The sequence below is a fragment of the Amycolatopsis jejuensis genome (genome assembly GCF_000717335.1).
Classification (GTDB): Bacteria; Actinomycetota; Actinomycetes; order Mycobacteriales; family Pseudonocardiaceae; genus Amycolatopsis; species Amycolatopsis jejuensis.
Genome location: NZ_JNYZ01000008.1, coordinates 114,527 through 229,869, shown reverse-complemented (window position 1 = coordinate 229,869; position 115,343 = coordinate 114,527). Strand labels below are relative to the sequence as shown.

Genomic DNA, 115,343 nt, shown 5'->3' with positions numbered 1-115,343 from the left:
AGCGAAGGCAGGTACGTATCGGCGAGGATCGGGGATTGTGCAGCCCTTGCGGTACACGCCGATGTCGGCGATTGCAGCAACGGTGACGCGTTCTTCGTCCAGGCGGACCGGTACCCGGTCGCGGTGCCTTCCGGCACGCATCGGCTCACCGGGGTGGCCGTCCGCGGCCAGTATGCCGAGGGGGCGGAATGGACCGTCCCGGCCGGACTGCGGGTGCTTCCCGCGGAGCAGGGCGCACCGGCGGCCGGGGGAGACCTGCTGCTCACCCCCGGTGCACTGGGCGGGGCCACGCTGCCGCCGTCGAAGGTGGAGTTCTACGTCGGCGGCGCGGGTGGCGCACAGGCGGTGAGCGACCGGGTGGCCAACGCGGTGGGTGCGCTCCAATGGCACGCGGAGATCGGCGAAAGCAACATCTACAACGAGATCTCCGGCCAGGACCAGCACCTGGTGGACACGTTCCGCGGCGTCCTGCTCACCGCGGCGCTGTTCGTGCTCGCGGTGGCGGCGATGAGCCTGCTGATGCTGTCGATCGAGCAGATCAGCGAACGGCGGCGGCCACTCGCGGCGCTGTCCGCGGCCGGGGTGCCGCTCGGGGTGCTGGCGCGGGGATCGTTGTGGCAGACCGCGGTTCCGGTGGTGGTCGGGGTGGTCCTCGCCGTCGCCGCGGGCCTCGGGCTGACCGCGCCGATCCTGCGCCTCGCCAACCTGCCGATGGTGGTGGACGGCGGCGTGCTGGCGGCGCTGGCCGGGGCGGCGGTGGTGGCGGTGCTGCTGGTGACCGCGCTTACCTTGCCGTTGCTGCGGCAGGTGACCAGATTGGACACTCTGCGGTCGGAGTGAGGACGGCGCCGGTCACCACGGGTGACCGGCGCTTTTCCTTGCTGCCGTACGGGTTTCTGTCCGCTCAGAGCGTCCGGCCGAACATGGCGGCCGTCTGCCGGGCGGTGGGGGTGCCGAGGTCCGGGTTCGCGCCCGCGTCCACCAGCAGCCGGACGATCTCGTCCTCGCCCTTGAACAACGCCCCGGCCAGTGGTGCCTGGTCACGGTCGTTGCGCAGGTCCGGGTCGGCGCCGCGGGCCAGCAGCAACGCGACCGTCTCCGTCCGGCCGTGGTACGCGGCGAGCATCAGGAGCGAATTCCCGGCCTCGTCGCGTTCGTCGACGGGAACGCCGTGCTCGAGAAATCCGGTGAGCTCGGCCGTGTTCCCTTCGCGCGCCAGGTCGGCGACTATCGCGCGGAGCTTGCGTTGCTGCTCGTCGTCCACGAGATCATCGTAGGACAAACGGCCGCGGCGAGCCGTCGAGACGGGACGGCGCACCGCGGCGGACCTCAGCCGTGCGCGGCGGCCAGCGCGGGCTGGGCCGGCGGGACCAGCTTCGGGTACTCCTTCTGGAACCGCGCGATCATCGTGGCGGACGGGAGGACCCGGCTCTGGTTCGCGGCCTGCTTCTCACCCCATGCACCGGCAGCTTTGCGCTGGTCAGGGGTGCCGTGACTGTGATGGCAGTCGCCGATGGAGGCGTCGAGGTACGTGACCGCCTGCTGGCTGCGGGCGTCGAAAGACTCGCCCTTCGCGTGTGCGACGAAGTAGCCGCTGTAGGCGTCCGGACCCATCTCGCCGGACTCGTTGCGCGGGAAGTTCTTGTTCGCGAAGTCGACCTGGTGGCCGTACTCGTGGCCGAGGACGGTCTCCACCGAAACCTCGTCGAAACCGAGCTGGTCGACCGTGTCGAGGAGGCCGTCACCGAGCATCACGCGCTTGCCGCCGAGGCTGTCGGCCGTGGCGGCGAAGGCGTTGAGCGTGAGCAGCGGGTTGCGGCCGCCCTGCATGGCCGGGACCTCGTACAGCACCTTGACCGCGAGCGCAGCCGCCTCCTGCGCCCGCTTGGGTGCGAGGCCGAGCTTGAAGGTCTGGACCATCTTGTCCTTGCTGCCGAGGTCGGTACCCTTCCAGGCGACGAACTGGACATTCCAGCTCTCGATGTCCCAGAACCCGCGCAGCTTGGCGACCGTCGAGGCGGCGCGCTGGGTGTACTGGCCGTCGGTGCCGAAGACCTGCGGGACCTTGTCGGTGGAGACCGCTTGGGCATAGAGCTGGCTGAGCCCGGACAGCGCGCCGAGCGCCCGGTTTTCGAGCGGGCTGAGCTGCGCCGCGAGTTTTCCGGCGTAGGTGAGCAGTGCTCCTTCGGTACAGCCCGGGATCGGGCCGTCCGTGGCCCGGGTCTGCCGCCCGACCTGCGGGATCGGCGACCGGAACAGCGGGTCGACGCCCCGTAGCGCGCCGGAGGGCAGGCCGTCGAAGAGGTCGGAGACCGCCTGGTAGAGCTGCGCGACGTCCTGTTCGACAGTCGGCGGCTCGGCCGCGCCGGCGGGCAGCGCGGTGGCCATCACGAGCGCCGCGGCGGTGCCTGCCGCGGCCAGGGTTCTGCCGAGGATTCCGGTGCGTATACGCATGGTGGTACCCCTCATCCGGGTCAAGATCACGAAGTACCGCCACAGTAAGACGATCTTGACCGGCGGCACCGGTCCGAGATCAAGATCCCCGGGATGGCTCACGTCTTTCGGAGGGTTCTCGCCCTGCAGGCCTCGGCCGGAAGGACTAGCGGGCGAGGTCTTGGAGTTCGGCTCGGAGACGCGTTGAATGACAGGTCCAGGGGAGCTGGAGGGTGGCGCGATGAGTGAGCGAGAGGACTTCGTGGCCTGGTTCCGGTCCGGGCTGCGCGAGGCGGAAGTGGCGATACACAACGGAGATTCCGCCCCGCGGCGGGCGATCTGGTCCCGCGGCGAGCCGGTGACCGTGTTCGGGGCGTGGCAGACGGTCGCCGGTCAGGAGGGGATCGACCGGCTGTTCAAGGACCTGGCGGCGCGCTTTTCCGGCTGCGAGTCCTACGAACAGGAGCTCGACGCAGCGGAGGTGAGCGGCGACGTCGCGTACACGGTGAGCTACGAGCACAGCCGGGTGTCGGTGGACGGGCAACTGCGGCAGTACACATTGCGGGTCACCCAGATTTATCGCCTGGAGGACGGTGAGTGGAAGGTCGTCCACCGGCATGGGGACACGTTGGAGACGACCGATTTGTGACGGTATTGCCGACCACGCGCAACCGGGCAGCCCGAGCGCAGGCCGCCACGTCCTCGCGCCGCATCTGAACACCGCGCGGCCGGTTGTTTTGCCGAACGCCGCGACGATCCCGTCCTCCCGTGCCTTCGGGTTTTCCCGACCCCGGCTCCCTGCGGCGCCGCACTTTCCGCCCCATCCGGGAAGGTGCGGGAGGGCGCGGGCTGAGGTACGGTCGGGGGCGGAACCGGTTCAGCCCACGTGCCGTCGTCCGACCCGAGTGCAACCCGCGAATGCAGGTTGCGCGGGCCGGACCGAGCACGTCCGGTCCGGCCTCGCAATCGCGAGGAGAGTGCCACGATGGACGATCTGCTCCCCGGTACCCCGCTGAGAAGAACAATCACCACGACGGGCGACGAAACCGTCGTCGGTGTTTCCCCGGAAATCGATGTGACCAACGCGAACTACCTGCGCGCCACGCTGCGGGACGAACTGGCCCTGCACCCACGCGCCCTGATCGTCGACCTCACAACGGTCACGTTCTGCTCCGCCCGAGGCCTGGGCGTACTCGCGGAAACCGCCCGCACCGCCGAAGAAACGGGCGTTGTGTGCTTCTTCGCCACCCAGCAGCGGGCCCTGCTGCGCCCACTACACCTGCTGGGCCTGGACCGCGTACTGCGAGTAGTGAAAACCGTCCCGGACGCTCTTAACCTGATCGCCGCCGCCCAGGCAACACCCTTTCCACGACAACCCCGCTGACGCCCGCCCCATCCCCTTGGCGCCGCCCGACGTCCGACGTCCGTGAAGGGAACCTTCACGGAATCAGATTCCCTCATGGTTCCCTTCACAGCCCTCCGCATTCCGTGAAGGTTCCCTTCACGGCTTTCCCCAGCACCCCAGCCGCACCCGCGCACCCACCCGAACCCGGCACCCAGACCCGGCCCTGCACCCCGATCCGCAGCCCCCGCACCGTCGTGACACGCGGGCTTCGGGGTGCCCACCGCACGAACCTGTCCACAAAGGACCTCACCGCAACGCTTCGGCCAGCTCCTCCTTGGATATCCGGGACCGCCCCGAATACCCCGTCGTCGAGCCTCGTCGTACAGCTGATCCCGGGTAGACCCACCAGGCCCCGTCCAAGCCGCAATCTCCTTTGCCCGCTTACGAATTCCATGCCTGCGGCATCAATACCACCGCCGACCGGCAATACCCGCCCCGGATTACCGCACCGCCCGCACCGGAAACATTCCCTCGCGGGACGCCTCCCGTCCGGGTAAATTGGCAGGACGACGAGAGGGGAGCCGTGGGAATCGCCCATTCGGTGGTGGTCCGCCTCACCGGTGTACCCGGCGATCCGGTGGCGCTGCAGCACGAAATCGCCCGCCGGCTGGTTCCGGTGCCCGAGGTCGTGGTCTTCGAGCTGACCGGTCTCACCACGTTCACCGTCGAAGCGCTCGACGTGCTCCGTGTGGCCCAGGCCGAGCGCGTCGGATTCGCGTGCCGTCCCGGGGCAGCGGCGCGCAGTGTGCTCGAAGCCGCGGGCATACCGGTCGCGGATTCGGCAGCAGCGGCGTTCGCCGACGGGGACGATCCGCCGCAGGCGTCCGGTACCCGGTTTCGTACGCTCACCGAAATGCTGCTCGCGGCGGAGACTGTCGGTGAGGTGTTGCAGCATGTCGTGGACACCGCGGTGTCGCTGATCCCCTCCGCCGACCTCGTGTCCATCACGCTGCGTGCCCCCGACGGCACCTTCCACACCGCCGCGTACACCGACCCGGCCGCCGCCGAGCTCGACCGGCTGCAGTACGACCTCGGCCAGGGGCCGTGCCACGACGCCGCGGAGCCCGGCCGTCCGGAGTTCATCGAATGCCCCGACCTGAGCGCCGCCACGATCTGGCCCGCGTGGGCGCCGGCCGCCGCCGGGCTGGGCTGGGGCGGCGTGCTGGCCACCGCGCTGGCCGTGGACTCCCCGCCGCGGTTCTCCGGCGCGCTGAACCTGTACTCCCGCAAGGCCGACGGCCTGGCCGAGGCCGATCGCGACCTGGTCCTCCTGCTCGCCAGCCACGCCACGCTCGCGGTCGCGGAGACCGACGCGGCCACCCGGGACGAGGTGCACCAGCAGCAGCTGCGGCGCGCCCTCGACAGCCGCGACGTGATCGGACAGGCCAAAGGCATCATCATGGCGCGCCGCGGCCTCGACGCCGACGAGGCTTTCGAGCTGCTCCGCCGCACGTCGCAGCAGCTGAATGTCAAGCTCGTCCACCTGGCAGGCACGCTCGCCGAGCGGCACGGCGAACTCGACGTCCCGGAGGCACTGGGCGAGGCCGACCCGGTCTGAGCTGGACCCGCCCAGGAGCCAAGACGCCTTCAGCACCGCATTCCACATCGGCGCCCGCCGGTAGCGGATCCGGTCCGGCGTGCCGTGCCGGAACTGGGTGAAGTGCACTCGACCGCTTGGTACAGCCGGACCGGCACGGTGACCAGCGGGTTCCCGGCAGACGGGCGCGGTACACGGTTGGCCGCCGCCGGGAGCGGGTAGTTCTCCGGGAGCGAACGGGAGGCCGGTGATGACCGAAGAGGCGGCTGAGTCCGGTGTCGTGGCCGGAGACGACGGGTCCGAAGGGGCGCGGGCGGCGGTCGAGTGGGCGGCCGCGGAAGCTGCCGCGCGGGACACCTGCCTGGTCGTGGTGCGGACGGTGCCGTTGGCCGTGCCGACCCTGTCCTTCGTGCCCGGCACGATTGCGCCCAGCGCGGCGGAACTCGCCGAGGAACAGTCCTTTGTGGACTATGCCGAGCGGGAACTCGCCACGGTCGCCGCGGCCATCACTCGGAGGCGGCCGGACGTTCCGGTGCGCACTCGCGTCGAGCTCGGCCGGGCGAGTGACGAGCTGGCCCGCGTGGGCGAGCGGGCGGAGCTGATCGTGGTGGGGGCGTCGGGAAAGCGTGCGCTGCCAAGGCTGCTGCTCGGGTCGACGGCGGCGCAGCTCGTGCATTCGAGCACGCGGCCGGTGGTCGTGGTGCGGCCGGTGAAATCGCCGCGCAAGCGCGTGGTGGTGGGCGTGGACGGGTCACCGGCGAGCAGTGCGGCGGTGCGGTTCGCGTACGACTTCGCCGACCGGCACGGTTGCGACCTGCACGCCGTGCACGCGTGGGCCGACCCGATCGGCGACTTCCTCGAACCGGTGAACGCCGGTGACGAGGGCTGGCCGACCGTGCGCGAGGAAGGGGAACGGCTGCTGGCGGAGTCGCTCACCGGGCTGGCCGAGCTGCATCCGGACGTCGTCGTGACGCGCGAAATCGGCCTCGGCCGGGCGGCGCAGGTGCTGCTGGACAACGCCGAAGGCGCGACACTGCTCGTGGTCGGCGGGCACGGCCGCGGTGCGCTGCGCGGGATGTTCCTCGGCTCGGTGAGCCACGCGATGGCGTACCACTCGCCGTGCCCGGTCGCGATCGTGCGCGAGGGGACGGAGGAACATCCCTAATGCTGTCGTCGTAGGGGCAGCAGGGAGAGGACCTCGTCGTCGGTGGTCTGGCGGAAATCCAGGTAGAACTCGCCCACGGCGCGGAACTGCAGTGGCTGCCGGAGACACACCACCTCATCCGCTTCCGCCGCGAGTTTGTCCAGCGCAGAAGGAGCACCGACCGGGGCCGCGAACACCAGCCGGCGCGGGTTCCTCGACCGCAACGACCGGAGCGCGGCCACCGCGGTACCGCCGGTGGCGACACCGTCGTCGATCACCAGTGCGTCGCGGCCGGACACCGGATGCGGGGCGCGATCGCCCAGGTAGCGGCGGACCTGGTCGCGCGCTTCGGCGCGGGCTTGGTCGGCCGCGCCGGTGAGGTCGTGCGGGGTGAGGTCCACGATGGCGAGGCCTTCGCAGTCGTAGTACGGCGGGCCGTCGGGCGTGATTGCGCCCAGTCCCAGCTCCGGTTGTCCCGGGGCGCCGATTTTCCGTGCCACCAGCACTTCCAGCGGCGCGTCGAGCGCCAAGGCGACCGGTGCGGCCACCGGCAGGCCACCGCGGGCGAGGCCGAAGACGACCGGGTCGTGCCAGTCACGGCCGGCCAGTACGGTGGCCAGCCGGGTACCCGCTTCGGTGCGTGCCCGGAACCGCCGCATCGGCTTCCCCTCAGTCCCGGCCCAAGGCGGTCACGCGGGTCGGGCCGGTCACGACGGATGGCACCGGAACCCTTCCCCCGGACCGGCACCCCGGCGCGCAGGCGGGTGCAGCCGGTTCCGGCGCGCGGTGTGGCAGCAGATCGCGACCCCGGCGAGCAGGAACCCGGGCAGCGCGAGAGGCAGCAGGCCCGGCAGCACGATCCCGCACACGACGAGCGCGGCGGCTGCGGCGGTGAGCGTCCAGCACAGCACGACCCACGCGCGCCGCAGCGGCCACGCGACCTGGCCGAACGTCTGCCGCACCCAGAGTGCGTCGGTGGCCAGCAGTCCGCGTTCCATCGACCGCAGAGCCTGCTTGCGCCGCTGCATCACCCGCTCCTTCGCTGCCCCTCGTGGAGGCTACCCGGTGTCGGGACGGTCGAAACCCGGGTGGTTTATTTCGCGCGTGGGCGGGCAAGCCCTGCCTTGACCGCGGTGGGTGAAGGAGGAGGGATCGGTCCCTTGTGGACAGTCAAGGCGAGGTCAGCCTGGAAGAGGAGGTCGCGATGAACGTACCGGTTCGGCTGTCCGGTCCGTGATGGCGTTCCTGCATCCGGCGCTGTTCTATCGGGGCGCCGAGGGTTTCCTCTCCGGCACCGTCCCGTTCGTGCGTGACGGGTTGTCCGTGGGGGAGCCGGTCGCGGTGGCGGTGCCGCGGCACCACCTGCGTCTGCTGCGCGCGGAGCTGGGTACCGACGTGGCCCGCGTGCGGCTCGTGGACATGACCGAGGCCGGGCGCAACCCGGGCCGGATCATCCCGGGCGTGCTGCGGGCGTTCGCCGACGAGCACCCCGGGCGGCACGTACGGATGATCGGCGAACCGCTCTGGGCGGGGCGGTCGTCGGTGGAGTACCCGGCATGTGTCCAGCATGAAGCGCTGATCAACCGCGCATTCGACGGCCGCTGGGCGACCGTCCTCTGCCCGTACGACGCCGAGGCGCTCGGTGCATCGGAACTCGCCGACGCGGCCCGTACGCATCCGTGGCTGATCGACGGTGCCGGGGAGTGGTGCGCGAGCGGCGAGTACGCGCCCGACGACGTCGTGGCCGACTACAACCGGGAGCTTCCGCCGCCACCGGGCGCGCACCGTTACGTCGTGGCCGGTCATGACCTTGGTGGCCTCCGCCGGCTGGCCGCCGCCCTCGCGCGGCAGCACGGCCTGGACGAGGACCGGGCCGAGGACGTGGTGATGACGGTGTCCGAGCTGGCGTCCAACAGTGTCGAGCACGGCGGCGGGGCCGCGGTGATCCTGTTCGGGTTCGCCGACGGACAGCTGATCTGCCAGGTCCGTGACCGCGGCCGGCTCGCCGACCCGATGGCCGGGCGGCTCCCGGCCCCGCTCGGGCAGGAGCGGGGCCGGGGGTTGTTGCTGGTGAACCAGGTCGCGGACCTGGTCCGGGTGCATCGCGGCCCGGCCGGTTCGACGGTGGAGGCGCGGTTCGCGGTCAGCGCAGATCGCGTTTGAGGATTTTGCCGGTCGCGGTCATCGGGAGCTCGTCGCGGAATTCGACCAGCCGCGGGTACTTGTAACCGGCCATGTTTTCCTTGGCCCAGGCGACGAGTTCGGCTTCGGTGAGGGTCGCGCCGGGTTGGCGGATCACGTACGCCTTGACTTCCTCGCCGTGGCTGTCGTGCGGCACGCCGACCACGGCGACCAGGCTCACCGCCGGATGTGTCATGAGCACTTCTTCCAGCTCGCGCGGGTAGACGTTGAAACCGCCGCGGACGATCATGTCCTTGGCGCGGTCCACGATGTCGTAGTACCCGTCCGCGTCCCGGGTGCCGATGTCGCCGGTGCGGAACCAGCCGTCGCGGATGGCGGCGGCGGTCGCCTCGGGGCGGCCGAGGTAGCCCTTCATCACGTTGTGCCCGCGGACGGCGATCTCGCCTGCGTCGCCCTCGGGTACCTCCTCCCAGTCCTTGCCGACGAGCTTGAGGTCGACCCCCCACACCGGCTGGCCGATCGAACCCGGCTTGGGCTCTCGCTCGGGGTGGTTGAAGGTCGCGAGCGGGCTGGTTTCGGAGAGGCCGTACCCCTCGCGGATCCGTACGCCGTAGATCTTGTGTACCTGCTCCAGGATCTCGACCGGCAACGCGGCGCCGCCGGACACCGCCATCCGCAGCGTGCTCGCGATCTCGCCGAGGTCGAACTCGGCCGGGTCGGCACCGGCCAGCCCCCAGTACATCGTCGGGACCCCGGCGAAGAACGTCACGTGCTCGCGCTGCATCAGGTTCAGCGCGGCAGCCGCGTCGAACCGGGGAAGCAGCACCAGGGTCGCCGCCGCGCCGAAACCGGCGTTGAGCTGGACGGTCTGGCCGAACGAATGGAACAGCGGCAGCGTGACCAGGTGGACGTCGTGCTCCCGGGTGCCGAACAGCCGGTGACAGGTCAGCGCGTTCAGCACCATGTTGGAGTGGGTCAGCTCCGCGCCCTTCGGCGTTCCGGTGGTGCCGCTGGTGTACAGGATGACCGCGGTGTCGGACGGGTCGGTGACGGCGGTTTCGAACGTCGTCGGCTGTCCACTGAGGACGTCCGAAAAGGACTCGTCGATCAGGAAGAACTGCTCGCACGACGGCGTTGCGTCGTACCCGGCGCGACCTTCCTCGGCCAGCGGAAGCCCGGGACCTCCGGCAAAGCAGAAGAACGCCTTCGCGCCGGAATCGCTGAGGTGGTAGGCGATTTCCCGGCCCTTGAGCAGGACGTTGAACGGCACCACGGCCGCGCCGGTCTTGAGGATTCCATAGTAGACGATCGGGAACGCCGGAATGTTCACCGAGGCGAGTGCGACCTTGTCCCCGCGGCCGATCCCCTGTGCGGTAAGGAGATTCGCGACCTGGTTGGCGGCGGCGTTGACTTCCGCGTAGGACAGCCGGGTGTCTCCGGCGACGACGGCGTCGCGGTCCGGGCGGGTGATGGCGCTTTCTTCGAGCATCAGGGCGAGATTCAGCATCAGCGTCTCCTCAGGACAGGAACCGGTGGATGAGCGGGACGAGTTCATGGGCGTGGGTCAGCAGGGCGAGATGCCCGCCGCCGGGGACGAGGTGGACGGTGCCGTGGCGTAACAAGCGCGCCATCAGCCGGGCGTTGACGACCGGGATGATCGGGTCGTCGTCCCCGGCCAGCAGCAGGACCCGCTGCCGCAGCAGGGGCAGGTACCAGGCGCTGGTCCAGCCTGCCCCGGCGAGGATCTGCCAGTAATAGCCGAGTGGGTCCGGCGCTCGGGTGGACTCGGCGAAATGGGCGGCGAGTGCGGGGTCGTCGCCGAACCCACCGCCGTAGATCCGCGATCCGGTGCTGCGCATGTGTGCCGGGCCGAAGTACCGCAGCGGGCTCGCGAGGGTGAGCAGTACCGATGGTTTCGCCGGTACCATCACCATGCCCATGCTGGTGGCGCACAAGACTACCCGGCGGCACCGGCGCGGATTCCGGTGCGCGAACTCCTGCGCCAGCGCGCCGCCCCACGAGATGCCGAGGACGTCCACCTCGTCGTAGCCGAGCTCGTGCACCAGGTCGCCGAGCATCCCGGCCAGCGCACCCATCCGCCGCGGCAGCCGCGATGACGGCGACCCACCGGTACCCGGCAGGTCGAACCGGATCACCGGCACGCGCCGCCCCGGCTGGGCCGCGAGGTCGTCGACGAACGGCTCCAGCAGTTCGAGGTTCGCGCCGATTCCGTTGCACAGCAACAACGGGGTACCCTCGCCGGGCCGGTGATCGACGTGCAGGCGGAGCCCGCGCACCCGGACCGTGGTGCTCATGCGCGCACGTAACTGCCGGGTGCCGCCTCGATCGGCGCGTGCCGCGCACTGCCCACAGTGGACGGTGCAGCCACCAGCGCGCCGGACCGTTCCCCCAGCCATTCCATCCAGCGTGGCCACCAGCTTCCGGTCACCGCGGTCGCCCCGTCCTTCCAAACGCGTGCGGACTCCGGACGGGCCGGGTTGGTGAAGTAGCTCGCCTTCTTGCCGCCGGGCGGGTTGAGGATGCTCTGGATGTGCCCGGAGTTGCTGAGGGTGAACTCGACGGACCCGCCGAGCCGCTGCGCCGACCGGTAGCAGGCGTCCCACGGCGTGATGTGGTCGGTGGTCCCGGCCATCACGAACGCGTCCGCGGTGACCTTGCCCAGGTCCAGCGGGGTTCCGTCGACGACCACCGCGCCGGGGTGGGCCAGGGAGTTGTCGCGGTAGATGTCGATCAGCTGGCCGTGGAAGGCGGCGGGCAGCCGGGTCGTGTCGTTGTTCCAGTAGAGGATGTCGAACGCGGGCGGGCGCTTGCCGAGCAGGTAGTTGTTGACCCAGTAGGTCCAGAGGAGATCGTTGGGGCGCAGCAGGGTGAACACGCGTGCCAGCTCACGGCCGTCGAGTACCCCGCGGGCGTGCGAATGGCGTTTCGCCGCGGCCAGGGTCTCCTCGCTGGCGAACACGCCGAGCAACGTCTGGTCGTCGGCCATGTCGAAGACGCTCACGAACAGCGTCAGCGCGTGGATCACCGGCTTGCCACGCCCGGCGAGGAGCGCCGCGAGCGACACCGATGTGATCCCGCCGGAGCACGCGCCGGTCAGGTTGACGTCCGGGCTGCCGGTGATCTCGCAGACGGCGTCGATCGCCTCCTCCAGCGCGCCCAGGTACGTGGAAAGCTCCCAGTGCCGCTGATCGGCGGACGGATTGCGCCAGCTCACCATGAAGACCTGCTGGCCGTGCGCGAGGGCGTACTGCACCAGGCTTTTCTCCGGGGACAGGTCGAAAACGTAGTACTTGTTGATCTGCGGCGGCGCGATCACCAGCGGCCGCTCGCGGACCTCTTCCGTGCGCGGGGTGTACTGGATCAGTTCGAGTACCTCGTTGCGGAACACGACCGACCCCTCGGTGGTCGCGAGGTTCCCGCCGACGGTGAACTTCCCCGCGTCGACCTGGCTGGGGAACCCGCCGTTGTGCCGCACGTCGCCCGCGAACTGCCGGACGCCGTCGACCGCGCTTTCCCCGCCGGTGTCGATGAACCGCTTGACGGCGGCCGGGTTCAGCGGCAGGTTGCTCGGCGACAACGCGTCCAGCGCCAGCGACAGCACGAACCGGGCCCGCTCCCGGTCCACTGTGGACAGATGGGTCCCGCCGAGCCAGGCGTCCAGCTCCGCGTCGGCGGCGAGGTACACGCCGAGCAGGCGGCGGTAGAGGAAGTTCTGCGTCCAGGCGGAATCGCTGAACCGGCGGTCCCGCGGCGCGGGCACCAGCTCGCCGCGACCGCGGGCGGCGGCGACCGCGGTCCGGGCCAGGTGGCGCAGGCTCGCCGTGGTGTGCCGGGGATGCCGGACGGCCTCACCGGCCACCGTGCGCAGCGAATCCAGCAGGTCCTTGCGGCGGAACCCGACGATCGGGTTGGGGCCGCCGATCGCGTCGGCACTCGCTTCCAGTGACATGGTTGTCCTTCCGGGGTCAGACGAACGCGGACCGGCCGGTGATCGCCCGGCCGACGATGAGGGTGTTCATTTCGCGCGTGCCCTCGTAGGAATGGATGGCCTCGGCGTCGGCGACGAACCGGCCGACGTCGTACTCCAGCAGGATTCCGTTGCCGCCCATGAGCTCCCGGGCCATCCCGGCGGTTTCGCGCATCTTCGTGGTGCAGAATGCTTTCGCCAGCGACGCCTGCTCCTCGGACATCCGCCCGGCGTCCTGCAGCCGGGACAGCTGCGCGACCAGGCACAGCGACGCGGTGATGTTGCCGAGCATTTTCACCAGCAGGTCCTGCACAAGCTGGAAACCGCCGATCGGGCGGCCGAACTGGGTGCGCTCCTTGGCGTAGGCGAGGGCACGCTCGTACGCACCGATGGAGCAGCCGACGGCCTGCCACGCCACCGACGTCCGGGTCATCCGCAGTACCGCGGCGGTGTCGGCGAAGGTGTTCGCGTTCTGCAGCCGGCTCGCCTCGGGTACGCGGCAGTTTTCGAGCCGGAGGTGCGCGTTCTGCACGGTGCGGAGCGCGATCTTGCCCTCCATCTTGGTCGCGGTGAACCCGGGCGTGTCCTGCTCCACGAGGAAACCTTTGACCTGGCTGTCCTCGACATCGCGGGCCCAGATCACGACGACGTCGGCGAACGTCGCGTTGCCGATCCACTTCTTCTCGCCGTCGAGCACCCACTCGCCGCCCTCGCGCCGCGCGGTGGTCTTGAGGCCGCGCGAAGCGGCGGACCCGACGTCCGGCTCGGTCAGGCCGAATGCGCCGATCTTCTCGAAGCGGTGCATGGCCGGGAGCCACTTCGCCTGCTGCTCGGCCGAACCGCAGAGGTGGATCGAGCCCATCGCAAGGCCGGCGTGCACGCCGAAGAAGGTGGCGAACGACGGATCGGTACGGGCGAGCTCGAGGGTGACGAACCCGTCGAGGAGGCTGGTGCGGCCGGGCAGCCCGGGGCCGCGGTAGGAGAGGCCGCCGACGCCGAGCATGCCGAGCGGGGCGATCAGGTGGTGCGGGAAGCGTTCGCGGGCCCAGTGCCAGTTCGCCACCGGGGCCACCTCGGCACCGAGGAACTCGCGCAGCCGGGCGAGCAGCGCGCGGTCCTCGTCCGGCAGGTCGCCGGCCAGCGCGTAGAAGTCCGTGGTGTCCATCGGACGAAGGTAGGCAGCCGCGCTGGTCGGCACCCCTGTCCAAGGTTAGGGTTCGGGGTTATGCAGGTGGTGGCGACGAAGCTGCTGGTACCGCCGGGGCGGCCGGGCACGGTCGGCAGGCCGCGGCTGCTGCGCCTGCTCGACACGGTCCCGCACCATCCGGTCACGCTCGTCACCGCGCCCGCCGGATTCGGCAAGACGACGCTGGTCAGCGCGTGGCTGCGGGAGTTCGCGGGCCGGGTCGGGTGGCTCACCCTCGACGAGGACGACGACGTGCCCGGCCGGTTCCTCGACTACCTCGTGTCCGCGCTCGGCACCGGCCGCACGCTGCTGGACTCCGGTACCGCGTCCACGCCCGCGGTGATGGCCGGGCTGGTCAACGAGCTGGTCGGGCAGGACTGCGTGCTCGTGCTCGACGAGGTGCACCTGCTCGCCGAACCGGAGATCCTCGACGCGCTCACGTTCCTGGTCGAGCACTGCCCGCCGGGCCTGCACCTGGTGCTGCTCGGCCGCACCGAGCCGGACCTGCCGCTGGCGCGGTGGCGCGGGCGCGGGCTGCTGGCCGAGATCGGCGCGTCCCAGCTGCGGTTTTCCGCGGACGAGGCGGCCGGGCTGCTCTCCGCGGTCACCGGGCGGACGGTCGACGCGGGCACGGTCGGCGAGCTGAACCGCCGCGCGGAGGGCTGGGCGGCGGCCCTGCAGATGCTCGGCATCGGGCTGCGGGACGGGGCCACGCCGGCGCCGTCGGTGCGGTTGCAGCCGGGCAACCGGTACGTGCTGGACTATCTCGCGCAGGAGGTCGTCGCCCATCAGCCCGCCGGGGTCCGGGAGTTCCTGCTCCGCACGAGCGTGCTCGAAATGCTCACCCCGGCGCTGTGCGACGCGGTCACCGGGAGCACCGGCAGCGAACGGCGGATCCGGGACCTCGAACGCGCCAACCTCTTCCTCACCCCGGTCGACGACGCCGGGGAATGGCATCGCTACCACGGCTTGTTCGCCGATTACCTGCGCGGTGAGCTGGACCCCGAGGTGGCGGTGGAGTGTCACGCGCGGGCGGCGCGGTGGTACTCCGCGCGGGGGAGGCCGGCCGAAACGATCCGGCACGCGGTGCCCGGACGGGAGATCGGGCTCGCCGTCGAGACCGTGCGCGCGGAGGCCGAGGACCAGATCCGCCGCGGGGAGCTCGCGACGTTGCTGTCGTGGCTCAACCGGCTGCCCGAGGACGAGATCCGCGCGCACGCCGACCTCGCGGGTCTCAAGGGCTGGCTGTTCTACCTTGCCGGGCGCGCGGACGACGCTGAGGCGTACGCGGCGATCGCCGACGCCGGGATGGGGCCGGACGCGCCCACGTCCGATCGGGCGATGCTACGGACGTTCCAGGCTTACCTGGCGCTGACGCGTGGTGCCCCTGCCGAAGCCGCCACGCTGGCCACCGCAGCGCTGGACCTGCTCGGCGACAGCACGTCGTTCTTCCGCGCCGCCGCCATGGGCGTGCTGGGCCAGGCGCGGCGGCTCACCGGTGACCGGCGAGGTGCGATCGAGGTGCTGCGCGAGGCGGTGCGGGTCGGCGAACGGAGCGCGAACCCGCTGAGTGCGCTGGAGGCCACCGGGTATCTCGCGCCGCTGCTGTACGTGCAGGGACGGCTGCGTGAGGCGATCCTGCTCTGCCGCGACGCCCTGCGCGGGCACCCTGGCGTCCCGATGAGCGGCCTGGCCGAGGTCCCGCTGGGCACGCTGCTGTACGAACGTGACGAGCTCGCCGAAGCCCGCACCCATCTCGTCGACGGAATCGCCCGATGCGAACAGCTCGGCACGACGTCGTACGCCCTGCTCGGCCTGCGCACCCTCGCGCGGCTGCGGTGCGCGTACGGGCGGATCGACGACGCTTTCGAAACCCTCCTGACCGCGCGCCGCCAGGCCGACGCCGCCGAGGACGACCGCCGCGCCCGGCTCGTCATTGCGACGATCGCCGAGCTGCACTTGCGGTCGGGCAACCCGGCGGCGGCGCAGCAGGCGTTCGACGAGATCACGTGCGACGCGCCGACGTCGGATTACGAACAGCTGACCCGCGCCCGGCTGCTCGTGATGCGCGGCTCGCGGACGGCCGCGCTGGACGTACTGGGCGCGATCGAGGACCGCGCCCGCGCCGAGGGCCGGGACGGCAGCCTGATCGCGATCCTCGTGGCGAGTGCCCTCGCGCGGTCGGATCGGGACCTCCTCGCCGCCGCAGTGGAAGCCGCCGCGCCGGAGGGCTACCGCCGCACTTTTCTCGACGAGGGAGCGGTGCTGGTGCCGATGCTGAAGGATGTCCGCTCGACGGCCCCGGAATTCGTAGCGGACCTGCTGCAGCGGCGAAACCCGGCCGCACCCGCCCGGCGGCCGTCGGAGCTGCGGACCGTCGAGGGGGTCGGCGTGGTCGAAACCCTGACGGAAACCCAGCGGCGGATTCTGGGGCTGATCGCGACGGGAATGTCGAACCAACAGGTGGCGGACAAGCTGTTCATCACGGTCGGGACCACGAAGTGGCATCTGAACCAGATCTTCGGCCGGTTGCAGGCCCGGAACCGCACGGAGGCGGTGGCACGGGCCCGGGAGCTGGATTTGCTTTAGCCGCCAAGGCGTTCCGCGGCGGCCAGCGTGAGGAGACCGGCTTGGGCAAGCCGGGCAGGCAGGCCACCCAGCTCCGGTTGCCGGTCCAGCGCTCGGGCGAAAGCCGCGCGGGCGACGTCCGCCTGGCCTGCCCGGGCGAGGACCACCGTTTGCCACAGCAGAAACTCCGCATTACCCGGCTGCAGCGCGCTGACCTCGGTATCTCCCGCGGCAAGACCCGTCACGACGGACTCGTCGGCACCCGGGCCGAAAACCGCGCCGGGGGTGACGAAGGCGCGTTGGAGGTGTCCCATCGCACCATGCAGGGTCAGCAGGCGGGCGAGGTCGCCGAGGGGGTCGGCGGAGTCGTCGACCCGCAGGTCCACCAGGACCGGCGCACCGACGTCCCCGCTCACCACCAGCAAAGCGGCGGCTTGACGGCCCCGTGCGTCGCCACCGGCGGGGATGCAGTTCTCGCCGGTGTGGACGGCGGAGGTCCCCGCAGCATCGAGCATCGCGACCTGCCGGACGCCCGGCGAAGGGTCGTCGGCGAGCAAGGTGGACAACGCCTCCGCGGCAGAGTGTCCGCGTTCCATTGCAGCGAGACCGGCCGGGCCGTAGCGGACGTCCGGAAACGCTTGCGTGGCAACCACTCCCACGCCGGATCGGGCCCACGGGACCACGCTGCCGACGGCGAAGAACCGCGACTGCACCCCGACCCCGAGCGCTCCGGTGACTGCGTCGCGGAGCAGGACCGAGTACGTCATCGCGCCGCCTCGGCCATCATGGCAGCTCCGCCTTTTCCAGGTGCCCCCGGAGCAGGGCGGCGGTTTCCTCCGGCGCCTCGTACATCGGCAGGTGCCCCACCCCGGGCATCAGCACGAACGGCGCATGCAGCGCCTCCGCCATCGCGCGGCCCTGGTCCGGCGGGCAGGTCCGGTCGAGCTCGCCGGACACGACCAGCGCCGGCGCCCGTACGCGATCGGCTGCGCCGCGGACGTCCGTCTCCAGGGTCGAGCGCCAGATCTCCGTCACCGTCGCGACGTCGTTCGGGTTCGTGATCGCCAGGATCTCGTCGATCACCGCCCGCGGGGTCCCCGGCGCGACGGAGATTTCCGGGATCGTCTCCGCGAACATCCCGCGGACACCTTTCTCCGCAAGGATTTGCACCACCGATTCCGCATCCGCCCCGCCCACCGCGAGGGTGCTGCCGAACCCGGTGAGGGAGACGACCCGCTCGGGGACGCGTTCGGCGATCGCCACCGCCAGTGCGCCGCCGAGCGAGCCGCCCACGAGGTGGCACCGCCGGACCGCGAAGTGGTCGAGCACCGCGAGCAGGTCCTCGACCCAGGCGTCGACGGAGAACGGCCGGTGCGCGGTCGATCCGCCGTGCCCGCGCAGGTCCGGCATCAGGCAGAACCGCTCGTCGCGGAACGCGCTGGCGACCGCTGCCCAGGCCTTGCCCTGCAGGTTGATCGGGTGGATGAACAGGATCGGCGTCCCGGCCGCGCCCGGCGAACCGGCCGTCCAGCCGCGCAGGGTCTGCGCCGGGGTGTCGAACGCGAACACGGCGAGCTCCGCGGAGCGGGTGCCCATCGTGACCTCCCTCGAATTCGGATACCGGATCAGGGCACGAGCTCGCCGCGGCTGCGGGCGGTGTCGCCGAACGCCGGGCGTGGTTCGTCGGCGTCCGGGGCGGGGGAGCAGTGGAAGTGCCACATCCGCCAGGAGGGCTCGCCGGTGCCGTCGTCGCGCAGGTAGCACTCGGTCGAGCGGACGCGGTGCTTGGCCCCGTTCGCGTGGTACCCGGTGCTGCCCGCGCCGAGCCCCTCCTCGCCGATCTCGGCGACGGTGAACAGCACGTCGGCGGCGAGCCACGCGGCGTTGCCCTCCACCACGAGCTGCACGATCCGGGTCACCGGCTCCTCCGGGACGGCCAGCTCGGCGGAGTACTTCGTCCACAGCGCGACCTTCTCGTCGAGGCCGTAGTACGGGTGCCCCTGCAGGTTGAACATCAGGTAGTTGTTCGCGCCGACGGGGAAGTTCGGCGTCATCCGCGGGATGTCGATGCCGTGGTTGGCGCCCCACCATTCGGTGTGCAGGTGCACGATCTCGGCGACGTCGGCGTCCGGGTTCGGGGAGCTGACCTTCGTGCGGAAGGTCGCGGTGGCGGATTCGGTCATCATTTCTCCTCGGGTGGTGCGATGGACAGGGTGCTGGGGCCTCAGCCGAACGCCTTCGCGGCGAGTTCGAGCGCGGTGGCGGCGGTGGTCCGGTCGGCGGGAGATAGCACGACACTCGTCGCGCCGGCTTCGAGCAGGGCGTGAATCCGCTCGGTGACCTGGTCGGGATCACCGGCGACGGCGAGCTCGTCGACCCATTCCCCGGGCAGGTCGCGTTCGATCTGCTCGGCACCGCCGGGCATCAGTTCGGCAAGCGCGTCCTGGTAGCCGTACGGCTTCAGCAGCGGGCAGTGCGGCCCGACCGCGGCGAGGTAGTGCGCGAGCGGCGTCCGCACCGAGGCACGGGCACCGGCGGGAGCGCAGTTGAACAGAGCGAACGTCGGGGTCAGGTGGGTGGACCGGCCGCCTTCCGCCATCCCGGTGCGGATGTGCCCGAGTGCCCATTCCAGGTACTTCGCACCGGACAGCACACTCATCACGGTGCCGTCGGCGACGCGTCCGGACAGCCGCAGCGACTTCGGCCCGAGCACCCCGGTCAGGATCGGGACCTCTTCGCGGGGCGGGTGGGCCAGCGCGATCCCGGCGAAGGTGAACTGGGCGCCGGTCCGGTCGACAGTCGCTCCGGCGAGCAGTTCGCGGACCGCCGTCACGCGTTCCTCCAGCGCGGTGAGCGGCGACTTCGCGGTGAGGCCCATCTGGTCGGTCCAGAACGCCAGTCCGTGGCCGATCCCCGGCACGACGCGGCCGGGGTAGCAGCGGGCGAGGGTGGCGATTTCCATCGCCGTGACCGCCGGATGCCGGGCGACCGCGGCGACGACGCCGATCCCGACTTTCACGTGCCGAGTCGCAGCGAGGGCGACCCCGGCCGCGGTGAGACCGCCGTGAGACCGCCGTGGCAGAAGTAGTCCTCGGCCAGCCACACCTCGGAGTAGCCGAGCTCCTCCGCCCGCCGCGCGAGCCCGGCGATCCGCTCGGGCGGCGTCGCGGTCGGGATGAACACTCCGAGCGGGATCATGGCAGCTCCTGTGCAGACGTCCGGGCGGGGTTGCCACCCACTTTCCGGCGCCCGGCGCACGCGCGGAATGCACAGCGCGGAGAACGCGGTACCGGTGCGCTGTCTGGCGTGCACAAGCGTTGGGCACGGTCCACAAACGCGGTTTCGGCAGGTGTGCGGAACGGTCAATGGACGGGCCGCGCTGCGCGCGCGACGGTGGTCGGGGCGGGGAGATTCCCGGCAGGATCGGAGGCGGTCGTGACAGCCAGCGGCACAGCGGCGGACGTGAAGACCATCGGCTCGCGCATGCGGCGCAAGGAAGATCCCCGCCTGCTGACCGGGCGGGGGCGGTTCCTGGACGACATCGCGGTACCCGGGATGCTGGAGGCCGCCGTGCTGCGCAGCCCGGTCCCGCACGCGCGCATCACGAGAATCGACGCGTCGGCGGCACTCGAACTCCCCGGCGTCTTCGCCGTCATCACCGGCGAAGAGGTACGCGCAGCATGTGCGACGACGCAGCCGGTGATCTGGCGGATGTTCCCCGGCCAGCACATGAGCGAGCACTACGCACTCGCCACGGACAAGGTCCGCTACGTCGGCCAAGCCGTCGCGGCCGTCGCGGCCGTGGACCGGTACATCGCCGAAGATGCGCTCGAGCTGATCGAGGTCGACTACGAGGAATTGCCCGCGGTCAGCACGGTCGACGAACACCGCGGAAGACGTACTGACGACCCGCGAACGAGAGGTGGCAGCCCTACTGGCCGAAGGCCTGTCAAACGGCGAAATAGCCGCAAAACTCTTCGTTCACCACCACCGACTGACCCCCCGCCCGCCGTTCCGTGAAGGGAACCTTCACGGAATCTGATTCCCTCATGGTTCCCTTCACAGCCTTCCCCCGCGACCACCCCCCAACCGCCGCCCGCGCACCCAACGGGAACCGGGCACCCAGACCCGGCCCTGCACCCCGATCCGAAGCCAAAACCGTAGTCACAATCAAGCTTCGGGGTGCCCCACCGCAACATTCCTCACCGCCACAGAAATACCCAGCCAACCCCGGAATATTCCACCAACGTATGCTGTACTGAAAGCACCCACCCGCGGCACCCATTTTCCTCGACTGTGAACAGTGGGATTTTATACCCCATTCCCGCACCCCGGTGGAAAAGCGGCGAAATCGATTACCACTGCGCCGTTCGGCTGAAACCACCCCCTGCCGGTATCACCCCCAAGATCCCCCGCGACCTTTCCCGAGGGTAATTCCGCCGCACCCCGAGGACGAAAGATGACCGATCAAGAACGGCCCCCCTCCGGCCAAGGTCACGCCGAAGGCGCGGAAACCACCCCACCCGAAGACGCCCGAGACACCCCCCAAGACCCCGGATACGAGATCCCGATCGGAATGCCGGTATCCCCGGAAGAAATGGACCGGCTCAAGAAAGCCGCCGAACGGCATCGTGCCCGGGAGGAGGAGACCGAAAACCCGACCCAGAACGGTGACCCGGCCGAGGAGAAAGAAGGAGATGATTCGTGATGCCTGACGTAACAGCACCCGAAAGCGGCGCAGGCGAAACCGGCGGTGGCGCATCGAGAGCGATGGCGGACCTGACGGTCGACGAATTGCTCGCCACCCCGCCATCACCAGTCCGGTCGCCCCTCTTCGCCCAACGTTTCCCCGTCGAAATGGAGGAATACGACAACCTGAAAGCGGGCGCCCGGGAACACAGCCCCGACGCACTGGCCGCCGACGACACCCTCGAAGCACAGACCGACGAGGAGGTACCCGAGCAACAGCCGGAGGAAAACCCGCCGGAGGACGAACTGGCCGGAGGACTTGCCCCGGCCGCCTCGGCAAGCTTCGAAGGCATCTCCCAGACCGCCTTCCGCCCACCGGACTGCACCGTCGCCGTAGGCCCGACCCGAGTGATGGCCGCGGTCAACGTGGACCTCGTCGGCTACGACAAGACCGGCCTGCAGGTCTTCCGCTGGGCCAACTTCACCGCGATGTTCAACCCGGTCCTCCCGGCCGGCGCGCAGCTTTTCGACCCGAAACTGGCGTACGACCACTACAGCGGCCGGTGGATCGTCTGCGTCGCGGCGCGGCGCGCGAACCCGCAGGGCTCCTGGATCATGCTCGGCGTTTCGCAGACCGGCGACCCGGCGGGCGCGTACTGGATCTGGAGCACCGACGCCACGGTGAACGGGTCGACGGCCACGGGCAACTGGTCGGACTACCCGATGCTCGGCTTCGACACCCAGGCGATTTACGTGTCCACCAACCAGTTCGGCTTCGGCGGCGGTTTCGCGCACGCGAAACTGCGCATTTTCAACAAAGCCGAGCTGTACGGCGGCGGGGTGGGCCCGAGCCACAACATCCGGTGGTGGGATTTCTGGGGCCTGAAGAACCCGGACGGCAGTGCCGCGTTCTCCGTGCAGCCGTGCTGCCATTTCCAGGGCCTCGGCGGGAACCCGCGGGCGTACCTGGTGAATTCGCTGTTCCCGTCCGGGTCGAGCCTCACGCTGTGGACGTTGTCGAATTCGCTGGGCCTGTGGTCCGGCAGCGCGCCCACACTGACTTCGACCGCGGTCGCCTGCCGCAGCTACAGCCTGCCGCCCGGCGCCGTGCAGAAGGACGGCGGGACCACGCGGATCGCGACCAACGACACGCGGCTGCTCAACGCGGTCTTCCAGTCGGTGGGCCGGACGCAGCGGGTGTGGACCACGCACACGTCCGGGTACAGCTGGCGTGGCGACACCGAAGCGCGATCGGTGGTGCAGTGGTACGAGATCGACGTGCCGAGCCACGCGATCTCGCAGCAGGGCGCGTTCGGTGCGTCCGGCAGGCACTACTTCTTCCCGGTGATCCAGACCGACATCTCCCGCAACGCGCACGTCGCGTTCGGCCGGTCCGCCGCGGACGAGTACGGCCACTTCCGCCAGACCGGCCGCCTCGCCACCGACGCGCCGGGCACGTTGCAGGGCAGCGCGACGGTGATCGCCGGGCAGAGCGCGTACACCGGCGGCCGGTGGGGTGACTACTTCGGCATCGGCCGCGACCCGTCGGACTCCCGCACCGTGTGGAGCTACGGCGAGTACGCCGGCGCGAGCAACACGTGGCGGACGCGCGTCAACGCGGCGAAGTACTGAGCAGGGAGGTCGTAAGCCATGAACACTGCACGGGCACGCAAGGTCCGCATCGCGATCGAGGCCGTACTCACCACTCTCAGTGCCGTCGCGCTGGTGCTGACCCTGGTGATGCCGGACTGGATCGAACGCCTCACGGGCGAGTCCCCGGACGGCGGCAGCGGGGAAACGGAATGGCTGTTCACCGCGGTCGCCTGCGTGGTGACGCTCCTGTTCGCCGCCTTGACGGCATGGGAATGGCGGCGGTTGCGCGCCGCGGTGTGAGTTTCGCGGGCATCGGGTTTTCCGCCGGTGCCCGCTTCATTCCCCGTAGGTGACCGCGGTTGACCAGGCGGCCGGGGTGCTTCGGCAGGACTGCCCGGTGCACGACGGGTACCTGCTGGTGGGCTGCCTGTCCGCCACGATTCGTACCGGTGGCGACTGGCGCTGACCCTCGACGGCTTGCGGTGACTAGAGCGTCGCGAGGAAATCGTCGAAGGCCTGATCGGCGCGGGCGGCGTCGCCGGTGGCTTCGAGGTCCATGATCAGGCCGCGGATCACCGCCAGCACAAGGGTGCCGAGTTCCGGGCGGCCGATGGTGCGCATGCCCGCCTCCAGGGGGTGCAGCCAGTCGGTGGTGGCCTCGCGGCGGAAGTCCGGCCACAAGTGGCTTTCGGTGTTCTCTCGGAGCCTGCCGAACATGCTCAGGTACGGGCGCCCGGCCGGGCCGGTCATCTCCCGCCAGGCGTGGCGCAGCGTGGTCAGGTACGGCTCATCCGGCCGTGGGGCGACCAGCCCGCCGAAGAACTCGCGCTGCCGTTGCCGTGCGCGGACCAGGGTTTCGCGCAGCAGCGCGTCGCGGGTGCCGAAGTGGTAGATCAGCATCCGCGGCGAGACGGCGGCCGCCGCTGCGAGGGGTTCGAGGCGGCCGGGCAGGCCGTGGGCGAGGGCGTGGTCGACGCAGGCGTCGAGGATCCGGTCCCGGATTTCGGGCTGCTTGTGCCGTCCCATCGGCACACTTTTTCACGTAATAAATGCTACGTCTACCGTCGGAGGCAGGCCACTGACGGAGGGAAACAGATGCGGGTCGTGTTCGTCCACGGAGCGTGCGTGCGGGACGGGGCATGGTGGTGGCACCCCACCGCCGCGGTGTTGCGGGAGCGCGGGATCGACAGCGTCGCGCCGGAGTTGCCAAGCTGCTCACCTGCTGCGGGACCGGACGGGCCAGGGCTGGCCGAGGACGTCGCGGCGGTGCGCGCGGTGCTGTCCTCCGGTGACGAGCCGACGGTCGTGGTCGCGCACAGCTACGGCGGAATCGTTACTGCGGAAGCGGCGGCGGGCATCGAGACGGTGCGGCGCTTGGTGTTCGTGTCGAGCTACCTGCCCGAGCCCGGCGAATCGCTGTCGACGTTCGGCGCCGACACCCCGCCTCCGTTCCTCGATTTCGACCCCGACGGCGGCACTTTCGGCGCGCGGCCGGACCTGTTCGCCGAAACGTTCATGCAGGACTGCCCGCCGGACCTGATATCCGCCGGTGCGGCCCGCCTCGTCCGGCAGACACTCGCGGTGACCGGGCAGCCCGTCCAGGCAGCGGCGTGGCACGACGTACCCACGACTTACCTGCTGTGCGCCGACGACCGCGGTACCCCGGCGGCGGCGCAACGCGCATTCTCCCGCCGGGCGGACCGGGTCGCCGAGGTCGCGGCCGGGCACCATCCGTTCCTGTCACAGCCGCGGATGGTGGCCGACCTCGTCGCGCAGTACTAGCCAGCAGCGAGTTCGTCGAGCGGTACCTCGGGATCGGCCAGCCGGTCCGGGTCGACCGGGCGGCCGGAGCGGATGAGCGCCTTGATCGGGTCGGTGACGTCCCATACGTTGACGTTCATCCCCGCGAGCACGCGGTTTTCCTTGAGCCAGAAGGCAATGAACTCGCGGCCGGGCACATTCCCGCGGAACACCACGCGGTCGTGACCCTCGATGGTGCCGAGGTATTCCATGCCCAGATCGAACTGATCCGTGTAGAAATACGGCAATTCGTCGTACGTTTCGTCCTTGCCGAGCATGCCCGCGGCAGCCACGGCGGGCTGGTTGAGGGCGTTCGCCCAGTGCTCCACGCGCACGTGGCGGCCCAGGAGCGGGTGGTACGCCTTCGCGATGTCGCCGGCGGCGAAGATGTCCGGGTCGCTGGTGCGCAGGCTCGCGTCCACCACCACGCCGTTGTCGACGTCGAGACCGCTTGCCTCGGCGAGCTCGGTGTTCGGCGCCGCGCCGATGCCCGCGAGAACCGCGTCGGCTTCGAGGACGCTGCCGTCGGACAGCCGGATCCGTTTGCCCTGGTCACCGTTGCTGATGTGCTCGACCTGCACCCCGAGGCGCAGGTCGACGCCGTTGGCGCGGTGCAGGTCGGCGAACACGGGCGCGACCTCCTTGCCCAGCGCGGGCAGCAGCGGCAGCTCGAGCGCTTCGATCACGGTGACGGTGAGCCCGGCCTGCCGCGCCGCCGCGGCGGCCTCGAGCCCGATCCAGCCGCCGCCGATCACGGCCAGGCTCTTGGCCTCGGTGAACAGCTGCCGGAGCCGGTCGGAATCCTCGACGCGGCGCAGGTAGTGGACTCCTGCGGCATCGGGGAGGGTGCGCGGGCTGGACCCGGTGGCGAGGAGGAGCTTGTCGTACCCGAGGCTGGTGCCGTCGGAGAGCTCCACGCGGCGCTCGGCCCGCACGATGCCGGTGGCGCGGACGCCTTGCCGCAGGTCGACGCGCTGCCCGGCGTACCAGGCGGCGTCGTGCACGGTGAGGCTGTCGCGCTCGGCGTTGCCCGCGAGGTAGTCCTTGGACAGCGGCGGACGCTCGTAGGGGAGGTGCTCCTCGTCGCCGACGATGGTGATCTGCCCGTCGAACCCCTTGTCGCGCAACGCTTCCGCGGCTTTCGCGCCGGCCAGCCCGGCGCCGATGATCACGAACGTCGACGAGGTCACTGATGAACTCCTTCGGTGCTGGTACAGGAGAAGGCGGCGCCGGGCCCGGTGCACGACCGGTCCGGCTCCCGAAGTTATATCACCAGCAAAGTTTGGTCTTATTGGGCGGCCGGGTCAAGATGCCCTGATCGGAGGTATCCCCTCGGGTACCCGACCCAAGACGGACGGTGATTCCGGATTCAGTACCCGCCACCGCTGTACCCGTCGCTGCTGCTGGGTCCGCCGGTGCTGCTGGGTCCGCTGGGCTTGGCGGCGGTGGTGATCGCCGCCCCGTCCGGGGACACCATCCACCACAACCCGCCGTTGACGTCGAGCCCCTGCCCGTTGGTCTGCCCGGGCGAGCTGTCGCCGACGTAACGATAAAGCGGATGCCCACCGAGGGTGACCTGCTTGCTGCCGTCCGCCCGGGTCACGGTGCCTAGTGCGGCGGTTGACCCCTGAAGCTGCGTACCCGCCGCAACGGGCGGCCAGTAACTGGCGCAACTCCCGTCACAGACGGACTGCCCATCATGATCCGCGGCAAAGACGTACAACGTGTCACCTTTGCCGTCGGTGACGTGCGCCCCCGCGGCGGGGCTCCCCGCCGTACCACCACTACAGGCGGCAGCCAGTGCGCCCGCGGCCACTATGACAACCATCCCGGACCTGACACCCATCACGGCCTCCAACCACGTGTGCGTCCATGGTTGTCACACGGGTGCGCCGCCGATCCGGTTCAGTGGGGGGCTGGTCTCCCCGGGAGCAGCCCGGTGCTCCCGGGGAGACCAGCGGCCTGCGCGGATCCGCGAGACGACCTCGCCGAAGGGTGTCTCGCCAGGCTGGCCGACGGGGATTCGCCGGAGAAGCCTGTCCGCGCGGCCGGGTTCGACCGGAGTCCGATGCTGCCGGCAGCGGAATCACTCCGGTCGGGGGCGGGGGTGTTCGTCAGGTCGTACGCCGGGGCAGGTTCAGTCCTTCCACTACGAAGCGTGGCCTGCGGGACCGCAATGCACGCGAAGGCCACGAAACGGTCACTGTCGCGGTCTCGCCGGGTAACAGCCACAGGTAGTTTTCGCTGCACTGCAACGGAAGGATGCGCTCGTCGGTCCAGGCATCGCGGGCGGACAAGCGGGCTCCGGCGGTGGCGAACCGGCCCGTGTTGCGCATGGTCACCACTGCGGTGTCCCGGTCGCCTTCGCGGCGGACCGGGCCGGGGCGGAGCCAGACGTCGGTGCGGGTTTTGGGTAGTTCGCGGGCGTCGGCGGGCGTGCGGTAGCGCCAGTAGACGTTGCGCGAGAGTTCCCGATCGCCGGTGGTCAGGCGTAGCCGCAGGAGGTGCAGGGCGGGAAGCTGGTCGGTGAAGGGGACCGGAAACGACGCTGTCACGGACGAAGCGGCGACCGACACCGGCGCGGTCACCGGCGGCCCGAGCGGGCGGCCGCGCACGTCGAACAGTTCGGCGTGCACCGTGGCGTCGACCTGCTGGGCGGTCTGGTTCACCGCGTGGACCTGCCAGTCCGACAGCCGCGCCTGCACGTGGACCGGTTCACAACCCTTGCGGGCGCCGTGGAAACTGCCGTTGGTGTCGAGGTCGTAGTCGTAGGTCTGCCACACCGTGCTGTGGTGCGCCGGATGCGACATCCACAGCAGCACGCCCGACGCGTCGTCCCACAATGCCGCATTGTAGGCCTCGAAAATCGCGCGCATGCTTTCGTAGTTGACCAGCTGGGCTTTGGCGCAGAAATCGTCCAGCGAGGTGCCCGCGCCGTACCGGTCTTCGATGGCCGCGCGGTAGGTTTCCGGGTCCTGGCCGCCGCGGGTGCACCAGTCGTGGTGGAACCACGCCGGGCCGATCGGCCACGACGGCTGGTCGCCCGCGAGCCGCCGCATGCTTTCCGCGACCGGGACCGTGGGCAGGCCGATCTCGCTGTGGAAACCGTAACTGCCGATGGAATACGTTTCCCCGTCGAAATACCGTTTCGGGTCGATCCACGAATACGGCCCGTGCCCGGTCGCCACCCCGCCCGCCGAATTGCCCTGGTACCACAGTTCCGGCTGCAGTTCGCCGAGCAGCTTTCGCAGCCCGGCATCCATGTCCGCGGGCGGGTCGCTTTCGTTGGTGGCACACCACACCACGATGGACGGATGATGCCGGTACCGCACCACAGTGTCCGCCGCGATCTCGAGGAACACCTTCGTGTCGGGCGGGAAAAGTGCGTCCCCGGCCCAGAAATCGTTCCACACCAGGATTCCGTTTTCATCGCAGGCGGCGAAGAACTCCTCGCGGTTGCTGGAGCCGACCCAGTTGCGGATCATCGTGAAGTTCATGTCGCGGTGCAGTGCGACGGTGTCATTCATGCGATTCGGCAGTACCCGCCGGAGCAGTTCGTCGAATCCCCAGTTGCCGCCCTTGCAGAAGACGCGGACGCCGTTGACGCTGATTTGCAGAGGTATGCCCGAATTGCTGACGTGCTTCACGTCTGTCCACTTTGCACCGTCGGCGGACACTTGGACGGTGAACGTGAGGGCGTAAGCGGTTTCCCAGGTGAGTACCACGCGGTCGAACGCCACCGGCGCGCCGAGGTCCACCTGAATCCATTGGTTGTCGGTGTAATTCGAGGACCATCGCGTGTTGTCGCGGCCGTCCACGGCGTTTCCGGGTGGGTTGAAGACGAGATCCTGCGACGATGCCGTGGCGGTCTTTCCCTGGGCCAGGTCGGGTCCGTCATTGTCTGCAATGGACAGTGTCCACAGGGAAATTCCGTACCCGGTGGCGCGTTTCCCGCCCTGGATCCGGACGTAGCGCGCGGTCGTCCGGTCGAAGTGGACAGTCTGTGGTGCCGAGTGCGAGGTCTTGGGGTCGACGAGAACCGGCTGGGACGACGCGTAACCGAACTGCCGGAGCCCGGCTCGTACGGTCCGGCGGTCGCTGAGTTGCCCGTCCACGGTGGCTGCCGTGGTCAATGAGTGCAGTTTCGCTTCGCCGTACCCGTTGGGCCACCACAGTTCCGGATTTCGGATCCGCAGCGAGGGGTTCTGGCCGGGGAGGAACGTTACTTCTGCGGCTGCTCCGGCGGCGAGGTCGACGGTACGGCTGACGCGGGCGCCCGCCAGTTCCGCCGACACGGTGACCGTGCGGGCCGCCGAGGAAACGTTTCGCACCGGCACGACCAGTGTCACCTCGGCGACCGACAGGTCGGGCACCTTGGTGTCCACCCGGGGTTCGCCGAGCACAATGTCCCCAGTGGACCGCAGGCGGACGTGGTTCCAGATCCCGGCGCCGCGGTCGCGGACGCCGGGCATCCAGTCCCAGCCGCTGATGGAGATGTACCCGGGGAGGTCTTTCTGCTCGGCATTGGAGTTCAATGTGGACACTCCGTCCGGGCCTTTGTCGCCCGGGTTGCCCGGATGCGGCATCGGATCGATCCGTACCGCTACCGCGTGTTTTTCCTTTTCCTGCACTGCTTCCGTGATGTCGAACGCCGCTCGCGCGACCGGGTGGGTGAGGGTGCCTGCGGATTTTCCGTCGACCCACACTTCGGCGTGGTGATCGATCCCGTCGAATTCCAGCCAGACTCGCCGTCGGGTCTCGAATCCGCGGGGAAAGGTGAATTCCCGGCGATACCACCAGCTGTGCCGCGACAATGCTTCCGGGGCCCGCATATTGCCGAGCCCGACGGTCGGTTCCGGCAGTTTTCCTTCCGCGACGAGTGCCGTGTGGACAGTGCCCGGTACCGTTGCGGGCAGCCAATCGGAGGTGTCCACACCGGACTGTGCGAGGGCACTGCCGTTGTCACCTGGTACCCGGGAATCCATGGTCAGACTCCAGCCCGATTCGAGCGGGACCGTGCCGTCGTCCGCCCTTTCCAGCGGGGGCGGCGGGGAGTAGTGGCGGCCCCAATCGGTCCAGCCGGTGGCCGGCGGACGTGGCCAATCGGCGTGTCCGTATACCTCAAACCCGTTTACTCCCAACGGGTTCGCATTCGCCTGCTGCTTACCGGTGAGCCGCACCCAGCGCGCCTTGACCGGCGGGTCGAGTTTCACCTCGACCCGCCCGCCCGGGCTGTCGCTCGCCTCGTGGACGGTGCGCCAGGTGCGGCCGTCGGCCGAAATGTCGAGGCTGAACGCGACCGCGCAGCTCGACAGGACCTCCCAGCCGGTGGTGTCGAGGAACGGGTTGATCCCCGACGCAGGGGTGAACGGCGGGTCCGCCGCGGTCGCCTCGAACACCAGCACCACGGACGAAATCGTGCACGGTGCCTGCAGATCGACGGCGATCCACTGTGGATCTCCGCCGCCCGCGCGCCAGCCGGAACCACGCACGCCGGTCTCGGCCAGCCCGTCCACGGCGAACCACGCCGGGGTGGGCGCGTACGCCGTGGACGACGCGGTGACCGGGCGGTAGCGGGCGAGATCCGTGGCCTGCGGACGGACAGGGTCCGCGCCGGCCTCGCCCGCCGACGCGGTGGTGATGCCGAGCCCGGCGAGCAGGACGGCGTTGGACTGCAGGAACGTACGACGGGACACGTCGCTCACGGCGGAGGCTCCGATCGGGTCAGCGGGAGAGCTTGAGGTCCACGAAGCGCGGGCGGTTGCGGTCGATGTCGGCGTAGAGGTCGGAAAGCTTCTCCGCATTGGTGTTGTAGGAGATGACGAGCTCACCGGGACGGCTGATCTCCGGGTGCGCGGCGACGTTGTAGGTGAACCGGCCGGGTCCGCCTTCGGGGGCGACGTACACGAATTCGCCGCCGGTGAACGGACCGGCCGGGCTCTTGGCGTGGTAGGCGTGGATGACGCTGCTGAGCCCGGAGTCGAACGTGGTGAGCAGGTACTCGCCGCCGACCGGGGTCACGCCGAACGACGCGCCGACGTTGCCGAGCAGCCGCGCCGAGCCCGCCGGGTCCGAGGTCCATCCGCTGTCGGTGCGGAACTCCCACGGCCCGTCGAGGTGCCCGACCCGAGCGCGGGCGAGGTGCATGTATTTGGTCGGGCCGTTGCCTTCGACGCCGTAGATCCAGATGTACCCGCCGTCGCTCATGAGCTCGGTGCCCCATTGCACGCCGCCCGCGGAAGGCAGGTCGGTGAGCTTCTCGAGGCGGAACGTGTACGGGTTCAGGGTCGCGAGTTTCGTGCCGCTCCAAGCGAAGTTGAACGGCGGCGGGTCGTCCGACGGCTTCTGCTCGAACTCGATGACCTGCAACTTCCCGCGATCGACGATGCCGTCACCGTTCCAGTACCAGTGGTCGTTGGGCACGGTGGGATTGTCCGGCGTCGGCCCGACGAGCGACCGCGGATGCCCGGGCGGCCCGGGGGCGATGGTGGTGATGAGGTGCTTCGCGTCCGGTGTGGACAGTACGGCGGAGTTGTGCGTGAAGGGGGCGGATTGGGGCAGGCTGTCGTCGGCGTTGACGGGGCCGAAGAAGGTGTCGTTGAAGAGCCACGCGACGAGGCCCGAGGGAAGGCGGGTGGAGTAGGTACCGTCGGCAGCAGCCCAACCCCCTCCACGGCGACGGCCGAACTCCTGCCAGCGCTGGGTGAGCGCGGTGTCGGCCACTGCGCTCACGACCCGCAACGGACCGGCGGCGGCGCTTGCGGTGGTATCGGTTGTGCCGCCTGTTGCGGCGAGTGGGCTCGTGATGGCCGGACTGTCGGCGGCGGCTGGACTTGCGATGGCGAGCGAAGCAGTAACGGCGGCGCACAATGCGACAGCGCGGCGGGCGGGGACCATGGCGCTCCTTCGGGGACCAGGGGTGCTCGGAAGCTGCGGATGCTGGTGCTTTTCGTGGTTCTCGTGCTTCTCGTGGGGGTGCTGTCCGCTGTCCCGCGCCGGTTCCCGTCGAAGGTGGTCCGTGGGCCGGGCTGACAACGTTGGCAACGCGGCCCAGTGTGGTTCGGCATTGTCAGCGTTGTCAATGGGCAGAGCTGGACAGAACGACGAAGAAGACCGGTTTCAGGACGCCCGGGCAGGGAACACGGGACTCCCGCGCGACGCGACACCGCCGGTGGATGAGGGGTTGGCGCGGTGGGGCCGATTGGGTGGGGTGGAGGTCGCCTGGGGCAGCGAGGGTGGGGTGGAGGTCGACCTGGGCAGTGAGGGTGGGTGGAAGTCATCTGGGGCGGCGTGGGCGGGGTGGAGGTCGCCTGGGCAGTGAGGGTGGGTGGAGGTCGCCTAGGGCGGCGCGGGCGGGGTGGAAGTCAGCTGGGCGGTGAGCATGGGTGGAGGTCGCTTGGGCAGCGTGGGCGGGGTGGAGGTCGCTTGGGCAGCGTGGGCGGGGTGGAGGTCGACCTGGGCAGTGAGGGTGGGTGGAGGTCGCCTGGGGCGGCGTGGGCGGGGTGGAGGTCAACCTGGGCAGTGAGGGCGGGTGGGAGTCACCTGGGGCAGTGAGGGCGGCCGGATCGGCAATCCTGGTCCCGGCGAAGCTGTGGCCCGTGAGTCCGGTGCCGGTGAATCCGCGGTCAGTGAATCCTGTGTCAGGGGGCCGCGGCCGGTGAGAGCTTTTGCCGGCGAAGCCGGGGTCGCCGAAGCCATTGAAGCCTCAGCCAGTGACGTCCCGCTCGCGCAATGCAGCCCAGGTCAGCGCGGCCCAGGTCAGCGGGGTCGAGGTCGTAACGCCACCCCGAGGCCTTCCCCGGAGCCGCGCGGCAGCAGGGTCGTCGGGAGGATGATCCGGCGAGGGCGGGAGTGGTCGCCGTCGAGGCGGGCGAACAGGAGTTCTGCGGCGCGGCGGCCCAGTTCTCTCGGGTCTTGCGCCACGACTGTCACGCCGAGGACGCGGGCCAGGTCGGAATCGTCGAAGGCGACCAGGGCGGTGTTCGGCGTGGGGGATTCCGCGATTGCCTGTGCGACGCCGCTTACCAGGCGGGGGTTGTCCGTGAACACGGCGGTCGGGGCGGGGTTCAGGGCCAGAAGTTCGGCCGTTGCGGTGAGGGCTGCATCGGCATCGGTGGCGTCGGTGCGGACGCTGTGTGGTTCCAGGCCCGCCGCGGCCAGTGCGGTGCGGAAGCCGCTCAGACGTTGCCGTGCGGTGTGGATTGCGGGGGAGTGCCCGACGTACGCGATCGCCCGATGTCCTTGTCTCAGCAGGTGATCGACGGCTTGTGCGGCGCCGTCCGCGTGTGCGGCCAGTACGCAGTCCACCGGGAGGCGGTTGGGTGGGCGGTCGGCGAAGACCATCCGGGTGCCGACGTCCAGGTCCGGGCGGAGGTGGTCGTGCCTGCGGTCGGCGGACACCACGATCAGCCCGTCCAGCCGGCGTTCGACCAGGGTGGTGAGCAGGGCGCGTTCGCGGTCCGGGTCCTCGTCGGAGCTCGCGACCAGCGTGGTGAACGACCGCGCGGTGCTCACCTGCTCGATCGCGCTCACCATGCCCGAGTAGAACGGGTCGGCCAGATCCGCGACCAGCACGCCGATCCCGCCCGCCGGACGGTCCGTGCGGCGCAGGTTGACGGCGTTTCCGTTGGGCCGGAAACCGAGGCGGCGGATCTCGGCCTGCACGCGGCTGCGGACGTCGTCGCTGATGAACGGGTAGTTGTGCACCACCCGCGACACCGTTTTCACACTGACCGACGCAGCCGTGGCGACGTCGCGCATGGTCGGCCGACCCGTCGGAGCCGGGCCGCGCCGCGGACGAACCGGATCTGCCACAGCCGCGACAGTACCGCAGCGCACGGGTCCGGATCCGCTGCCTGCACCTGCGGGACGGAGGGGGGAGAAAGTCGTTTCAGCTGGGCGGCGAGCGTCAGACCGGCACTTCAGCCCTCGACCACCCAGCCGCCAGCCGGGCCGCCTGTTCGGCCCGCCCCGCGTCGACTCCGGCGCGCGCGACCAGCCGTAGCCGCGAGATTCCGTCCGGCACACTCGGCGGACGGAAACATCCGACGACGATCCCCTCGTCGTACAGCCGCCCCGTCGCCGCAATCGCCTGCTCGGCCGAATCCGCCGGAACCGACTGCACCGCACCGGGTGCGCGGGGCACCCCGGCGGCGTCCGCAATCGCCGCGGCGACCCGGTGCACCTCGGCCACCCGGTCCGGTTCCGCCGCGATGATCCGGCACGCTTCGGCCGCGCTCGCCGCGGCGGCGGGGGCCAGGCCGGTGTCGAAGATGAACGTCCGGGCCGTGTTGACCAGATGTTCGCGCAGCAGCGGCGATCCCAGCACCGCACCGCCTTGCGACCCGAGCGCCTTCGACAGCGTCGCCGTCACCGCGACATGCGGCGCACCTGCCAGGCCCGCCGCGTGCACCGCGCCCCTGCCCTGCCCTGCGACGCCGATTCCGTGCGCCTCGTCCACCACCAGGAATGCGTCATACGAAGCGCACAATGCCGCCGTACGAAGCAGATCCGTCGCATCTCCCAGCACCGAATAAATCGATTCGACCATCACGACAGCGCGCGGCTGCGTACGATCGCGGAGCAGGTTTTCGAGCGCTTCGAGGTCCCGGTGCGGGCAAATCGCGACGGGAGAACGGGAAAGCCGGGCGCCGTCGATGAGTGACGCGTGGATGTGCGCGTCCGACACCAGCAGCGTGTCCGGCGAGCCGAGCGCGGTGATCATCCCGATGTTTGCCGTGTAGCCACTGGAAAACACCAGCGCGGACGGCTGTCCGGTGAGGTCGGTGAGTTCGCGTTCCAGTTCGGTGTGACACGCGGTGGTCCCCGTGACGACGCGCGAAGCGCCCGCCCCGGCACCGTACTCATCGATCGCGCGAGCCGCGGCTGCACGCAGCCGTGGGTCGGCGCTCAGGCCGAGATAGTCGTTGGACGCCAGGTCCAGCAGGCCGTTCCGGGGATGGCGGGCGGCATCGGTGTTCCGTACCAGCCCGATGCGCCGCCGGTCGCGGTCCGCGGACGTGAGCCATTCGTGCATCGACACCGTCATGGCGTTCACGCGTTCGGTGCGGCGGCGGTGCCTGCGCCGCGCTCCCGGATCGAGGGGACCTCTTGCCGGTCCTCGGGCCGGTCCGCGCCGAGGACTTCGAATCCGGCGTCGGCGATCATGCCCAGGTCGGCCTTCGCGGCCTGGCCTTCGCTGGTGAGGTAGTCGCCGAGGAACAGCGAGTTCGCCACGTGCAGCGCGAGCGGCTGCAGCGAGCGCAGGTGCATCTCGCGTCCGCCCGCCATCCGGACTTCCGTTGCCGGGCAAGCAAACCGGGCCAGCGCGAGGATCCGCAGCGCGCGCAACGGGCTCAGCTCCCACGTCCCGGCCAGCGGCGTGCCCTCGAACGGCATCAGGAAGTTGACCGGGATCGAATCGCTGCCGAGGTCGCGCAGGGCGAAGATGGCGTCGATCAGCTCGTCGTCGGACTCGCCCATGCCGACGATCAGGCCGGAACACGCGGAAAGCCCTGCGGTCTTGGCCTTTTCGACGGTCGCGACCCGGTCGTGGTACCCGTGCGTGGTGCAGATTTCCGCGTACCGCGACTCACTCGTGTTGAGATTGTGATTGTACGCATCGACTCCGGCGTCGCGCAGCCGTTCCGCCTGCCCGTCCTTGAGAATCCCGAGGCAGGCACACACTTCGACGTCCGCGTGCGTGGCCTTCACCGCTTCGACCGCCGACGCGACCCGGTCCACGTCCCGGTCGCTTGGCCCGCGCCCGCTCGCGACCAGGCACACCCGCGACGCCCCGCCCGCGACCCCCGCGGTCGCCTGCCGCACGGTCTCCTCGGCGGAAAGCCAGGAGTACTTCAGGATCTGCGCGGACGAGCCGAGCCGCTGCGAGCAGTACCCGCAGTCCTCGGGGCACAGGCCGGACTTGAGGTTGACCAGGTAGTTGACCTTGACCCGGTTGCCGAAGTGCGCGCGCCGCAGCCGTCCGGCCGCCGCGACCAGGCCGAGCACGTCCTCGTCCGGCGTCTCCAGCACGGCGCGCGCGTCGGCGCGGTCGAGCACGCCGCCGGACAGCTGCCGGGAAGCCAGGTCGTCGAAGGTTTTGAACACCTGTCAAATCGTAGGTGGCCGGGACCCCCGAAGCAAGTGGGCCGGGGCACAGTCGCGACAATGGCCCGGTGAAGGTGACGCGGGAGCAGATCGTCGACCGGGCGTACGACCTGCTCCGGGAGAGCGGTCTGGGCGGGTTGTCGATGCGGCGGGTGGCGCTGGACCTTGGCGTACAGCCGGGGGCGCTGTACTACCACGTCGCCAGCAAACAGGAGCTGCTCGCCGTGGTCGCGGCGCGCATTCTCGAGGGGTTGCCCGCCACCGCAGGCGACCCGCGCAGCGCGGCGGGCGACTTCCGGACGGCCCTGCTGCGGGTTCGGGACGGCGCCGAGGTCGTGTCGTTCGTGCAGGCGTACCGGCCGGACCTGCTGGTACCCACTCAGGCCCTCCGCCACCTGTTCACCGGCAGCCTCGACCCGCGGCGCGCGGAATGGGCCGCGCGCACGGTCGTCCACTATGTACTCGGTTTCGTGGCGGAGGAACAAAACCACGCGGAACTGGTCCGCGCCGGGATCGTCGAGGAAGACCCGTCCCGTACGGACGATGCGGACGAGGCCTTCGGGTTCGGCATCGACGCAATCCTCAGTGGACTGCCGAGCTGAGCATTTCTCAAGCACCACCGGGGTTTTCTTCGGGGTGGGCGGTTTCGAGGATGCGGTACGCGGGGTCCCGGAGCACCGGCGGTTCTCCCTCGCTCACCCGGCCGGTCACGCGGAGCAGCTGGCCCGGTTCGAGGTCCGGGTGGGCGTCGCGGAACTCCAGGACCACGGTGGTCGCGTGGCCGCCGAGGCGTGCGGTGAGGACCGGGCCGCGGGTGTCCTCTTCGGACAGAGCGAGCTCCTCCAGCCTGCCGTCGATGCTGACCTCGGTTCCCGGGCGGAGCCGGGGCGCCGGGGCGGGTCCGGGGGAGGTGCCGAGGCGGGTCAGCAGGCGTTCGACGGCCGAGGTCACGCGTTCCTCCGGCAGGTGCGGCATCGCGGTGCGGATCCGGGTCTGCACGTCGTACGGCACGATGGTCGCTGCGGCTTGGGGGATGCGGCTGACCACGCGGGCGATCCGGTCGGCAGTGCGATCGTGCAGGAGGCGGCCGAGCAGCGGCGCGTAACTCCGCCGGGGCAGGAGCACGGTGATCCCGGTGCGTTCGTCCTCGGTGGCGGTCTGCACGAGGGTGTAGGCGGCGCGGACGATGCGCCGGTCGGGCACGTCGATCAGGCGCAGGCCGGTTTTCATCCCGAACTCCTCCCATCGCGCCCGCAGCCGTTCCGCGGCCTGGGCGTCGATCACGAAATGCACCGCGGTGATCTTGTCCGGCCGGAGGCTGCTGCCGTAGCGGAGGGCTTCGAGGACGGCCAGGTCGATCGTGTTGACCAGCACGAACGCCTGATGCCGGGCATACCGGGTGGGGTTGGCACGGGTGATGCGCTCGAGCACGGCGGCCTCGGCGCGGTACTCGCGGTTGAGCCGGATCAGCACGAACACCAGCACTGGGAACACCACGACCACCAGCCACGCGCCCTCGGTGAACTTGGCGATCGCAAAGATCCCCACCACCACGGTGGACAGGACGCCCGCGGCGAGGTTGACGGTGAGCTTGAACCGCCAGCCCCGCTCGCGCAGCCGCAGGTGGTGCTTGGTCATGCCGTAGCCGGCCATGGCGAAACCGGTGAACACGCCGATCGCGTAGAAGGGCACCAGCGCCGTGACGGTCCCGCCGGAGAAGAGCAGCAGCGCGACGGCCAGGACGGTCAGCGCCAGGATGCCGTTGGAGAACACCAGCCGGTGCCCGCGCGTGGTGAGCTGGCGGGGCAGGAAACGGTCGCTGGCAACGAAACTCGCGAGGAACGGGAAGCCGTTGAAGCTGGTGTTGGCGCCGGTGTAGAGGATCAGCGCGGTCGCGGTCTGGATGGCGGCGAACATCGCATGCCCGAACCCGCCGGCGCCGAACACCGCGCGGGCCTCCTGTGACACCACCGACGGATAGCCGCTCGTGTATGGCGTCGCGTGGGTGAAGTACGCGAGCAGCGACACGCCGCCCACGAGGAACCCGAGGATGACCGCCATCGTAAGGAGGACCTTGCGCGCGTTGGGTCCACGAGGGCTGCGGAAGGCCGACACCGTGTTGGAGATTGCCTCCACACCGGTCAGGGATGAGCCGCCGTTGGCGAAGGCGCGCAGCAGGACCAGAACTGTCGCACCCGCGACGAGGCCGTCGCCTTGCCGGACGGGGACTGCGCCGGAAAGGTGGGCCGGATCGTAAGCCGGGAGGCCGGTGGTGATTGCTTTGATCAGCCCGGTGACGATCATCGCGATCATCAGGGCGGAGAAAAGATACGTCGGTATCGCGAAGGGACGGCCGGCTTCCCGCAATCCGCGCAGGTTGGCGTAGCAGAGCAGAATGACTACGCCGATGGTGATTTCGAGACTGTACGGCCCGAGTGCCGGAATCGCGGACACGACGGCGACGGTTCCCGCGGATGTTTGCACGGCGACGGTTACGACGTAGTCGATCAGCAATGCCGCTGCGGCGACCTGCGCGACCCGGGGACCGAAATTCTCCCGCGCTACGACGTACGACCCGCCTGCCCGCGTGTAGGCCGTCACGACCTGCCGGTACGACGCCGCGACCAGCACCAGGATCACGAGGATCACGCCGGTGATCGGCAGGACCAGGCTGAACGCGGCCAGCCCGGCGTAAGGCAGCAACTCGACCAGGATCTGCTCGGTCCCGTACGCGGAGGACGAAATCGCGTCGGGGGACAAAACGCCCAATGCGGTCGTATTCGAAAGCCGCTCGTGGGTCAGTTGTGCGGTGATGAGCGGTTTGCCAAGGAACAGCCTTTTGACCGCATAGCCGAACGCGCCCGGTTCCAGGCGGCGCAAGGGTTTTTCGAATTCCTTCACAGGTTGAGTGTGACAAATGAATGCGCTCTTTACGCGCCGGAGGGGGAATCGGTCCGGTTTCGAAATTCGGCTCGGAACAGTTTTCGGGTCCGGGTCAGGAAAAGATTAAAAGGGCGAGTTTCGGCGTCAAGATTTCGTCAACGGAAGGTCGTTTTCGGGACTTGGTCAGCGCCCGGTGGTGCCGTCGATGAGTTCGCGCAGGATGTCGGCGTGGCCTGCGTGCCGGGCGGTTTCCTCGATCAGGTGGGTGAGGGCCCAGCGCAGACTGGGCTGCCGCCGTCCGGGGAGCGGGGCCGTGAGGTCGGGGCAGGTGTCGAGGAGCTCGTTCGCTTGCTGCACCGTGGTTCGGTACCGGTCGACGACCTGGGCGACGGTGCCGGTCGCCCGGAAGGTTGCGGGCCAGTCGGGGACGGTTTCGCCGAGGAGCAGGGAACGTTCGACGAAGGTCAGGTGGTTGAGCAGTCCGAGCAGGGTTGTCCCGGACGGCACTGCGGAGGTGCGGACCTGCGGCTCCGGCGCTCCGTCGACCTTGGCGGCGATCGAGGTGCGCAGGTAGTCGAGGAATCCGCGGAGGACTTCGGTTTCGCTGCGTCCGGTCCGGGGTGGCGGGGTGTCGCGGCGGGATCGGTTCATAGGCCCCAGCTTCGCCGGGGGCGACCCGGTCTCGCACGGGATCTTGCCGGACCGGCAAGAGCGGCCGGTGCACTGCGGTACCGGGTGGGTTCTGCGACGCAGGCGGTGCCGGGCCGCTGCCGTGGAGTTCTTCCCGGGTGCCCGGTGACCGTGCGGGTGGCTGGCGGCTTCAGGCGTGAACTGCCGCGGGTGCGGGGCTGCTGGGGTGCGGAACCTTCGCCGGTGCGGGACTGCGTGGCCGCTGGTGGTTCGGCGGCCGACCGGGCATCATGACTGTTCCGATCACTGGCCGCCCGTGTATGCGGCGTCATCCGGGAGAGGGCCGTGCGAGGGATGCGAGGGCGGGGTCTGCGGGCGAAACCGGCGGGCCGGGTCAGCCGGCGGCTGGTGCTCGGGGTGGTGCTCGTCGCCGGGGCGGCCGGGTACCTGCTGGCGATCTACTTCGCCCCCGCGCTGCTCGCCGGTCCGCAGCCGAGCGCGGAAGCGCAGATGTCGGCGGACCAGAACGCGCGGGTGACGGTGACCTCGGCCGGGGCGGCGCTCGCGGTCGCAGGTGGGTTGCTCTTCACGGCGTTCAACTACCGGCTCGCCCGCCGCGGGCAGACCGCCGGGCAGGTCGCCACCGCGCTCGGGCAGCTCGGCAGCAGTGAGCTGTACGTGCGGGTCGGTGCGATCCGGGCGCTGGAGGCGCTCGTGCGGGAGTCCCGCGACGATCGGGTCGCCATGCTCGAGGTGCTGGCGTCGTTCGTCCGCCATCGTGCGCCGCGGGCTGCCGGACCGGGCCCCTACCAGCCTGATCTTCCCGACCATCCCGCACCCGACATCCAGGCCGCGCTCACCGTGCTCGGTCACTACGGGGCCGACCACGGCCATCCGCCGGACCTGCGGGACCTGTACCTCGTCAACGCCGACCTCGCCGGTGCCCGGCTGACCGGCGCGGACCTCCGCGGTGCCCGCCTCGAACACGCCGATCTACGCGGGGCGCAGCTCACCGCCGCGGATCTGCGGGACACCGACCTGAACTCGGCCGACCTTTCCGGGGCGAGGCTGGACGGCGCCCAGCTCGACCGATGCAATCTCACGAACGCCGTGTTGCGGAAGGCCGTACTGGACAACGCCCGGTTACCTGCGGCAAACCTGGACGGTGCCGATCTTGAGCACGTACGCGCGCAGGCGGCGAATCTGCAGGCCGCCAGCCTGGTCCGGGCCCGGCTGTGGGCCGCCGCGCTGCCCGGGGTCAACCTGGTGGGCGCCGACCTGACCCGCGCCGACCTGCGGCACGCCGATCTCGAGGGCGCCAACCTCTACCGCGCCGTACTGCCAGAGGCCGACCTGAGCTCGGCGAAGCTGCTGGACACGAACCTGGAATCCGCCGCGGTGTGGCGGGCCACGCTGCCGGACGGGTGCACGCCGGAGTCGGCGCTGCCCGACGAGGCGGCGGCGAAGCGGCCGCGGGTGCCGGTCCGGCGGCCAGGGCACCGGAACCTGGTCATCTGCTGCGACGGTTCGTGGACCGGGCCGGGGCCGACCAGCGTGTCCCGGATCGCCCGTTCGGTCGCCGGGACGGCCGAGGGCGGGGCCGAACAGCTGACGTTCCACCAGCGCTGCCGGACGTCGGTGCGCCGGAACGCGGTGGACCTCGACGTACTCGACACCTATCGGCTCGTCCTGCAGAACTTCGAACCCGGCGACCGGCTGTATCTCTTCGGGTTCAGCCGCGGCGCTTACGTCGCACGCACGGTCGCCGGAATGATCGCGGCGCTCGGAGTCCTGCGCCGGGAGCACGCCGACCGGCTCGCCGAGGCGTACGCGCTCTACCGGGGGCGGTCGCACGCGACCAGCCCGCGTGCCTTCGCCGCGGTCGACTTCCGGCACTCGTATGCGGTCGAGACGAACGTGCGGTTCGTCGGGGTGTGGGAAACCGTCGGCCCGCTGGGCATTCCCTACCCCGGGCTGCGCCTGCGCCGGTTGCTGTTCCACGACACGGTCAAGAGCCGGCTCGTGGAAACCGCGTGCCAGGCACTGGCGATCGACGAGCGGCGAAGCGGCTTCCCGCCTGCTCTGTGGAGCGGCGGCGAGGGGGTCCACCAGCGATGGTTCCCCGGCACGCACAGCGACGTCGGCGGTGGTCATGCGGACGACCGGCTTGCCGGGGTCAGCCTGCAGTGGATGATGACGATGGCCGCCGAGCACGGTCTCGCATTCCGGTCCGAGACGGTCGACGCCGACCCGCTCGCCGCGATGCACGACTCCCGCAGCGGAACCGGCCGCCTGCGCCCGGCGGGGTACCGGCCGATCGGCGTGACGGACCCGGGAAGCGAAGAAGTCTCCGACGCCGCACGGGAACGCCTGCGCGGCACCGGGGACTACCGTCCGGCGAACCTCTTGGCCTACCTCGCTGATCACGATCCCGGGTCGCTGCGCGATATTTCCCCGTCTCAGGGGTGGTCCTCCGGGTGAGCTCGAGCGGGGTGACCGTTCCCCGGAAGCGGTGCTGACCGTGCGCGGGCCCGTCGACCTCGTGACCGCACCGAGGCGGCGCCGGTGCCGGTTCTCGATCTGGCAGTGGTGGATTTCTCGCTTCGGCAGTCTTGACCGCGTTGCGGACCTTCTGCCGCGAACCCCGGCGGCCACTGCGGTCCGTGTGGTCGCGGCCGGGGGTCGACCGCGGACGGCTCAGCGACGCGCTCCCACTGCGGTTGCGGAGTTCGTGGACCCGGGTGGACCCGGTCCGGGAACGCTTCCGGCGACGGGGCCTGACCGGGGTGGTGCGGGCGGGTCCACGGAAACCTGCGCCGCGTCGGTCTGGGCGGAGATCGCGGAAACGCGCACCCGCAGCGGTCTCGACCGGACCCGCCGCCTGTCAGCCCGGGCAGGTCCGCCCGCATCGCCGCGCTCAGCCCGGGATTTCCGAGTGCACCGCCCGTACGCCGTCCGTCCGTGCCGGGCCGGAGGAAACCCGCCCGCTGCGGTGGATCCAGAACGCGACCGCCAGGCCGATCACCGCGTTGGCGATCACGAACCACGCAGGGGCCAGCACGTTCCCGGTCCGCTGGATGAGCCACACGGCGAGGAACGGCGCCGACCCGCCGCCGATCACCACGCCGATGTTCCATCCGGTGGCGACCCCGGTGTACCGCGTGTCCGGCCCGAAGAGCTGCGGCAGCACCGTGTACGCGCCGACCTGCGTGGCGGCCGAGCTCAGCTGGAACACGACGTACGCAATGGCCGCGATACCGAGTCCCTTGCCCATCACCGCGATCGCCGGGTAGGCCAGCACGACGAACCCGGCCGACCCGAGCGCGTACAACCGGACCGGTCCGATGCGGTCGCCGAGCCGTCCGGCGAACGGGATCGTCAGCGTGGTGATGCCGATGGCCGCGGTCGCGAGCCAATACACCGGCGTCGGCGGGTAGTGCAGGCGCTGGATCAGGTGGATGCTCAGGTACGTCAGGCCGACGTAGGCCGTGCCGTTCACGCCGAGGCTCACCAGGCTGGCCTGTACGAGCGGCGCCGGTTTGCGCAGCAGTGCCACCAGCGGTGAGCCGGTGCGACGCGCTGTGGTCCCGTGGGTTTCCGCGACGCGCGTGCGGATCCACAGGCAGAACAGCGTCAACGGCAACGCCAGCAGGAACGGGAGGCGCCAGCCCCACGAGATCATCTGCTCGTGCGTCGTCAGCCCGGAAACCAGGCCGGCGACCGCCGCCGCGAGGGCGAATCCGCCGGTCGCGCCGAACGGCGTGAATGCGCCGTACGTCGCTTTGAGCCGGGCGGGCGTCGATTCGGCGATCACCGTCGCCGACCCGCCGACCTCGCCGCCCGCGGAAAACCCTTGCAGCATCCGGATCACGATCAGCAGCACGGTGGCGGCGAGCCCGGCTTGCGCGTGCGTCGGCAGGATCCCGAGCAGGGTGCTGGACGTGCCCATCGACAGCAGCGTGACTAGCAGCGCCCGGCGGCGGCCGAACCGGTCGCCGAGGTAGCCGAAGAACACGCCGCCGATCGGCCGGATCAGGTACCCGGTGGCGAACACGGCCAGCGACGCCAGCAGCGACACGACCGGGTCCCCGCTCGGGAAGAACAGCGGCGCGATCACGACGGCGAGATAACCGTAAAGGCTGAAATCGTAGTACTCGATCAAGGTGCCGACGCCGCCCGCGAGCGCGGCCCGGCGCATCGTCCGCCGCTTTTCCTCCGTCCATTCCGTCATGGCCGCACCTCCGCCGGAATCGCCTGCGCGAGCGCGAGCACCTCACGGCGGCGTTCGACGCCTTCGGGCCATGCTTTGTCGAAAACGCGGACCAGCCGGTCCATTTCCGGCCCGGAGATTCGGTTCTGCATCGTCTCGACGTCGGCGAACTCGTACATCGCGTGGTGGACTCCCGGCTCGGCGGTACTCCAGAACCGCCGGGCCCGGTCCGCCTGCAATGCCGCCGCGGCGTCGGGAAGGTGATCGGTTTCGTACCAGCGGTCGAACGGCTCGCGCAGGGACGCGACGACCACGGACCGGATGACCAGAATTGCTGTGCTGGACGCCATGGGACCTCATCGGGAGAGCTGGCCGGGACACTCACCCGGCCCTGTGACCCCGAAAGGACAGTGCCGGTAAAGTTGGACATTAGCAGTGTCCGACCGTGGAAGCCAGCCCTCTCCGAAGCGCCCGGAAATCCGGTCCGAAGCTGCCTACCCGCTCATGCCGCCGTCGATGGCGAACGTCGTCGCGGTGACCATCGCTGACGCGTCCGAGGCCAGATACAGTGCTGCCCGGGCGATTTCGCCGGTGGTCGTGTGCCGCCCGAGCGGGATGAGGGCGTCGAACTCCCGCGCGGCGGCGGCCTGGTCCTTGCCCGTCGCGCGGATCTCGATGTCGTCCTGGAACGCGGTCGACGTCGGGCCTGGGTGCAGCGTGTTCACGCGGATCCGGCGGGGCGCGAGCTCCTTCGCCGCCGCCCGCATCAGGCCGACCTGGCCGTGCTTGGCCGCGACGTACGCGGGCAGCCCGGGAAAGCCGATCAGCCCGACGACGCTGGACGTGATGAGCACGCTGCCGCCGTCGCGCATGTGCGGTACGGCATGCTTGAGGACGTGGAATGCGCCCAGCACGTGGATGTTCAGCGTGCGCGCGAAAACTTCCGACGGGTAGTCCGGGATTTCGGCGATTTCCCCGCTGTTTCCGGCATTGCTGAAGACGACGTCGTAATGGCCGTAATGCGGTACTCCGGCGGAAACGGCGGCGGACACTGCGGATTCGTCCGCGACATCGGCGACCGAGGCCAGCGCGTTTTCCGGACCGAGCCGGTCTGCCGCTTCCTTGAGCTTGACCTCGTCGAGCCCCACCAGGTGAACGCGGGCACCCTCGGCAACGAAGAGCGTGGCGGCGGCGAGGCCGATCCCGCTTTCGCCGCCGGTGATCAGCGCGATTTTACCGTCGAGGGTGCTTTCGAGGTCGCGCGGCCCTTGAGCGCCCACGCCGTCACCGCGATCGCCGGGGTGCCGATGGCGGAAACCCAGCTGAACGCCTCGACGGTGTCCCGCGTGCGGTCCGACCACGAACCGATGAACGGCGTCCCCAGCACGACGGCCAGCACCGTACCGGCGGCGAGCACCAGCGCGGCCGCGAGCCATCGCACCGGGTCGTGGCCACCTCTTCCGCCCGACTGGACGGCGCGTCATCGAAGGTGGCCCACCGTAGCGAACCGGATCACGCCCGCGCGAAGTCGGCCACCAGGGTTTCGTACGTGATCTGTCCCGGGGCTGCCGCGCCGGTCTGGGTGGCCACCTTGATCATCAGGTCGATCGCTTCCTTCGTGACCTTCCACTGGGGCTGCAGCTTCGGTACCACGGTGTCGCTGAAGTGCTGGATGTACTGCTTCGAGACGTCCAGGCCGCGGCCGTCGAAGCTGCCCTTGTTCAGCAGTTCCGCGGCCTGGTCCCGGTTGGCGAGGATCCAGTCCTTCGCCTCCCACTGGGCGGCGAGCCACGCTTTGCACGCGTCGGCGTTGGACTTGGCGTACTCCTCGCGCGCGATGAGGACGTCGACCTGCTGTTTGCTCAGCAGGTCGGGCACCCCGGCGGAGGTGAAGTCGATCAGGACCCGGCCGCCGGTCTGGGCGGCCATCAGCCGGGCCGTCGCGTACGTGATGCCGACATACGCGTCGATCTTGCCCGCGTTCATCTGCGCGATCGCCGGTGTCGTCTGGCCGACGGCGAGCGGGGTGACGTCGCTGTCGGTCAGGCCGCCCTGGTGCAGTGCGAGCCGCAGCTGCTTGTCCGCACCGGCGCCGATGGCGGTCACGCCGATGGTCTTTCCCTTGAGCGCGGCCATTTTCTCGGCGAAGCTCGCGGAATCGGCGGGCCAGTTGCCCTTGCCGACGACGATCGAGTACGTCGTCTCCGGGATCCGCATCCCGATGATCACCGGGCGTTCCCCGGGCCGCGAGTTGGCGAAGGTGGTCATCGTGAGGAGGGTGTCCTGCATCTGCCCGTCGATCTGACCGGCGGTCTGCAGCTGCATGCCCTGGACGCCGCTGGACGGGTACAGGAACTTCGGCACCTCGAGGTTGTACTTGCCGTACTGCTTCTGGTCGAGGTTCACCGCGTCGATGAAGTAGTTGTCGCCCGGTGCGGTCGCGACGCGGAACGGCGTCGGGTGCGCCGCGGCGCCCTTGGCGCTGCCGGAGGTCGCCGACGAGGGACCGTCTCCGCACGCGGCGAGCAGTCCGCCCGCTCCGGCCGCGAGCAGGGAGGCCCCGGCCATCCGGAGCACGGTACGGCGGCTGGTGCGGACCTCGGTGATGGTGGGGCGCATGGGCTTTTCCTTTCGTGGCAGCGTAAGCGAGGGTCAGGGGACGGCAGGCACGGCGGCCAGGTCCCGCCGCATGGCGACGTGTTCGCGGGGCATCCCCACGGTGGCGCCGCCGACGAAGCGGTCACCCTGGTAGTGGCGGACGGCGAACGTCCCGGACGGCCCGGTGCTGATCTCGGTACGGTCGTGCGGAGCGCTGGGCATCCCGGCCATCTGCACCTTCACCCCGGCCTGGTCGGTCCAGAACCAGGGGACCGGCCGGTACGCGCCGTCGCCGCCGAGGATCTGCGTCGCGGCGTGCCGGGCCGAGTCCATGGCGTGCTGCACGGAGGTGAGCCGCACGGGAGCGCCGTCGAGCGGGAACCGGATGCCGTCGCCGATGGCGCTGACGTGCGGGTCTTCGGTCCGCAACCGGTCGTCGACCACGATCCCGCCATCGACCGGCAGCCCGGCCTGCGCGGCGAGCGCGGTGGACGGCACCGATCCGATGCCGACGACCACGACGTCCGCCGCGATCTGCGTGCCGTCGTCCGTGGTGACCGAGTCGAGCCGGTCACCACGCACGGCGAAGGCGGACACCGAGCGCTGCAGGTGGAACCGGACACCACGCGCGCGGTGGCGCCGGTACAGGAAATCCGCGACCTGCGGCGGCACCGCGTGCGCCAGGATCGACGGCAGCTGTTCCACCACGGTGACCGCGCAGCCGAGGTCCACCGCAGCCGAGGCGATCTCCAGCCCGACGAACCCTCCACCCACCAGCAGCATCGACCGGGCCTCGCGCAGCTGTGCCCCCAACGCCACCGAGGAATCGCGGTCGTGCAGGTGGAAGACGTTGCGCAGGCACTGCAGGCCGGTGATCCGGCGCGGATGGGCACCGGTGGCCAGCACGAGATGGTCGTACGGCACGACCCGGCCGGACCCCAGCGCGATCTCCCGGGCCGGACGGTCCACAATGGACACCGGATCGCCGAGCACCAGCTCGATACCGAGCGAGGCGTAGTGCGCCGGGTCGTGGAACTCGATGTGCGCCGGGTCCGGGTCGCGGAGGAACGTCTTGGACAGCGGCGGGCGCTGGTAAGGCAGCGACGGTTCGGCGCTGACCAGCGTCAGGTCGCCGTCGTACCCCAGCCGCCGCAGGGACGCGGCCGTGTGCACGCCGCCTTGTCCCGCACCGGCGATCACGACCCGGCGGACCGGAGCCACGGCTGTCACGGCCCGGCGATCTCGATGGCGGCGGTGGGGCAGGAGAACACGGCCTCCTCGACGTCCCCGGCCGCGGCTTCGCCGACCTCCTCGGCCAGCAGGACCACGATGCCGTCGTCGTCCTGGTCGAAGAACTCCGGCGCGGCCAGGACACACTGCCCCGAGCCACAGCATTTGCCCGCGTCCACGGTGAGCTTCATTGCCCGCCCTTTCCTTTCGGTGGTCCGTTTCCTACGGCTCTTCGATGTCGACGAGCGGGTCGCCGGCCTGCACCGCCGATCCCTCGGTGACGTGCACGGCGGTGACCGAACCGGCGTACTCGGCGAGGACGGGGATCTCCATCTTCATCGACTCCAGTACCACGATCGTGGTGTCGGGTTCGACCGGATCGCCCGCGGCCACGAGGACCTTCCAGACGTTCGCGCCCATGTCGGCGTTGATCGTTTCGGCCATCGTGCTACCTCCGTGTCGGCGCCGCGGAGGTGACCGCCGCGACGATGCCCGTGTCGTACCCGCCCGCGGTGAACTCGGGGCGGTCCACCAGCTCGCGCAGGAACGGCAGGTTCGTGCGCAGCGGACCGGCGGTGAAGCCGTCCAGTGCCTCCCGCGCCCGTGCGAGCGCCGCTTCGCGGGTCTCGCCGAACACGCAGATCTTCGCGAGCAGCGAATCGAAATGCGGCGTGATGGCCAGCCCCGCGCGGTACCCGGAGTCGACCCGGATCCCGTCGCCGCTCGGCTCCTCCCACTGCTCGATCGGACCCGGGCTCGGGAAGAAGCGCACCGGATCCTCGGCGCAGAGCCGGAACTCGATCGCGTGCCCGTGCCGCCGCGGCGCGAACCCTGGCGTGACCGACCCGGTAGCGGCAATGCTCAGCTGCTGTTCGACGAGGTCGACGCCGTGGGTCAGCTCGGTCACCGGATGCTCGACCTGGATCCGGGTGTTCATCTCCAGGAACACGAACTCCTGCGTCCGCGCGTCGACGAGGAACTCGACCGTGCCGGCGTTGCGGTAGCCCACCGCGCGGGCCGCGTTCGTGGCTGCTTCGGACAGCCGTTGACGCACCGCGGGAGCGAGGCCGAGCGCGGGTGCCTCCTCGACGAGCTTCTGGTTGCGGCGCTGGACCGAGCAGTCCCGTTCGCCGAGCGCCAGAACGGTGCCGTCGGCCAGGCCGAGGACCTGGACCTCGATGTGCCGCGCCGATTCGACGAACCGTTCGAGGAACACCCGGTCGGACCCGAAGCTGCGGGCCGCGATGGCCTTGGTCCGCTCGAATTCCCGGCGGACCGCGTCCGCGTCGCGGGCAATGGTCATGCCGATGCCGCCCCCGCCCCCGGCCGCCTTCAGCATCACCGGGTACCCGATCTGCCAGGCCTCGCGCACCGCTTCGTCCACATCGGACAACGCGGCGCCGGCGCCCCCGCTGATCGGGACTCCCGCGGCCGCAACGCGATTGCGGGCCTCGACCTTGTCGCCCATCGCGGTGATCGCGTCAGGGGACGGCCCGACCCAGATCAGCCCGGCCGCCTCGACCGCGCGGGCGAATCCGGCGTTCTCGGCGAGGAACCCGTAACCCGGGTGGACTGCGTCGGCACCGGAGTCGCGGGCGACCGCGACGATCTGCTCGATGTCCAGGTAAGCACCCACGGGCTGTTCGCCGGTGATCTCCCGGGCGAAGTCCGCTTCGGCGACGTAGGGGAGTTCTGCGTCGACCTGGTGTTGGATCGCGACGGTCTCGACGTCGAGCCGCCGCGCCGTCCGGATGATCCGGCGGGCGATCTCGCCGCGGTTGGCGACGAGCAGCCGCCGGGGGAAGGGCTGGTTCATCCGCGTCCGCCTAGTAACTCGTGGGCCAGGTGCTGAGGTGGTGCTCGCCGACGCCGCCGGTGCGGGCCAGCGCGTTGTCCTCGAGCGCGCCGAGGATGAACTCCCGGGTCCCCGCGGGGTCGATGACGTCCTGCACGCCGTAGACGCGGGCGACGTCGTACCCGGTCGACTCCTTGGCCATTTCGGCCAGCCGCCGTTCGTAGAGCTCCGGTTCGGTGGCCGGGTCGATCCCGTGCACCACCCCGACGGCCGAGCGCGGGTCCATGAAGCTCACCTCGGCGGTCCACCACGCGGCCATCGCGTCGGTGGTCCAGGCGCCGCCCATGTTCACGTAGCCCTGCCCGTAGTTCTTGCGCAGCATCACCGTCACCTTCGGCACGGTCGCGAGCGACAGGGCGTTCATCCAGTTGATGACCTTGCCGACGATGCCGCTGCGCTCGCCGTCCGGCCCGATCAGGAAGCCGGGCTGGTCGACGAGGAACACGAGCGGGATGTTGTACGAATCGCACAGCACGATGAAGCTCGTCGCCTTGGCGCAGGCGGCCGCGTCGATCGCCCCGCCCTTGAACATCGGGTTGTTCGCGATGATCCCGACGGACTGGCCGCCGATCCGGCACAGCGAGGTCACCAGCGACTTGCCGAAGCGTTCCTTGACCGGGAACACGCTGCCGAGGTCCGCGATCACCTCGATCACCTTGCGCACGTCGTACACCTTCGTGCGTTCCAGCGGGACCAGCGAGTGCAGCTGGTCTCCGCGCCCGGCCGAGCCCGCGGGCACCGGCGCGACCGGCGGCGCTTCACCGTTGTGTGCGGGCAGATAGCTCAGGAACCGCCGCAGGAGGTCGATCGCCTCCTCGTCGGTGTCGGCGACCGCGTCGGCGAACCCGGTGACCTCGGAGTGCAGCTTCCAGCCGCCGAGCTCCTGGCCGTCGACCTGCTGTCCGGTCGCCCGGCTCACGAGCTGCGGGCTGGACACCGCCATCACCGCGCCCTTGCGCAGCACCGCGAAATCGGAGCTCACGGTGTGCCAGGCAGCCGAGCCGAAGGAGTACCCGAAGGCTGCCGAGACCCACGGATTGGTGCGGCGGCGCAGGAACCGCGTGCGGTCGTTGGCGTTCCCGAGCCCGGTGCCGCCCATGACATCGGGCATCCGCACCCCGGTGGACTCGGCGAGGTACACCAGCGGAATGCCGCGGCGCGCGGTGAGATCCTTGAGGTGGCCCATCTTCTTGTTGCTGACCGCGCCCGAGGACGCGCCCTTGACGGTGAAGTCGTATGCGATCACCCCGGCGCGCCTGCCGTCGACGCAACCGGTGCCGGTGACCTTGCCGTCGGCGGGGGTGACGTGCTGGTCGGCGTCGATGTTCGAGGTCGCGAAGAGACCCATCTCGCGGAAGGTGTCCTCGTCGAAGAGCCGGGCGACGCGTTCGCGGGCGTTGAGCTCGCCCCGTTCGGCCCGGGCGGCCAGCTTGCGTTCGCCGCCCATCGCGAGGGCGTGCGCGCGCCGCTCCTTGTGCCGGAGCTCGTGGTCGATGGTCATGGCTGGGTGGCCTTTCCGGTCGAGGCGGTGGTGGCGCGGCGGTGCTGGAAGTCGAGCAGTGCCCTGGCGACCCGGCCGGCTTCGTCGACCGTGCCGAACACCGGCAGGCCGAGCAGCTGCGCCTGGCGGGTGTACCCGGCGATGGCGTCGGCCATGTCCGGACGGCCGTCACCCTTCAGCACGAGGAACTGCTGGGTGCCGTTCGCGGGCGCGCCGGCGATGCTGGCGATGATCGTGCCGGTGACGTCGCCGTACTGCTGCGCGAGATTCCGCTGGATGATGCCGACGTTGAGGTGCGTGATGAGGATCGACGGCGACGCCGATTCCAGCACGAGCGTCAGGACGTCACCGGCGACGGTGCCGCCGCCCACCGCAAGGGTGCCTGCGGGGGTGTCGATCGGGTTGGCGAGCCCGTTGCCCGGCGGGAGACCGAGTGCCTCGATCCGCGCGACGGTCTGGTCCGGCAGCGGTGGAACGGAAAACCCGTGGCGCGCCAAGGCATCTGTGGCCAGTACGCTCGCGCCGCCGCCGTTGCCGAACAGCACCGCGTCGCGGGTTTCCGGCGGGGGTCCGTCGAGCCGGACGGTGTCGAAGGTCAGCAGGACGTCGAGGAATTCCTCGAGCGAGTCGGCGAGCGCGATCCCGGCTTGGCGGCACAACGCGGGCCACAGCCGGTGGTTGCCGGTCAGCGCGCCGGTGTGGCTGGTCGCCGCCCGCGAACCGGCGGCAGTACGGCCTCCGGCGAGCAGGACGACCGGTTTGCCCAGATCCCGCGACAGGTCGAGGACTGCTTTCCCGGCGGCGAGCGACTCCAGGTACAGCCCGATGACGTCGACGTCCGGGTCGCCGAGGAGGTGCCCGACCAGCTCTGCCGCGTCCACATCGGACGAATTGCCGATACTGGTCACGCTGTGGAACGCGAGCCCGCGGGCCTCGCCGAGCCGCAGGATGTCGACGCTCAGCCCGCCGCTCTGCGACACCACCGCGATGCGGCCGGGCTGCAGCGGCGGGTCCGGGATGAAGCTGACGCGCGCGGCGGAGCTGTGCATGCCGAGGCAGTTCGGGCCGAGCACGCGGGTGCCCTGCGCGGCCATCCGGGCCACCAGGTCCCGTTCGAGTTCCACGCCTTCGGGGACCTCGCCGAAACCACTGCTGACCACCTGGGCGAACGCGACCGTGCCCGGGGCCGCGTCGAGCGCGTCGGGGACGACCTTGGCCGGGAGCGCCACGTAGGCGTAGTCGATCGGTCCCGCCTCGCGCAGGGACCGGCAGGCCGGCAGGCCCTCGATCCGGTCGGCGGACGGGTGGACCGGGACCAGCTTGCCGGGGAAACCGGAGGCCTGCAGGTCGGCGAGGTACCGGTTCGCGAGGTTCGTCCCGGTTGCGCTGGCGCCCAGCACCGCGATCGTGCGCGGGCGGAACAGACGGCCGAAGTCGCTGTGCGGCCGGGGTTTCCGGGCGGCCGGTTCCTCTTCGATACTGGACCGGACGAGCCGCGCATCTACTGCGATGGCGTGCTCGGAGGTGACGATGACCGGGTTGAGGTCGACCTCGGTTATCTCCGGTGGGAGAGAAGCGAGCAAGCCGTCGTCGCCGCCGATCCGCAGGACCAGCGACACGAGCGCGTCGAGGTCGGCGGCAGTTCCGCCGCGGGCGCCGCGGAGCAGAGCCGCGCCTTTGAGCTCGGACAGCATGGCCGTGACGTCGGACGCGGTCAGCGGGGCGATGCCGAAGGCGACGTCGGCGAACACCTCGACGAAAACGCCACCGAGGCCGAGCATCACGACCCAGCCGACGCCGGGGGTGCGTACCGCGCCGACGATGACCTCGTGCCCCGGCGCGGCTTTCTCCTCGACGAGGAACCGGTCGATCCGGTGGCCGTGCGTGGCGAGTGCGGCGGTCATCGCGGCGGCTTCGGCGGCCAGGTCGGCGCGGGCGACCCCGACCCGGACCCCGCCGGCGTCGGATTTGTGCACGAGTGTCGGGGACACGGCTTTCAGGACCAGGTCGCCGTGCAGGCCTTGCGCGGCGACGAGCGGGTCGGCGTGCGCCTGGCCCCGCGGCACCGCGATTCCGGCGCTGCGCAAGAGGTCTTTGGCCTCGGGTTCGGGGACGACCCCGGCACCGGGCGCGAGGGCGGCGACCGGTGGCCGTGGGGAGTTCTCGGTCAAGCGGCTTCCCTTCCTCGGGCGGGTGCACGTTCGTGGTCCGGCGAGTGTGGCCGGTCACGGCGGGTCCGGGGAATGCCGCGAACCGTGGACCGGTGATGGCGGATCGCTATCGCACCCGGCGATAGCCGGTCCCGATCGGGGCGCCAGCGCGCCGCGGCTTCCCCGGGGCGGCGGCGCGACGGATGATGACCGCGAGCCGTGCCCCGAAGCAGCGAGGAGATGCCGTGGAAGACCGCACCGCCGAACCCGTGAGCGAGTGCCCGCACCTGCGGGAGCTGTCGCTGGACCCGGCGCCGGAACGGCCGCTGGACGATCCGCCGTACTTCCGCGACCTGCGGGCCGGCTGCCCGGTCAGCGAGGTCGGCCTCGGCGGCGGCAAGACGTCGTGGCTCGCGACGAAGTACGACGACGTCAAGGCGATCCTGTCGGACAACCGGTTCAGCGCCAACCCGCACACGCCCGGCTTCCCGGTGCGCGGGCTGCCGGGCTCGGACCACCCGCTGGTGGCCGACAGCATGATCCGGCAGGACCCGCCGCTGCACACGACGCTGCGCCGGTGCGTGGTCAAGTACTTCACGCCGCGTGCGGTCGAGAACTACCGGCCGCAGGTCGAGGAGATCGTCGACACCCACCTCGACGCACTGGCCGGGGAGACGGGCCCGGTGGACCTGGTTTCGCAGTTCGCGCTCGCCATCCCGACCACGGTCATCACGCGGATGCTGGGCATCCCGATCGAGGACGCCCCGAGGTTCTTCGACCTCACCGAACGGCAGACGACGCTTTCGCTGCCGCAGGAGGAGATGTACCGCACGGTCGAGGAGTTCCGCGCGCTCGGCCTCGAGTACGCGGCACTCAAGGAGGCCGACCCGGCCGACGACCTGCTGAGCCACATGATCTGTGAGCAGTACGAGGCGGGCGGCATCACCCGCGACCAGCTCGCGGCCCTGATCACGATCCTCATCATCGGCGGCCACGACACGACCGCGGGCATGATCGGGCTGTCGATCTTCACCCTGCTGCGCCGCCCGGACCAGCTCGCGTTGCTGCGGTCCGGAGAACGCACCTGGGAGGTCGCGATCGAAGAGCTGCTGCGCGTGCATTCGGTGGCGCGCATGGGCCCGCGCCGAGCCGCGACCGAGGACATCACGATCGGCGAGCACACGTTCCGCAAGGGCGAAGGCGTGGTCGCGTCGATCTGGTCGGCCAACCACGACGAGAGCAAGTACGAACGGACGACATGGGAGGACTTCGAGATCCCGGTCGAGCGTCCGCAGCACCTCGCGTTCAGCTTCGGTCCGCATCAGTGTGTGGGGCAGAACCTCGCCCGGATGGAACTGCGGGTCGCGTTGCCGCGGATCTTCGCGCGGTTCCCGGAGATGAGGCTCGTCGACCCGGAGGTGACTCATTTGGCGTATCGGGATGATCGGGCGTTCTTCAGTTTGAAGGAATTGAACGTCACGCTGTGACCACGCGGGAAAGCCCGCTCCCTCGGATCTGCTTGGGGGAGCGGGCTTTTCTAGTGCTTGTACGCGCCACCGTCGACGACGATTGTCTGCCCCGTCACGAAGGATGCGCCGGGGGACAGCAGGAAGCGCACCGGTTCCACGAAGTCGTCCACTGTGGACGGACGGGAGATCGCCCGCGCGGCAATGGTCGCCGGTTCCGCGGCCAGCAGGTCCGCCGACAACGCCGTCGCGACGAGGCCGGGGGCGATGACGTTCACGGTGATCCCGCGGTCGCCGAGTTCGGCGGCCATCGACCGGGCGAACCCGATCACCCCGGCTTTGGCTGCGACGTACGCCGCGAGCCCGGCCGGGCCCTTGAACGCCGTACCGGAGGAGAAGAGCACGATCCGCCCGCCGTCGGTGATCGAGGGGGCGCAGGCCTGGACCGTTGCGAGCGTGCCGTGCAGGTTGACCTCCAGGATGCGGGTCCAGTCGCGGACCGGCATGTCCAGGAACGGCCCGCTGCGGCAGATTCCGGCGCAGTGCACGAGCCCGGCCAGGGGTCCTGCGGCGGACACCGCTTCAGCCAGCGATTCGTGGTCGGTCACGTCCGCGGCGAGGTACCGCACCCCGGGTACCGGGTCAGCGGGTGCGGCGGGATCCAGCACGACGACCGGCCGGTCGGCGGCGAATGCCGTGACCAGCCGGGCGCCGATCCCCGCGGAACCGCCGGTGACCAGCAGCGGCGCGGTCACCGGGACCGGCTCGCGACCACGTGTTCCAGGCCCTTGATGGTGTAGTCGAGGACCATCGACATGATCCCCATGAAGATCAGCACCGCGAACGACTCGGCGACCTTGAAGTTGCCGGTGAGCACGACCAGCCGCTGCCCGAGGCCGTAATAGGCACCGACCATTTCCGACAAAACCGCGCCCAGCACCGCGTACACCGCACCGAGACGCAGCGCGCCGACGATGCTCGGCAGCGCGGCCGGCAGCTCGATCTTGAGGAACCGCTGCACCGGCGACATCGAGAGCGACCTGGTCAGCTGCAGCACGTCGTGGTCGATCCCGCGCAGCGAGGCCAGCGTGGAGGTGAGCAGGACGAAGTACACGACGCTGCCCGCGACCAGGGCTTTCGGCGCGAAACCGAGGCCGAACCACAGGATGAAGATCGGGGCCAGCGCGGGCCGCGGCAGGCTGTTGGCCAGCGTGAGGAACGGGGTCGCGGCGCGTTCGAGTACCTCGGACCGGGAGAACACGACGCCGGTCACGATCCCGAGCAGCCCGCCCGCGGCGAGCCCGGCGAGCGCGCCGCCGAAGGTCGCGGACACGTCGGTCCAGAACGCGGCGTCGCCGAGCTGGTTCACGAGCCCTTTCGCGACCGCGTCGGGGGACGAGACGAACAACGGGTTGATGAGACCCTGGTGCGACGCGAAGTACCAGCCGCCGACGAGCACGACCGCGACCGCGATCCGGATCGCCCACACCTGCAGCCGTACCCGCGTCCGGCGCTTGCGCCGTTCGGCGAACACGGCGTGTTCCATCGCTGGGAGGTCCACGGCGGCAGTTCCGTCCGCAACGATCGATCGGCTCATTGTTCCTCCCGGGTCCGGGGGTCTACGGGCATCATCACTACTCCGCGAGCGGCGCGCGCACCAGGTCGATGTCGGCCGGGGTCGCGGTGTGCGGGCCGCCGTTCACGACCACCGTCTGCCCGGTCAGGTACGCCGCACCCGCCGAGCACAGGAAAAGGCACACCGGCGCGATGTCCTCGGGGCGGCCGAGCCGGTTCATCGCGACAAACCGGGCAACCCGGGCCTCGACGTCCTCGGCGGCGAACCGCGAAGCGGCGGTGACGACCGCGCCCGGCTCCAGGCAGTTCACGCGGACATTCAGGTCCGACCACTCCCACGCCATCGTGCGCGTGAGCGACGCGAGACCGGCTTTGGCCGCGGCGTAGGCACCTCGCAGCGGATGCGCGTGCCCGGCCGAGGCGGACCCGATGTTCACCACCGCGCCGCCGCCTTGGCGCCGGAACGACGGCAGGCACGCGGTCGCCAGATGGAAGGCGCCGCTGAGGTTCGCCTCGATCATCGCATTCCACGCATTGACCGACAGTTCGTCGAGCCGCGCGCCGAAGTTGCCGCCGGCATTGTTGATCAGGATGTCCACGCGGCCGAAGCGGTTTTCCGCCGCGGCGGCGATGTCGGCCGCGGTCTGCGGGTCCCGGATGTTGCCGGTGACCGCGACCGCGTCGCGACCCTGTTTGCGGATCTCGGTCACGACCTCGGCGAGTGCGTCGGCCCGCCGCCCGTGCACCACGAGGTCGGCGCCCGCGGCGGCGAACCGGCAGGCGACCGCGCCGCCGATCCCGCCGGTCGCACCGGTCACCACGGCCACCCGGCCGCGAAAGTCGAACTGCACGCCGCCGAACGGCGAAACCGCTTGCTGCGCCGGTGTCATCGCTGTCCTCCGAAGGTCCGGTTCCGGACTCAGGCTCGCCACCGGCCGCCGTTCTGGCAACGCTTCGCGGGCTATCGGAGCGATAGCCCGCGCGGGCGCCGGTTCGTATTGACACCTGCGGCCCGGGTCGCGGAGCATCACGGTTCTCTCGACCGACCCAGCGGAGTTGCAATGAGGCAGACCAGCATGGTGTATCCGAGGCCGGAATCCGCATCGCAGCAGGACGGGCAAGCGGCTCCGGCCGGTGCGCCGATCACCTTCCGGCACGTCAGCCACAACTTCATCCACGGCAAGCGCGCGGTGCTCGTCCTGGAGGATTTCGACCTGGACATCGGCGCGTCGGAGTTCGTCAGCATCGTCGGCCCGTCCGGCTGCGGCAAGACCACCGCGCTCGCGATGGCCGGGGGACTGGAACGGCCGCGTGCCGGGAGCGTGCTGCTCGACGGCGAACCGGTCGAGCGCACGTCCGACGACGTCGCCTTCATGTTCGCCCGTGACGCGCTGCTGCCGTGGCGCCGCGTCCGGCGCAATGTCGAACTGGGCCTGGAAGTCCGGCACGTTTCGGCGGCGGAACGGCGGCGGCGCGCCGACGAATGGCTGCGCCGGGTCCGGTTGGAGGAGTTCGCCGATTCGGACGTCCTGCACCTGTCGCAAGGCATGCGGCAGCGCGTCGCGATCGCGCGGACCCTCGTGCAGAGCCCGCGCGTCGTGCTGATGGACGAGCCGTTCGCCGCACTGGACGCGCAGACCCGGGCGAACCAGCAGCAGGAGTTCATCCGGCTGTGGGAGGAGGAACGGCCCACGGTCGTGTTCGTCACGCACGACCTGGAGGAAGCGATCCTGCTCAGCGACCGGGTGGTGCTGATGGCCGCGCGGCCCGGCCGGATCGTCGCGGACCTGCGGATCGACCTGCCGCGCCCGCGCACGCAGGAAATGCGCACGGCGTCGCCGGAGTTCGGCAAGTACCTCGAAACGCTGTCGGGGCGGCTGCGCGAGGAAGTCGCCGCCGCGGAGGAACGGCGCCAAGCCGACCAGGAGGCGTCCTCGTGACCGAATGGATCGACGCGGCGGACGGCACCGGGCTCGCGTACCGGGTCGTCGGCGACGGCCCGCGTCCGCTGATCCTGGTGCACTCGCTCGCGCTCGACGGTTCGTGGTTCGAGCCGCTCGCGGCCGAGCTGGACGGCAGATTCCGTTGCGTACTACCGGATCTACGCGGCCACGGCGAAAGCGAAGGTGACCCGGGTGCGATCTCGCTGGCCGGGGTGGCCGACGACATCGCGCTGCTCGCCCGGACCCTTGGCATGACCAGCGTTGCCGTGGCGGGGATTTCCCTCGGCGGGATGGTCGTACAGGCTTTGGCGCACCGGCACCCCGACCTCGCCGAGGCGGCCGTGCTCATGGCGACCACAGGTTCGTACGACGACAATGCGCGCGCCGGTGCCCGGGCGCGGGCGGAGGCGGCCCGCGCGCCGGGCGGGCTGGCCGCGCTCGCCGACCTGACGATGTCACGCTGGTTCGGCGGCGAGCCGCACCCGCTGCTCGGCCGCGCCCGTGACCAGTTCCTGAGCGGGGACCCCGGAATCCACGCCGCGTACCTCGAAGCCATGACCGCCGTCGGCGAGTTCTCCGTGCCACCGTCGGTGCCCGCTCTCGTGCTCGGCGGTACCGACGACGTCAGCACTCCCCGCGCGGTCCTGGAAAGCCTGCACGCGTCGATCCCGCATGCCGACCTGCGGTTCGCGCCCGGTGGTCACCTCACCGCGTTCACCCATCCCGCGCCCGTGGCAGCGCTGCTGGCGGAGTTCTTCGCCGCCGCTGATACCCCTAAGGATGCCCGCGTTGTCTGATTCCGCCCAGCCGTCCCCGGAGCAGGTACGCGGCCACCTGCAGGCAGCCGAGACCCCCGCGCTGCTGATGCTCGTCGCGCATCTCACCGACGACCCGTCCGTGCTGCGCCCGCAGTGGCGGCCCGATCCGGACCTCCTGCCCGCCACCGGACTGGACGCGGAAACCGACGCGGCGGCACGGGAGTTCTGCTTCGCGGCCCTCGAACCGTTCCTCGCCGACCTGAGCGGCTGGCCCGCCGAACCGTCCGCGACGGTCCTCGAATCCATTGCCGCCTGGGCACTCGACCGGTCCGCAGGCGAGGACGCGGACCTGCTGCGCGTCGCGTTCGTGCCGCCGGGCACCGACCCGCGCGCGCCGAAGTGGACGAAGGACGAACTCGACCCGGCCCGCCCGATGCGGGTGGCGATCGTCGGCGCCGGTCTGTCCGGGCTGATGGCCGGGCTGCGGATGAAACAGGCCGGGGTCGATTTCACCATCCTCGAAAAGAACGACGATGTCGGCGGGACCTGGTACGAGAACAGCTATCCCGACTGCCGGATCGACGTGCACAGCCACATTTACACGTATTCGTTCTTCCCGCACGACTGGCCGTCGTACTTCTGCCGCCAGGACGTCATTTTCCATTATCTGCGGGCGTTCGCGGAGGAAAACGGGCTGCTGGCGCACATCCGCTTCGGCACCGAGGCCACCGCGGCCGCGTGGGACGACGAGCAGCAGCACTGGGCGGTGACCACGAAAGGCCCGGACGGCACCGCGCGGACCGAGGAGTTCTCCGTCCTGGTGTCCGCCGTCGGCCAGCTGAACCGGCCGATGATCCCGCGCATCGACGGCCTCGACACGTTCGACGGCCCGGTGTTCCACACCGCGCAGTGGGACCACGGGGTCGACCTCGCCGGGAAACGGGTCGCGATCATCGGCACCGGCGCGACCGGCGTCCAGGTCGCCCCGGCCATCGCGCGGGCGGCGGAGTCGCTCACGATCTTCCAGCGCAGCGCCCCCTATCTGCAGCCGACCCCGGAGCTGCGCCAGGACGTCCCCGAGGCGGAACGGGCGTTGCTGCGCGAGGTTCCGCTGTACCGGGCGTACTACCGGTTCTCGATCTTCCTGCCCCGCGCGATCGGCAGGCTGGCCGCCGCGACCGTCGATCCGGCGTACCCGCCCACCGAGCACGCGGTGTCCGCGGCCAACGAAAAGCTGCGCGAACTGCTCACCGGGTACCTGCTCGGCCAGATCGAGGACCGCCCCGACCTCGCCGCGAAGATCATCCCCGACTATCCGCCCGGCGCGAAGCGGATCATCCGCGACGACGGGACCTGGGTCGCCACGCTCAAACAGGACCACGTCGAACTCGTCACCAAGCGCATCGCCCGCATCGACGGCAGCGGCATCCACACCGAGGACGGCCACTACGTCCCCGTCGACGTGATCGTCTTCGGCACCGGGTTCAACGCCTCGGACTTCCTGATGCCGATGAAGGTCACCGGCGCGGGCGGGGTGGACCTGCACGAGTCGTGGGGCATCGACGCGTGTGCTTACCTGGGGCTGACCATCCCGGATTTCCCGAACCTGTTCTGCATGTACGGCCCCAATACGAATCTGCTGCTGCACGGCAATCTCGTGCTGTTCATCGAATGCCAGTCGGTGTATTTGCTCAGCGCGGTGGAACAGTTGCTGGCCACCGGGAAATCGTCCCTTTCGCTGCGCCGCGACGTTTTCGAGAAATACCGCGACGAAGTCGGCGAGGCCGGTGCGATGCGGGTGTGGGGCTGGTCCAAGACCCACAGCTGGTACCACAACGCCGAGGGCCGCTCGACGGTCATGTGGCCGCTTTCCGCGCACCGCTACATCAGCAGCACCCAGGCCGTCGATCCCGACCAGTACGAGTTCCGGTGACCGGTCCGTCCTAAGGAGACAGTGCACAGTGATCACCGAACACACGATCGTCGTCAACGATCTCGAAACCCGTTACCTCACCGGGGGAGAAGACCACGAGTCCACTGTGGTCTTCCTCCACGACGGTGCCTGGGGCGCTTCCTCGGACGTCACCTGGGGCTCGGTGCTTCCGCTCGCGGCCCGCACCCACCGGGTGATTGCGCCGGACCTGCTGGGCTTCGGCGGGTCGGCCAAGGCGGTCCGGCTCGACCAGTCGCCGTTCGGCTTCCGGCTGCGGCACGTCTACGCGCTGCTCGACCGGCTCGGGGTCACCGGCCCGATTCACCTGGCCGGCAACTCCTTCGGCGGGTCCATTGCGCTGCGGGCGCTGCTGGATGCCCGGTCGAGTGCGCGGATCGCGTCGGTGACGTCGATCAGCGGCACCGGCGGCCCGTGGCGGAGTGCGGCGAGTGCCGAGCTGGCCGGGTACGACGGGACCCGCGAGGACATGACCCGGCTGGTCCGGCTCCTGTGCGACGACCACCCCGGGATCGAGGACCAGATCGGCGCCCGGATGCGCTGGGCCGCGATGCCCGGGCACTACGCCGGGATGCTCGCCCCGCACGCGTCGCCGCCGGAGCCGCTGCGGATCGCGCGGCCCGCCGATCCGTACCCGGCGCCGTTCGCCGACGTCACGACGCCGGTCCTGCTGTTCGACTGCGCGAGTGACCCGCTGGTCGAACGGGGCTGGGTCAAGCACCTGGCCGATCTCTGCCCGGCCGTCACGGTCGCGCCGGTGCCGTACCGGCATGCCCCGAACATCAGCCACCCCGAGCAGACTTGGCGCATCATCGCCGACTTCGTGAACGGAGCCTGAAACCGTGTTCGACGACCCCCACGACGCTGTCGCCGCCCCGGACGTCCGGCACGACGGGCTGTTCCGCCTCGATGGCAGGCGGTTCGCCGTGCTGGGCGGGGCGGCCGGTATCGGTGAGCACGTGGCCCGCACGCTCGCGTCGCTCGGCGCGCAGCTGCTGCTGGTCGACGTCGACCGGGAAGCTCTCGGAAAACTCGCCGCAGAACTGGGTGCGGACCGGTTCGCCGCCGATGTGTCCACCGAGGACGGTGCCCGCGCGCTCGCGTCGTATGCCGCCAGCGCGCCCCTGCACGGGTACGTGGACGTGATCGGCCAGATGCAGCGGAAACCGTTGCCGGACTTCACTCTCGCCGAATGGGAGAAGGACTTCCGGGTCAACCTGACGCACGCCTTCCTCGCCGCCCAGCACCTGGTCCCGCTGCTGGCCCGCCCGGATTCCGCGGTCGTCTACGTGTCCAGCATCAACGGCACCCGCGCGGGCAGCTACGCCGCGGGGTACGGCCCGGCGAAGGCGGCGCTGGAGAGCTGGGTGCGGCAGCTGGCCGACGAGTACGGGCCGGAGGGCATCCGGGTCAACGCGGTGGCGCCGGGATTGTTCCTGTCGCCGCGGTTCCTCGCCGGGGAGCACGCCCGCGCGATGGTGGAGCAGTTCAGCGGCAAGACGATGCTGCGCCGGCTCGGCCAGCCCTACGAGGTCGCCGCGGCGATCGCATTTCTGCTCACCCCGGCCGCCGGGTACGTCACCGGCGCCACGATCCCGATCGACGGCGGGGCCCGCGCGGTCGACGCGACCGGTCTCGACCTGCTTTCCGGCTGAGCATCCGGGGGCGCTCGACCATACGATGGCCGGGAGGACGGCGGCAGCGGCGCCGCGGTCCCGGCGGGAGTAGGGGTCGAGCGTGAGATTCGAGCAGTTGCGCTACCTCGAGGCGGCGCTGCGCACCGGCTCCTTCCGGCAGGCGGCCCACGAGCTCGGCGTGTCGCAGCCGACCATCACCAACCAGGTGCAGCGGCTCGAGGAGGACCTCGGGGTCGTCCTGGTGATGCGCGGTGCGCACGGGGTCCGGCCGACGGATGCGGCGGAGCGGATCCTGCCGCACGTGAAGGCGGCGATCCGGGCCGAGGACCTGCTCCGGCAGGAGGCCAGCGCGATCGACGGCCTCAAGATCGGCACGGTCAGCATGGGTACCGTCGCGATCGGCAGCATGCGGGTGCTGCCGCACCTCGTCCGCGAAATGCACGAGGGACATCCGAACATCCGCTTCGAGGTCACCGAAGGCGGCACGTACATCGTGCGCGACGGCGTCCTCGACGGCACGTTCGACCTCGGTCTCATCACGCGGGTCCCGCTCCCCGGCGAGCCACCGGACGACGACCGGCTGCACTACGTCGACCTGATGACCGGCCGCCTGGTGCTGTGCGTACCCGACACGCACCCGCTGGCGCGCGCGGAGACGTTCGACATCGACGACCTGTCCGGCGAACCGCTCATCTACTTCCGCGAGGGCAGCATCCTGCGCAAGGCGTTCGAGGAGCTCACGAGCGGTATCGACGCGCGGATTGTGTACACGACTGATGGTGCGGAGACGGCGCAGCGGATGGTGCGGGCGGGGGTGGGGATCGCGATTGCGAACACGTTGGCGCCGTCGACGACGAGTGGTAATGGGGTGACGTTGATTCCGATCAACAAGCCGTGGGCGCAGACGACGTTGTCGGCGATCGTGCGGACGGGGGAGTTGCGGGGGCGGATCGTGGAGACGTTGCTGCGGCAGATCCGGTCGTCGAAGAATCTGGTGTGACGTACGCGGTTCGCTGGCCCGGCGATAGCGTCCCGCTGCTTCCGTTGCGGGGAAAGCGTCCCTAGAGTCCCCGGTATGAAAGCCGTACACATCAAGGATCTCGAGGGCCCGTCGACCGTCTCCGTGGTGGACGCGGCGCCGCCGGTGCGCAAGGACGGCGACGTGCTGATCGACGTGCATGCCGCCGGGGTGTCGTTTCCCGAGGTGCTGCAGTCGCGGGGGCGCTACCAGGTCAAGCCGGACCTGCCGTTCATCCCGGGCGCGGAGGTGGCCGGGGTCGTGGCCGAGGCACCCGCCGATGCCGCCGTGCGGGTGGGCGACCGGGTGGCGGCGCTGCCGTTTCTCGGCGGGTTCGCCGAGCAGGTCGCGTGCTCGGCGGACGCCGTCTTCCCCATCCCGGACAGCCTCGGCTTCGAGCAGGCGGCCGCGATCCCGTTCAACTACCTGACCGCGCATTTCGCGCTGCGGCGGCGGGGACGGCTGGAACCGGGCGAGACGGTGCTGGTGCACGGCGCGGCGGGCGGTGTCGGGACCGCGGTCATCCAGGTGGCGAAGGCGTTCGGGGCCGGAGCGGTGTACGGCGTGGTCTCGACGCCGGAGAAAGGCGAGATGGCGGTCGCGGCCGGGGCGGACGAATACGTGCTGGCCGATGGGTTCAAGGACGCGATCAAGACGGCCACCGGCGGCCGGGGCGTCGACCTGGTGGCGGACGTCGTCGGCGGGGACCGGTTCACGGACTCCCTGCGGTGCCTCGCCGCGGACGGCCGGATGCTCGTGATCGGGTTCACCGCGGGGTCGATCCCGGAGGTCAAGGTGAACCGGCTGCTGCTGAACAACCTCGACGTGGTGGGCGTCGGCTGGGGCGCGTACGCCCTGGGCCGCCCCGGCTACCTGCAGGGCCAGTGGGAGGACTTCCTGCCGAAGCTGTCCGCCGGGGCGATCGTGCCGCCGCTCGGGGGCAGTTACGCGCTCGCGGAGGTCCGGGACGCGCTGGAGGCCATCGACAACCGCAAGGCGATGGGAAAGCTGGTCCTGCGGGTACGGGACTGAGCAGCGGGGACTGAGCAGCGGCGCCCGGGCGGGCGCCGCGCTTTCGCGCGCAGTCCACTGTGGAAGGTGATCGATTCAGCTCGCCCGTGATGTGGGTAACAGTGCGGTATGACCGGTTTTCCCTTGACGTTGAGGACTGATCAGCAGCTAGTCTGCTCCGCTAAGCGAGCGCTTAGTACGGAGGCGGCGAGGCCGCCTGACCAGGAGGTCACCGTGATGATGCGGGACGTGGCGAACGTCACGGAGCAGCCAGGACGCGCCGGTTGGTGCGGCGGAGGCGCGCGGGTGGCCGGGAACACGGGCCGGGTGCCCGCCGGAGCCCCCGCGGCATGGGAAGATCCGGCCCACCTGTACCGGACGCAGGCTCTGCCGCGATGAGCGGGGAAGGAGACAGCATGCTGATCGGGGTCCTCAAGGAAGCCCGGCCGGGCGAGACGCGGGTCGCCGCGACGCCGGAGACCGTGGGCAAGTTGCGCGGGCTGGGCTACGAGGTGGCCGTCGAGCCGGGGGCCGGGCTGGCGTCCGGGTTCTTCGACGAGGCGTACACCGGCGCCGGGGCCACGATCAGCGCCGTCACCGAGGCGGACATCGTCTTCGGGGTCAACGCGCCGTCCGCCGAGCAGCTGACTGCGGTGAAACCGGGGGCAACGGTGGTCAGCCTGCTGTCCCCGGCGCTCGACCCGGAGCTCGTGGAGGATCTGGCGAAGCGGCCGATCACCGCGATGGCGATGGATGCGGTGCCCCGGATCAGCCGGGCACAGTCGCTGGACGTCTTGAGTTCGATGGCGAACATCGCCGGGTACCGCGCGGTCGTGGAGGCCGCGCACGCGTTCGGGCGGTTCTTCACCGGGCAGGTGACCGCGGCCGGCAAGGTCGCTCCGGCGAAGGTGCTGGTCGTCGGTGCGGGCGTCGCCGGGCTGGCGGCGATCGGCGCGGCAGGCAGCCTCGGGGCGATCGTGCGCGCGACCGACCCGCGCCCGGAAGTGGCCGACCAGGTGAGGAGCCTCGGCGGGGAGTATCTGTCCATCGAGGACCCGAACGCGGAGGTTTCCGCCACCGGGTACGCGAAAGAGATGGGCGACGACTACAAGGCACGCGAGGCGGAGCTGTACGCCGCGCAAAGCCAGGACGTCGACATCATCGTGACGACGGCGTTGATTCCGGGCCGTCCGGCGCCGCGGATCATCACCGGCGAGATGGTGGCGTCGATGAAGGCCGGTTCGGTGATCGTGGACATGGCCGCGGCGAACGGCGGCAACGTCGAGGGTTCCGTGGCCGGTGAAAGCATCGTGACGGGCAACGGCGTCACGATCATCGGCTACACGGACCTGGCCGGGCGGCTTCCGGCGCAGGCGTCGCAGCTGTACGGCACCAACCTCGTCAACCTGATGAAGCTGATGACGCCGGAGAAAGACGGCCGGCTGGTCATCGATTTCGACGACGTCGTGATCCGGTCGATGACGGTCGTGAAGGACGGCGAGCTGACCTGGCCGCCGCCTCCGGTGCAGGTCTCTGCCGCCCCGGCAGCGCCCGCGGCGGCACCGGCAGCCAAGGAGAAACCGGAGAAGCAGCCCGTGACGATGGGCCGCCGCCTCGGTGTGGTGCTCGGGATCGCGGCGGTGTTCCTGTTGCTGGCGGCGCTGGCTCCGGCGGCGCTGCTGCCGCATCTGACGGTGTTCGCGCTGGCGATCGTGATCGGGTACTACGTGATCGGGAATGTGCATCATGCGTTGCACACGCCGTTGATGTCGGTGACGAACGCGATCTCCGGGATCATCGTGGTGGGGGCATTGCTGAATCTGGTCAGCGGCAACACGGTCGTGGTGGTGCTTGCCGCGGTGGCGACGCTGCTCGCGACCATCAACATCTTCGGTGGGTTCGCGGTCACGCGCCGGATGCTCGCCATGTTCTCCCGCAGCTGACCCGAGAGGCCCTGACATGACTGTGCACACTGCAAGCCAGGCTGCCTACATCGTGGCCGCGCTGCTGTTCATTCTCGCGCTGGCGGGGTTGTCCCGGCACGAAACCGCGCGGGCGGGGAACTACTTCGGGATCGCGGGCATGATCGTCGCGCTGATCGCGACGATCACCCAGGCCGTCACCGGCGAGATCACCGGCACCTCGATCGCGTTGCTCATCATCGCGATGGTGATCGGGGCGGGGATCGGGCTGCGGCGCGCGGCCGTGGTCGAGATGACCGGGATGCCCGAGCTGATCGCCCTGCTGCACTCGTTCGTCGGTCTCGCCGCCGTGCTGGTGGGCTGGAACGGGTACCTGCAGGTCGAATCCGATCCGGGTGGCGCCGAGGCGCAGCACCTGGGTTTCCTTGGCACACTGGGGATTCACCACGCCGAGGTGTTCATCGGCGTGTTCATCGGAGCGGTGACCTTCACCGGGTCGATCGTGGCCAACCTGAAGCTGTCCGCGCGGATCAAGTCCGCGCCGTTGATGCTGCCCGGCAAGAACTTCCTGAACCTCGGTGCGGTGGTCCTGTTCATCGGGTTCACCGCGTGGTTCGTGGCGAGCCCGGCACTGTGGCTGCTGATCGTGGTCACCGTCCTCGCCCTCGCGCTCGGCTGGCACCTGGTCGCGTCGATCGGCGGCGGGGACATGCCGGTGGTCGTGTCGATGCTGAACAGCTATTCCGGCTGGGCCGCGGCGGCGTCCGGGTTCCTGCTGGAGAACGACCTGCTGATCATCACCGGCGCGCTCGTGGGCTCGTCCGGTGCGTACCTGTCCTACATCATGTGCAAGGCGATGAACCGGTCGTTCATCTCCGTGATCGCGGGCGGGTTCGGGATCGAGGCCGGTCCGTCCGGGGACAAGGACTACGGCGAGCACCGCGAGATCAACGCCGAGGGCGCGGCGGAGCTGCTGGCCAGCGCGTCGCGGGTGATCATCACCCCGGGCTACGGGATGGCGGTCGCGCAGGCGCAGTACGGCGTGGCCGAGCTGACCCGGAAGCTGCGGGACAAGGGCGTCGAGGTCCGGTTCGGCATCCACCCGGTCGCCGGGCGGCTGCCCGGGCACATGAACGTGCTGCTCGCGGAAGCCAAGGTGCCGTACGACATCGTGCTCGAACTGGACGAGATCAACGGCGACTTCGCCGACACCGACGTCGTCCTCGTGATCGGCGCGAACGACACGGTCAACCCGTCCGCGGCCGAGGACCCGGGCAGCCCGATCGCGGGCATGCCGGTGCTGACCGTGTGGGAGGCGGCGAACGTCGTCGTGTTCAAGCGATCGATGGCGTCGGGGTACGCGGGGGTGCAGAACCCGCTGTTCTTCCGCGACAACTCCGCCATGCTCTTCGGCGACGCCAAGGACCGCGTCAGCGACATCCTCGCCGCGCTCTGACCCGCTAGTCCTTTCCGGCAACCCCGGGTCCCGATCGGGACCCGGGGTTTTTGCCGTGCACCCGGGCTGGACACGGGATGCAGGCAGACGTAACCTCCCAACTACGTAGATTTCTTATGAACGCAGGAGGCGGCATGGGACTGCGCACGGTTCGGGCTCGTTGCGGGGTGCTGGCGGCGGCCGCGGCACTGCTCGTCGCGGCGGGATGTGGCACGCCTTCGGCGGGCGGCGGCGGTGACGAGGCGCCGGCCCGCGGCGGCACGCTCGCGGTGGCGGTGTCCGACGTACCGGACAGCTGGAATCCGCAGGAAGCCCAGCTGGTGTCGAGTTACCAGGTGTTCGCGCAGGTGTTCGCCGCGCTGCTGCGGACGAGCCCGGACGGGAAGCAGCTGCTGCCCGGGCTGGCGTCGTCCTACCAGTACGACCCGGCGAAGAAGACGCTCACCTTCACCCTCGACCCGGCGGCGAAGTTCAGCACCGGCGCGCCGGTGACGTCGGCCGACGTCAAATTCTCCTTCGGGCTGTGGCGGGCCGGAGAGCTGTACGGCAGCTATTTCGAGTCGGTGCACGACGTGCTCACCCCGGACCCGCACACCGCGGTGTTCGAGCTTTCCGCGCCGGACAAGGCGTTGATCGGCATTCTGGCCACGTCGAACGCGGCGATCTTCCCGGTGGACTACGGCGGCAAGACCGCGGAGGAGTTCTGGAAGCAGCCGGTCGGCGCGGGCCCGTTCGCGATCGAGTCGCAGGTGCCGAGCCAGTCGATCAACCTGACCCGCAACGAGCATTACTACCGTCCCGGGCTCCCGCGGCTGGACAAGCTGGACTACAAGTTCGTCACCGACTCGAACCAGCAGCTGCTGCAGTTCCAGAGCGGGCAGCTCGACCTGGTCAACAACGTCGAGGCGGAGCTCGCCGGGCAGTACCAGCAAGGGCAGACGCACAGTACGCCGTCCTCGGGCGTGAGCGTGCTCGTCACCCAGGCCTCCGCGGCGCCGCTGGACAATCCGAAGCTGCGCAAGGCACTCACGCTCGCGATCGATCACCGTGCGCTGGTCGAAGGCGGCTACGTCGGGCACGCCCGGCAGGCCACCAGCCTGCTGCCGCAGGTGGTTCCGGGCGTTGCGAGCTGCGCTGGTTGCGATTGGGGTCAGACCGATCTGGCCAAGGCGAAACAGCTCGTGGCCGAGTCCGGGTACACCGGTGCGCCGCTGCACCTGATCGTCTCCAGTGACGCCGGTGGGCCGGAAAAGCTTGCGGCGCAAGCAATCGTGCCGATGGCGAAGGCGGCGGGCATCAACGTGGAGGTCACGCCGGTGCCGAGCAGTACCCTGCTGGACAAGCTCGGCAAGGGCGATTTCCAGCTGGGGATGTTCACCTACAGCGCGCTCGCGCCGAGCCCGCTCGACCCGCTCGGGTACATCGCGTCGAGTGGTTTCCTGTACTCCAAGGCAGATCAGGCGCCGATCGACAAGGTACTCGCCACGGTGCACGCCGCGGCGGACGATCCGGCGGTGACCGACGCGGTGAAGCAGTTCGAGCAGTACGCCTACGACAGCACGGCGGTGATTCCGCTTGCGGTGCCGGACATGACGTACGCGGTGTCGGACAAGGTGCACGGGTTCGTGCCGTCGCCGTACGAGGTCTTCACCGCCGATGAGCTGTGGGTGAACCGGTAAGCATGGTCGATTCGCGCAGAGGCGCCCGCCTCGCCAGGACGCTCGCGGCGAAGTGCGGCCAGCTGGTGGTCGTGGTGCTGGCCGTGACGCTCGTCGTGTTCGTGCTCACCCAGGTCGCGCCGGGCGATGCGGCCCGGTTGCGGCTCGGCCCGCGGGCGTCCGAGGAAGCGGTGCAGGCACTGCGGCACCAGCTGGGGCTGGACCGCAGCCTGCCCGTGCAGTACCTCGACTACCTGGCCCGGATGGTCCGCGGCGACCTCGGGGTGTCGGTGGACGGGCGGCAGGTCACCGCCATCATCGGCCAGCGCATCGCCGACACGGCGTGGCTGATGCTGGGTACCTTGCTGCTGTCGGTGGTCGGCACGCTGCTGCTCGCCTGGGCCACCGCGTGGTTCCGGGACCGGGTGGCCGACCACGTGCTGCGCCTCGCCATGCTGCTGGCGTTGTTCCTGCCGTCGTTCTGGGTCGGCTTCCTGCTGATCCGGCTGCTCGCCATCCAGACGCGCTGGTTCCCGGTCGCCGGGCTCGGCTCGACGCCGGGCGAGCTGGTGCGGTCGCTCGTGCTGCCGTCGGTCACCGGGGCCATCGCGCTGACCCCGGTGCTCGTGCGCAGCCTGCGGTCCAGCCTCATCGAGGTGCTCGACTCGGACTACGTTGCGGTGGCGGTGTCGCTCGGCATCCGCGGCCCGCGGCTCATGCTGCGGCACGTGCTGCGCAATGCGCTGGGTCCGGTGATCACGTTGCTGGCGCTGAACGTCGGGTACCTGTTCTTCGGCGTCGTGGTGCTGGAAGCGACGTTCGGCGTGCCGGGTCTCGGCAGCGCGCTGGTGATGGCGTCGCAGAAGCAGGATGTGTATGTGGTGCAAGGAATCACGCTGCTCTTCGCGGTGGGGGTGGTCGTCGCGAACTTCCTCGGCGAAACTGCGGTGCAGGTGCTCGACCCGAGGACGGTGCGCAGATGACCGCGGCGGTACTGGAAGTGGAGAAACCGGCCCGGACGGTCCGGCGTGGCACCGGCAAGATCGTGTGCGGCGGGGTGATCGTGGCGCTGTTCGTGCTCGCCGCGGTGTTCGCGCCGCTGATCACCACCGGCGACCCGCTGCACCAGGATCTGCTGCACCGGCTCGCGGCGCCGTCGGCGGAGCATCCGCTCGGCACCGACCAGCTGGGCCGCGACGCGTGGACGCGGCTGGTCTACGCGGCGCGGATCGACCTGCGGATCGGCATCCTCGGCACGGTCCTGCCCGCGGTGCTGGGCAGCGTGATCGGGATGATCGCCGGGTTCGGCGGCCGCGCACTCGACGCGGTGATCATGCGGATCTCCGACGTGATCGTGTCGTTCCCGCTGTTCATCTTCTTCCTCGCGCTGGTCGGCCTGGTCGGGGCGGGCAGCGGCTGGTTCTTCCTCGGCCCCGGTGAGGTGCCGATGCTGATCGGGTTCACGGTGATCTCGTGGATCGTGTACGCACGGCTGCTGCGCACCGAGATCCGCCGCGTCCGGTCGCTGGACTACATCCGTGCGGCGACCACCGGCGGCCTGCCGCGTCGCCGGATCGTGCTGTGGCACGTGCTGCCCAACGCGATCGGGCAGACCGTGGTGTACGTGTTCGTGGACATCGGGCTCGCGATCGTGGCCCTGTCCACGCTGTCCTTCCTCGGGGTGGGAATCCCGATCGACACTGCCGAATGGGGTGCCATGATCAGCGCCAGCCGTGGCGTCATCTCGACGAACTGGTGGCTCGTCGCCGCGCCCGGCTTCGCCATCGCCCTGCTCGCCATGGGCCTCGCGCTCGTCGGCGACGGGCTCGACGATCGGTTGAAGGCAGCATGACCGGGCACTGTGTACTGGACCTCGAGGACCTCTCGGTGGGCTGTGGCCGGGCGATGGACCCGGTATTGGTCGAGGGAGTTTCGCTGCGCGTGCATGCGGGCGAATGTCTTGGCCTGGTGGGCGAATCCGGGTCCGGCAAGAGCTTGACGCTGCGGTCGCTGCTCGGCCTGCTCCCCGCGACCTTGCACCAGCGGACCGGGCAGCTGCGGTTCTCCGATGTGGACGGTGCGCTGCACGCGCGCGAACCGCGGACCTTGCGCGGGGACGGCGTGTCGATGGTGTTCCAGGAGCCGATGAGCTCGCTGAACCCGACCATGCGGGTCGGCGACCTCGTCGCGGCTGGAGCCCGGGTCCGCGGCCTGTCGGCGAAGGAAGCCGCGCGGCGAGCGGTGGACCTGCTGGGCGAGGTCGGGGTACCTGAACCGCGGCAACGGATGCGGGCGTGGCCGCACGAGCTGTCCGGAGGCCTGCGGCAGCGGGTGATGATCGCGATGGCCCTGTCGGTGGAACCACGGCTGCTGCTGTGCGACGAACCGACGACGGCGCTCGACGTGACCATCCAGGACCAGATCCTGTCCCTGATCGAACGGTTGCAACGGGATCGCGGGCTGGCGGTGGTGTTCGTGAGCCACAACCTCGCGGTGATCTCGCGCATCGCGGACCGGACTGCGGTGATGTACGCCGGGCGGATCGTGGAACAGGGGCCGACGCAGGAGCTGGTCACCCATCCACGGCATCCGTACACGCGGGCGCTGATCGATTCGATGCCTCGTGCGCATGTCGCGCAGGTCCGCTTGTCGGCGATCCCCGGTTCGCCGCCGACCGCGGGTCAGCTGGCGCCGGGTTGCCGGTTCGCGCCGCGGTGTTCGATGGCTGATGATGCTTGTGCTGCAGTGGATCCGCCGCTGGCTGCGGTTCATGAGGGGCACGACAGCGCGTGTTTGCACCACAGCTTGCTGGTGAAGGGAACTGTCGGATGACTGCGTTGCTGCAACTGCGTGATTTGCGGGTCGAGTTCCCGGTGCGTGACGCTGTCGACGGTGGTTCGGTGCTGCTGCGTGCTGTCGATGGGGTCGACCTGGACATCGGCAAGGCGGACTGCGTCGGGCTGGTCGGGGAGTCCGGGTGCGGGAAGAGCACGCTGGCGAACGTCCTGATGGGGCTCGTGGAGCCGGTGGCCGGGCAGGTGCTCTTCGACGGCGCCGACGTCACGAAGCATCGCGATCCGGGCGAGCGGCGGCGGATCCAGATGGTGTTCCAGGACCCGGCTTCCTCGCTCAACCCGCGCCGGCGCGTACGGTCGGTGCTGGCCGAGCTGATCCAGCACCACGATCTCGTCCCGGCGGCCGGGCTCGAATCGGCGCTGCGCGGGCTCATCGACATGGTCGGGCTGCCGTACCGGGTGCTCGACGCGCGGCCCCGCGAGCTGTCCGGCGGGCAGCGGCAGCGGGTCGCGATCGCCCGTGCGCTCGCCGTGCAGCCCGAGGTGCTGGTGGCCGACGAGGCAGTGTCCGCATTGGACGTTTCGGCGCAGGCGAAGGTGATCAACCTGCTGGCGGACCTGCGCCGCGAACTCGGGCTGACACTCGTGTTCATCTCGCACGACCTCGGCGTGGTGCGGGCGCTGTGCGATCGCGTCGTGGTGATGTATCTCGGCCGGATCGTCGAGGACGCCCCGGCGGAGGAGCTTTTCGAGGCACCGCAGCATCCGTACACGACGGCGTTGCTGAACGCGGTGCCGGACCTGGCGCCGCGCCGCCGGGTCGAAGGTCCGGCGCTGGAAGGAGAACCCGTCAGTGCGTTGTCCCAGATCGGCGGATGCCGGTTCCGCAGCCGCTGCCCCCGGGCCATTGCGGAATGCGCCGAGCAGGACCCGCCCTACGTCGTTTCCGGTCCGCACCGCACCGCCTGCCTCCGGGTGGCGGAGGCAGCGCACCGGTAGGTCAGGCGCGTTCGGCGGGCTCGGTGAAGGCGTCGATCACGCCGAGGAATGCGGTCGCCCGGGCGCTCCAGCCGTTGCTGTCGCTGCGTTCCGGGATGTCCGGGTGGGTCCGGCTGCGCAGCAGGTACCCGACGGCGAGCGCTTCGGTGGCCCACACCAGGTCCTCCATCGTGCGGTCCGGGCGGAGGCGGCGGCCCGCATAGCGCAGCAGCGCGCTGAAGAGGTGGTCGACCGAGGCGACGTACTTCTCGTTCGCCTCGGCCTGCGCCTCGCGGACCATTTCCGGCGAGGCCAAGGCACCCAGGCCGAGCGCGAGGAACAGCTCCGGGGTGGTGCGGGTCGCCTCGAAGTCGGAATCGTTGACCTGGCGGAAGATCTCGGCCGCCGGCACCCCGTCCGCGACGAGCTCGAACGCCAGCTTCTCGACCTCGTTCGCGCCGGGGACGGCGATCTGGTCCATGATGTGCGCGAGCAGCTCGCGCTGGAAAGCCGCCTGGTTGGGCCAGATCTGGTAGAAGGCCCCGGTGGTCATCCGCGCGCCGCGCTCCGAGCCGACGACCGAGCGGTTGACCTCGGCGAGCACGTCGGTGATCCGGATGTCGGCCAGCAGGTTGTGGTCCTCCGCGGTCGCCGGGCTGACCCGGGCGATCGTCACCCGCGCCGCGGCTTCGAGCAGCAGCGCCCGCGTTTCCTCCCGCGGCCGGTTGCGGCGGGGGCGGCCCGCGGTCCTGGTGCCGCGCGATGATCTGGACTCAGCCATGCCCTCAGCGTACCGTATGTGCAAACTTCGTAAAACAATTATGAGCGGAGCGGATGTGACCGAGGAACGGGTAGCGGTGGCCGCGATCGAGGCGATGACCTTGGTGCACGACGCCGACCTGGCCCCGGACGGCGGGGCGGTGGCGTGGTGCGTCTCGGCCGTGGCCGGGGACACCGAGGCGATCGCCTTGCGGTTCGGCAGGGCCGGGGACCAGGAATTCACCCAGGTGCGCGCCGGGGTGCGGAACACCGACCCGGCGTGGTCGCCCGACGGCACCCGGCTCGCGTTCCGGTCCGAGGAGGACGGGGACGAACCGGCCCGGCTGATGGTGCTCGACGTCGCGACCATGGCGCTCACCACGCTGGCGCACGACGTTGCCGGACGTCCGGTGTGGAGCCCGGACGGCCGCCTGCTCGCGTACCAGGCGCCGCCGCCGGACGTGCCGGACCCCGTGCAGCCGTACCGCGTGACGCGTGCGATCGGCTGGCAGGACGGGCTCGGGCTGGTCGATGCGGTGGCGCTGGACCTGCACGTGGTCGACGTCGCCACGGGCGAACACCGTCGCCTGACCGCGGATCAGTGGGTCAACGGCGTGCCGAGCTGGCTGCCCGGGTCGGCGGAGCTGGCGTACCTGGCGACCTGCGGGCCGGACGACTGGGACCCGGTTTGCCGGGTACGCGTGGTTTCGCTCGACGGGACGGTCCGGGACCTCGCCCAGGCGCCGGATTTCTTCGCGGTGGCGGCGCTTCCCGATGGGGTGGCGGTGACGTCGCTGGGCTTCGAGACGGAGGACCTCGGCGAGCTGCTCGTGGTCGGGGCCGAGGTCGAGAACCGTACGGCGGCACTGGAACTGGACGTGAACGGCGACGTGATCGGCGACCTGCCGGTGCCGTTCACCAACCCCGACCCGCGGCTGCTCGTCGCCGGGGAGGACGCGCTGGTGCGGGTCCAGGCAGGCGACCGGCTGGAGATCCACCGGGTCGCGCTCGCCGGGCCACCGCAGTCCACCCCCGTGGTCGCGGGTACGTTCTGCGCGTACCCGCTGGCCTACGCTGCCGGGAAGCTCTTGTACGCCAAGGGAACCGTCAACGCGGCGCCGGACCTGTGGCTGCGCGACCTGGACACCGGCGCGGACACCCGGGTCACCGACACCGCGGCGGAGAACGCCGGGCTGCGCGGCGAGCCGGAGCTGATCGACTTCTGGGTGTCGGCGCCGGACGGGCCCAAGGTGCAGGCGAAGTTCCTGCGCCCGCACGGGAAAACCGGCCCGGTGCCGACCGTTCTGCTGATCCACGGCGGCCCGAAGTCGGCCTTCGGGCACGTGTTCTTCGGTGACGCACAGCTGCTGTGTCACGCCGGATTCGGCGTGCTGATGGTGAATCCGCGGGGTTCGCGTGGCTACGGCGCCGATTTCGCCGACGCCATCACCGGCGACTGGGGCGTGGACGATTATGCGGACCTGATGGCCGCGGTCGATGCCGCGGTGGAGCAGGGCTACGCCGATCCGGAGCGGCTTGGCGTCGGTGGCCTGTCCTACGGCGGGTACATGACGTCGTGGATCGTGTCGCATACGAACCGCTTCCGCGCGGCTGTGGTGGAGAACCCGGTCACGAACTTCTGGAGCATGTACGGCACGAGCGACATCGGGCTGACTTTCGTGCCCAAGATTCTCGGCGGGACCCCGGAAACGGCGTTCGAGACGTATGTCCGGTGTTCGCCGATCACCACGGCGCACACCTGCCGGACTCCGACACTGATCATGCAAGGCGAACAGGACCATCGCTGTCCGCCGGAGCAGAGCAAGCAGTTCTACGCCGCCCTTCGGCGCGCGGGGTGTGTCGCGGAAATGTTGTTGTTCCCCGGCGCATCGCACGAAGGGGCGATCAACGGGCCGGTGCCCGTGCGGCGGGCGCAGAACGAGGCGCTGCTCGAGTGGATGGTGCGCTATGTCTGAGCGGCTGGTGCTGGCCGGTGGGTCGGTGTTCGACGGCGTTACGCCGGAACGGGCGGACGTGCTCGTGGTGGACGGCCGGATCGAAGCGATCGGTTCCGGCATCGACGGGGACGTGGTGCTCGACGTGACCGGGCAGACCGTGCTGCCCGGGTTCATCGACTGCCACGTGCACGTGATGTTCAGCGAGATCGACAGCTGGCGGATCTTGCAGACGCCGTTCTCGCTGCTGTTCTTCCAGGCCGCGCGCAACCTGCGGGTGACCCTGGAATCCGGCATCACCACGGTGCGGGACGCGGCGGGGGCCGACTACGGGATCCGCCGCGCGGTCGAGACCGGGCTGATTCCCGGGCCGCGGATGCGGAACGCCATCACGATGCTCAGCCAGACCGGCGGCCACGGCGACGACCACCTGCCGTCCGGCTGCGACGCTCCGCTGCTGCCGGTGCATCCCGGGGCACCAGGGGCGCTGGTGGACGGCGTTGCCGAGGCGCGGGTGAAGGTCCGCGAGCTGGTGCGGGCACGGGCCGACTGGATCAAGGTCGCGACGACCGGGGGCGTGTTGTCCGCCGACGAACTGGGCAACCGCCAGTTCCGCGACGACGAACTCGCCGAGATCACCGCCGAAGCAGCCATGGCCGGTCTCGACGTGATGGCGCACGCGCACGCTGCCGAAGGGATCAAAGCCGCGGTGCGGCACGGGGTCCGGTCGATCGAGCATGGCGTGTACCTCGACGACGAAGCCATCGAGCTGATGCTCCGGCACGGCACCTGGCTGGTACCGACGTTGTCCGCTCCGCTCGCCGTGGTGGAACGCGCCGCGGCCGGTGCGTCGGCGCTGCCGCGCGGAGCGGTGGAGAAAGCCAAGGCAGTACTGGAAACGCACACGGAATCGTTCCGCCGGGCGGTGGACGCCGGAGTGCGGATCGCGATGGGGACGGACTCCGGCGTCGGCGTGCACGGGACGAATCTGGCCGAGCTTGAGTTGATGGCGAAGGCCGGGATGGCGCCGTTCGACGTGCTTCGCGCTTCGACGCGCGGGGGTGCGGAACTGCTGCGTCTCGATGAGGAGATCGGCCGCGTGCAGCCGGGTTTTGCCGCGGATCTCGTGGTACTGGATGGCGATCCGGCCGATTTGAGTGCGGTGGCAAGCCGGGTGACGACGGTGGTGCAGGCCGGTCGGGTCGTGCGCTCGGGTGAGGAGGGGAAATGACGGAGTTCGGCAATGTCATCGACGGCGTGCTTTGCGGTTCTTCGGGGGACGGCAGTGACCTCGTCGAGCCCCGGACCGGGACGGCGTACGGTCGCGCGCCGCTGTCGCGGGCACCCGAGGTCGACGCGGCTTTTGCAGCAGCGACAAGGGCTTTCGAGACCTGGCGCCGCACGACTCCCGGGGAGCGGCAGGCGGCTCTGCTGGCTGTCGCCGCCGAGATCGAGCAGCGGCGGGACGAGTTCGTGGCCGCGGAATGCCGGGACACCGGGAAGTTCCCCGGTCTGTTCGAGACGGAGGAGCTGCTGCCCGTCACCGACCAGATCCGGTTCTTCGCCGGGGCCGCGCGGCTGCTGGAGGGGCGGGCCGCGGGGGAGTACGTCGGCGCGCACACGTCGATGGTGCGGCGGGAACCGCTCGGCGTGATCGCGCAGATCGCGCCGTGGAACTACCCGTTCATGACCGCGGTGTGGAAGATCGCCCCGGCCGTGGCAGCGGGGAACACGGTGGTGTTCAAACCGGACGAGGCGACTCCGGCGTCGGCCATTCTGCTGGCCGAGGTGTGCGCGAAGCATCTGCCGCCGGGGGTGGTGAACGTCGTCTGCGGGGACCGGGAGACCGGGAGCCTGCTGTCGAGCCATCGTGACGCGGCGATGGTCGCCCTGACCGGTTCGGTCCGCGCGGGCAGCGCGGTGGCGCGGGCGGCCGACCTCCGCCCGGTCCATCTGGAACTCGGGGGCAATGCGCCGGTTCTGGTGTTCGCGGATGCCGACGTCGCCCGGTGTGCGGAGCTCGTCGCGGATGCCGCGTTCTACAACGCCGGGCAGGACTGCACCGCGCCCGCCCGGGTGCTGGTGCACGAGGACGTCCACGACGAACTGGTGGCCGCGCTCGCGGCGGAAGCGGCCCACCGGATCGCGGCGGGGCCGGGCCGGGAGGGCGGGTACGCTCCGTTGATCAGCCAGGTCCAGCTGGACCGGGTCGCCGGGCTGGTGGAGCGGCGCGGCAGTGCCGAAGTCGTCGCGGGTGGTCAGGTGGAGGAGGGTCCGGGGTTCTACTACCAGCCGACCGTCGTGCGCGGTGCCGGGCAGAAAGACGAGCTGGTCCAAGAGGAAACCTTCGGCCCGGTCCTCACCGTGCAGCCGTTCGCGACGGAGCGGGAAGCCGTCGCACTGGCCAACGACGTGCGGCACGGCCTCGCCGCCAGCGTGTGGACCCGCGAGGCGGGCCGGGCGATGCGCGTCGTCGCGGACCTGGATTTCGGGATCACGTGGGTCAACACGCACGTGACGACCGCGGCCGAAATGCCGCACGGCGGGTTCAAGGAAACCGGCGGCGGCAAGGATCTTTCGCTCTACGGCCTGGAGGCGTACACGCGGATCAAGCACGTCATGGTGGCGTGGGCATGATCGTCGTCGCAGGCGGCGGTACCGCGGGATGCGTGGTGGCCGCGCGGCTCGCGGAAGCCGGGCGGGACGTACTCCTGATCGAAGCCGGACCGGACTACGGCCCGATGGCGAAGTGGCCCGCGGACCTCCTCGACGCGACCAGCCTGCCCACCAGCCATGACTGGGGCTACTTCGGCCACGGCGCGGCAGGTCAGCCGCTCGGGTACGACCGCGCCCGGGTCCTCGGCGGCTGCTCGGCACACAACGGCTGTACCCAGACCGTCGGCTGGGCCGGAGACTATGACGCGTGGGACAGCCCAGGTTGGGACAGCGCGTCGTTACGCCCGCTTTTCGCCGCAGCTGCCCAGCAGATGGGCTTGCGCTCGTGGAAACCCGAGGAGATCCAGCCGTTCCAGCAAGCATTCCTGGACGGGTGCGCAGCGACCGGCGTCCCCGTGAGAAACGACCTGGACGACCTCGACGGGGCGGTCGGCGCAGGGTGCGCCCCGGTGAACATCCACGACGGGGTACGGGCGAACACCGCCTTCCGTTACCTGGAACCGGTCCGGGCGAAACTGCAGATCCTCCCGGACGCCGTGGTCGACCGGGTGGTGATCGACCACGGCCGTGCCCGGGCAGTCGAAGTCATCACCGCCGGTGGTCGCGTCACCGTGGCCGCGGACGAAATCGTCCTGTGCGCGGGCGCGTACGGCTCGCCGGAAATCCTGCTGCGGTCGGGGATCGGCCCCGCGGACCACCTGCGGTCGATCGGCGTCCCGGCGGCCGCCGATCTCCCCGGCGTGGGGGAGAATCTGCACGACCATCCCGCCGCCCAGCTGGAATTCGCCGCGACCGCCGACCTCGCCCACGACCTCGCGGAGTTCGCCCGCCACCGCGCGCTGCCCGAGGAACAAGCGCTGGCCAAACTCCGGTCGCCACACTGCACCGGACCGTACGACCTCCATGTCTACCCGTGGATCGAACCGGACCCGACCCTCGATACCGGCTGGCGCTGCGTGCTCCCGGTGAGCCAGCTACGCCCGGTGTCGCGCGGCCGGGTCCGCCTGCGCTCGGCCGACCCGGCCGTCCGCGCGGAGGTGGATCCGGGTTTCTTCAGCGATCCCGACGGCGCCGACCTGAGCAGCGTCGCGTACGGCGTGACGTGGGTTCTCGAAGAACTCCTCCCGTCGGGTTTCGGCAAACTGCTGGGCCGCGAACTCACCGATGCCGCCAGCAGTCACGACCTGCCGGATTGGATCCGCCGCACCCACCGGCATTACTGGCATCCCGCGGGTTCGTGCCGCATGGGTCCGGCCGACGACGGTGCGGTGGTGGACCACGAGGCCCGGGTCCACGGGGTCGCCGGGGTGCGGGTCGCGGATGCTTCGGTGTTCCCGACGATCCCGCGGGCCACTCCGGCCCTCCCGACGGTGGTGGTCGGGGAGCGGGTCGCGCAGCTGATGCTCAGATGACCTGCCGTTCCCCGGCGAACGCCCGGTTTCCGGAGAACCGGTGCGGGGAAAGGGTTTCCGGAACCGGTCCGGCCTCCCCGAGAAGCTCCTCGGCCACCATCCGCCCCACGCTCGGCGCGAGCATCAAGCCCCGGCCGTTCATGCCGCAGGCGACCGAGAGCCCGGGCAGCCCGTCCACCGCGCCGACGATCAGCTGGGCATCCGGTGTCACGTCGTAGTACCCGGCGACCATGACCGGATACCGCACGTACTCCAGCGACGGCACCAGCTGCCGGGCTTTCCAGGTGACCAGGTCGCGCCAGCCGTTCTCGTCGAGCGTTCCGTCGAGGCCGAGCCGCAGGTCCGCCGCCAGCACGCTACCGTCCGCGAGATGTTTCACCGCGAAGTGCTCGTCCTGGAAGACACACAGCGGCCGGACCAGCCAGGGGGCGATCCGGTTGCTGTAGAAGAGGTACCGCGGTTCGGGCCGGACCGGGAGCACGAGGCCGAGCGGTGCCGCGAGCGGGGCGGAATCGGCACCGGCCGCGAGAACGACGTGATCGGCCTGTAGCTCACTGCCGTCGCCGGTGCGGACTGTCCATTGTGCTCGGTCGCGCCGGATGGCGGTGACTTCCTGGACGAGTACCGTGGTACCCAGCCGCCGCGCCGCCTGTTCGACCGCGGTGACCACGGCGGCCGGACGGCCGAAGTACCCGTCGCGCGCGTTGTAGGCGCCGCCGCAGACCGTGTCCGGATCGAGGCCGGGCACGAGTTCGGCCAGCTCGGCCGGGCTGACCATCGCCGAGGGGACGCCGAGTGCCCGTTGCCGGTCGACCGACTCCTGCAAAGCGGCCAGCGTCTCGGGCTTCGACGCGATGAACGCGTAGCCGCATTCGTCGAATTCCAGGCTGCGTGGCGGTTGCAGAACCGATTCGGCCTCGTCGTAGAAAGCCCGTGACTCCAAGGCCATCCGGCAGGTTTCCGGTGCGGTCCATTGGGTCCGGACACCGCCGGGCTGCACCGACGTGGCCCCCGAACCGACGCCGACACGGTCGAGCACGGTCACCGCCGCACCTCGTTTCGCGAGGTGCCACGCGACGAACATCCCCACGATGCCGCCACCGATCACGATGGCATCAGCCGATCGCGTCATTCCGCTCCTCTCCCATCCGCGTCGAGTTCGACCTCGACGAGAGCGCCGTCGGGAATCAGCCGTCCGACGTAGTAGGTGGTGTTGGCCGGGCGCGCGTGTGTGAACAACAGCGAGTGCGCCCGGCTCGCTTCCTGCCAGGATGCCGCCGGGGCAAGGAGAATCCGGGTCCGCAGTACGTCGTCGCGGGTACCGCCGAGGGTTGCCGCGGCTTCGAGGGCGGCTTCGAAGGCGCGGGTCGTCTGCGTGAAAGTGTCCGATTCGGACAGTGAAGAGTCCGGGGAGATCGTGCCGCTGACCAGGATCAGCGAGCCCGCCCGGACGGCCCGGCAGTAGCCCGCGATGTCCTCGAACGCCCCGCCACCGGCGAGCCGTCGGACGCCCCGGCTCACGGCCGCCGTCCGGAGGGGTTGACCGGAAGTTCAGTATGGCTAATCATAGTACGTCGAGAGTAAACGTTCTGGCCGCGGCAGGTCAATCACCGCCCGCCGGGCTCCCCGGATCCGGAAGCGCGCCCGTACCGCGACCCGTCCGCCTGCGACTGGAGGAGAACTGTGCCGCCCTTGACGAGGACCCCCGTCACGATCCGGGACCTGAGTGCATTCGCCGACCTGGCGAACGTGCAGCTGTCCCACGACGGGCAGTTCGCCGCCGTGACCCGCTCGGTGCCGTGCACCGAGGCGAACCGCTACCGCGTCACGGTGGCGATCGGCGGTGTCGGGGACCCGTTGGCCGAGCTGGCCTCGGCCGCCGACGAGACACTGCCGCGCTGGTCCCCGGTCGACGATCGGCTGGCCACGGTCGCTGCCGGACGGTCGATCGTCGTGCGGACCCTGGCCGGGCCCGAGCCGGTGCCGCTCGTGCGCGACTGGCCGGACCGCATCGAGGAGCTGGCCTGGTCCCCGGACGGCGCGTGGCTGCTCTACGTGGCCCGCGAACCGGTGGATCGCACGTGGTGGGAAACGAGCGAGGACCGCCGTCCGCCGCTGCGGATCACGCGGCTGCGAGCCCGTGCCGACGACGTCGGCTGGACCTTCAACCGGCCCCGGCAGGCCTACCTCGTCTCGGCCCGGACCGGCGCGGTCACGAAGCTCAGCGCCGGCGGCCACGACGATGCGGAGTTCGGCTGGTACCCGGACTCCCGGGCGGTGGTGTTCGTGTCGGCACGGGAACCGGCGGGCGAGGGCAGCCCGGCCAACGAGGTCTATCGGCAGGGCATCGCCGCGGGCTCGGCCGCGGAAGCCCTGACCGGCCCCGGGTACTGCTACGGGCAGCCCCGCGTTTCCCCGGACGGCTCCCGGGTCGCCTTCACGCGGATGGACGTCGCGAACTTCCCTTCGGTGACCGCGTTGTGTGTGGCGGAATTCGGCGACTGGCGCGAACGCGACCTGTCCGCGTCCCTCGACCGGGACGTCAACCCCGACTGGCGGGCCACCGACGGGCCGGTCTGGCTGGACGACACGACAGTGCTGGCACTGGTCGAGGACGCCGGACGCACCGAGGCGTACCGGTTCGACACCGCAGGGGCTGTTCCCGTGCTGGAGCGAGGCCCGCGTTCGGTCACGTCGCTGGCCGCCAAAGCGGGCACACTCGCGTACGTCACCTGCGCCCCCGCGCAGCCGCCGCAGCTCGTCGCGCGAGTGGCGGCCGGGCCGGAAACCGTGCTCTGGCAACCGAATTCGACCGTCGATCGCGAGCTGCGCGAGCCGGTACCCCGATCGGTTCCGCTGGCCGCGGGACACCAGGTCGACTCGTGGCTGACGCTGCCGGACGCGGATCGATGGCAGGCGCCGTATCCGCTCGTCGTGTGCATGCAGGGCGGCGGCACGCAACACGGCTACCAGTGGTCGCACGAATTCCAGACGCTCGCCGCCGCCGGATTCGCCACGCTCACCCTGAATCCACGCGGCTGCGCCGGATACGGCACCGCCTGGATGCACGCGGTGTCCGGGCCGGAGGCGAGGCAGCCCGGAACCGGCTGGGGCGTCGACGACATCAACGACATCGCCGAGGTCGTGCGGCACACGCTCGGTTCGCACGACGACCTCGACCCGGCGCGGGTCGGCGTGATGGGCGGATCGTACGGCGGCCTGGTCGTCACCTGGCTGCTCGCGCGGTCCGGCCTGTTCCGCGCGGGCTGGGCCGAACGCGGGCCGTACAACCTGGTCAGCCTCGCCGGGACGAACGACGAGTCGCCGTGGTTCTTCGAGACCTACCTCGGCCGCGCGGTGACCGAGGATCCGGCCGCGTACTGGGCTTCGTCCGCGCTGCGCGTGGCCGCGGACATCGACGCGCCGCTCATGATCGTGCACTCCGAAGAGGACCGCCGGTGCCCGATCCAGCAGGCCGAAGAGCTGTACCTGACGCTGAAAGTGCTCGGCAAACCCGTCGAGTTCGCGCGTTTTCCCGGCGAGAGCCACGAACTCACCCGCTCGGGCAGTCCCGTGCACCGGGTCCAGCGGCTGGAGCTGCTGCACGAATGGTTTTCCACCCACCTCGGGCCGCGTGCCCGCACCGAGACAGGAGTCCGCTGACGTGCGACGTACCCTGGCAATTCCCGCGACCGGAAAGGTCCTGCTCGAAAACTGCACGGTCATCGACTGCACGGAGCCGGACCGGCAGCTGCCCGGCGCGGCGATCCTGCTGTCCGGCCCGGTGATCGAACGGGTCGGGCCGTGGTCCGAGGTGCTCGCCGGCTTCGACCTGCGCGGCGTCGAGCGGCGCGATCTGTCCGGCATGTTCGTGATTCCCGGGCTCTGGGACAGCCACATCCACCTCGGCGCGGTCGTGGTGCCGTACGAGGACGAGTACGCCCACGAAACGCCGGCACACCACATGATCCGGTGTATTCGCAAGGCGCAGGACAACCTCCGCTGCGGCATCACGACCCTGCGGTCGCTGGGGGAGGAGTTCGACGCGGACCTCGTGCTGCGCGACGCCATCGCGGCCGGGGAGATCGAGGGCCCGCGGATCTACGCGGCGGCCGACGTGATGTGGAGCCAGCGGGCGACCGGGCCGGACGAGTTCCGCCGGGCCGTGCGAGGCGCCGTCCGCAGCGGGGTCGACACGGTCAAACTGCTGTCGTCGGGCGGGATTCCGTGGCGTTCGGACAGCATCGGGCGCGGGCTGCATTCGTTCGAGGAGATCTCGGCCGCGGTCGGGGAGGCACACGGCTGGGGCAAACCGGTGGCGGTGCACGCGATGGGGGACGAAACCGTGGTCGCGGCGGCGAAAGCGGGCGCGGACACCATCGAACACGGCTTCGTGGTGACCGAGGAAGGCATTTCCGCCATGGCGGAAGCGGGGACGATCTTCTGCCCGAACCTCGCCGTGACCGACGCCTGGGAACCGGAACAGCTTGCCGCACAAGGCTATCCCGGCTGGTTCTGCCGCAATGCCGAGGAAGCCAGGGAGCGGCACCACGCGATGTTCCGCGAGGCGGTCCGCCAAGGGGTCCCGATCGTCGCCGGGGTCGACGACCTCCCCGAAGGGCCCGCGCCGGTCGGGATCGAGATGCACCACGGCACGCTCGGCCTGGTCGAGGAACTGCGGCTGATGAGCGTCCACGGCCTCGGCAACGGCGGTGCATTGCTGGCGGCGACCAAGAACGCGGCCGCGACCGTGCGTGCGTCGACCCGGCTGGGCACGCTGGAAGCGGGCAAGGTCGCCGACCTCGTGGTGCTCGGCGCCGATCCGCTCGCCGACCTGACCGCGCTGACCACCGTGCGCGAGGTCTGGAAGGAAGGCAAGCCGATCCGGCTCACCCCGTCGCTCGAACCGGGCTGGCAGGGTGGCGGAATCCGCTGATTTTCTTTGCCTGCCCGGCAATCCGGCCTTGACGGCGGGTTCCGGGCAGGCTAGCGTCACTCGCCAGCGTGAACACTCACACTGAACTCTCATCACTGTAACTGAACCATCCGCCGGTCTCCGGACCGGCGGGACGGACTGCATTTCGCCGAGCCGAGGGAGCCGTTGGTGAAACTGTGGGCGACCCTGCGCTTCGCCGGGAAACGGCTGGCCGCGTTGCTGGTGCTGCTGCTGGTCGTGTCGTTCCTGGTGTTCGCGCTGCTGTACCTCGCGCCGGGCGGCCCGCTCGCGGCGATGATCGGCGACCGGCAGCTGTCGCCGGACTCGATTGCCGAGCTGACCCGCAAGTACGGCCTCGACCAGCCGTTCCTGGTGCAGTACGCGGAATGGCTCGGACACGCCGTCCGGTTCGACTTCGGCGATTCGATCACCACCGGGACCCCGGTGCGGTCGGTCATCCTGGAGCACGCCGGCAGCACGATCTTCCTCAGCTTCTATGCGCTTTTCCTCGCACTGGTATTCGGTTTGCCCGCCGGGGTGCTCGCCGCGCTCAAGAAGAACGGGCTCGACCGGGGAGTCGTTGCGGTGTCGGTGTTCGGGATCAGTGCCCCGGCTTTCTTCACCGGCGTGGTTTTCCTGTACGTCTTCGCGGTGCGGCTGAAATGGTTTCCGAGCTACGGCGAGGGGGAAGGGTTCGCCGGTGCGGTCTGGCATCTCACGCTGCCCGCGATCACCCTCGCGATCAGCGTCACGGCGTTGATCGTCAAGTTCACCCGGACGGCGATGAGCCAAGCGCTGGAACAGGATTACGTCGCTTTCGCCCGTGCGCGCGGGGTTCCGGCGTGGCGGGTGATCGGGGTCCACGCGTTCCGCAATGCGCTGGTTCCGGTGATCACCGCGGCCGGGCTGGTGCTCACCGCGACGCTGGGCGGGGTGGTCCTGGTGGAGGTCACGTTCAACGTCGGCGGTCTCGGCGCGCTGCTCGTCCGGTCGGTGACCCAGCGCGACATGCCGCTGCTGGAAGGGCTGACGCTGGTCGCGGCCACGCTGGTGATCGTCGCGAACCTGGCGGCCGACCTGCTGTATTCACTGGTGGATCCCCGGATCCGGTTCGATCGGATGTCCTCGTGAGCACTGCTGCCCTCCCCGGAACCCGGATCCGCACCCGGCCCCCGGTCGTCGTCGCGGTCGCGTTCGCCGTGGTCCTGCTCGCCGTCCTGGCGGCGTTGTCCGGTACCTGGTTCGCGCCGCACGACCCGTACGCCCAGTCGTTGCAGGACAGCCTGCAGGGTCCGAGCGGAGCGCACTGGCTGGGTACCGACCAATCCGGGCGGGACACTTTTTCCCGGATTCTCGCGGGCGCGCGGACGGCCTTGCTCGGGCCTGCCGCCATTACCCTCGGCGCGCTGATTCTCGGTGGCGCATTCGGTTTGCTGGCCGGTTATCGCGGCGGTTTCGTCGATTCGGTGACCATGCGGGTCGTCGACCTGATGTACGCCTTTCCGGGGCTGCTGATCGCCATTATCGTCGTCGGCGTTTTCGGCGGCGGATACGGTGCGGCAGTGGGGGTGCTGGTGGTTTTGGGGGCACCGGTCAACGCCCGGCTGGTCCGGAGTGCGGCGCTGGAGCAACGGGGTCTGCCCTATGTCGAGGCGGCGCGAAGCCTCGGGGTGAGTCACGGGAAAATCATGCTTCGGCACATCTGGCCGAACATTCTGCCGCTTGTCGTCGCCAATTCTTTCCTGTCCTTCGCGCACAGCTTGGTGGCGCTGGCGGGATTGTCGTTCCTCGGGCTCGGCGTCCCCGCCGGTGCTCCCGACTGGGGCCTGATGCTGTCGGACGCCCTGCCGTCCTTCGCGCAGAACCCGCTCGCCGCCTTCGCGCCCGGAGTGGCCTTGGTGGCGCTCGCCGTGTCGATGAACCTGCTCGGCGACTGGCTCTACGAACGTTCGACCGGGAAAGGACGCGCGCGATGACCGGACGGCTGCTCGACGTCGAGGGCCTGCGGGTGACGGGCCGGATGTCCGGGCGGAGCACGACGATCGTCGACGACGTTTCGCTGGCCCTGCACCGCGGGGAAACGCTGGGCATCGTCGGCGAGTCCGGCAGCGGCAAGTCGATGACCGCACGGGCGATCATGGGCCTGCTGCCGGACGGGGTGCGGGCCGAGGGCCGCATCCGCTACCGCGGCGAGGACCTCGCGGCCATGCCGCGCCGTCAGGTGCAGGCCCTGCGCGGCCGGTTCGTCACGATGATCTTCCAGGACCCGTTCACGATGCTGAACCCGCTGGTGAAATGCGGGTCGCAGATCGTCGAGCGGATCCGCGACGACCGCGGCAGGCGGCTTTCCCGTGCGGCGCGCCGGGCCGAGGCGCGGCGGCGGCTCGCCGAGGTCGGGATCACCGATCCGGCGGTCGCGGACGCTTACCCGTTCGAGCTGTCCGGCGGGATGCGCCAGCGCGCCGGGATCGCCGCCGCGCTCGCGCTCGATCCGGAGGTGATCATCGCGGACGAGCCGACGACCGCCCTCGACGTCACGACTCAGCGCGACCTTCTCGCGAAACTCAAGGCACTGCAGGAATCCCGGGGTATGGGGATGATCCTGATCACCCACGACCTGCGCGTGGCGTTCTCGGTGTGCGACCGGGTTTCGATCTGCTACGCCGGGCGGATCCTCGAATCCGGCCCGGCGTCCACTGTGGACTCGGCGCCGCGGCACCCGTACTCGCTGGGCCTGCTGACCTCGGAACCCCCGGCGGACCGGCGGGTCACCCGGCTCGTGTCGATCCGCGGTTCGGTGCCGCGGCCGGACGAGGTGGCCGGGCAGTGCTCGTTCGCGCCGCGCTGCGAGTGGGTGACGGAGCCGTGCGTGACACAGCGTCCGCAGCTTTCGCCGTCCGGCGACGGGCATCTCACGGCTTGCCTGCGGCACGACGGAATCGCGGCCGAAATGCACGAAGCCCGAAGCCGGGCGTGGACCACGGCACCGCCGGGAGAACCGGCGGCCGGGGGCGAGGTGGTCCGCGTCGAAGCGGTGACGAAGGAGTTCGCCGGTCGTTCGCTGCGCGCCCTCGACGAGGTTTCCCTGCACGTCTCCGCGGGCGAATGCGTCGGGCTGGTCGGCGAGTCCGGGTCCGGGAAGACCACGCTCGGCCGGATCATCGTCGGCCTCGATCGGCCGACGTCCGGGCAGGTACTCGTCGACGGGGAACCGCCCGGCCGGGCGGCACGGCGTTCGGTGCAGATGGTGTTCCAGGACCCGTATTCCACGCTCAACCCGCGCCGTACGATCGGGGCGACGCTGGCCGAGGCGCTCGCCGTGCGCGGAGCCGGTCGGAGTGAGGTCAGCCGGCTGCTCGCTGCGGTCGGGTTGCCGGTGGAGTACCGGAACCGGAAGCCGGTCGCGCTGTCCGGCGGGGAGCGGCAGCGGGTCGCGCTGGCCCGGGCACTGGCGGCGGATCCGCGCATCATCGTGTGCGACGAAGTCTCGTCGGCGCTGGACGTTTCGGTGCAGGCACAGATCATCAACCTCATCCGGTCGCTGCATCGGGAAACCGGCAAGGGGATCGTGTTCATCACGCACGATCTCGCGGTGGTCCGGCAGGTCGCCGCCCGGGTGTACGTGCTGTGGAAAGGGCGGATCGTGGAGGAGGGCCCGGTCGGCGACGTACTCGACCGGCCGCGGCATCCGTACACGCAGCAGCTGGTGAGCTCGGCTCCCGGCGCCTCGCTCGCCGCGGAGTGACCTTGCAATTCGATGGTTTCGAAGGAGCAACCATGGAAAAATCCGTCTCCCGCCGGTCTTTGCTGAAGACGTTCGGCGCGGGAGCCGCGGTGTTGTCGCTGTCCGGGCTGCTGGAGGCCTGCGGCGCGGCTTCGGGCGGGAAGGCAGCGGTGGACCAGGTCAGCTGGGCGCTCACCGGGTCGGCCCCGCAGGCGCTCGACGTCGCGGTGTCGTACACGCTCAGCTGCCTGGAAGTGCTTGCGCTGTGCCAGGAAACCCTGGTTACGGTGGACAGCGAGACGAAGCTGCAGCCGCAGCTCGCGGCGTCCTGGGAACAGCCGGACGACCACCATTTCGTCTATCATCTGCGCACCGACGTGAAATTCGCCGACGGATCCCCGATGACGGCCGACGACGTGGTGTTTTCCCTGCAACGGCACCGGGATCCGAAGGTGGCGTCGCAGATCGCGACGTTCTTCGAGAACGTGGCGAAGATCGAGGCCACCGGCGCGGACCAGGTCACGGTGACGCTCTCGCAGCCGGACGAGCTGTTCCGATACGTGCCGACGTTCGTCTTCATCATGCCGCGGAAGTACGCGGAGCAGCTCGGCGCGAAGTACGGCGCTCCCGGCAACTCGGTTTCCGTGCTGGGAACGGGCCCCTATCGGGTGACGAAGTTCGTCGGGAACAGCGCTACGGTGGAGGTGAACGACCATTATTGGAAGAAAAGCGCTGCGCCCACGGTGAAGCGGGCGAAATTCGATTGGATCACCAACCCGCAGACCATTTATCTGGCCATGCAGGCCGGGTCCATCGACGGGGTGTTCAATTTCCGCCCGGGGCAGTACCGGGCGTTCGACACCCTGCCCACGGCGGCCACCACCTACGGTCCGGCGGTCACCACGTTCTACTGGTGCTTCAACGTCGAGGCTCCGCCGTGGAACGACGTGCACGTGCGCCGGGCGATCGCGCACGCCACCGACCGGGCGGGGTACGTCAAGGCCTACCTGGCCGGGCACGGCGAGGCGGCGCGGGCGATCCCCACCCCGGCGTCGTGGTCGAGCATCGCCTCGCCGGACGAGGTGCAGCGGATCTACGCGGGGTTGCGGGACTACCCGTACGACCTGGCGAAGGCGAAGGCCGAGCTCGCACAGTCGGCGCACCCGCAGGGGTTCACCGCGGACATCAGTTTCCCCGATATCGCACCGGATCTGGGGCAGTCGCTGGTGAGCCTGGCGAGCGCACTGAAGACGATCGGGATCGAGCTGCGGGTACGGGAGCAGGACACCACGGCGTGGGCTGCGGCGCAGCTGGCGCACAAGGATCTCGGGATGAACGTGAAGGGCCCGAACCCGAGTTTCATGGACCCGTCCGACGTGATCACGCAGATCCTCGCGAGCGGCAATGCGGTCAAGAACGGCCTGAACCTGGCGAACTACCGGAACCCGGAGGTCGACGACCTGCTGCGCAGGCAGAATTCCACCGCGGACAATGCCGGGCGGCGGGAAATGCTGGCGAGAATCCTGTCGATCGTCGCCGAGGACGTGCCGTATTTCCCGGTGTATTCGCTCGGTACGCCGATGGCGTTGAGCAAGAAATTGGCGTACGCGGGATTCAACCCGCTTTTCAACCTGCAGAACTGGCTGGGCTCGATGACCGCGGCCTGACGGCTTGCGGACACTTTTCTCGAAGGAGATCGAATGGCAGTGCGTCTCACCGTTCTGGGCACCTCCGTGCCGCTGCGCAGCCTCGACGCCGGGCGGGCGGGCAGTGGCACCCTGGTGTCGTCGCCGTCGGCGAACCTGCTGGTCGACTGCGGGCCGGGCGTGGCGAAACGGTTCCACGAATCGGGAAACCTGCTGAGCGCGCTCGATGCGGTGCTGCTGACCCACCACCATTGGGACCATGTCAGTGATCTGTGGACCCTGGTGATGGGCCGGTGGGAGGAAAGCCTGTACCGCGCCGGGGAGGGGATTCCGCTGCCCGCGCCACTGACGATTTTCGGCCCGTCCGGCACCGAGGAGCTGCTGGACCGCCTCTTCGGCCCGGACGGCCTGGCCCGCCACGACATCGAGTCGCGCCTGGAATTCGGGTACCGCAGCATCCTGCCGGACGGCCCGGGCCCGTTCCCGCGGCCGATCACCCGCGACCTGGCCCCCGGCGAGACCGTGGAGATCGCCGACTGCCACCTCACGGTGGCGGGTGCCCACCACTGCGAGCCGATCCTGGGATCTTTGTCGTACCGAATCGAGTCGGACGGCCGAAGCGTCGCCTTCTCCGGCGACACCGCCCCGTCGGACGAGGTGGCTTCGGTAGCCACGGGGGTGGACGCACTGATCCACGAGGGCGCCGTGATCGCCGACCCGTCCCGCCCGGCAACGCACGTCCACTCGGACGCACTGACCGTAGGCCGCACCGCCGCCGCCGCGGGTGCCCACCGGCTGATCCTGAACCACCACCTGCTGGACGACGGCGACGAACCCACGAGGGCCCGGATCGCGGTCCAGGTAAAGGAAAACTTCGGGGGAGAGCTGGTGTTCGCGGAGGATTTGATGGTGCTCGAGGTGTAGCGGGGGCTTTGCCGGGCTGCGGCGCTTCCGGCCGCGCTCGGTCCGGCGGGATGCGCCGGTTCGGTTTCCTGGGACCGGAGACGGTCCCGCCCTTGCCGATGCCGGACGTCTCGCCGTGCCCGATCCGATCCGAGCCGACTTGTGCCGCGCCGACCCGAGCCTGCCCCACCGTGCGGAATCTGCCCGGGTAACGCCGTGCGAACGCCACTTACGAACGGTCCGAGCCCGGAGCAGCGCAGCTTTGCGCCGAGCGGGATCCGGCGATGAACGGCATTCCCGCCCGGGCCGACCCTCCTGCCCGGGCCCCCGGCCGTCCCGGGCGTTCCCAGTCCTGGTTGGCGGCGCCGGTCGCACCCCGGCCCCGGTCCGCCCCGAAGCGCAGTACCTCCCAACCTCCTAACCACCCGACTTCCAACCTCCGTTCTCCCGTCTTCCCGTCTTCCCGTCTTCCCGTCTTCCCGTCTTCCCGACTTCCCGACTTCCCAACCGTCCAACCGCCCCCCGGCCGCTCCTCGACCTCTCGACCTCCCCCCGGCCGCTCCTCGACCTCCCAACCTCGCGCCCCCCGGACCTCCCCGACCCCCCGGCCGCTCCCCGACGTTCCGACAGCAGGCCACTCCAACCCCCTCTCCAAGATTCCGGGCCACTCCCAAACCCCCTCTGACCTCCCCATCCCCGCCCGTCACCGCCTCCCCTTCCACCCCCGGCGGAACCTGCCACCCATCCCGAACTGGTTCGTCACGAACATGTTCGTTATGCTGACCCCATAAGTGCCACCCGGCAGCAAGGCGGACAGGGGAGTGGGTGATCGGCATGTCGGCTGTGTCCGGATCGGCCAGCGAATCAGCCAGCGGATCGGCAGGCGACGCGGGAGCGCCCGAAGAAACCGGCCCGGGACAACCCGTCCCCCGCAACGTCCGCTGGGTTCTCTTCGGCGTCCTGCTCGCTCTCCTGCTCGCCCTGCTCGACGCGCTCATCGTCGGTACCGCCATGCCCTCCGTAGTGCGTGAGCTCGGTGGTCTCGACTCCATGTCCTGGGTCGTCACCGGGTACACGCTCGCCACCGCCTGCTCCACTCCGCTCTGGGGCAAGCTCGGCGATCTCTTCGACCGCAAGCGCGTTTTCCTTCTCTCGATCGTCCTGTTCCTGATCGCGTCCGTGGCGTGCGGGATGGCGACGTCGATGGGGGCGCTCATCGCGTTCCGGGTCGTTCAGGGGCTCGGCGCGGGCGGGCTCGGGGCCGGGGCCTTCGCGCTCATCGGGGTGCTCGTCCCGCCGCGGGAACGGGGGCGTTACCAGGGCATGGTCGCCGCGGTGACGGCGGCCGGGCAGCTCGGCGGGCCGCTCGTCGGCGGGCTGGTCACCGGTCATCTCGGGTGGCGGTGGGCGTTCTACCTCAACGTGCCGGTCGGGCTCGTCTGCATCGCGTGGTGTGCGGTGCTGCTGAAGATCCCGCCGGTGAAGCGCGCCGGCCGGGCCTCGATCGACTGGACCGGCATCGTCCTGCTCACCGGCGCCATCTCGGCTTTCGTGATGGCCGCGACCTGGGCGGGCAGCACCTACGCGTGGGGCTCGTGGCAGATCGTCGGGCTCGGAGTGCTCGCGGTCGCGCTCCTCGCCGGGTTCATCGTGGTCCAGCGCCGTGCCGCCGAACCTCTCATGCCACTGCGGATCTACACCGGCCACCGCAACTTCCCGCTGTCCGCGGTACTCCTCGTCGTGGCCGGGGTCGCGAGTTTCGGCGCCACCCTGTACCTGCCGCTGTACCAGCAGGTGGTGCAGGGCGCGTCGGCGGTCAACTCGGGGTTGCTGCTGCTCCCGATGCTCGTCGCGTCGCTGGTCACCTCGAATATCGCGGGCAAGGTCATGTCCGCGACCGGCCGTTACAAGGTGTTCCCCGTCGTCGGCGCCGCCTGTCTCGCCGGTGGGATGCTCCTGCTGTCCACAATGGACACGACGACCTCGCGCCCGGTCACCGCGATCTGGATGGCCGTGGTCGGCGCCGGGACCGGATTCTGCCTGCAGATGGCGAACACGATCGCCCAGAACGCCGTGCAGCTGCGTGACATCGGGGCGGCCTCGGCCGCCACGAACCTCTTCCGCAACCTCGGCGGGTCGCTCGGGATCGCGATTTTCGCGTCCCTGTTCACCGCCAGCGTGTCCGGCGGCGAGGACGTGCCCTCGGTGGCCCACGCGACCCACCTGATCTTCCTCACCGGCGGCTGTCTGGCGCTCGCCGCGCTGCTTGCCGCCATTTTCGTGGAGGAAGTCCCGTTGCGCGGGGCCACCCCCGCCGAAACCCCTGTGGAGAAATGATGAAAAGGCACATCGTCAACGCCCGTGTCTTCGACGGCGAGAAGTTCCTCGACGCCCGCACGGTCACCCTCGAACATCAGCGCATCGCCGCCGTGGGCGAAACCCCGGCGGCCGGCGAGGAGGTCTTCGACGCGAACGGCGCGACCCTCGTGCCCGGCCTGATCGACGCGCACGTGCACACCTCGATCGACGGCCTGCGCGACGCGCTCAAGTTCGGCGTCACCACCGAACTGGAAATGCAGGGCTACTGGACCAGGCAGCAGCGCAAGGAAATCGACGATGACGATTCGCTCGCCGACGTCCGATCCTCGCTGCTGGCCCTGATGTCCGACGGCGGCCACCCGAGCGAGCTCATGCACGACCTCGGCGAGCACGGCCCCGGCGAGGGCGGCTGGACGATGCCGCACGTGACCACCCCGGACGACGCCGTCGCGCACGTCAACACCTTCGTCGAGCAGGGCGCCGACTACCTCAAGGTGATGATCGAAGAAGGCACTGTCATGGGGCACCCCGGCCTCCCGCTGATCGACCCCGCCGCGGTGAAAGCCGGCGTCGACGAAGCCCACCGGCTCGGCAAGAAGGTCATCGCCCACGCGATCACCCTCGAAGCGACGCGGCAGGCCATCGATGCCGGAGTCGACGGCCTCGCGCACCTTTTCGTGGACCAGCGTGCGGACGAGCGGATCGTGTCGGCGCTGGTCGAGGCCGGCGTGTTCGTCGCGCCGTGCCTGGTGGTCAGCGCCTCGCTGATGGGGTACCACGCTGCCGCGCTGGCCGACGATCCGCGCGTCGCGAGCAGGCTCTCGGAGCCGTGGCTCGACACCCTCCGCGGGTCGTTCAACGCCTACCCGCAGGGCGTTTTCCAGCACGTCCTCGACAGCGTGGCCGCGCTGCACGCCGCCGGGGTCGACCTGCTGGCGGGTACCGACGCGTCGATTCCGGTGCCGTCCCACGGCGGGGTTGCGCACGGGGCGAGCGTGCACCACGAACTCGCGTTGCTCACGGAAGCCGGGCTGAGCCCGTCGGCCGCTTTCACCGCCGCGACCGCCACGCCCGCGCGGTGTTTCGGCCTCACCGACCGCGGGCGCATCGCCCCCGGCCTGCGCGCTGACCTCCTGCTCATGGACGGCGACCCCTTCACGACGATTTCCGACAGCCTTTCGGTCACGGCGATCTGGCGGCGCGGAACTCGTCATGCCGCCTGATTTTCCTACTACAGAACGGTTTTCGCCGAGATGGCCACTTTCACCCCACACCCCGAGCTCAGCGTTCAGCTGACCGACACCGGAACCGGCCCGCCGCTGCTCGTCCTGCACGGGATGGCCGGTCCGGCCAGCGTCGCGCCGGTGGCCGAGCATTACGCCGCGCGGTACCGCGTCGTGATCCCGGTCCACCCCGGCTGGGAGGGCACCGCCCGGCCCGAGTGGTTCACCGGCGTGAACGCGCTGGCCGACCTGTACCGAGACCTCCTCGACGACCTCGACCTGGCCGGCGTCACCGTCGTGGGCGCCTCGTTCGGCGGCTGGGTCGCGGCCGAGCTGGCAGTCCGCGACCGGGGACAGCGGATTTCCCGGCTGGTGCTGGCCGACGCGGTCGGGCCACGGATTCCCGGCCACCGCTTGCGGCCTCCGGCCGGGCCGCCCGGTGGCGGGCCGCCCGGTGGCGGTCCGCCGCCCGCATCGGCCGCCGCACTCCGCGCCTACACCGGCGGGGAAATGTCCGACCCACTGCTCCTGCGCAGCCTCGGCCGGGTGCGGATTCCGGTCCATTTCCTCTGGGGCGAGCACGATTCCGTGGTCACCCCGGAGTTCGGCCGCGCTTACGCGGCCGCGATCCCGGACGCCTCGTTCCACCTCATCCCCGGCGGCGGCCACCTGCCGCTGCGCGACCACCCCGCCGAGTCCTTCGCCATCCTCGACCGGCTGCTCGCCGGCAACTCCCCGGAGACCCCGTGAATCCCCGCATCGCCCTCGTGATCGGCACTACCCGCACCGGCCGCAAAGGCGCGGACATCGCCGCCTGGGCCCACCGGATCGCGAATTCCCGCGACGACGCCGAATTCACCGTCGTCGACCTCGCCGAATACGACCTTCCGCTTTACGACGACCCGATGCCGCCGATGCGCCGTGCCGTAATGCCGCCCGCGGTACAACGCTGGGCCGACGCAATTTCCCCGCACGACGGCTACCTCTTCGTCACCGCGGAATACAACCACGGCATCCCGGCCGCGCTGAAGAACGGGATCGACCAGCTTTTCGACGAATGGTCCGGAAAGGCCGCGGGTTTCGTGAGCTACGGCGTCGACGGCGGTATCCGCGCGGTCGAACAGCTCCGTCAAGTGCTGGCTGCGCTGCGCGTCGCGACGGTGTCGGCCACAACGCCGATCCGGCTGTTCACCGATCTCGACGAGCACGGGAAACCGGGTGCGCAGCAGGAAGCGCAATTACAGGAAACCCTGGCTCAGCTCGTGTCCTGGAGCCGCGCGCTGGCAGACGGAAAATAGCAAAGGTGGTAGAAAATGAATGACTTCCGGATCAGTGAAAAGATCGTTCTCGGCTCGGTGGAAATGACCGTCGGCGACCTCGTTCGAAGTGAGGAATACTACACCGGATCCCTCGGTTTCGACCTGATCGGCCGGGACGGGAACCAAGCGAGGTTCGGCATTTCCGGCCGGACGCTCGTCGTGCTGCACGAGGTACCCGGGGCGCGGCCGGCGCCCGAGTCGAGCGCCGGGTTGAGCCATGTGGCGCCGCAGGTGCCGGAGCGGTCGGATCTGGCGCGGTTCGTCCGGCATTACCTCGGGCTGCCCGGTGAGGGCAAGCTGATCGACCACGAGGTGTCGGAATCCTGCTATGTCGTGGATCCGGACGGGCACACGGTCGAGATCACCGCGCCGCGGCCGCGTGCGGAGTGGCCGTGGGCGGACGGGCTGCCCGCGCTCATTGCCGACCCGCTGGAACTGGCCGATCTCACCGACAGCCCCGAGGCAGGGCAGCCGTTCGACGGGCTCGCGGCGGGCACCGAGCTCGGGCACGTCCAGCTCAAGGTGACCGACGCGGAGCTGGCGGAAACCGAACCGTTCTACTGCGAACTGCTCGGCTTCGAGGTCGGCGCGCGGATGGGCAGGACGTTCCTCGGCGTCGGCCCGGGTGATTTCCGCAGCATGATCGTGCTCACCAACCGGTTCGCGACCGAGGACAGCGCACCCGCGCCGGACGACAGCGCGCGCCTGCTCGGCGTCAACCTCGTGCTGCCCTCGGCGGAGGACGTCGAGGCACTCGCCCAGCGCCTGCAGGTTGCCGACTGGCCGTCCGAGCCGGCGGGGGACGTGCTGACCGTCCACGACCCGTCCGGCAACGCGCTGCGGTTCACGGCTTCGCACTGATCGGGTCCGCTGAGGTAACTTGCAGCGGAGGCACCTGGGCACGGTGCCGGAGACGAGCCGACGGAGTGAGGTCATGAGCCCCAGGAAAGCCCCGGTCAGCCGGCGGGAACGACCGGCGAAACCGGCGCTGTCGCGCGAGGGGATCGTGACCGCGGCGGTCGGGATCACCCGGACCGCGGGCCTGGACAAGCTCACCATGCGCCGCCTGGCGCAGGAACTCGACACCGGCGCGGCGTCGTTGTACGTCTACGTCAGCGACATCGAAGAACTCCACGCCGCAGTCCTGGACGATTTCCTCGGCGAGGTCGACCTCGCCGCCGCCGAAGGCCCCGCCGACTGGCGCGAACGGCTCCGCGCGCTGATGGACTCGTACCGCGCCGTGCTGTTCGAGCAACCGAGCCTGGCGCGGGTCGCCCTGGTCACGCGACTGAGCGGGCCGCATTACCTGCGCGTCGTCGACGCCGCCCTCGGCCTCCTGGTCGAGGGCGGCCTGTCGGACTACGGCGCCGCGCTGGCGATGGACCAGCTGTTCCTGATGGCCACCGCGTCGGCTGTGGAAAACGGCACCCGCGCGACAATGCCGAACGCCCACCGCCAGCACGAAACCCTGATCGAGGAAATCGACGCCATCTCCGCGGGGGAGTACCCGACGATCGCGCGCCTGGGCCGCACATTGGTGGCGGGTTCCGCGGCGGGGCGTGCGCAGTGGGCTTTTGACGCGTTGCTGAATGGCGCGTTGGCTACGCGGGATCCCGAGGACCTCTGAGGCCTGGGGCGCGGTTGTTCCGATTCCGGTTCCGATCCGGTTCCGGGCGGGGGCGTGGGGCTGCTTTGGATCTGCCGCCGGAGTCGTTGCCGGGGGCTGGGACCGGGGCCGGTGAGTTGCTGAACCGCCGCGGAACGCGGAGCTGTTGCGGACTGCGGAACTGCCGCTGGAAGCGAGGCTGTCGCCGAGAGCGGCGCGGAAAGCAGCCCGAGGTTCTGTATCCGTCGCAGAGCCGTTGCGGGAAGGTGGATGGAGCAGCGGTCGCGCGCGGAACCGCTGCGGAAAGCCGAGCTGCCACCGAACATTCCGCAGCCGGGCAAACCTTGCCGAATATTCCGTAGCCGAGTAGTGCGCGGTCGACTATTCCACCGCTGGGTGTTCTTCGCCGGGCATTCCGTAACCGAGTAGTCCACAGTTGAGTATTTCGGTGCTGGGTGTTCTTTGGTGGGTGTTCTGTAACTGAGTGGTCTGTGGTTGAGTATTCCACCGCTGGGTGTTCCTCGCCGGGCATTCCGTAACTGAGTGGTCCACAGTTGAGTATTTCGGTGCTGGGTGTTCTTTGGTGGGTGTTCCGTGACCGAGTAGTCCGTGGTCGACTATTCCACCGCTGGGCGTTCTTCGCCGGGCATCCCGTAACCGAGTAGTCCACAGTTGAGCATTCCGCCGCTGAGCAATCCTCGGCGGGCGTTCCGTGGCTGAGCAAACCCCGTCGAATATTCCGCAGCCGAACAAGCCCGCAGCTGAGCATTCCAGACCAAGCATGCCACACCAAAGCATTCCACGCCCGAATAGCCCACACCCGAATAGCCCACACAAGACCCAAACGCCAACTCACCGGCGCCCATGCAGTTCCCGGATTCGTTTTGTGATCAACTCCACCGCCAGCTTGCTCCCCGGGGACAACCGTGCCCCCTTCCAATGCACCACTGCCACCGTCTCGAAGAAGCGCGGCTTCAGCGCCACCGACCCGAGGTCCGGTGCCAGATGCGGGAGCAGCACCGCGGGTACCACCGAATCCGCATAGCCGCGCCGGACCAGGGCCACTGCGGTCTCGATGTCCTCCACCTCCACCCGGATGTCCAGGGCCGCGCCGAGGCGTTGGACGCGTTCGGCCAGTCGCAGGCGGTAGCCGTCTTCTGCGCGCCAGTGGGTGAGTGGCAGTACCAACCGGGCAGCGGCCAGCCGCCGGGCTGTGATTGGTGTGGTCAGGCGGGCGGGGTCGCTGCTGATGTACACGTGCTCGATGCGCGCGATCGGGTTCACGGTGAACTCGTCGTCCTCGGCTACCGGCAGGGTCACCAGTGCGGCCTCCAGCTGCCCGTGCCGGACGGCGTCCAGTACCTCCACCGAGCTGCGCCCGACGAGTTCCACGCGCAGCCCTGGGTGCTGGTCGAGGATTTCCGCGATCACGTCGGCGTCGATGATCGACGGCGCGAGCATCCCGAATCGCACGGTGCCCGCCTCCAGTGACGTGACCGTGCCGACCGCGCGCGTGGCTTCCGCCGCCGCGGCGAGGGTGCGTTCCGCGTGCGGGCGGAGCACTTCCGCCGCCGGGGTGGGCACGACTCCCCGGCCGCGGCGCTCGAACAGCGGGGTGTGCAGGGACCGTTCGAGTACGTGGATGTGCTCGGCCAGCGTGGGCGGCGCGTAGCCGAGTTTTGCCGCCGCAGCGGTGAAAGACCCGCATTCGAAGGCGGCGAGGAAGCAGCGGAACTGATGAAGTGACACCACGGGATTTCCTGGGGATCTGTGAGGAAAGAGAGCCTAGCTCGTTTGCTCGGCTCCCGGCAACCTTCGGGATACCCGCCGAGGTGCGGGCCGACAAGGAGGACGGCATGGCGACTCGGATCGGGGTTGACGTCGGGGGCACGTTCACCGACCTCGTCTTCTACGACGACGAAACCGGCACGACCCACGTCGCGAAAGGGCCCAGCGACCCGGCCCGGCCCGACGCCGGTGTGCTCGCGGTGGTCAGTGAGGCAGTGGCGCCGGAGACGCTCGGCCGGGCGGAGTATTTTCTGCACGGCACCACGGTCGGGCTCAACTCGCTGCTCGAACGCACCGGCGCGCGCGTCGGCCTGCTGGCGACCGCCGGGTTCCGCGACGTCCTCGAACTGCGCCGCAGCACCCGTGACGAGCCCTACGACATCTTCTACCAGCCCCAGCCGGTGCTCGTCCCGCGGCGGTTGCGCGCCGAGGTCGCCGGCCGGATCGGCGCGGACGGCGCGGAGCTGGCACCGCTTGCCGCCGCCGACGTCCGGGCCGCGCTGAAGGAATTCCAATCCGAGGGCGTCGAGTCCATCGCGGTGTGTTTCCTCCACGCGCACGTTGAACCACGGCACGAGCTCGAAGCCGAGCGGATCCTCCGCGAAGCGGGTTTCGCGGGCGCAATCACGTTGTCGCACCGGGTTTCGCGCGAGATGAACGAGTTCGAGCGGACGTCCACCAGCGTCGTCGACGCCTACGTCCGGCCCGCCGTGTCGACCTATCTCCACCGCCTCGACGAGGGCCTGCGCGCGGCCGGGTTCGCCGGGCAGAGCCTGATCACCCGGTCCGGTGGCGGGTCGCTGCCGTTCGCCGAGGCGCAGGAGCGGCCGTTCGAGACGGTGATGTCGGGGCCGGTCGCGGGCGCGGTCGGCGCCGGGAAACTGGCCCGTGCGCTGGGCCTGGACCGGGCAATCACCGCGGACGTCGGGGGTACCAGCTTCGACACCGCCCTGCTGCAGGACGGCCGTCCGCTCGTCGCGTACCAGGGCGTCGTCGGGGACCTGCCGTTGCAGACCCCGTGGGTCGACGTGCGGTCGATCGGCTCCGGCGGCGGTTCGCTCGCGGTCGCCGAAGGCGACCGGCTGCGGGTCGGGCCGGAGAGCGCGGGCGCGGTCCCCGGGCCGGTCTGCTACGGACGCGGCGGCGATCGCCCGACGACCACCGACGCGGCTGCGGTCCTCGGGATGCTCGCCTTCGGCGAACTGGCCGGTGGGCTGCAGCTCGACCTCCCCGCCGCGGAACGGGCGCTCGACCGGCTCGCCGGGGAACTCGGCACCACCAACCGCGACGACGTCGCCGCCGGCATCATCCGCATTGCCGCCGCGGCGATGGCTGGCGCCGTCCGCACGGTGACGATCGAACAGGGCGAGGACCCGCGTGACGCGGCGCTGATCGCGTACGGCGGGGCGGGTCCGATGCTGGCGTCGGTGATCGCCGGGGAACTCGACATCGCGACCATCGTGGTTCCCGAGCACGCCGGGAACTTCTCCGCCTTTGGCCTGCTGAGCCAGGAGGTCACCCGGTCCCGGTCGGCGACCTTGGTCCGGCCTGCCGACGCCGCCGGGATCGCCGCCGCGCACGCGCTGGCAGTCGACCTGATCGGGGAAATCGAGGCACCGGCACCAGCAGCCACGACATCCGAGTTCATCCTCGAAATGCGGTACTCGGGCCAGTTCCACAGCCTGGCCGTCCCCTGGGACGACGACGCCGTGGTGAAGGTTTTCGAGAAGCACTACGAGAAAGCCTTCGGCCACACCTTCGACGGGCCGGTGGAAATCGTCGCGGTACGGGCCACCGTCCGGGAGGGTTTGCCCGCACTGGGAACCGCCGCGCGGAGAAACGACCCGGCCGCAAAGCTGCGCCACTGCGAGGCGTATTCGTTCGCGCTCGGGCACCGCACGGAGTTCGCCGTCCGGGACCGCGCGACGCTCACCGCGGAACCCGTCCCCGGCCCCGTGATCGTCCTCGAACCGACCACCACGACGTACGTCGACGCCGGACGGCACGTCCGGATCGGCCCGCACGCGGCCATGCTGATCACCACGGAAGGGGGCACCCGATGAGCGCCGCCGACCCGGTCACCACCGAGATCATCCACTACGGCCTGGAAGCGGCCGCCGACCAGATGCGCCAGACCCTGGTCCGCACCGCTTTCTCGGCCGCGATCTACGACGTGCTCGACTTCGGCGCGGCCCTCTACGACCGCGACATCCGCTTGCTGGCACAGGCCAAGTCCATGCCCGGTTTCCTCGGCACCCTGGGTTTCGCGGCCGCCGCGATGGTCGAGCGCGCCGGCGGGGCGGAAACCCTTCGCGAGGGCGACGTCCTCTTCTCCACCTACGGCTACGACATCGGCTCGCACGCACCCGATGCGGTCGTGCTGGTGCCGGGATTCTTCGAGGGTGAGCTCATCGGGTACGCGGTGATCAAGGCGCACCAGGCCGACATCGGCGCCAAAGAGCCGTACTGCACCGATTCCACCGACATCTTCCAGGAAGGCGTGATCTTCCCCGGCGTCCGGCTGTACTCGGCGGGCGAGCGCAACGAGGACATCTACCGCACCGTCCTGGCCAATTCACGCCTGCCGCAGGCGTTCGCGGGTGACCTGGCCGCGCAGATCGGCAGCGCGAACGTCGGGCTGCGCGAGGTCGGGAGGCTGCTGCGCCGGTACGGCCGGGACCGGTTCACCGCAGCGGTGGACAGCCTCTTCGGCCGCGGGGAACAGCAGGTCCGCGACTTCCTCGCCACGATTCCGGACGGGACCTACCGGGCGAGCGGCGCGATGGACGACAACGGCGTCGAAACGGATCCGGTGCCGATCTCGGTGACCGTGGAAGTGCGCGGCAGCGACATCTGCATCGACCTCACCGACTGCGCCGACCAGCAACGCGGCCCGGTGAACTCGCCGCGGGCCTCGACCGAAGGCGGGATGCGGCTCGCCGTGCTCACCCTCGCCGGGGTGCGCGGCGCGGTGAACGACGGCTGTTTCCGCCCCATCACGGTACGGACGCGGCCAGGTTCGGTCCTCGACCCGCTGCCGCCCGCGCCGATTTTCCTTTACCACTGGTCGTGGCCGGTCGCGATGGACCTGGTCCACCGCGCACTGGCCGACGCCGTGCCGGACGCGGTACCCGCTGCCAGCGGCGGCGACATGTGCGGCGTCTCCATGTGGGGGTTCGACGCGCGGGGTGCACTGTGGACGAACGCCGCGCCGCACGGTATCGGCATGGGCGCGAGCGCGCGCGGGGACATGACGACCCCGTTGATCTTCATGCCCAGCTCGGGTTTCCGGCCGCCGTCGGTGGAGAGCCAGGAACTCGGCGGCCACCTGCTGGTGGAGCGGCTGGGCCTCGCGCCGGACTCGGGCGGCGCGGGCCGGTATCGCGGCGGCCTCGGCGTCGACGGCGTCTACCGGACGAAGGACCCGCAGTTCCTCGTGATCATGGCCGAGCGCACCAGAACCCGGCCCTGGGGCCTGCACGGCGGGGCCCCGGCACGGGCGAATTCGGTACGGCTGCGACTGCCCGACGGAACCGAGCAGAGCGTCGGGAAGGCCAGCGGCCTGCCGGTGCCGCCGGGAACGGTGATCGAGGCCGCAAGCGGGGGCGGCGGCGGGTTCGGGCCTGCCGCCGAACGTGATCGGGCCGCGGTCCACCGGGATCTGCGCGAGGGGTACGTGACGCCCGAGGCGGCGCGCCGCGATTACCCGCAGGTGTTCGACGAGCGAGAGGAGCGCTGACCATGTGGCTGGTGAACGCCACGGTCCTGGACGGTACGGGCCATGACCCGGCCGGGACCGCGATCCGGATCGAGGACGGGGTGATCACGGGTCTCGGGGGCAGTCCGCCGTCGGGTGCGGAGGTGCTGGATTGCGCTGGCCTGACGATCACCCCCGGCCTGATCGACGCGCACGCGCATGTCACCGCGGCGACGGACTACAGCACGTACCTCAGCGGTGGCCAGTCGATCGCCGAGGCGGCGGCGGACATTTTCGCTGTCTGCGGCCGGGCTGTCGACGCCGGGTTCACCACCGTGCGCGACACCGGCGGGGCGGATGCCGGGCTCACCCGCGCGGTCGCGTCCGGGAAGGTCCGCGGCCCGCGGATCCTGCCGAGCGGTCCGGCGATCTGCCAGACCGGCGGCCACGGGCATTTCGGCTCGGCCTGGGTACCCGCGGAGGACTACGCGTCGACCGAAGTGCCGGGGCTGCGGTCGGGATCGCTGCTGTCCGACGGCCCGGATGCGGTGCGGCGCAACGTCCGCGAGGCGTTCCGGCGCGGTGCGACGCAGATCAAGCTGTGCGTCGGCGGCGGGGTGATCTCCGAGCACGACCAGATCAGCGACACCCAGCTCACCGTCGAGGAGATCGCGGTGGCGGTGCAGGAGGCAGCGGCGCGCGGCACGTACGTCACGGTGCACGCGCACAACACCGCGGGCATCCGCAACGCCGTCGCGGCCGGGGTCCGCTGCGTCGAGCACGGGTCGCTGCTCGACGAGGAGACTGCGGCGCTGATGGCGGAACGCGACGTCGCACTCGTACCCACCTTGACGATCCTGCACCTGCTCGCCGCCAGCAGTCTCGCGGAGGCCGGATTGCCCGCAGCGACGGTGGAACGGGCGCAGACCGTCGTGGACGGCGCGAAGGAAGCCGTGCGGATCGCGCGGGCGGCGGGGGTCCGCGTCGGGTCGGGTTCGGACATCGTCGGGGCCGCGCAGGATCGGCGCGGCCTGGAGCTCGTCCTGCGGTCCGCAGTGGAGGATCCGATGACCGCGCTGGTATCGGCGACCCGTGACAATGCCGGAATCCTCGGCATCGCCGGGGAAACCGGCACGATCGAACCGGGAAAGCACGCAGACCTCACCGCGTTCGCCGGAAATCCGCTGGACGACCCGGAGCTGTTCAACCGCCCGGACGACGTCGTACTGGTGCTGCAACGGGGTACCGTCGCGAAGGATGTGCGCCGATGACGCTACGGCTGACCTGGCTCGGGGTGGCGAACTGGCTCTTCGAAGCCGGGGACACGCAGATCCTGTACAACGCCTACTTCTCCCGGATCCCGCAGGAGGAGTTCTACGGCGGCCCGATCGAGTTCGACCACGCTCGGGCGCCGCGCGTGCCGGACAAGGAAACCGTCGCCGACGTCGTCGCGGCCGTATCCGGCGAGCGCGGGATCGGCTACGTGTTCACCGGGCACAGCCATTTCGACCACACTTTCGACGTCGCCGCCGTGGCGGAGCTGACCGGCGCGCGGGTGGTCGGGTCGCGGTCGACGAAGTACCAGGCACTGGCACAGGGCATCCCGGCCGGGCAGTGCACCGAGGTCTCCGGTGGCGAACACCTCGTGCTGGCCGACGGTCTCGAGGTGTGGGTCGTGCGGTGGGATCACGGGCTGGCGGACGTCGCCCCGGAGATCAGCGAACCGCGGGAGCTCGCCGCGGTACCGGTGCCGGACCCGGAAACCGGCGGCCTGTACGCCGGTGCCCTCGACGCTTTCCCCAACGGCGGCGGGTCCCGTGGCTACCTGTTTTCCTGGCACACCGGCGAAACGCGGCTCACCTGGTTCGTCATCGACGCGAGCGCGGTCGGCGATCCGCAGCGGCCGGTCGTCGTCGACGGGGTCGATCACGGCCGTCCGTTCGACAACCTGCGGGACGCGATGGCCGACGCCGGGATCGAGCGTGTCGACCTGTGGATCGGGCCGGGGATGGGCTTGCCGGACGCCGAGGAGTCGGTGGCCGGGGCGATGCCGTTGCTGCGGCCGCGGGTCTTCATTCCGCACCACTTCGACTCGATTTTCGCACCGTTCCACGACGGAATCGGCCCGGACAGCGAGTTCTCCAGCCCGGCGATCGAGGACACCGCGGCGCGCGCGGGCGCGAGCCTGCACGTACCGCAGCGGTACCTGGACGGCTGGCAGCTCACCGGCGGGGGGCTGGCCCCCGTCGACACCACCGGGCTGCGCCGCCGGCTGGGCCTGCCCTGACGGTCGGGGAGCACCCCGACGAAGAGAGAGGAACCTGATGAGCGAAGAGTTCGCAGCCATGATGCGGCGGTTCGAGAGCCGGACGATGGATTTGGGCGGCAGCGTCGGCAAGCTGGCCGAGGAATCGGGACTGGCGGACGACTTCACCCTGTTCGGCGGGTTCGGCGGCGCACTGCAGCAGCCATCGGAGATCCACGACCGGGCGGCGCTGGCGCTGGCGCGGTTCAGCGAAGGCACGCTGAGGTACGAGAACCTCAGGTCCGGGCACAGCGGCGACCTCGGCTACGCGGTCGGGGTGGAACACGGACGGGTGACCGGGACGGGCGCGGCCGCGCCGACCGAGTTCCACGTCCGCGTGACCCATCTCTTCCGGCGCACGGACGGGACGTGGAAGATGATCCACCGGCACGCCGACACCAACGCCGAACGCATGCCCGCGGAGCGGATCGCCGAGCTGTTCTCCGGGACCGCGAGCTGACCCCGCCCCTCCTCGTGAGCAGCAGTCCTGCTCACGAGGAGGGCAGCACCTCGCCCGGATACAGCACCCGGCTCAGGATCAGGGCGATCTGCTCCCGGCGCAGTTCCTCGCTCGTGACGACCCCGCGGAGTGCCCAGTTCTTGAACGACGGCAAATGCCCGAGCAGTACGATGTCGAACGACAGCACAGTCGCGTCCACCGAGCGGAAAGTGCCGTCCTTCACGCCCGCCCGGACGAGGTCGGCGAAAACGTCCGCGATGGATTGCTCGCGTTGCATGAAAAAGCGCTGCGCGTCCTCCGGAAGGCGGCGGTATTCGCGATACACCATCGCGACCTGGGACCGTTTCGCTTCGCATTCCCGCAGATAGAAATCAATCGCCGCGGCCAGCCGTTCCTCGACCGGACCGCCGCCCGCGGCGATTTCGCCGAGTTCCTCGCGCACACCGTCGTAGATGTTCTTGCAGACCATCACGAGCAGGTCCGCTTTCGTGGTGATGTAGCGGTAGATCCCGCCCACGCTCAGCCCGGCCGCGCTCGCGATGCTCGACACCGACAGGTTGTCGTAGCCGTGCTCGGTGATCTCGCGGGACGCCGCCTGGACGATCACGTCCAGCCGTTCGACGGACTTCCGCGACCGTCGCCGTGGTTTCGCGCACATGGGGTCTCGCACTCGCTTCGGGATCGGGAAAACGCCGGTGCGGAGCTTAGCACCGGCGCGCTTCCCGGGACGGCAACCCGGCCGGATCAGTACCGGTATCCGGTGGCTTCGGCCAGCTTCGCCAGGTCCTCCTCGTCGTGCCCGCACAGTGCCGCGACGAACGCCAGCTCCATCCGCGTCCCGTTGTCGAGTGCGGATTTGTGCAGCCGCAACGCCTCGATCTTCGACAGCACCCGGAAGTGCTTGCGGACACTTTCCGGAAGGTCGTCGAGACCACGGGAATGGAATTCGCCGATTTTCAGCCGGAGCCAGGGGAGGGACGCTTCGACGCTTTCCGAATCGGCGACCACGTCGACCACCGCGACTTTGCCGGAATCGAGCGCGCGGCGCAGTGCCGGCCGCAGTTCCGCGGCCGTTTCGACGTGTTCGACGTGACAGCCGAACGGCGCGAAAACCTGGTCGTAGCGCAGTCCCGGGGTCATGTCCCACGAGCCGATGTCCGGCTGGAGATCCTCGCGCATCAGCGAGTTCCCGCCCCAGGAACTGTTGTTCAGCACCACGAGCACCGCCGGGACCCGGTACCGGGCGAGCGTTTCGATGTCCATTCCGGCCAGCCCGATGCCGCCGTCGCCGATCAGGCTGATGATCTGCGTTCCGGGACGGGCGATTCCGGCGCCGAAAGCCATGCCGACACCCTGCCCGAGCGCGACCCGCGGACCCGCGTCGAGTACCTGGGCGGGCCGGATCGCCTCGATCGCGTCGGTGAGGTACAGCGAACCCTGGTAGGAGTCGTAGATGATGGTGGCGTCTTCGTCGGCCTCGTCGGCGATCGCCTGGGCGAGTTCGGCGGTGTGGATCGGCGTACGGCCGCTCACCCGGGCGAGCTGGTCGCGCCGCTTCGCGCGGAACCCGGTGCGCGCGGAGTCCAGCCGGGCCAGCCATTCCGGGCGCGCCACGGGTTCGTCGGTGCCGCGCTTGGCCTTGAGGCCGTCCAGGAGCTGGCGGAGCACGAGACCGCTGCTGCCGAGCAGGGTCTCCTCGGCGTCGAGGCCCCACCACAGCTCGTCGGCGCTGTCCTGGACCTGCAGGTAGCGCGTGGTGGCGGGCGAGGGCCAGTCCGGTGCTTCGAACCACGATTCGAGCTCGCCCGCGCGCAGCCCGGCCAGCAGCACGACGTCGGCCTCTCGCAGCAGCGGCCCGCGGTAACCGGACGAGAAGGCGAGCGGGTCCTTCTCGCTGAGGATGCCGCGGGCGGTGCGCCGGGCCCCGGTGGGGGCGGCAAGGTACGCGGAAAGCTCGGCCAGCACGGCGTCGCCGCCGGACCAGTACACGCCGTCACCCGCGATCACCAGCGGCCGCTCGGCCGCCGCCAGTACGTCGACGGCACGGGCGATCCGGGCCGGGTCGGCCTGCGTCCGGGGTACCTCGCGCAGGGTCCCGGTGCCCGGGACGTACTTGCGTTGCACCGCTTCGCCCTGTGCCCACTGGTTGTTCAGCGGGATCTCGAGGACGACCGGGCCCGCCGGGTACGTGGTCGCGTCCACGAGAGCCTTGTGTACCCAGTAGGAGTTGAGCTCCCAGTCGGTGAGCCGGTGGGTCCACTTGGCGACCGTGCGGAACGCCTCGGCGGCATAGCCTTCCTGGAGGATTCCGAGGTGGTCGCCTGCCGTGCCGTGCTGGCCCACGAGCAGCACCATCGGGCTCCGGGTGCCGATCCCCTGCGACAGCGACGAGAGTGCGTTCGCCATCCCCGCGGACGCCGACACGAAGAAGACGCCCGGTTTGCGCGCGATGCGGCCGTACGCCTCGGCGGCGAACCCGGCGGCCTGCTCGTGCCGGAAGTGCCACATCTGTGCGCCGAGGCGGACCGCCTCCTCGATCACCGGGTTGATGTACCCGTGGATGCCGAACAGGTCCGTGACCCCGTTCTCGACGAGCGCCTGCGCCACCTCGCGCGCACCGGTGCGGTGCGGATGCCGGGCGGCGGGCGACGGGGGATGGAGCGTGGTCATGCGGTTCTCCCGAAAGTTTCGCGAACTATTGGTCGCTTTGTGCTGAGCAGCCGCCGCGGATTGTCGGCAGTCTGGCGTGTTCCGACGCTAGCAGGCTTCTCGCCGGTGTGACAGTAGTTGCGACTACTTGTTCGCTTTTAGTCTTGACAAGCTGGCCGCGCGGGTGTGTTCTGAGGTCCGTCGAACACTGTCGGCCCGCGGGAGGTGGCATCGCTGGCTGATTTCACCGCGAAGGTCCCGGTGATCACGAACAAGATGCTGGTGGCCGACCAGCCGGCCGTCGGCGGCCGGAGTCCAGGACCAGCAGCTGGAGCATCTGCTGAAGGTGCGCGCCGACGCGTTGGTGGCGACGCCGTCGTACGCGCTGCATCTCGGCAGGCGGGCCATCGAACTCGGGCTGGGCTTGTCGCGCGCGCCCTGCGGGTGGTGATCGTGGCGGGCGAGCCGGGTGGCAGCGTGGCGTCGGCCCGCGAGACGATCTCGGCAAATCTGGGCGACCTGGCGGTGCTGTCGGAGGACCCATGCCCGTGCGGGCGCACGTTCCCGCGCGGCGCGAACGCCTACCCGGGTGCGGTCGACGCAGTGGTGCAGGGCCACCTGAGCGCGGGCGGATCGTGGTCGAGCGGGCCGGCGATCCGGACGACCTGACGGTGGAGATCGAGACGGCCGCCGACCCGGGAACCGCCGACGCCGCGCGGCCGACCTGGCCGCGGCGCTGAAGGCGAAGCTGATGATCCGGACCGGGTGCGGCTGCTTCCGGAGCGGACGTTCGAACCGCAGGTGTGCAAGGCGCGGCGGACGATCGACCGCCGCTGAAGGGTGGGCGGCGCTGCCGGGTAGGCGGTTCGGCTGGTGCCCGAGCGGCGCTGAATCCTCGAGGCGATGCGGACGCCGGTGAGGTCCGCCGGGCATGCGCCCTGAGCACGTGCCCGGAGGTGCGCGTGATTCCACCCCGGGTCGGGCGGCCGAATCTGCCCCCGGATGTCTCCTCGTCCAAAGCCGACGCCGCCGCTGCCGTGTCGGCGAGAACGAGAAGGTCCGCAACGCGGGCTTGCCTGGCCCGGGTAGCCAGTTTAAGCTGAGCTGAACGTTGTCCACCTACAGTGGACGCACCTTCGGGCTCAGAGAACGGATACCGCGTGGAACCAACACGATTCGGGGGCCTGGGGGCGCGGGGAGGTGCGCGCCGGTGACGGGTTATCTCGTGCGGCGGGTGCTGCAGGCGTTCGTGGTCGTCGTGCTCGTGTCGATGATCGTGTTCGCCCTGCTGCACGTGCTGCCCGGCGGGCCGGCGCGGGCGATGCTCGGGCCGCAGGCCAGCGAGGAGCAGGTCGCGCAGTTCGTGCAGGCCAACGGGTACGACCAGCCGTTGCCCGTGCAGTACGGGAAATGGCTCGGCCAGCTCCTGCACGGCGATCTCGGATATTCGTACAAGCTCAACCAGTCCGTCACGTCGCTGCTCGCCGACCGGTTGCCGAAAACCGTGCTGCTCACCGGGGTCGCCACCCTGCTCGCGGTGCTCATCGCGGTGCCGCTCGGCGTTTTCCAGGCGGTGCGGCGGAACCGGTTCGCGGACTACCTCCTCACCGGCCTTGCCTTCATCTTCTATTCCACCCCGGCCTTTTTCCTCGGCCTGGTCCTCATTCTCGGCTTCGCGGTGGAACTGCACTGGTTCCCCGCGCAAGCTCCGCAGGCGAGTTCGCTGCTCGGCGTTCTCAGCCAGCCGATCGGATTGTTCCTGCCGATCGCGACGCTCACCCTCGTGTCCGTCGCGCATTACAGCCGCTATGCCCGTTCGGCGATCATGGACAATCTGGTCGAGGACTACGTCCGCACGGCGCGGGCGAAAGGCGCGGGCGAAGGCCGGATCCTCTTCCGGCACGTGCTGCACAACGCATTCGCGCCGATCGTGACCATTCTCGGGCTCAGCCTTCCCGGCATCCTGTCCGGCACGCTCATCACCGAATCCGTCTTCAACTATCCGGGAATGGGCCTGCTTTTCTGGACGTCGGCGCAGATCCAGGACTACCCGGTGCTGCTGGGCTTCAGCCTGATCGTCGGGATCGCCACCGTCACCGGGTCACTGCTGGCGGACCTCGCATACGCACTGCTCGATCCACGCGTGCGGTACACGCGGGCCTGACCGGCGAAGGACGACGACGATGATCAGACGACGCAGTCCCGTACCGTCCACACCGGACGGATCGGCCGAGATGCACACCGCGCAGCCCGGCCTCCTCCGGCGCGGCGGGGAAGTGTTCGCCCAGAACAAACTCGCCCTCACCGGGCTCGTGATCGTGCTGGGCCTGGTGCTGTTCTGCTTCCTCGGCCCGCTCCTGTACTCCACCGACCAGGTGCACACCGACCTGGGGGCGGCCAACCTCGCGCCGGGCGGCGGGCATCCGCTCGGCACCGACCAGGTCGGCTACGACCAGCTCGGCCGCCTCATGCTGGCCGGGCAGACGTCGATCGAGGTCGGGCTCGCGGCGGCCGTGCTGGCCACCATTCTCGGCAGCCTGTGGGGTGCCGTCGCCGGGTATTTCGGCGGGGTCGTCGACGCGGTGATGATGCGCATCGTCGACGGGATGCTCGCCATTCCCGCGTTGTTCCTGCTCCTTTTCCTCGCGTCGGTGTTCCGGCCGGGCAAGGTCGTGCTCATCATCGTGGTCGCGGCGGTTTCGTGGCTCGGCACCGCGCGGCTGGTACGCGGCGAAACCCTTTCGCTGCGGGTCCGCGAATACGTGCAGGCCGTCCGCGTGATGGGCGGCACCGGTACGCGTTCGGTGCTCCGGCACATTCTGCCGAACGCGATGGGCACCATCGTGGTGAGCGCGACTTTCCAGGTGGCCGACGCCATTCTGACCATTGCCTCGCTCGCGTATCTCGGCTTGTCCATTCCGCCGCCGGCCACCGACTGGGGCGGAATGCTCTCGCACGGAATCGAATACACCGCGGTCGGTTACTGGTGGCTGATCTTCCCGCCGGGTATCGCCATCGTACTGACCGTGGTCGCTTTCAACTTCATCGGCGACAGCCTCCGGGACGCCTTCGAAGTCCGTCTTCAGCGCCGATGACGGTGCATCCCGCAAGTGGAGGAAGAACAATGAGAACACAGAAGTTCCGGGTGCTCACCCTCGCCGCGACGGCGTCCCTGGTGCTGGCCGCGTGCAGTGGAAATGCCGGTGCGCCGACGGGTTCCAGCGTGCCGACCGGCGGTACCCCGGCTCCCGGCGGCACGGCGGTGTTCGCGCTGCCCGCGTCGAGCGCGCCGGACTGGATCTGGCCGTTCGCCGACCCGGTCCACTCCAGCAACCTGAACCTGCTGCAGTTCCAGCAGCTCATGTACCGCCCGCTGTACGTGTTCGGCGACGGCCAGTCGCCCGCCGTGAGCGACAAGAAAGGTCTCGCGAACGCGCCGCAGTATGCGCCGGACGGGAAGTCCGTCACGATCACCCTCAAGCCGTACAAATGGTCCGACGGAAGTGCGGTCACCACCACGGACGTGATGTTCTGGCTGAACATGATCAAGGCCAAGAAAGCACAGTGGTCGCAATACTCGCGCGGTTCCCTTCCGGACAATGTCACGTCGGTGAAGGTCGACAGCCCCACCACGATGACGTTGACCCTCGACCACCAGTATTCGCCGGAATGGTTCACCGCCACCCAGCTGACCCTCATCACGCCCATGCCGCGCGCGTGGGACCGCACCGCGAGCGGACCGAGTGACTGTGCCCATGACGTGGCGAAATGCCCGGCGGTGTACGACTATCTCTACGGCCAGGCCAAAGACGTGGACAGCTATGCGAAGAGTCGACTGTGGTCAGTGGTGAACGGACCGTGGAAACTCTCGGAGTTCAACGCCGACGGGCACATCGCCATGGTGCCGAATACGGCGTACTCCGGACCGGACAAGCCCAAACTGGCGAAGCTCCAGTACGCCCCGTTCACCACCGACGGCGCGGAATACAACGTGCTGCGCGCGGGCGGAAATGCCGTGCACGTGGGGTACATTCCGGCGCAGAACATCACATCGCCCACCAAGGATCCGACGGTGGCCGGGCCCAATCCGGTGGCGGCGAACTACTACATGGTCCCGTGGATCCAGTACCGGATCAATTTCTTCGAGTGGAACTTCAACAATCCGGTCGCCGGGCCGATCTTCCGGCAGCTGTATTTCCGCCAGGCCTTCCAGCACTTGGTGAACCAGCAGGCGATCATCGACGGCCCGATGAAGGGGTACGGTTATCCGACCACCGGGCCGGTCCCGGCGCTGCCGAAGAGTGATCTGATGTCGGACAAGGGAAAGCAGAATCCGTACCCGTTCTCCGTCGAAAAGGCCACCGCGCTGCTGGAACAGAACGGCTGGACGGTGAAGACCGACGGGGCGAGCTTCTGCGCACGGCCCGGAACCGGTCCGGGGCAATGCGGTGAAGGTATCCAGGCCGGGCAGAAGCTCGAATTCAACCTGAACTACATCAGCGGCTCCTCAGTGCTTGACCAGGCGATGGCCGCGTTGAAATCGGACGAGTCCAAGGCCGGGATCGTGCTGAACCTGTCCGGTGGCACGCACAGCGCGGTACTCGGCGCGCTGGTTCCGTGCAAACCGGCCGACAGCGCGTGCAGCTGGCAAATGCTGAACTGGGGCTCGGGCTACGGTTTCCTCGGCTATCCCACGGGCGAGCACCTGTTCCTCAGTGGCGCGGGCGGGAACAAGAACGGCTATTCGGACAAGATCACCGACACCAATATCGAAAAGACGATTCGCGAGGGCGGCGTTTCGGTGCTGCACACCTATGCCGACTACGTGGCCGAGCAATTGCCGGTCGTCTGGCAGCCGAACCAGGTGTCGCAGCTGACCGCCGTCGCGAACAATCTGCGCGGGGTGGCTCCGCAGAGTGTCGGCGGCGGGATCTACCCCGAAGACTGGTACTTCGTTTCGTGAACGACATGGAAAAGGAGACATCGATGCCGGAGATCCGGAGTGCGTCCTTGCCGGAGGAATTCAAGCGGGGAATGCACGTCGTCATCACGGGATCCGGTTCGGCGCTGCCGGATCCCGTCCGGGGCGGGGCCAGCCAGGCGGTGATCGTGGACGGCGTGGTGCTGCTCTTCGACTGCGGCCGGATGGTGACGGAGAACCTGCTGAAAGCTGGCGTCAACCCGGCCACCGTGTCCGCCCTGTTCTTCACCCACCACCATTTCGACCACATCGGCAGCTACGGCTATTTCGTGATTTCCAGCTGGATCGCGGGACGGCAGGACGCAATGCAGGTGTACGGCCCGCAGGGAACGGTCGCGATGTCGGACGGCGCCATTCACGGCGCGCACGAATCGGACGTCGGATTCGTGCGGGCGATGACGTCGAAGGTGCTGCCCGACGTGCCGGTGACGGTGCAGGACATCGAGCCCGGAGTGATCTACGAGGACCACGGAATCACCGTGACGTGTGCGGAAACCGAGCACTACTCGGCGGAATCCGGCAAGAAGAGCCTCGCTTACCGGGTCACGTCGAAGTACGGTTCGGTGTACGTCAGCGGCGACTGCACGCCGACGCCGGACCTCATCCCGCTCGCGTCCGGAGTGGACCTGCTCATCCACGAATGCGCCATCCCCGATCCCGGAATGGCCGAAACGGTGTCGCTGGGCCGGGGTAAACGCGGTCATTGCGCGCCGACCACGCTCAGCGAATTCGGCCGCGACGCGGGGGTCAAACGCATTCTCGCCACGCATTTGCCGCCGTTCCGGGCCAATGCGGCGACGGTGGCGGTGTCCGAGCTGTACTACGGCTCGGTTTCGCTGGGCCCGGATGTCGAGGACGCCTTCCGGAAAGCCCTCGCGAGCCGGTTCTCCGGCGAAGTGGGCCTGGCCCACGACGCCCAGGTGATCACCATTGCCGGTTAGCGTTTACCGCAGAACGTCAGGAAGGAGGCAGCCGTGAGCGCACTGCTCGAGGTCACCGGCTTGCGCACGCACATCCGGCACCGGGCCAGGGTGGCGCGTCCGGTCGACTCCGTGTCGTTGTCGGTCGACGAGGAGGAACTCCTCGGCGTGGTCGGCGAATCCGGCTGCGGCAAGACGATGACGGCGTTGTCGCTGATGCGGTTGCTGCCCGAGGGCGGCACCATCGCGGGCGGGCGGATCAGCTTCGCCGGGCGGGACCTGGCCGGTGCGTCCGAGGCCGAGATGCGCCGGGTCCGCGGCAACGAGATCGGCATGGTGTTCCAGGACCCGCTGAACTCGCTGAACCCGACGATGCGGGTCGGCGACCAGATCGCCGAGGCGGTGCTGCTGCACCGGAACGTCACGCGGGCGGCCGCGCGGGCGCGGGCCATCGAGGTGCTGTCGATGGTCGGGATGCCGCGCGCGGCCGAACGCGTGGACGACTACGCCCACCAGCTCTCCGGCGGGATGCGGCAGCGCGTGATGATCGCAATGGCGCTGGCGTGCACGCCGAAACTGCTGATCGCGGACGAGCCGACCACCGCGCTCGACGTCACCGTCCAGAAGCAGATCCTCGACCTCATCGACGACCTGCGGCACGAGCTGCGGATGGCCGTCATCCTGGTCACGCACGACCTCGGGGTGATCGCCGGACGCGCCGACCGCACTGCGGTCATGTACGCCGGGCAGGTAGTGGAGACGGCGGAAACCGAGCAGCTGTTCCGCAGCCCGCGGCACCGGTACACGCAGGCGTTGTTCGCCGCGCTGCCGGAGCATGCGATCGCGACGCGCGCGCGGCTGTCCAGCATCCCGGGCCGCCCGCCCGAGCTGGCCGAGCCGATCGACGGATGCCGGTTCGCGCCACGCTGCCGGTTCGCGACCGACGAGTGCCGAGCGTCGGCGCCGGAACTCACTCCCGACGGACCCGGGCATTCGTACGCCTGTTTCCACCCCGTCACCGAGGAACGCGTCGCGGTCGAACCTTCGGAAACCCGGCGGGCCGAGGCCATGGCGGACGTCGAACCGCTGCTGCGGGTTTCGGGTCTGGTCAAGGATTTCCCGGTCACCGCGGGCGCGATCCTGCGCCGCCGGGTGGGTGCGCTGAGCGCCATTGCCGGGGTGTCGTTCGACGTCCCGGCGGGCCGGACGTTCGGCCTGGTGGGGGAGTCGGGCTGCGGGAAGTCGA

100 protein-coding genes and 2 pseudogenes (2 of these 102 running past the window's edge) are annotated in these 115,343 nt (G+C 69.9%); 58 read left to right on the top strand and 44 right to left on the bottom strand.

What is annotated here, in order from left to right:
- A protein-coding gene (locus OO71_RS12510; protein WP_033289853.1) for an FtsX-like permease family protein crosses the window boundary here: on the top strand, window positions 1-840 show its 3' end. It extends 1,464 nt beyond the left edge of the window; the window shows 840 of its 2,304 coding nt (coding positions 1,465-2,304); its start codon lies off the left edge, out of view; its stop codon occupies window positions 838-840.
- 64 nt (window positions 841-904) lie between these two features.
- Here the strand turns inward: OO71_RS12510 and OO71_RS12505 are convergent, their stop codons facing one another.
- Together OO71_RS12505 and OO71_RS12500 are read right to left on the bottom strand one after the other, a co-directional pair.
- Window positions 905-1,264, bottom strand: coding sequence for an ankyrin repeat domain-containing protein (locus tag OO71_RS12505; protein ID WP_033289852.1), 360 nt, complete (start codon window positions 1,262-1,264; stop codon window positions 905-907).
- A 65-nt stretch (window positions 1,265-1,329) separates the two neighbouring features.
- On the bottom strand, window positions 1,330-2,454 hold the full coding sequence (locus OO71_RS12500; RefSeq protein WP_033289924.1) for a M48 family metalloprotease: 1,125 nt from the start codon (window positions 2,452-2,454) through the stop codon (window positions 1,330-1,332).
- Window positions 2,455-2,674: 220 nt separating this feature from the next.
- On the opposite strand from OO71_RS12500, the gene OO71_RS12495 reads away from it, so the two are divergent.
- The 4 genes from OO71_RS12495 (at window position 2,675) to OO71_RS12480 (ending at window position 6,540) form a co-directional block, all read left to right on the top strand.
- Window positions 2,675-3,082, top strand: a complete 408-nt coding sequence (locus OO71_RS12495) for a nuclear transport factor 2 family protein (protein WP_033289851.1) — start codon at window positions 2,675-2,677, stop codon at window positions 3,080-3,082.
- A 336-nt stretch (window positions 3,083-3,418) separates the two neighbouring features.
- Window positions 3,419-3,817, top strand: coding sequence for an STAS domain-containing protein (locus tag OO71_RS12490; RefSeq protein ID WP_051791490.1), 399 nt, complete (start codon window positions 3,419-3,421; stop codon window positions 3,815-3,817).
- A gap of 544 nt (window positions 3,818-4,361) precedes the next feature.
- A complete protein-coding gene (locus OO71_RS12485; protein ID WP_245633648.1) occupies window positions 4,362-5,396 on the top strand; it encodes a GAF and ANTAR domain-containing protein in 1,035 nt (344 codons plus the stop codon).
- Window positions 5,397-5,625: 229 nt separating this feature from the next.
- Entirely contained in the window at window positions 5,626-6,540 is a 915-nt protein-coding gene (locus OO71_RS12480) for a universal stress protein (protein ID WP_033289850.1), read from the top strand.
- Here OO71_RS12480 and OO71_RS12475 read toward each other — a convergent pair.
- Both OO71_RS12475 and OO71_RS12470 read right to left on the bottom strand, forming a co-directional pair.
- Complete coding sequence (locus OO71_RS12475) at window positions 6,537-7,178, bottom strand: phosphoribosyltransferase (RefSeq protein WP_033289849.1); 642 nt, start codon at window positions 7,176-7,178, stop codon at window positions 6,537-6,539. The genes OO71_RS12480 and OO71_RS12475 overlap by 4 nt on opposite strands.
- Window positions 7,179-7,226: 48 nt before the next feature.
- Complete coding sequence (locus OO71_RS12470) at window positions 7,227-7,547, bottom strand: DUF3040 domain-containing protein (RefSeq protein ID WP_033289848.1); 321 nt, start codon at window positions 7,545-7,547, stop codon at window positions 7,227-7,229.
- A gap of 208 nt (window positions 7,548-7,755) precedes the next feature.
- Here OO71_RS12470 and OO71_RS12465 point away from each other — a divergent pair, with 208 nt between their 5' ends.
- Window positions 7,756-8,682, top strand: coding sequence for an anti-sigma factor RsbA family regulatory protein (locus OO71_RS12465; protein WP_033289847.1), 927 nt, complete (start codon window positions 7,756-7,758; stop codon window positions 8,680-8,682).
- Here the strand turns inward: OO71_RS12465 and OO71_RS12460 are convergent.
- Genes OO71_RS12460 through OO71_RS12445 form a run of 4 tightly spaced genes read right to left on the bottom strand, consistent with a single transcriptional unit; the run spans window position 8,663 to window position 13,814 of the window.
- Window positions 8,663-10,168: a long-chain-fatty-acid--CoA ligase gene (locus tag OO71_RS12460; RefSeq protein ID WP_033289846.1), complete on the bottom strand. Its 1,506-nt coding sequence runs from the start codon at window positions 10,166-10,168 to the stop codon at window positions 8,663-8,665. The two genes, OO71_RS12465 and OO71_RS12460, sit on opposite strands and share 20 nt — an antisense overlap.
- Before the next feature lie 10 nt (window positions 10,169-10,178).
- Window positions 10,179-10,976 carry a poly(3-hydroxyalkanoate) depolymerase gene (gene phaZ, locus OO71_RS12455; protein ID WP_033289845.1) on the bottom strand — a complete coding sequence of 266 codons (798 nt, stop codon included), beginning with the start codon at window positions 10,974-10,976 and terminating at the stop codon, window positions 10,179-10,181.
- Entirely contained in the window at window positions 10,973-12,631 is a 1,659-nt protein-coding gene (locus OO71_RS12450) for an alpha/beta fold hydrolase (protein ID WP_033289844.1), read from the bottom strand. The genes phaZ and OO71_RS12450 overlap by 4 nt, the downstream gene beginning before the upstream one ends.
- Before the next feature lie 16 nt (window positions 12,632-12,647).
- Complete coding sequence (locus tag OO71_RS12445; protein ID WP_033289843.1) at window positions 12,648-13,814, bottom strand: acyl-CoA dehydrogenase family protein; 1,167 nt, start codon at window positions 13,812-13,814, stop codon at window positions 12,648-12,650.
- A gap of 60 nt (window positions 13,815-13,874) precedes the next feature.
- Between OO71_RS12445 and OO71_RS12440 the strand changes: the two genes are divergently transcribed.
- A complete protein-coding gene (locus OO71_RS12440) occupies window positions 13,875-16,424 on the top strand; it encodes a winged helix-turn-helix domain-containing protein (RefSeq protein ID WP_033289842.1) in 2,550 nt (849 codons plus the stop codon).
- On the opposite strand, the gene OO71_RS47320 is transcribed toward OO71_RS12440, so the two are convergent.
- From OO71_RS47320 to OO71_RS50045, 5 genes are read right to left on the bottom strand one after another with little or no spacing between them, the layout of a single operon-like run.
- The gene (locus tag OO71_RS47320; RefSeq protein WP_051791489.1) at window positions 16,421-17,170 is read right to left on the bottom strand and encodes a DUF1028 domain-containing protein; all 750 of its coding nucleotides are present in this window, start codon (window positions 17,168-17,170) and stop codon (window positions 16,421-16,423) included. The two genes, OO71_RS12440 and OO71_RS47320, sit on opposite strands and share 4 nt — an antisense overlap.
- A gap of 16 nt (window positions 17,171-17,186) precedes the next feature.
- Entirely contained in the window at window positions 17,187-17,999 is an 813-nt protein-coding gene (locus tag OO71_RS50905; protein ID WP_033289841.1) for an alpha/beta fold hydrolase, read from the bottom strand.
- Between the two features lie 29 nt (window positions 18,000-18,028).
- On the bottom strand, window positions 18,029-18,586 hold the full coding sequence (locus OO71_RS50900; RefSeq protein ID WP_033289840.1) for a hypothetical protein: 558 nt from the start codon (window positions 18,584-18,586) through the stop codon (window positions 18,029-18,031).
- A 41-nt stretch (window positions 18,587-18,627) separates the two neighbouring features.
- Entirely contained in the window at window positions 18,628-19,422 is a 795-nt protein-coding gene (locus tag OO71_RS46375; RefSeq protein ID WP_051791488.1) for an LLM class flavin-dependent oxidoreductase, read from the bottom strand.
- Window positions 19,419-19,601: an LLM class flavin-dependent oxidoreductase gene (locus tag OO71_RS50045; protein WP_051791487.1), complete on the bottom strand. Its 183-nt coding sequence runs from the start codon at window positions 19,599-19,601 to the stop codon at window positions 19,419-19,421. Before OO71_RS50045 ends, OO71_RS46375 begins: the two co-directional genes overlap by 4 nt.
- A 285-nt stretch (window positions 19,602-19,886) precedes the next feature.
- Here OO71_RS50045 and OO71_RS53325 point away from each other — a divergent pair.
- From OO71_RS53325 to OO71_RS12405, 5 genes and pseudogenes are all read left to right on the top strand, one after another.
- Window positions 19,887-20,255 (top strand): annotated as a pseudogene (locus OO71_RS53325) (xanthine dehydrogenase family protein molybdopterin-binding subunit); the annotation flags it as partial.
- A 70-nt stretch (window positions 20,256-20,325) separates the two neighbouring features.
- Window positions 20,326-20,445 (top strand): hypothetical protein, encoded by a 120-nt coding sequence (locus OO71_RS53320; protein WP_425388668.1) that lies wholly within the window; start codon window positions 20,326-20,328, stop codon window positions 20,443-20,445.
- Between the two features lie 417 nt (window positions 20,446-20,862).
- Entirely contained in the window at window positions 20,863-21,111 is a 249-nt protein-coding gene (locus OO71_RS50040) for a hypothetical protein (RefSeq protein ID WP_156096272.1), read from the top strand.
- Window positions 21,111-22,724 (top strand): hypothetical protein, encoded by a 1,614-nt coding sequence (locus OO71_RS12410; RefSeq protein ID WP_033289838.1) that lies wholly within the window; start codon window positions 21,111-21,113, stop codon window positions 22,722-22,724. The genes OO71_RS50040 and OO71_RS12410 overlap by 1 nt, the downstream gene beginning before the upstream one ends.
- Window positions 22,725-22,742: 18 nt before the next feature.
- Complete coding sequence (locus tag OO71_RS12405) at window positions 22,743-22,985, top strand: hypothetical protein (RefSeq protein WP_033289837.1); 243 nt, start codon at window positions 22,743-22,745, stop codon at window positions 22,983-22,985.
- A gap of 186 nt (window positions 22,986-23,171) precedes the next feature.
- On the opposite strand, the gene OO71_RS12400 is transcribed toward OO71_RS12405, so the two are convergent.
- Entirely contained in the window at window positions 23,172-23,711 is a 540-nt protein-coding gene (locus OO71_RS12400; RefSeq protein WP_033289836.1) for a TetR/AcrR family transcriptional regulator, read from the bottom strand.
- Between the two features lie 69 nt (window positions 23,712-23,780).
- Between OO71_RS12400 and OO71_RS12395 the strand changes: the two genes are divergently transcribed.
- A complete protein-coding gene (locus OO71_RS12395; RefSeq protein WP_033289835.1) occupies window positions 23,781-24,467 on the top strand; it encodes an alpha/beta fold hydrolase in 687 nt (228 codons plus the stop codon).
- Here the strand turns inward: OO71_RS12395 and OO71_RS12390 are convergent.
- The 8 genes and pseudogenes from OO71_RS12390 to bioB form a co-directional block, all read right to left on the bottom strand.
- Window positions 24,464-25,675 carry an NAD(P)/FAD-dependent oxidoreductase gene (locus OO71_RS12390; RefSeq protein WP_033289834.1) on the bottom strand — a complete coding sequence of 404 codons (1,212 nt, stop codon included), beginning with the start codon at window positions 25,673-25,675 and terminating at the stop codon, window positions 24,464-24,466. The genes OO71_RS12395 and OO71_RS12390 overlap by 4 nt on opposite strands.
- 179 nt (window positions 25,676-25,854) lie before the next feature.
- Complete coding sequence (locus OO71_RS52160) at window positions 25,855-26,088, bottom strand: COG4315 family predicted lipoprotein (protein WP_245633650.1); 234 nt, start codon at window positions 26,086-26,088, stop codon at window positions 25,855-25,857.
- Between the two features lie 57 nt (window positions 26,089-26,145).
- Window positions 26,146-26,313: pseudogene (locus OO71_RS52155) on the bottom strand (hypothetical protein); the annotation flags it as partial.
- A 286-nt stretch (window positions 26,314-26,599) separates the two neighbouring features.
- Entirely contained in the window at window positions 26,600-30,190 is a 3,591-nt protein-coding gene (locus OO71_RS12380; RefSeq protein WP_211260504.1) for a discoidin domain-containing protein, read from the bottom strand.
- Window positions 30,191-30,209: 19 nt separating this feature from the next.
- Window positions 30,210-31,382: a glycoside hydrolase family 183 protein gene (locus OO71_RS12375; RefSeq protein WP_051791486.1), complete on the bottom strand. Its 1,173-nt coding sequence runs from the start codon at window positions 31,380-31,382 to the stop codon at window positions 30,210-30,212.
- A gap of 861 nt (window positions 31,383-32,243) precedes the next feature.
- Entirely contained in the window at window positions 32,244-33,245 is a 1,002-nt protein-coding gene (locus tag OO71_RS12370; protein ID WP_051791485.1) for a LacI family DNA-binding transcriptional regulator, read from the bottom strand.
- Between the two features lie 148 nt (window positions 33,246-33,393).
- Window positions 33,394-34,533, bottom strand: coding sequence for an 8-amino-7-oxononanoate synthase (locus OO71_RS12365; protein WP_211260503.1), 1,140 nt, complete (start codon window positions 34,531-34,533; stop codon window positions 33,394-33,396).
- A gap of 5 nt (window positions 34,534-34,538) precedes the next feature.
- A complete protein-coding gene (gene bioB, locus OO71_RS12360; RefSeq protein ID WP_033289830.1) occupies window positions 34,539-35,594 on the bottom strand; it encodes a biotin synthase BioB in 1,056 nt (351 codons plus the stop codon).
- Window positions 35,595-35,662: 68 nt separating this feature from the next.
- Between bioB and OO71_RS12355 the strand changes: the two genes are divergently transcribed.
- A complete protein-coding gene (locus tag OO71_RS12355; protein WP_033289829.1) occupies window positions 35,663-36,196 on the top strand; it encodes a TetR family transcriptional regulator in 534 nt (177 codons plus the stop codon).
- A 7-nt stretch (window positions 36,197-36,203) separates the two neighbouring features.
- Here the strand turns inward: OO71_RS12355 and OO71_RS12350 are convergent, their stop codons facing one another.
- Entirely contained in the window at window positions 36,204-38,495 is a 2,292-nt protein-coding gene (locus OO71_RS12350) for an APC family permease (RefSeq protein ID WP_211260502.1), read from the bottom strand.
- A 165-nt stretch (window positions 38,496-38,660) separates the two neighbouring features.
- Window positions 38,661-39,128, bottom strand: a complete 468-nt coding sequence (locus OO71_RS12345) for a DinB family protein (protein WP_033289828.1) — start codon at window positions 39,126-39,128, stop codon at window positions 38,661-38,663.
- A 333-nt stretch (window positions 39,129-39,461) separates the two neighbouring features.
- Between OO71_RS12345 and OO71_RS48730 the strand changes: the two genes are divergently transcribed.
- Window positions 39,462-41,588, top strand: coding sequence for a phospholipase effector Tle1 domain-containing protein (locus tag OO71_RS48730; RefSeq protein ID WP_051791484.1), 2,127 nt, complete (start codon window positions 39,462-39,464; stop codon window positions 41,586-41,588).
- Window positions 41,589-42,024: 436 nt separating this feature from the next.
- Here OO71_RS48730 and OO71_RS12330 read toward each other — a convergent pair whose 3' ends face one another.
- The 11 genes from OO71_RS12330 to OO71_RS47305 all read right to left on the bottom strand — a co-directional run bounded on the left by OO71_RS12330 (window position 42,025) and on the right by OO71_RS47305 (window position 52,672).
- Window positions 42,025-43,338, bottom strand: a complete 1,314-nt coding sequence (locus tag OO71_RS12330; protein WP_063740052.1) for an MFS transporter — start codon at window positions 43,336-43,338, stop codon at window positions 42,025-42,027.
- A complete protein-coding gene (locus OO71_RS12325; protein WP_033289827.1) occupies window positions 43,335-43,667 on the bottom strand; it encodes a hypothetical protein in 333 nt (110 codons plus the stop codon). The genes OO71_RS12330 and OO71_RS12325 overlap by 4 nt, the downstream gene beginning before the upstream one ends.
- Before the next feature lie 144 nt (window positions 43,668-43,811).
- The gene (locus tag OO71_RS12320; protein ID WP_051791483.1) at window positions 43,812-44,597 is read right to left on the bottom strand and encodes an SDR family NAD(P)-dependent oxidoreductase; all 786 of its coding nucleotides are present in this window, start codon (window positions 44,595-44,597) and stop codon (window positions 43,812-43,814) included.
- Window positions 44,540-44,758: a hypothetical protein gene (locus tag OO71_RS52150; RefSeq protein ID WP_033289826.1), complete on the bottom strand. Its 219-nt coding sequence runs from the start codon at window positions 44,756-44,758 to the stop codon at window positions 44,540-44,542. The genes OO71_RS12320 and OO71_RS52150 overlap by 58 nt, the downstream gene beginning before the upstream one ends.
- 71 nt (window positions 44,759-44,829) lie before the next feature.
- Entirely contained in the window at window positions 44,830-45,936 is a 1,107-nt protein-coding gene (locus OO71_RS12310; protein WP_033289825.1) for an ABC transporter substrate-binding protein, read from the bottom strand.
- Between the two features lie 33 nt (window positions 45,937-45,969).
- Window positions 45,970-47,145, bottom strand: a complete 1,176-nt coding sequence (locus OO71_RS12305) for an NAD(P)/FAD-dependent oxidoreductase (protein ID WP_063740051.1) — start codon at window positions 47,143-47,145, stop codon at window positions 45,970-45,972.
- Window positions 47,142-47,336: a ferredoxin gene (locus OO71_RS50895; RefSeq protein ID WP_033289824.1), complete on the bottom strand. Its 195-nt coding sequence runs from the start codon at window positions 47,334-47,336 to the stop codon at window positions 47,142-47,144. The genes OO71_RS12305 and OO71_RS50895 overlap by 4 nt, the downstream gene beginning before the upstream one ends.
- A gap of 31 nt (window positions 47,337-47,367) precedes the next feature.
- Window positions 47,368-47,589, bottom strand: coding sequence for a biotin/lipoyl-binding carrier protein (locus OO71_RS12295; protein WP_033289823.1), 222 nt, complete (start codon window positions 47,587-47,589; stop codon window positions 47,368-47,370).
- Window positions 47,590-47,593: 4 nt separating this feature from the next.
- Window positions 47,594-48,961 carry an acetyl-CoA carboxylase biotin carboxylase subunit gene (locus OO71_RS12290; protein WP_033289822.1) on the bottom strand — a complete coding sequence of 456 codons (1,368 nt, stop codon included), beginning with the start codon at window positions 48,959-48,961 and terminating at the stop codon, window positions 47,594-47,596.
- A 10-nt stretch (window positions 48,962-48,971) separates the two neighbouring features.
- Window positions 48,972-50,501, bottom strand: coding sequence for an acyl-CoA carboxylase subunit beta (locus OO71_RS12285; protein ID WP_033289821.1), 1,530 nt, complete (start codon window positions 50,499-50,501; stop codon window positions 48,972-48,974).
- Window positions 50,498-52,672 (bottom strand): acetate--CoA ligase family protein, encoded by a 2,175-nt coding sequence (locus OO71_RS47305; protein WP_051791482.1) that lies wholly within the window; start codon window positions 52,670-52,672, stop codon window positions 50,498-50,500. The genes OO71_RS12285 and OO71_RS47305 overlap by 4 nt, the downstream gene beginning before the upstream one ends.
- Before the next feature lie 224 nt (window positions 52,673-52,896).
- Here OO71_RS47305 and OO71_RS12275 point away from each other — a divergent pair, with 224 nt between their 5' ends.
- Window positions 52,897-54,138 (top strand): cytochrome P450, encoded by a 1,242-nt coding sequence (locus OO71_RS12275; RefSeq protein WP_051791481.1) that lies wholly within the window; start codon window positions 52,897-52,899, stop codon window positions 54,136-54,138.
- 50 nt (window positions 54,139-54,188) lie between these two features.
- Here OO71_RS12275 and OO71_RS12270 read toward each other — a convergent pair whose 3' ends face one another.
- The 3 genes from OO71_RS12270 to OO71_RS12260 are packed head-to-tail and all read right to left on the bottom strand — an operon-like array spanning window position 54,189 to window position 56,582.
- Window positions 54,189-54,872 carry an SDR family NAD(P)-dependent oxidoreductase gene (locus OO71_RS12270; protein WP_033289820.1) on the bottom strand — a complete coding sequence of 228 codons (684 nt, stop codon included), beginning with the start codon at window positions 54,870-54,872 and terminating at the stop codon, window positions 54,189-54,191.
- Window positions 54,869-55,714 carry an ABC transporter permease gene (locus OO71_RS12265; protein WP_033289819.1) on the bottom strand — a complete coding sequence of 282 codons (846 nt, stop codon included), beginning with the start codon at window positions 55,712-55,714 and terminating at the stop codon, window positions 54,869-54,871. The genes OO71_RS12270 and OO71_RS12265 overlap by 4 nt, the downstream gene beginning before the upstream one ends.
- A gap of 37 nt (window positions 55,715-55,751) precedes the next feature.
- The gene (locus OO71_RS12260) at window positions 55,752-56,582 is read right to left on the bottom strand and encodes an SDR family NAD(P)-dependent oxidoreductase (protein WP_051791480.1); all 831 of its coding nucleotides are present in this window, start codon (window positions 56,580-56,582) and stop codon (window positions 55,752-55,754) included.
- 171 nt (window positions 56,583-56,753) lie between these two features.
- Between OO71_RS12260 and OO71_RS12255 the strand changes: the two genes are divergently transcribed.
- The 14 genes from OO71_RS12255 to OO71_RS12190 all read left to right on the top strand — a co-directional run bounded on the left by OO71_RS12255 (window position 56,754) and on the right by OO71_RS12190 (window position 72,840).
- The gene (locus OO71_RS12255) at window positions 56,754-57,632 is read left to right on the top strand and encodes an ABC transporter ATP-binding protein (protein ID WP_156096269.1); all 879 of its coding nucleotides are present in this window, start codon (window positions 56,754-56,756) and stop codon (window positions 57,630-57,632) included.
- Window positions 57,629-58,432 carry an alpha/beta fold hydrolase gene (locus tag OO71_RS12250; RefSeq protein ID WP_033289818.1) on the top strand — a complete coding sequence of 268 codons (804 nt, stop codon included), beginning with the start codon at window positions 57,629-57,631 and terminating at the stop codon, window positions 58,430-58,432. The genes OO71_RS12255 and OO71_RS12250 overlap by 4 nt, the downstream gene beginning before the upstream one ends.
- Complete coding sequence (locus tag OO71_RS12245; protein WP_033289908.1) at window positions 58,425-60,326, top strand: flavin-containing monooxygenase; 1,902 nt, start codon at window positions 58,425-58,427, stop codon at window positions 60,324-60,326. The genes OO71_RS12250 and OO71_RS12245 overlap by 8 nt, the downstream gene beginning before the upstream one ends.
- Window positions 60,327-60,354: 28 nt before the next feature.
- The gene (locus tag OO71_RS47300; protein WP_051791478.1) at window positions 60,355-61,182 is read left to right on the top strand and encodes an alpha/beta fold hydrolase; all 828 of its coding nucleotides are present in this window, start codon (window positions 60,355-60,357) and stop codon (window positions 61,180-61,182) included.
- Between the two features lie 4 nt (window positions 61,183-61,186).
- The gene (locus tag OO71_RS12235; protein WP_051791477.1) at window positions 61,187-61,999 is read left to right on the top strand and encodes an SDR family NAD(P)-dependent oxidoreductase; all 813 of its coding nucleotides are present in this window, start codon (window positions 61,187-61,189) and stop codon (window positions 61,997-61,999) included.
- A gap of 82 nt (window positions 62,000-62,081) precedes the next feature.
- Window positions 62,082-62,981, top strand: coding sequence for a LysR family transcriptional regulator (locus OO71_RS12230; protein ID WP_051791476.1), 900 nt, complete (start codon window positions 62,082-62,084; stop codon window positions 62,979-62,981).
- 75 nt (window positions 62,982-63,056) lie between these two features.
- Window positions 63,057-64,031, top strand: coding sequence for an NADPH:quinone oxidoreductase family protein (locus OO71_RS12225; RefSeq protein ID WP_033289817.1), 975 nt, complete (start codon window positions 63,057-63,059; stop codon window positions 64,029-64,031).
- A 395-nt stretch (window positions 64,032-64,426) separates the two neighbouring features.
- Window positions 64,427-65,953: a Re/Si-specific NAD(P)(+) transhydrogenase subunit alpha gene (locus tag OO71_RS12220; protein WP_033289816.1), complete on the top strand. Its 1,527-nt coding sequence runs from the start codon at window positions 64,427-64,429 to the stop codon at window positions 65,951-65,953.
- Between the two features lie 16 nt (window positions 65,954-65,969).
- On the top strand, window positions 65,970-67,388 hold the full coding sequence (pntB, locus tag OO71_RS12215; protein ID WP_033289815.1) for a Re/Si-specific NAD(P)(+) transhydrogenase subunit beta: 1,419 nt from the start codon (window positions 65,970-65,972) through the stop codon (window positions 67,386-67,388).
- A 134-nt stretch (window positions 67,389-67,522) separates the two neighbouring features.
- On the top strand, window positions 67,523-69,067 hold the full coding sequence (locus tag OO71_RS12210) for an ABC transporter substrate-binding protein (protein WP_033289814.1): 1,545 nt from the start codon (window positions 67,523-67,525) through the stop codon (window positions 69,065-69,067).
- A gap of 2 nt (window positions 69,068-69,069) precedes the next feature.
- Complete coding sequence (locus tag OO71_RS12205) at window positions 69,070-70,029, top strand: ABC transporter permease (RefSeq protein WP_033289813.1); 960 nt, start codon at window positions 69,070-69,072, stop codon at window positions 70,027-70,029.
- On the top strand, window positions 70,026-70,898 hold the full coding sequence (locus OO71_RS12200; protein ID WP_051791475.1) for an ABC transporter permease: 873 nt from the start codon (window positions 70,026-70,028) through the stop codon (window positions 70,896-70,898). Before OO71_RS12205 ends, OO71_RS12200 begins: the two co-directional genes overlap by 4 nt.
- Window positions 70,895-71,878, top strand: a complete 984-nt coding sequence (locus tag OO71_RS12195; RefSeq protein WP_033289812.1) for an ABC transporter ATP-binding protein — start codon at window positions 70,895-70,897, stop codon at window positions 71,876-71,878. Before OO71_RS12200 ends, OO71_RS12195 begins: the two co-directional genes overlap by 4 nt.
- Complete coding sequence (locus tag OO71_RS12190; RefSeq protein ID WP_033289811.1) at window positions 71,875-72,840, top strand: oligopeptide/dipeptide ABC transporter ATP-binding protein; 966 nt, start codon at window positions 71,875-71,877, stop codon at window positions 72,838-72,840. The genes OO71_RS12195 and OO71_RS12190 overlap by 4 nt, the downstream gene beginning before the upstream one ends.
- Before the next feature lies 1 nt (window position 72,841).
- Here the strand turns inward: OO71_RS12190 and OO71_RS12185 are convergent, their stop codons facing one another.
- Window positions 72,842-73,600, bottom strand: coding sequence for a hypothetical protein (locus OO71_RS12185; protein WP_033289810.1), 759 nt, complete (start codon window positions 73,598-73,600; stop codon window positions 72,842-72,844).
- Between the two features lie 55 nt (window positions 73,601-73,655).
- On the opposite strand from OO71_RS12185, the gene OO71_RS12180 reads away from it, so the two are divergent.
- From OO71_RS12180 to OO71_RS12165, 4 genes are read left to right on the top strand one after another with little or no spacing between them, the layout of a single operon-like run.
- Window positions 73,656-75,554, top strand: coding sequence for a S9 family peptidase (locus OO71_RS12180; RefSeq protein WP_211260501.1), 1,899 nt, complete (start codon window positions 73,656-73,658; stop codon window positions 75,552-75,554).
- Window positions 75,547-76,764, top strand: coding sequence for a metal-dependent hydrolase family protein (locus tag OO71_RS12175; protein ID WP_033289809.1), 1,218 nt, complete (start codon window positions 75,547-75,549; stop codon window positions 76,762-76,764). Before OO71_RS12180 ends, OO71_RS12175 begins: the two co-directional genes overlap by 8 nt.
- Complete coding sequence (locus OO71_RS12170; protein WP_051791474.1) at window positions 76,761-78,170, top strand: aldehyde dehydrogenase family protein; 1,410 nt, start codon at window positions 76,761-76,763, stop codon at window positions 78,168-78,170. The genes OO71_RS12175 and OO71_RS12170 overlap by 4 nt, the downstream gene beginning before the upstream one ends.
- Window positions 78,167-79,621, top strand: a complete 1,455-nt coding sequence (locus OO71_RS12165) for a GMC family oxidoreductase (protein ID WP_033289901.1) — start codon at window positions 78,167-78,169, stop codon at window positions 79,619-79,621. Before OO71_RS12170 ends, OO71_RS12165 begins: the two co-directional genes overlap by 4 nt.
- Here the strand turns inward: OO71_RS12165 and OO71_RS12160 are convergent.
- Both OO71_RS12160 and OO71_RS12155 read right to left on the bottom strand, forming a co-directional pair.
- Window positions 79,614-80,753, bottom strand: a complete 1,140-nt coding sequence (locus OO71_RS12160) for an NAD(P)/FAD-dependent oxidoreductase (RefSeq protein WP_033289808.1) — start codon at window positions 80,751-80,753, stop codon at window positions 79,614-79,616. The two genes, OO71_RS12165 and OO71_RS12160, sit on opposite strands and share 8 nt — an antisense overlap.
- On the bottom strand, window positions 80,750-81,142 hold the full coding sequence (locus OO71_RS12155; RefSeq protein WP_033289807.1) for a Rid family hydrolase: 393 nt from the start codon (window positions 81,140-81,142) through the stop codon (window positions 80,750-80,752). Before OO71_RS12155 ends, OO71_RS12160 begins: the two co-directional genes overlap by 4 nt.
- 171 nt (window positions 81,143-81,313) lie before the next feature.
- Between OO71_RS12155 and OO71_RS12150 the strand changes: the two genes are divergently transcribed.
- The 13 genes from OO71_RS12150 (at window position 81,314) to OO71_RS12090 (ending at window position 97,318) form a co-directional block, all read left to right on the top strand.
- On the top strand, window positions 81,314-83,284 hold the full coding sequence (locus tag OO71_RS12150) for a S9 family peptidase (protein WP_033289900.1): 1,971 nt from the start codon (window positions 81,314-81,316) through the stop codon (window positions 83,282-83,284).
- A 1-nt stretch (window position 83,285) separates the two neighbouring features.
- Window positions 83,286-84,557, top strand: a complete 1,272-nt coding sequence (locus tag OO71_RS12145; RefSeq protein ID WP_033289806.1) for a metal-dependent hydrolase family protein — start codon at window positions 83,286-83,288, stop codon at window positions 84,555-84,557.
- 168 nt (window positions 84,558-84,725) lie between these two features.
- Window positions 84,726-85,688 carry an ABC transporter permease gene (locus tag OO71_RS12140; RefSeq protein ID WP_211260500.1) on the top strand — a complete coding sequence of 321 codons (963 nt, stop codon included), beginning with the start codon at window positions 84,726-84,728 and terminating at the stop codon, window positions 85,686-85,688.
- Window positions 85,685-86,533, top strand: coding sequence for an ABC transporter permease (locus OO71_RS12135; RefSeq protein ID WP_033289805.1), 849 nt, complete (start codon window positions 85,685-85,687; stop codon window positions 86,531-86,533). Before OO71_RS12140 ends, OO71_RS12135 begins: the two co-directional genes overlap by 4 nt.
- Window positions 86,530-88,302, top strand: coding sequence for a dipeptide ABC transporter ATP-binding protein (locus OO71_RS12130; RefSeq protein ID WP_033289804.1), 1,773 nt, complete (start codon window positions 86,530-86,532; stop codon window positions 88,300-88,302). The genes OO71_RS12135 and OO71_RS12130 overlap by 4 nt, the downstream gene beginning before the upstream one ends.
- Window positions 88,303-88,334: 32 nt before the next feature.
- The gene (locus OO71_RS12125) at window positions 88,335-89,948 is read left to right on the top strand and encodes an ABC transporter substrate-binding protein (protein WP_033289803.1); all 1,614 of its coding nucleotides are present in this window, start codon (window positions 88,335-88,337) and stop codon (window positions 89,946-89,948) included.
- Window positions 89,949-89,981: 33 nt separating this feature from the next.
- Window positions 89,982-90,851: an MBL fold metallo-hydrolase gene (locus OO71_RS12120; RefSeq protein WP_033289802.1), complete on the top strand. Its 870-nt coding sequence runs from the start codon at window positions 89,982-89,984 to the stop codon at window positions 90,849-90,851.
- 813 nt (window positions 90,852-91,664) lie between these two features.
- Window positions 91,665-93,167, top strand: a complete 1,503-nt coding sequence (locus OO71_RS12115; protein WP_033289898.1) for an MDR family MFS transporter — start codon at window positions 91,665-91,667, stop codon at window positions 93,165-93,167.
- Window positions 93,167-94,372, top strand: coding sequence for an amidohydrolase family protein (locus OO71_RS12110; RefSeq protein ID WP_156096266.1), 1,206 nt, complete (start codon window positions 93,167-93,169; stop codon window positions 94,370-94,372). Before OO71_RS12115 ends, OO71_RS12110 begins: the two co-directional genes overlap by 1 nt.
- A 30-nt stretch (window positions 94,373-94,402) precedes the next feature.
- Entirely contained in the window at window positions 94,403-95,122 is a 720-nt protein-coding gene (locus OO71_RS12105) for an alpha/beta fold hydrolase (protein ID WP_051791473.1), read from the top strand.
- On the top strand, window positions 95,119-95,670 hold the full coding sequence (locus OO71_RS12100) for an NADPH-dependent FMN reductase (RefSeq protein WP_033289800.1): 552 nt from the start codon (window positions 95,119-95,121) through the stop codon (window positions 95,668-95,670). Before OO71_RS12105 ends, OO71_RS12100 begins: the two co-directional genes overlap by 4 nt.
- Before the next feature lie 15 nt (window positions 95,671-95,685).
- Complete coding sequence (locus OO71_RS12095) at window positions 95,686-96,552, top strand: VOC family protein (protein WP_033289799.1); 867 nt, start codon at window positions 95,686-95,688, stop codon at window positions 96,550-96,552.
- Window positions 96,553-96,625: 73 nt separating this feature from the next.
- On the top strand, window positions 96,626-97,318 hold the full coding sequence (locus OO71_RS12090) for a TetR/AcrR family transcriptional regulator (protein WP_033289798.1): 693 nt from the start codon (window positions 96,626-96,628) through the stop codon (window positions 97,316-97,318).
- 831 nt (window positions 97,319-98,149) lie between these two features.
- Here the strand turns inward: OO71_RS12090 and OO71_RS12085 are convergent.
- Window positions 98,150-99,049 (bottom strand): LysR family transcriptional regulator, encoded by a 900-nt coding sequence (locus tag OO71_RS12085; protein WP_033289797.1) that lies wholly within the window; start codon window positions 99,047-99,049, stop codon window positions 98,150-98,152.
- A 104-nt stretch (window positions 99,050-99,153) separates the two neighbouring features.
- On the opposite strand from OO71_RS12085, the gene OO71_RS12080 reads away from it, so the two are divergent.
- From OO71_RS12080 to OO71_RS12060, 5 genes are read left to right on the top strand one after another with little or no spacing between them, the layout of a single operon-like run.
- Entirely contained in the window at window positions 99,154-101,148 is a 1,995-nt protein-coding gene (locus tag OO71_RS12080) for a hydantoinase/oxoprolinase family protein (protein WP_033289896.1), read from the top strand.
- A complete protein-coding gene (locus OO71_RS12075) occupies window positions 101,145-102,824 on the top strand; it encodes a hydantoinase B/oxoprolinase family protein (RefSeq protein ID WP_033289796.1) in 1,680 nt (559 codons plus the stop codon). The genes OO71_RS12080 and OO71_RS12075 overlap by 4 nt, the downstream gene beginning before the upstream one ends.
- 2 nt (window positions 102,825-102,826) lie before the next feature.
- Window positions 102,827-104,053 (top strand): metal-dependent hydrolase family protein, encoded by a 1,227-nt coding sequence (locus OO71_RS12070; protein ID WP_033289795.1) that lies wholly within the window; start codon window positions 102,827-102,829, stop codon window positions 104,051-104,053.
- Window positions 104,050-105,069: an MBL fold metallo-hydrolase gene (locus OO71_RS47295; RefSeq protein ID WP_051791472.1), complete on the top strand. Its 1,020-nt coding sequence runs from the start codon at window positions 104,050-104,052 to the stop codon at window positions 105,067-105,069. Before OO71_RS12070 ends, OO71_RS47295 begins: the two co-directional genes overlap by 4 nt.
- 37 nt (window positions 105,070-105,106) lie before the next feature.
- On the top strand, window positions 105,107-105,547 hold the full coding sequence (locus OO71_RS12060) for a YybH family protein (RefSeq protein ID WP_051791471.1): 441 nt from the start codon (window positions 105,107-105,109) through the stop codon (window positions 105,545-105,547).
- Window positions 105,548-105,578: 31 nt separating this feature from the next.
- Here OO71_RS12060 and OO71_RS12055 read toward each other — a convergent pair whose 3' ends face one another.
- Entirely contained in the window at window positions 105,579-106,205 is a 627-nt protein-coding gene (locus tag OO71_RS12055; protein ID WP_033289794.1) for a TetR/AcrR family transcriptional regulator, read from the bottom strand.
- 86 nt (window positions 106,206-106,291) lie between these two features.
- Window positions 106,292-108,217: a thiamine pyrophosphate-binding protein gene (locus tag OO71_RS12050; protein ID WP_033289793.1), complete on the bottom strand. Its 1,926-nt coding sequence runs from the start codon at window positions 108,215-108,217 to the stop codon at window positions 106,292-106,294.
- A 432-nt stretch (window positions 108,218-108,649) separates the two neighbouring features.
- Between OO71_RS12050 and OO71_RS12045 the strand changes: the two genes are divergently transcribed.
- The 6 genes from OO71_RS12045 to OO71_RS12020 all read left to right on the top strand — a co-directional run.
- Window positions 108,650-108,865 carry a hypothetical protein gene (locus tag OO71_RS12045; protein ID WP_156096265.1) on the top strand — a complete coding sequence of 72 codons (216 nt, stop codon included), beginning with the start codon at window positions 108,650-108,652 and terminating at the stop codon, window positions 108,863-108,865.
- A gap of 541 nt (window positions 108,866-109,406) precedes the next feature.
- Entirely contained in the window at window positions 109,407-110,360 is a 954-nt protein-coding gene (locus tag OO71_RS12040) for an ABC transporter permease (protein ID WP_033289791.1), read from the top strand.
- 19 nt (window positions 110,361-110,379) lie between these two features.
- Entirely contained in the window at window positions 110,380-111,291 is a 912-nt protein-coding gene (locus OO71_RS12035; protein ID WP_051791470.1) for an ABC transporter permease, read from the top strand.
- 29 nt (window positions 111,292-111,320) lie between these two features.
- A complete protein-coding gene (locus OO71_RS12030; protein ID WP_033289789.1) occupies window positions 111,321-113,159 on the top strand; it encodes an ABC transporter substrate-binding protein in 1,839 nt (612 codons plus the stop codon).
- 23 nt (window positions 113,160-113,182) lie between these two features.
- Window positions 113,183-114,118, top strand: a complete 936-nt coding sequence (locus OO71_RS12025; protein ID WP_033289788.1) for an MBL fold metallo-hydrolase — start codon at window positions 113,183-113,185, stop codon at window positions 114,116-114,118.
- A 33-nt stretch (window positions 114,119-114,151) separates the two neighbouring features.
- Window positions 114,152-115,343: the 5' portion of an ABC transporter ATP-binding protein gene (locus OO71_RS12020; RefSeq protein WP_033289787.1), read on the top strand. 827 nt of this gene lie beyond the right edge of the window; only the first 1,192 of its 2,019 coding nucleotides appear in the window; the start codon lies at window positions 114,152-114,154; the stop codon falls past the right edge of the window.

What these genes read in the sequence shown, in the direction of transcription:
- OO71_RS12500 (WP_033289924.1), bottom strand. Translation starts at nt 2,454, where the DNA reads ATGCGTATACGCACCGGAATCCTCGGCAGAACCCTGGCCGCGGCAGGC.
- OO71_RS12495 (WP_033289851.1), top strand. Translation starts at nt 2,675, where the DNA reads ATGAGTGAGCGAGAGGACTTCGTGGCCTGGTTCCGGTCCGGGCTGCGC.
- OO71_RS12490 (WP_051791490.1), top strand. Translation starts at nt 3,419, where the DNA reads ATGGACGATCTGCTCCCCGGTACCCCGCTGAGAAGAACAATCACCACG.
- OO71_RS12480 (WP_033289850.1), top strand. Translation starts at nt 5,626, where the DNA reads ATGACCGAAGAGGCGGCTGAGTCCGGTGTCGTGGCCGGAGACGACGGG.
- OO71_RS12475 (WP_033289849.1), bottom strand. Translation starts at nt 7,178, where the DNA reads ATGCGGCGGTTCCGGGCACGCACCGAAGCGGGTACCCGGCTGGCCACC.
- OO71_RS12470 (WP_033289848.1), bottom strand. Translation starts at nt 7,547, where the DNA reads ATGCAGCGGCGCAAGCAGGCTCTGCGGTCGATGGAACGCGGACTGCTG.
- OO71_RS12465 (WP_033289847.1), top strand. Translation starts at nt 7,756, where the DNA reads ATGGCGTTCCTGCATCCGGCGCTGTTCTATCGGGGCGCCGAGGGTTTC.
- OO71_RS12460 (WP_033289846.1), bottom strand. Translation starts at nt 10,168, where the DNA reads ATGCTGAATCTCGCCCTGATGCTCGAAGAAAGCGCCATCACCCGCCCG.
- phaZ (WP_033289845.1), bottom strand. Translation starts at nt 10,976, where the DNA reads ATGAGCACCACGGTCCGGGTGCGCGGGCTCCGCCTGCACGTCGATCAC.
- OO71_RS12450 (WP_033289844.1), bottom strand. Translation starts at nt 12,631, where the DNA reads ATGTCACTGGAAGCGAGTGCCGACGCGATCGGCGGCCCCAACCCGATC.
- OO71_RS12445 (WP_033289843.1), bottom strand. Translation starts at nt 13,814, where the DNA reads ATGGACACCACGGACTTCTACGCGCTGGCCGGCGACCTGCCGGACGAG.
- OO71_RS12440 (WP_033289842.1), top strand. Translation starts at nt 13,875, where the DNA reads ATGCAGGTGGTGGCGACGAAGCTGCTGGTACCGCCGGGGCGGCCGGGC.
- OO71_RS47320 (WP_051791489.1), bottom strand. Translation starts at nt 17,170, where the DNA reads ATGACGTACTCGGTCCTGCTCCGCGACGCAGTCACCGGAGCGCTCGGG.
- OO71_RS50905 (WP_033289841.1), bottom strand. Translation starts at nt 17,999, where the DNA reads ATGGGCACCCGCTCCGCGGAGCTCGCCGTGTTCGCGTTCGACACCCCG.
- OO71_RS50900 (WP_033289840.1), bottom strand. Translation starts at nt 18,586, where the DNA reads ATGACCGAATCCGCCACCGCGACCTTCCGCACGAAGGTCAGCTCCCCG.
- OO71_RS50045 (WP_051791487.1), bottom strand. Translation starts at nt 19,601, where the DNA reads ATGATCCCGCTCGGAGTGTTCATCCCGACCGCGACGCCGCCCGAGCGG.
- OO71_RS50040 (WP_156096272.1), top strand. Translation starts at nt 20,863, where the DNA reads ATGACCGATCAAGAACGGCCCCCCTCCGGCCAAGGTCACGCCGAAGGC.
- OO71_RS12410 (WP_033289838.1), top strand. Translation starts at nt 21,111, where the DNA reads ATGCCTGACGTAACAGCACCCGAAAGCGGCGCAGGCGAAACCGGCGGT.
- OO71_RS12405 (WP_033289837.1), top strand. Translation starts at nt 22,743, where the DNA reads ATGAACACTGCACGGGCACGCAAGGTCCGCATCGCGATCGAGGCCGTA.
- OO71_RS12400 (WP_033289836.1), bottom strand. Translation starts at nt 23,711, where the DNA reads ATGGGACGGCACAAGCAGCCCGAAATCCGGGACCGGATCCTCGACGCC.
- OO71_RS12395 (WP_033289835.1), top strand. Translation starts at nt 23,781, where the DNA reads ATGCGGGTCGTGTTCGTCCACGGAGCGTGCGTGCGGGACGGGGCATGG.
- OO71_RS12375 (WP_051791486.1), bottom strand. Translation starts at nt 31,382, where the DNA reads ATGGTCCCCGCCCGCCGCGCTGTCGCATTGTGCGCCGCCGTTACTGCT.
- OO71_RS12370 (WP_051791485.1), bottom strand. Translation starts at nt 33,245, where the DNA reads ATGCGCGACGTCGCCACGGCTGCGTCGGTCAGTGTGAAAACGGTGTCG.
- OO71_RS12365 (WP_211260503.1), bottom strand. Translation starts at nt 34,533, where the DNA reads ATGACGGTGTCGATGCACGAATGGCTCACGTCCGCGGACCGCGACCGG.
- OO71_RS12345 (WP_033289828.1), bottom strand. Translation starts at nt 39,128, where the DNA reads ATGAACCGATCCCGCCGCGACACCCCGCCACCCCGGACCGGACGCAGC.
- OO71_RS48730 (WP_051791484.1), top strand. Translation starts at nt 39,462, where the DNA reads ATGCGAGGGCGGGGTCTGCGGGCGAAACCGGCGGGCCGGGTCAGCCGG.
- OO71_RS12330 (WP_063740052.1), bottom strand. Translation starts at nt 43,338, where the DNA reads ATGACGGAATGGACGGAGGAAAAGCGGCGGACGATGCGCCGGGCCGCG.
- OO71_RS12325 (WP_033289827.1), bottom strand. Translation starts at nt 43,667, where the DNA reads ATGGCGTCCAGCACAGCAATTCTGGTCATCCGGTCCGTGGTCGTCGCG.
- OO71_RS12310 (WP_033289825.1), bottom strand. Translation starts at nt 45,936, where the DNA reads ATGCGCCCCACCATCACCGAGGTCCGCACCAGCCGCCGTACCGTGCTC.
- OO71_RS50895 (WP_033289824.1), bottom strand. Translation starts at nt 47,336, where the DNA reads ATGAAGCTCACCGTGGACGCGGGCAAATGCTGTGGCTCGGGGCAGTGT.
- OO71_RS12295 (WP_033289823.1), bottom strand. Translation starts at nt 47,589, where the DNA reads ATGGCCGAAACGATCAACGCCGACATGGGCGCGAACGTCTGGAAGGTC.
- OO71_RS12290 (WP_033289822.1), bottom strand. Translation starts at nt 48,961, where the DNA reads ATGAACCAGCCCTTCCCCCGGCGGCTGCTCGTCGCCAACCGCGGCGAG.
- OO71_RS12285 (WP_033289821.1), bottom strand. Translation starts at nt 50,501, where the DNA reads ATGACCATCGACCACGAGCTCCGGCACAAGGAGCGGCGCGCGCACGCC.
- OO71_RS12265 (WP_033289819.1), bottom strand. Translation starts at nt 55,714, where the DNA reads ATGAGCCGATCGATCGTTGCGGACGGAACTGCCGCCGTGGACCTCCCA.
- OO71_RS12260 (WP_051791480.1), bottom strand. Translation starts at nt 56,582, where the DNA reads ATGACACCGGCGCAGCAAGCGGTTTCGCCGTTCGGCGGCGTGCAGTTC.
- OO71_RS12255 (WP_156096269.1), top strand. Translation starts at nt 56,754, where the DNA reads ATGAGGCAGACCAGCATGGTGTATCCGAGGCCGGAATCCGCATCGCAG.
- OO71_RS12225 (WP_033289817.1), top strand. Translation starts at nt 63,057, where the DNA reads ATGAAAGCCGTACACATCAAGGATCTCGAGGGCCCGTCGACCGTCTCC.
- OO71_RS12220 (WP_033289816.1), top strand. Translation starts at nt 64,427, where the DNA reads ATGCTGATCGGGGTCCTCAAGGAAGCCCGGCCGGGCGAGACGCGGGTC.
- pntB (WP_033289815.1), top strand. Translation starts at nt 65,970, where the DNA reads ATGACTGTGCACACTGCAAGCCAGGCTGCCTACATCGTGGCCGCGCTG.
- OO71_RS12210 (WP_033289814.1), top strand. Translation starts at nt 67,523, where the DNA reads ATGGGACTGCGCACGGTTCGGGCTCGTTGCGGGGTGCTGGCGGCGGCC.
- OO71_RS12205 (WP_033289813.1), top strand. Translation starts at nt 69,070, where the DNA reads ATGGTCGATTCGCGCAGAGGCGCCCGCCTCGCCAGGACGCTCGCGGCG.
- OO71_RS12200 (WP_051791475.1), top strand. Translation starts at nt 70,026, where the DNA reads ATGACCGCGGCGGTACTGGAAGTGGAGAAACCGGCCCGGACGGTCCGG.
- OO71_RS12195 (WP_033289812.1), top strand. Translation starts at nt 70,895, where the DNA reads ATGACCGGGCACTGTGTACTGGACCTCGAGGACCTCTCGGTGGGCTGT.
- OO71_RS12190 (WP_033289811.1), top strand. Translation starts at nt 71,875, where the DNA reads ATGACTGCGTTGCTGCAACTGCGTGATTTGCGGGTCGAGTTCCCGGTG.
- OO71_RS12185 (WP_033289810.1), bottom strand. Translation starts at nt 73,600, where the DNA reads ATGGCTGAGTCCAGATCATCGCGCGGCACCAGGACCGCGGGCCGCCCC.
- OO71_RS12175 (WP_033289809.1), top strand. Translation starts at nt 75,547, where the DNA reads ATGTCTGAGCGGCTGGTGCTGGCCGGTGGGTCGGTGTTCGACGGCGTT.
- OO71_RS12170 (WP_051791474.1), top strand. Translation starts at nt 76,761, where the DNA reads ATGACGGAGTTCGGCAATGTCATCGACGGCGTGCTTTGCGGTTCTTCG.
- OO71_RS12165 (WP_033289901.1), top strand. Translation starts at nt 78,167, where the DNA reads ATGATCGTCGTCGCAGGCGGCGGTACCGCGGGATGCGTGGTGGCCGCG.
- OO71_RS12160 (WP_033289808.1), bottom strand. Translation starts at nt 80,753, where the DNA reads ATGACGCGATCGGCTGATGCCATCGTGATCGGTGGCGGCATCGTGGGG.
- OO71_RS12130 (WP_033289804.1), top strand. Translation starts at nt 86,530, where the DNA reads ATGACCGGACGGCTGCTCGACGTCGAGGGCCTGCGGGTGACGGGCCGG.
- OO71_RS12125 (WP_033289803.1), top strand. Translation starts at nt 88,335, where the DNA reads ATGGAAAAATCCGTCTCCCGCCGGTCTTTGCTGAAGACGTTCGGCGCG.
- OO71_RS12120 (WP_033289802.1), top strand. Translation starts at nt 89,982, where the DNA reads ATGGCAGTGCGTCTCACCGTTCTGGGCACCTCCGTGCCGCTGCGCAGC.
- OO71_RS12115 (WP_033289898.1), top strand. Translation starts at nt 91,665, where the DNA reads ATGTCGGCTGTGTCCGGATCGGCCAGCGAATCAGCCAGCGGATCGGCA.
- OO71_RS12110 (WP_156096266.1), top strand. Translation starts at nt 93,167, where the DNA reads ATGAAAAGGCACATCGTCAACGCCCGTGTCTTCGACGGCGAGAAGTTC.
- OO71_RS12105 (WP_051791473.1), top strand. Translation starts at nt 94,403, where the DNA reads ATGGCCACTTTCACCCCACACCCCGAGCTCAGCGTTCAGCTGACCGAC.
- OO71_RS12095 (WP_033289799.1), top strand. Translation starts at nt 95,686, where the DNA reads ATGAATGACTTCCGGATCAGTGAAAAGATCGTTCTCGGCTCGGTGGAA.
- OO71_RS12090 (WP_033289798.1), top strand. Translation starts at nt 96,626, where the DNA reads ATGAGCCCCAGGAAAGCCCCGGTCAGCCGGCGGGAACGACCGGCGAAA.
- OO71_RS12080 (WP_033289896.1), top strand. Translation starts at nt 99,154, where the DNA reads ATGGCGACTCGGATCGGGGTTGACGTCGGGGGCACGTTCACCGACCTC.
- OO71_RS12075 (WP_033289796.1), top strand. Translation starts at nt 101,145, where the DNA reads ATGAGCGCCGCCGACCCGGTCACCACCGAGATCATCCACTACGGCCTG.
- OO71_RS12070 (WP_033289795.1), top strand. Translation starts at nt 102,827, where the DNA reads ATGTGGCTGGTGAACGCCACGGTCCTGGACGGTACGGGCCATGACCCG.
- OO71_RS47295 (WP_051791472.1), top strand. Translation starts at nt 104,050, where the DNA reads ATGACGCTACGGCTGACCTGGCTCGGGGTGGCGAACTGGCTCTTCGAA.
- OO71_RS12060 (WP_051791471.1), top strand. Translation starts at nt 105,107, where the DNA reads ATGAGCGAAGAGTTCGCAGCCATGATGCGGCGGTTCGAGAGCCGGACG.
- OO71_RS12055 (WP_033289794.1), bottom strand. Translation starts at nt 106,205, where the DNA reads ATGTGCGCGAAACCACGGCGACGGTCGCGGAAGTCCGTCGAACGGCTG.
- OO71_RS12050 (WP_033289793.1), bottom strand. Translation starts at nt 108,217, where the DNA reads ATGACCACGCTCCATCCCCCGTCGCCCGCCGCCCGGCATCCGCACCGC.
- OO71_RS12035 (WP_051791470.1), top strand. Translation starts at nt 110,380, where the DNA reads ATGATCAGACGACGCAGTCCCGTACCGTCCACACCGGACGGATCGGCC.
- OO71_RS12030 (WP_033289789.1), top strand. Translation starts at nt 111,321, where the DNA reads ATGAGAACACAGAAGTTCCGGGTGCTCACCCTCGCCGCGACGGCGTCC.
- OO71_RS12025 (WP_033289788.1), top strand. Translation starts at nt 113,183, where the DNA reads ATGCCGGAGATCCGGAGTGCGTCCTTGCCGGAGGAATTCAAGCGGGGA.